This is a genomic window from Sphingomonas sp. R86520 (assembly GCF_042466285.1).
Lineage (GTDB): Bacteria > Pseudomonadota > Alphaproteobacteria > Sphingomonadales > Sphingomonadaceae > Sphingomonas.
Map to the genome: position 1 here is coordinate 3430205 of NZ_JAXHBZ010000001.1, position 109917 is coordinate 3540121.

At 66.1% G+C, this 109917-nt stretch carries 115 protein-coding genes, 2 tRNA genes and 2 pseudogenes (2 of these 119 only partly in view); 65 read left to right on the forward strand and 54 right to left on the reverse strand.

What is annotated here, in order from left to right; all coding sequences use genetic code 11:
- Together SJY41_RS15655 and SJY41_RS15660 are read left to right on the forward strand one after the other, a co-directional pair.
- Positions 1-575: the 3' portion of a histone deacetylase family protein gene (locus tag SJY41_RS15655; protein WP_380783139.1), read on the forward strand. It extends 430 nt beyond the left edge of the window; 575 of the gene's 1005 nt are visible here — the last part of the coding sequence; its start codon lies beyond the left edge, outside the window; it ends in the stop codon at positions 573-575.
- A 1-nt stretch (position 576) separates the two neighbouring features.
- The gene (locus SJY41_RS15660) at positions 577-1812 is read left to right on the forward strand and encodes an MFS transporter (protein WP_380783140.1); all 1236 of its coding nucleotides are present in this window, start codon (positions 577-579) and stop codon (positions 1810-1812) included.
- Between the two features lie 241 nt (positions 1813-2053).
- Here the strand turns inward: SJY41_RS15660 and SJY41_RS15665 are convergent, their stop codons facing one another.
- From SJY41_RS15665 to sucC, 5 genes are all read right to left on the reverse strand, one after another.
- Positions 2054-3289 carry a dipeptidase gene (locus tag SJY41_RS15665; RefSeq protein ID WP_380783141.1) on the reverse strand — a complete coding sequence of 412 codons (1236 nt, stop codon included), beginning with the start codon at positions 3287-3289 and terminating at the stop codon, positions 2054-2056.
- Positions 3290-3461: 172 nt separating this feature from the next.
- Positions 3462-4241 (reverse strand): energy transducer TonB, encoded by a 780-nt coding sequence (locus SJY41_RS15670; RefSeq protein WP_380783142.1) that lies wholly within the window; start codon positions 4239-4241, stop codon positions 3462-3464.
- Positions 4242-4570: 329 nt separating this feature from the next.
- Complete coding sequence (locus tag SJY41_RS15675; RefSeq protein ID WP_380783143.1) at positions 4571-5500, reverse strand: electron transfer flavoprotein subunit alpha/FixB family protein; 930 nt, start codon at positions 5498-5500, stop codon at positions 4571-4573.
- Between the two features lie 114 nt (positions 5501-5614).
- Positions 5615-6361: an electron transfer flavoprotein subunit beta/FixA family protein gene (locus tag SJY41_RS15680; RefSeq protein ID WP_380783144.1), complete on the reverse strand. Its 747-nt coding sequence runs from the start codon at positions 6359-6361 to the stop codon at positions 5615-5617.
- Positions 6362-6595: 234 nt separating this feature from the next.
- Positions 6596-7798, reverse strand: a complete 1203-nt coding sequence (gene sucC / locus SJY41_RS15685) for an ADP-forming succinate--CoA ligase subunit beta (RefSeq protein ID WP_056053980.1) — start codon at positions 7796-7798, stop codon at positions 6596-6598.
- 208 nt (positions 7799-8006) lie between these two features.
- Between sucC and SJY41_RS15690 the strand changes: the two genes are divergently transcribed.
- Together SJY41_RS15690 and SJY41_RS15695 are read left to right on the forward strand one after the other, a co-directional pair.
- Positions 8007-8522 carry a beta-carotene hydroxylase gene (locus SJY41_RS15690; protein WP_380783145.1) on the forward strand — a complete coding sequence of 172 codons (516 nt, stop codon included), beginning with the start codon at positions 8007-8009 and terminating at the stop codon, positions 8520-8522.
- 28 nt (positions 8523-8550) lie between these two features.
- Entirely contained in the window at positions 8551-8880 is a 330-nt protein-coding gene (locus SJY41_RS15695; protein ID WP_380783146.1) for a PilZ domain-containing protein, read from the forward strand.
- Between the two features lie 89 nt (positions 8881-8969).
- On the opposite strand, the gene SJY41_RS15700 is transcribed toward SJY41_RS15695, so the two are convergent.
- Positions 8970-9908, reverse strand: a complete 939-nt coding sequence (locus SJY41_RS15700) for a ribose-phosphate pyrophosphokinase (protein ID WP_380783147.1) — start codon at positions 9906-9908, stop codon at positions 8970-8972.
- Positions 9909-10013: 105 nt separating this feature from the next.
- Between SJY41_RS15700 and gltX the strand changes: the two genes are divergently transcribed.
- The 11 genes and pseudogenes from gltX (at position 10014) to SJY41_RS15755 (ending at position 17942) form a co-directional block, all read left to right on the forward strand.
- Positions 10014-11345 (forward strand): glutamate--tRNA ligase, encoded by a 1332-nt coding sequence (gltX, locus tag SJY41_RS15705; RefSeq protein ID WP_380783148.1) that lies wholly within the window; start codon positions 10014-10016, stop codon positions 11343-11345.
- Between the two features lie 425 nt (positions 11346-11770).
- Positions 11771-12439 (forward strand): TonB family protein, encoded by a 669-nt coding sequence (locus tag SJY41_RS15710; protein ID WP_380783149.1) that lies wholly within the window; start codon positions 11771-11773, stop codon positions 12437-12439.
- 84 nt (positions 12440-12523) lie between these two features.
- Positions 12524-12871 (forward strand): hypothetical protein, encoded by a 348-nt coding sequence (locus tag SJY41_RS15715; protein WP_380783150.1) that lies wholly within the window; start codon positions 12524-12526, stop codon positions 12869-12871.
- 23 nt (positions 12872-12894) lie between these two features.
- Positions 12895-13545 (forward strand): annotated as a pseudogene (gene ribD, locus SJY41_RS15720) (bifunctional diaminohydroxyphosphoribosylaminopyrimidine deaminase/5-amino-6-(5-phosphoribosylamino)uracil reductase RibD); the annotation flags it as partial.
- Between the two features lie 260 nt (positions 13546-13805).
- A pseudogene (locus SJY41_RS15725) lies at positions 13806-14090 on the forward strand (RibD family protein); the annotation flags it as partial.
- Positions 14090-14701: a riboflavin synthase gene (locus tag SJY41_RS15730; RefSeq protein WP_380783151.1), complete on the forward strand. Its 612-nt coding sequence runs from the start codon at positions 14090-14092 to the stop codon at positions 14699-14701. The pseudogene SJY41_RS15725 and the gene SJY41_RS15730, both read left to right, overlap by 1 nt.
- Entirely contained in the window at positions 14685-15866 is a 1182-nt protein-coding gene (gene ribB / locus SJY41_RS15735; protein ID WP_380783152.1) for a 3,4-dihydroxy-2-butanone-4-phosphate synthase, read from the forward strand. The genes SJY41_RS15730 and ribB overlap by 17 nt, the downstream gene beginning before the upstream one ends.
- On the forward strand, positions 15866-16288 hold the full coding sequence (ribH, locus tag SJY41_RS15740) for a 6,7-dimethyl-8-ribityllumazine synthase (RefSeq protein WP_380783153.1): 423 nt from the start codon (positions 15866-15868) through the stop codon (positions 16286-16288). The genes ribB and ribH overlap by 1 nt, the downstream gene beginning before the upstream one ends.
- Positions 16289-16301: 13 nt before the next feature.
- A complete protein-coding gene (locus tag SJY41_RS15745; protein ID WP_380783154.1) occupies positions 16302-16847 on the forward strand; it encodes a GNAT family N-acetyltransferase in 546 nt (181 codons plus the stop codon).
- Positions 16848-16851: 4 nt separating this feature from the next.
- Positions 16852-17040: a DUF4169 family protein gene (locus SJY41_RS15750; RefSeq protein ID WP_380783155.1), complete on the forward strand. Its 189-nt coding sequence runs from the start codon at positions 16852-16854 to the stop codon at positions 17038-17040.
- A gap of 86 nt (positions 17041-17126) precedes the next feature.
- Positions 17127-17942: a DUF1206 domain-containing protein gene (locus SJY41_RS15755; RefSeq protein WP_380783156.1), complete on the forward strand. Its 816-nt coding sequence runs from the start codon at positions 17127-17129 to the stop codon at positions 17940-17942.
- On the opposite strand, the gene SJY41_RS15760 is transcribed toward SJY41_RS15755, so the two are convergent.
- Positions 17939-18460, reverse strand: a complete 522-nt coding sequence (locus SJY41_RS15760) for a hypothetical protein (RefSeq protein ID WP_380783158.1) — start codon at positions 18458-18460, stop codon at positions 17939-17941. The genes SJY41_RS15755 and SJY41_RS15760 overlap by 4 nt on opposite strands.
- A gap of 146 nt (positions 18461-18606) precedes the next feature.
- Positions 18607-19695: an alkene reductase gene (locus SJY41_RS15765; RefSeq protein WP_380783159.1), complete on the reverse strand. Its 1089-nt coding sequence runs from the start codon at positions 19693-19695 to the stop codon at positions 18607-18609.
- Between the two features lie 51 nt (positions 19696-19746).
- Here SJY41_RS15765 and SJY41_RS15770 point away from each other — a divergent pair, with 51 nt between their 5' ends.
- The 6 genes from SJY41_RS15770 to SJY41_RS15795 all read left to right on the forward strand — a co-directional run bounded on the left by SJY41_RS15770 (position 19747) and on the right by SJY41_RS15795 (position 25735).
- Positions 19747-20727, forward strand: coding sequence for a DMT family transporter (locus SJY41_RS15770; RefSeq protein ID WP_380783160.1), 981 nt, complete (start codon positions 19747-19749; stop codon positions 20725-20727).
- Positions 20724-21377: a COQ9 family protein gene (locus tag SJY41_RS15775; protein WP_380783161.1), complete on the forward strand. Its 654-nt coding sequence runs from the start codon at positions 20724-20726 to the stop codon at positions 21375-21377. The genes SJY41_RS15770 and SJY41_RS15775 overlap by 4 nt, the downstream gene beginning before the upstream one ends.
- 54 nt (positions 21378-21431) lie before the next feature.
- The gene (locus tag SJY41_RS15780) at positions 21432-21707 is read left to right on the forward strand and encodes a FeoA family protein (RefSeq protein ID WP_055874807.1); all 276 of its coding nucleotides are present in this window, start codon (positions 21432-21434) and stop codon (positions 21705-21707) included.
- A gap of 13 nt (positions 21708-21720) precedes the next feature.
- Positions 21721-23595: a ferrous iron transporter B gene (locus SJY41_RS15785; RefSeq protein ID WP_380783162.1), complete on the forward strand. Its 1875-nt coding sequence runs from the start codon at positions 21721-21723 to the stop codon at positions 23593-23595.
- An 8-nt stretch (positions 23596-23603) separates the two neighbouring features.
- Positions 23604-24194 carry a single-stranded DNA-binding protein gene (ssb, locus tag SJY41_RS15790; protein ID WP_380783163.1) on the forward strand — a complete coding sequence of 197 codons (591 nt, stop codon included), beginning with the start codon at positions 23604-23606 and terminating at the stop codon, positions 24192-24194.
- An 83-nt stretch (positions 24195-24277) separates the two neighbouring features.
- A complete protein-coding gene (locus SJY41_RS15795; RefSeq protein ID WP_380784163.1) occupies positions 24278-25735 on the forward strand; it encodes a sensor histidine kinase in 1458 nt (485 codons plus the stop codon).
- Here SJY41_RS15795 and SJY41_RS15800 read toward each other — a convergent pair.
- The 4 genes from SJY41_RS15800 to SJY41_RS15815 all read right to left on the reverse strand — a co-directional run bounded on the left by SJY41_RS15800 (position 25722) and on the right by SJY41_RS15815 (position 28366).
- On the reverse strand, positions 25722-26111 hold the full coding sequence (locus SJY41_RS15800) for a response regulator (protein WP_380783164.1): 390 nt from the start codon (positions 26109-26111) through the stop codon (positions 25722-25724). The genes SJY41_RS15795 and SJY41_RS15800 overlap by 14 nt on opposite strands.
- An 88-nt stretch (positions 26112-26199) precedes the next feature.
- Complete coding sequence (gene metW, locus SJY41_RS15805) at positions 26200-26787, reverse strand: methionine biosynthesis protein MetW (RefSeq protein ID WP_380783165.1); 588 nt, start codon at positions 26785-26787, stop codon at positions 26200-26202.
- On the reverse strand, positions 26784-27218 hold the full coding sequence (locus SJY41_RS15810) for a GNAT family N-acetyltransferase (protein WP_380783166.1): 435 nt from the start codon (positions 27216-27218) through the stop codon (positions 26784-26786). The genes metW and SJY41_RS15810 overlap by 4 nt, the downstream gene beginning before the upstream one ends.
- Positions 27215-28366, reverse strand: coding sequence for a homoserine O-acetyltransferase (locus SJY41_RS15815; RefSeq protein WP_380784164.1), 1152 nt, complete (start codon positions 28364-28366; stop codon positions 27215-27217). Before SJY41_RS15815 ends, SJY41_RS15810 begins: the two co-directional genes overlap by 4 nt.
- A 71-nt stretch (positions 28367-28437) precedes the next feature.
- On the opposite strand from SJY41_RS15815, the gene hisC reads away from it, so the two are divergent.
- Both hisC and SJY41_RS15825 read left to right on the forward strand, forming a co-directional pair.
- The gene (hisC, locus tag SJY41_RS15820; protein WP_380784165.1) at positions 28438-29535 is read left to right on the forward strand and encodes a histidinol-phosphate transaminase; all 1098 of its coding nucleotides are present in this window, start codon (positions 28438-28440) and stop codon (positions 29533-29535) included.
- Positions 29535-30443: a prephenate/arogenate dehydrogenase family protein gene (locus SJY41_RS15825; RefSeq protein ID WP_380783167.1), complete on the forward strand. Its 909-nt coding sequence runs from the start codon at positions 29535-29537 to the stop codon at positions 30441-30443. Before hisC ends, SJY41_RS15825 begins: the two co-directional genes overlap by 1 nt.
- A gap of 133 nt (positions 30444-30576) precedes the next feature.
- Here SJY41_RS15825 and SJY41_RS15830 read toward each other — a convergent pair whose 3' ends face one another.
- From SJY41_RS15830 to ftsE, 4 genes are read right to left on the reverse strand one after another with little or no spacing between them, the layout of a single operon-like run.
- Positions 30577-31257 carry a lysophospholipid acyltransferase family protein gene (locus SJY41_RS15830; protein ID WP_380783168.1) on the reverse strand — a complete coding sequence of 227 codons (681 nt, stop codon included), beginning with the start codon at positions 31255-31257 and terminating at the stop codon, positions 30577-30579.
- Positions 31254-31790 carry a YdcF family protein gene (locus SJY41_RS15835; protein WP_380783169.1) on the reverse strand — a complete coding sequence of 179 codons (537 nt, stop codon included), beginning with the start codon at positions 31788-31790 and terminating at the stop codon, positions 31254-31256. Before SJY41_RS15835 ends, SJY41_RS15830 begins: the two co-directional genes overlap by 4 nt.
- On the reverse strand, positions 31787-32680 hold the full coding sequence (locus SJY41_RS15840; protein ID WP_380783170.1) for a cell division protein FtsX: 894 nt from the start codon (positions 32678-32680) through the stop codon (positions 31787-31789). Before SJY41_RS15840 ends, SJY41_RS15835 begins: the two co-directional genes overlap by 4 nt.
- Before the next feature lie 11 nt (positions 32681-32691).
- On the reverse strand, positions 32692-33423 hold the full coding sequence (gene ftsE / locus SJY41_RS15845; protein WP_380783171.1) for a cell division ATP-binding protein FtsE: 732 nt from the start codon (positions 33421-33423) through the stop codon (positions 32692-32694).
- Between the two features lie 153 nt (positions 33424-33576).
- Here ftsE and SJY41_RS15850 point away from each other — a divergent pair, with 153 nt between their 5' ends.
- From SJY41_RS15850 to SJY41_RS15860, 3 genes are all read left to right on the forward strand, one after another.
- A complete protein-coding gene (locus SJY41_RS15850; protein ID WP_380783172.1) occupies positions 33577-34389 on the forward strand; it encodes an MJ0042-type zinc finger domain-containing protein in 813 nt (270 codons plus the stop codon).
- A 129-nt stretch (positions 34390-34518) separates the two neighbouring features.
- Positions 34519-34605: transfer RNA gene (locus tag SJY41_RS15855), tRNA-Leu, on the forward strand.
- 77 nt (positions 34606-34682) lie between these two features.
- Complete coding sequence (locus SJY41_RS15860; RefSeq protein ID WP_380783173.1) at positions 34683-34835, forward strand: hypothetical protein; 153 nt, start codon at positions 34683-34685, stop codon at positions 34833-34835.
- A gap of 63 nt (positions 34836-34898) precedes the next feature.
- Here SJY41_RS15860 and SJY41_RS15865 read toward each other — a convergent pair whose 3' ends face one another.
- Positions 34899-35366, reverse strand: coding sequence for a hypothetical protein (locus SJY41_RS15865; protein WP_380783174.1), 468 nt, complete (start codon positions 35364-35366; stop codon positions 34899-34901).
- Positions 35367-35785: 419 nt separating this feature from the next.
- Positions 35786-36247: a hypothetical protein gene (locus tag SJY41_RS15870; RefSeq protein ID WP_380783175.1), complete on the reverse strand. Its 462-nt coding sequence runs from the start codon at positions 36245-36247 to the stop codon at positions 35786-35788.
- A 459-nt stretch (positions 36248-36706) separates the two neighbouring features.
- Here SJY41_RS15870 and SJY41_RS15875 point away from each other — a divergent pair, with 459 nt between their 5' ends.
- Genes SJY41_RS15875 through SJY41_RS15895 form a run of 5 tightly spaced genes read left to right on the forward strand, consistent with a single transcriptional unit; the run spans position 36707 to position 42182 of the window.
- A complete protein-coding gene (locus SJY41_RS15875) occupies positions 36707-37774 on the forward strand; it encodes a type III polyketide synthase (protein WP_380784166.1) in 1068 nt (355 codons plus the stop codon).
- Positions 37771-38451 carry a methyltransferase domain-containing protein gene (locus SJY41_RS15880; protein ID WP_380783176.1) on the forward strand — a complete coding sequence of 227 codons (681 nt, stop codon included), beginning with the start codon at positions 37771-37773 and terminating at the stop codon, positions 38449-38451. Before SJY41_RS15875 ends, SJY41_RS15880 begins: the two co-directional genes overlap by 4 nt.
- Complete coding sequence (locus SJY41_RS15885) at positions 38430-39518, forward strand: NAD(P)/FAD-dependent oxidoreductase (RefSeq protein ID WP_380783177.1); 1089 nt, start codon at positions 38430-38432, stop codon at positions 39516-39518. The genes SJY41_RS15880 and SJY41_RS15885 overlap by 22 nt, the downstream gene beginning before the upstream one ends.
- 30 nt (positions 39519-39548) lie before the next feature.
- A complete protein-coding gene (gene msrB / locus SJY41_RS15890; protein WP_380783178.1) occupies positions 39549-39959 on the forward strand; it encodes a peptide-methionine (R)-S-oxide reductase MsrB in 411 nt (136 codons plus the stop codon).
- Between the two features lie 45 nt (positions 39960-40004).
- Positions 40005-42182, forward strand: a complete 2178-nt coding sequence (locus SJY41_RS15895) for a PBP1A family penicillin-binding protein (protein WP_380783179.1) — start codon at positions 40005-40007, stop codon at positions 42180-42182.
- Here the strand turns inward: SJY41_RS15895 and SJY41_RS15900 are convergent.
- Genes SJY41_RS15900 through SJY41_RS15910 form a run of 3 tightly spaced genes read right to left on the reverse strand, consistent with a single transcriptional unit; the run spans position 42158 to position 43852 of the window.
- Positions 42158-42832, reverse strand: coding sequence for a M48 family metallopeptidase (locus SJY41_RS15900; RefSeq protein ID WP_380783180.1), 675 nt, complete (start codon positions 42830-42832; stop codon positions 42158-42160). The two genes, SJY41_RS15895 and SJY41_RS15900, sit on opposite strands and share 25 nt — an antisense overlap.
- Before the next feature lie 7 nt (positions 42833-42839).
- The gene (locus SJY41_RS15905) at positions 42840-43274 is read right to left on the reverse strand and encodes a YcgN family cysteine cluster protein (RefSeq protein ID WP_380783181.1); all 435 of its coding nucleotides are present in this window, start codon (positions 43272-43274) and stop codon (positions 42840-42842) included.
- Positions 43271-43852, reverse strand: a complete 582-nt coding sequence (locus SJY41_RS15910; RefSeq protein ID WP_380783183.1) for an SCO family protein — start codon at positions 43850-43852, stop codon at positions 43271-43273. The genes SJY41_RS15905 and SJY41_RS15910 overlap by 4 nt, the downstream gene beginning before the upstream one ends.
- A 78-nt stretch (positions 43853-43930) precedes the next feature.
- On the opposite strand from SJY41_RS15910, the gene SJY41_RS15915 reads away from it, so the two are divergent.
- Positions 43931-44539, forward strand: coding sequence for an ankyrin repeat domain-containing protein (locus SJY41_RS15915; RefSeq protein WP_380783185.1), 609 nt, complete (start codon positions 43931-43933; stop codon positions 44537-44539).
- Positions 44540-44570: 31 nt separating this feature from the next.
- Here the strand turns inward: SJY41_RS15915 and SJY41_RS15920 are convergent, their stop codons facing one another.
- The 3 genes from SJY41_RS15920 to tsaD form a co-directional block, all read right to left on the reverse strand.
- Positions 44571-45080, reverse strand: coding sequence for an MmcB family DNA repair protein (locus tag SJY41_RS15920; RefSeq protein ID WP_380783186.1), 510 nt, complete (start codon positions 45078-45080; stop codon positions 44571-44573).
- A 61-nt stretch (positions 45081-45141) separates the two neighbouring features.
- Entirely contained in the window at positions 45142-46119 is a 978-nt protein-coding gene (locus SJY41_RS15925) for an NAD(P)H-dependent glycerol-3-phosphate dehydrogenase (RefSeq protein ID WP_380783187.1), read from the reverse strand.
- Between the two features lie 11 nt (positions 46120-46130).
- Positions 46131-47156 (reverse strand): tRNA (adenosine(37)-N6)-threonylcarbamoyltransferase complex transferase subunit TsaD, encoded by a 1026-nt coding sequence (gene tsaD / locus SJY41_RS15930; RefSeq protein WP_380783188.1) that lies wholly within the window; start codon positions 47154-47156, stop codon positions 46131-46133.
- A gap of 75 nt (positions 47157-47231) precedes the next feature.
- Between tsaD and hemC the strand changes: the two genes are divergently transcribed.
- The 3 genes from hemC to SJY41_RS15945 all read left to right on the forward strand — a co-directional run bounded on the left by hemC (position 47232) and on the right by SJY41_RS15945 (position 50599).
- The gene (hemC, locus tag SJY41_RS15935) at positions 47232-48140 is read left to right on the forward strand and encodes a hydroxymethylbilane synthase (protein ID WP_380783189.1); all 909 of its coding nucleotides are present in this window, start codon (positions 47232-47234) and stop codon (positions 48138-48140) included.
- Positions 48137-49786: a uroporphyrinogen-III synthase gene (locus SJY41_RS15940; RefSeq protein ID WP_380783190.1), complete on the forward strand. Its 1650-nt coding sequence runs from the start codon at positions 48137-48139 to the stop codon at positions 49784-49786. Before hemC ends, SJY41_RS15940 begins: the two co-directional genes overlap by 4 nt.
- A gap of 120 nt (positions 49787-49906) precedes the next feature.
- On the forward strand, positions 49907-50599 hold the full coding sequence (locus SJY41_RS15945) for a hypothetical protein (RefSeq protein WP_380783191.1): 693 nt from the start codon (positions 49907-49909) through the stop codon (positions 50597-50599).
- 123 nt (positions 50600-50722) lie between these two features.
- On the opposite strand, the gene SJY41_RS15950 is transcribed toward SJY41_RS15945, so the two are convergent.
- From SJY41_RS15950 to SJY41_RS15965, 4 genes are all read right to left on the reverse strand, one after another.
- Positions 50723-50917, reverse strand: a complete 195-nt coding sequence (locus tag SJY41_RS15950) for a hypothetical protein (RefSeq protein ID WP_380783192.1) — start codon at positions 50915-50917, stop codon at positions 50723-50725.
- Between the two features lie 292 nt (positions 50918-51209).
- A complete protein-coding gene (locus tag SJY41_RS15955) occupies positions 51210-51566 on the reverse strand; it encodes a hypothetical protein (RefSeq protein WP_380783194.1) in 357 nt (118 codons plus the stop codon).
- Positions 51567-51638: 72 nt separating this feature from the next.
- The gene (locus tag SJY41_RS15960; RefSeq protein ID WP_380783196.1) at positions 51639-52430 is read right to left on the reverse strand and encodes a DUF72 domain-containing protein; all 792 of its coding nucleotides are present in this window, start codon (positions 52428-52430) and stop codon (positions 51639-51641) included.
- A 41-nt stretch (positions 52431-52471) separates the two neighbouring features.
- The gene (locus SJY41_RS15965; protein ID WP_380783198.1) at positions 52472-53137 is read right to left on the reverse strand and encodes a Crp/Fnr family transcriptional regulator; all 666 of its coding nucleotides are present in this window, start codon (positions 53135-53137) and stop codon (positions 52472-52474) included.
- Between the two features lie 95 nt (positions 53138-53232).
- On the opposite strand from SJY41_RS15965, the gene SJY41_RS15970 reads away from it, so the two are divergent.
- The gene (locus SJY41_RS15970) at positions 53233-54030 is read left to right on the forward strand and encodes a class II aldolase/adducin family protein (protein WP_380783199.1); all 798 of its coding nucleotides are present in this window, start codon (positions 53233-53235) and stop codon (positions 54028-54030) included.
- A 26-nt stretch (positions 54031-54056) separates the two neighbouring features.
- Complete coding sequence (locus SJY41_RS15975; RefSeq protein WP_380783200.1) at positions 54057-55220, forward strand: alpha-hydroxy-acid oxidizing protein; 1164 nt, start codon at positions 54057-54059, stop codon at positions 55218-55220.
- A 20-nt stretch (positions 55221-55240) separates the two neighbouring features.
- On the opposite strand, the gene SJY41_RS15980 is transcribed toward SJY41_RS15975, so the two are convergent.
- From SJY41_RS15980 to SJY41_RS16010, 7 genes are all read right to left on the reverse strand, one after another.
- On the reverse strand, positions 55241-55435 hold the full coding sequence (locus SJY41_RS15980) for a Trm112 family protein (RefSeq protein WP_380783201.1): 195 nt from the start codon (positions 55433-55435) through the stop codon (positions 55241-55243).
- A complete protein-coding gene (locus SJY41_RS15985; RefSeq protein ID WP_380783202.1) occupies positions 55432-55620 on the reverse strand; it encodes a hypothetical protein in 189 nt (62 codons plus the stop codon). Before SJY41_RS15985 ends, SJY41_RS15980 begins: the two co-directional genes overlap by 4 nt.
- Entirely contained in the window at positions 55617-56258 is a 642-nt protein-coding gene (locus SJY41_RS15990; RefSeq protein WP_380783203.1) for an LON peptidase substrate-binding domain-containing protein, read from the reverse strand. The genes SJY41_RS15985 and SJY41_RS15990 overlap by 4 nt, the downstream gene beginning before the upstream one ends.
- On the reverse strand, positions 56255-57151 hold the full coding sequence (locus SJY41_RS15995) for a tetratricopeptide repeat protein (protein ID WP_380784167.1): 897 nt from the start codon (positions 57149-57151) through the stop codon (positions 56255-56257). The genes SJY41_RS15990 and SJY41_RS15995 overlap by 4 nt, the downstream gene beginning before the upstream one ends.
- Positions 57152-57502: 351 nt before the next feature.
- A complete protein-coding gene (locus tag SJY41_RS16000) occupies positions 57503-61012 on the reverse strand; it encodes an error-prone DNA polymerase (RefSeq protein WP_380783204.1) in 3510 nt (1169 codons plus the stop codon).
- A 13-nt stretch (positions 61013-61025) separates the two neighbouring features.
- Entirely contained in the window at positions 61026-62495 is a 1470-nt protein-coding gene (locus SJY41_RS16005) for a Y-family DNA polymerase (protein ID WP_380783205.1), read from the reverse strand.
- Positions 62464-63270: a hypothetical protein gene (locus SJY41_RS16010; protein WP_380783206.1), complete on the reverse strand. Its 807-nt coding sequence runs from the start codon at positions 63268-63270 to the stop codon at positions 62464-62466. The genes SJY41_RS16005 and SJY41_RS16010 overlap by 32 nt, the downstream gene beginning before the upstream one ends.
- Before the next feature lie 197 nt (positions 63271-63467).
- Between SJY41_RS16010 and SJY41_RS16015 the strand changes: the two genes are divergently transcribed.
- The 5 genes from SJY41_RS16015 (at position 63468) to SJY41_RS16035 (ending at position 69051) form a co-directional block, all read left to right on the forward strand.
- Positions 63468-63542, forward strand: a tRNA-Gly gene (locus SJY41_RS16015).
- 200 nt (positions 63543-63742) lie between these two features.
- Positions 63743-64429, forward strand: a complete 687-nt coding sequence (locus SJY41_RS16020) for an ABC transporter ATP-binding protein (RefSeq protein ID WP_380783207.1) — start codon at positions 63743-63745, stop codon at positions 64427-64429.
- Positions 64419-66983 (forward strand): FtsX-like permease family protein, encoded by a 2565-nt coding sequence (locus SJY41_RS16025; protein WP_380783208.1) that lies wholly within the window; start codon positions 64419-64421, stop codon positions 66981-66983. The genes SJY41_RS16020 and SJY41_RS16025 overlap by 11 nt, the downstream gene beginning before the upstream one ends.
- The gene (locus SJY41_RS16030) at positions 66983-68050 is read left to right on the forward strand and encodes a lipocalin-like domain-containing protein (RefSeq protein ID WP_380783209.1); all 1068 of its coding nucleotides are present in this window, start codon (positions 66983-66985) and stop codon (positions 68048-68050) included. Before SJY41_RS16025 ends, SJY41_RS16030 begins: the two co-directional genes overlap by 1 nt.
- Before the next feature lie 110 nt (positions 68051-68160).
- Complete coding sequence (locus SJY41_RS16035; RefSeq protein ID WP_380783210.1) at positions 68161-69051, forward strand: type 1 glutamine amidotransferase; 891 nt, start codon at positions 68161-68163, stop codon at positions 69049-69051.
- A 39-nt stretch (positions 69052-69090) separates the two neighbouring features.
- Here SJY41_RS16035 and SJY41_RS16040 read toward each other — a convergent pair whose 3' ends face one another.
- From SJY41_RS16040 to SJY41_RS16050, 3 genes are all read right to left on the reverse strand, one after another.
- Positions 69091-69432, reverse strand: coding sequence for a hypothetical protein (locus tag SJY41_RS16040; protein ID WP_380783211.1), 342 nt, complete (start codon positions 69430-69432; stop codon positions 69091-69093).
- A 90-nt stretch (positions 69433-69522) separates the two neighbouring features.
- Positions 69523-71949, reverse strand: coding sequence for an EAL domain-containing protein (locus SJY41_RS16045; protein ID WP_380783212.1), 2427 nt, complete (start codon positions 71947-71949; stop codon positions 69523-69525).
- Positions 71950-72236: 287 nt separating this feature from the next.
- Complete coding sequence (locus tag SJY41_RS16050) at positions 72237-73451, reverse strand: UbiH/UbiF/VisC/COQ6 family ubiquinone biosynthesis hydroxylase (RefSeq protein WP_380783213.1); 1215 nt, start codon at positions 73449-73451, stop codon at positions 72237-72239.
- 143 nt (positions 73452-73594) lie between these two features.
- Here SJY41_RS16050 and SJY41_RS16055 point away from each other — a divergent pair, with 143 nt between their 5' ends.
- The 6 genes from SJY41_RS16055 (at position 73595) to SJY41_RS16080 (ending at position 80925) form a co-directional block, all read left to right on the forward strand.
- A complete protein-coding gene (locus SJY41_RS16055) occupies positions 73595-75907 on the forward strand; it encodes a DNA translocase FtsK (RefSeq protein ID WP_380783215.1) in 2313 nt (770 codons plus the stop codon).
- Positions 75908-76131: 224 nt separating this feature from the next.
- Positions 76132-77520: a carbohydrate porin gene (locus SJY41_RS16060; RefSeq protein ID WP_380783216.1), complete on the forward strand. Its 1389-nt coding sequence runs from the start codon at positions 76132-76134 to the stop codon at positions 77518-77520.
- Between the two features lie 88 nt (positions 77521-77608).
- Positions 77609-78238, forward strand: a complete 630-nt coding sequence (locus tag SJY41_RS16065; protein ID WP_380783217.1) for an outer membrane lipoprotein carrier protein LolA — start codon at positions 77609-77611, stop codon at positions 78236-78238.
- A gap of 355 nt (positions 78239-78593) precedes the next feature.
- Positions 78594-79376, forward strand: a complete 783-nt coding sequence (locus SJY41_RS16070; RefSeq protein WP_380783218.1) for an exodeoxyribonuclease III — start codon at positions 78594-78596, stop codon at positions 79374-79376.
- On the forward strand, positions 79373-80416 hold the full coding sequence (ribA, locus tag SJY41_RS16075) for a GTP cyclohydrolase II (protein ID WP_380783219.1): 1044 nt from the start codon (positions 79373-79375) through the stop codon (positions 80414-80416). Before SJY41_RS16070 ends, ribA begins: the two co-directional genes overlap by 4 nt.
- 29 nt (positions 80417-80445) lie before the next feature.
- Complete coding sequence (locus SJY41_RS16080) at positions 80446-80925, forward strand: YdcF family protein (protein WP_380783220.1); 480 nt, start codon at positions 80446-80448, stop codon at positions 80923-80925.
- 204 nt (positions 80926-81129) lie between these two features.
- Here the strand turns inward: SJY41_RS16080 and SJY41_RS16085 are convergent, their stop codons facing one another.
- Together SJY41_RS16085 and SJY41_RS16090 are read right to left on the reverse strand one after the other, a co-directional pair.
- Entirely contained in the window at positions 81130-81810 is a 681-nt protein-coding gene (locus SJY41_RS16085; RefSeq protein WP_380783221.1) for an HAD family hydrolase, read from the reverse strand.
- A complete protein-coding gene (locus tag SJY41_RS16090; RefSeq protein ID WP_380783222.1) occupies positions 81807-82481 on the reverse strand; it encodes a YggS family pyridoxal phosphate-dependent enzyme in 675 nt (224 codons plus the stop codon). Before SJY41_RS16090 ends, SJY41_RS16085 begins: the two co-directional genes overlap by 4 nt.
- Positions 82482-82503: 22 nt before the next feature.
- Between SJY41_RS16090 and SJY41_RS16095 the strand changes: the two genes are divergently transcribed.
- Positions 82504-83022 (forward strand): thiamine phosphate synthase, encoded by a 519-nt coding sequence (locus SJY41_RS16095; protein WP_380783223.1) that lies wholly within the window; start codon positions 82504-82506, stop codon positions 83020-83022.
- Between the two features lie 344 nt (positions 83023-83366).
- Here the strand turns inward: SJY41_RS16095 and SJY41_RS16100 are convergent, their stop codons facing one another.
- A complete protein-coding gene (locus SJY41_RS16100; RefSeq protein ID WP_380783224.1) occupies positions 83367-84074 on the reverse strand; it encodes a hypothetical protein in 708 nt (235 codons plus the stop codon).
- A 281-nt stretch (positions 84075-84355) separates the two neighbouring features.
- On the opposite strand from SJY41_RS16100, the gene SJY41_RS16105 reads away from it, so the two are divergent.
- From SJY41_RS16105 to holA, 4 genes are read left to right on the forward strand one after another with little or no spacing between them, the layout of a single operon-like run.
- Positions 84356-84787, forward strand: a complete 432-nt coding sequence (locus tag SJY41_RS16105; protein ID WP_380783225.1) for a DUF3576 domain-containing protein — start codon at positions 84356-84358, stop codon at positions 84785-84787.
- Between the two features lie 10 nt (positions 84788-84797).
- Complete coding sequence (gene leuS, locus SJY41_RS16110; protein ID WP_380783226.1) at positions 84798-87311, forward strand: leucine--tRNA ligase; 2514 nt, start codon at positions 84798-84800, stop codon at positions 87309-87311.
- Complete coding sequence (lptE, locus tag SJY41_RS16115) at positions 87308-87838, forward strand: LPS assembly lipoprotein LptE (RefSeq protein WP_380783227.1); 531 nt, start codon at positions 87308-87310, stop codon at positions 87836-87838. Before leuS ends, lptE begins: the two co-directional genes overlap by 4 nt.
- Positions 87835-88854: a DNA polymerase III subunit delta gene (gene holA, locus SJY41_RS16120; protein WP_380783228.1), complete on the forward strand. Its 1020-nt coding sequence runs from the start codon at positions 87835-87837 to the stop codon at positions 88852-88854. The genes lptE and holA overlap by 4 nt, the downstream gene beginning before the upstream one ends.
- A gap of 292 nt (positions 88855-89146) precedes the next feature.
- Here holA and SJY41_RS16125 read toward each other — a convergent pair whose 3' ends face one another.
- From SJY41_RS16125 to SJY41_RS16150, 6 genes are read right to left on the reverse strand one after another with little or no spacing between them, the layout of a single operon-like run.
- On the reverse strand, positions 89147-90046 hold the full coding sequence (locus SJY41_RS16125) for a ParB/RepB/Spo0J family partition protein (RefSeq protein WP_380783229.1): 900 nt from the start codon (positions 90044-90046) through the stop codon (positions 89147-89149).
- A complete protein-coding gene (locus tag SJY41_RS16130; protein WP_380783230.1) occupies positions 90043-90825 on the reverse strand; it encodes a ParA family protein in 783 nt (260 codons plus the stop codon). The genes SJY41_RS16125 and SJY41_RS16130 overlap by 4 nt, the downstream gene beginning before the upstream one ends.
- Positions 90822-91442, reverse strand: a complete 621-nt coding sequence (gene rsmG / locus SJY41_RS16135; RefSeq protein ID WP_380783231.1) for a 16S rRNA (guanine(527)-N(7))-methyltransferase RsmG — start codon at positions 91440-91442, stop codon at positions 90822-90824. The genes SJY41_RS16130 and rsmG overlap by 4 nt, the downstream gene beginning before the upstream one ends.
- Positions 91439-93274 (reverse strand): tRNA uridine-5-carboxymethylaminomethyl(34) synthesis enzyme MnmG, encoded by a 1836-nt coding sequence (gene mnmG / locus SJY41_RS16140; RefSeq protein ID WP_380783232.1) that lies wholly within the window; start codon positions 93272-93274, stop codon positions 91439-91441. The genes rsmG and mnmG overlap by 4 nt, the downstream gene beginning before the upstream one ends.
- Before the next feature lie 54 nt (positions 93275-93328).
- On the reverse strand, positions 93329-94606 hold the full coding sequence (gene mnmE, locus SJY41_RS16145) for a tRNA uridine-5-carboxymethylaminomethyl(34) synthesis GTPase MnmE (protein ID WP_380783233.1): 1278 nt from the start codon (positions 94604-94606) through the stop codon (positions 93329-93331).
- Positions 94607-94613: 7 nt separating this feature from the next.
- The gene (locus SJY41_RS16150) at positions 94614-94859 is read right to left on the reverse strand and encodes a DUF6489 family protein (RefSeq protein WP_380783234.1); all 246 of its coding nucleotides are present in this window, start codon (positions 94857-94859) and stop codon (positions 94614-94616) included.
- Between the two features lie 56 nt (positions 94860-94915).
- Between SJY41_RS16150 and SJY41_RS16155 the strand changes: the two genes are divergently transcribed.
- A complete protein-coding gene (locus SJY41_RS16155) occupies positions 94916-95389 on the forward strand; it encodes a methylated-DNA--[protein]-cysteine S-methyltransferase (RefSeq protein ID WP_380783235.1) in 474 nt (157 codons plus the stop codon).
- Positions 95386-96087: a dienelactone hydrolase family protein gene (locus SJY41_RS16160; protein ID WP_380783236.1), complete on the forward strand. Its 702-nt coding sequence runs from the start codon at positions 95386-95388 to the stop codon at positions 96085-96087. The genes SJY41_RS16155 and SJY41_RS16160 overlap by 4 nt, the downstream gene beginning before the upstream one ends.
- A 182-nt stretch (positions 96088-96269) precedes the next feature.
- Here SJY41_RS16160 and SJY41_RS16165 read toward each other — a convergent pair whose 3' ends face one another.
- The 4 genes from SJY41_RS16165 to hemE form a co-directional block, all read right to left on the reverse strand.
- Positions 96270-96989: a TerC family protein gene (locus SJY41_RS16165; RefSeq protein WP_380784168.1), complete on the reverse strand. Its 720-nt coding sequence runs from the start codon at positions 96987-96989 to the stop codon at positions 96270-96272.
- Positions 96990-97198: 209 nt separating this feature from the next.
- Positions 97199-98455 (reverse strand): transcription termination factor Rho, encoded by a 1257-nt coding sequence (rho, locus tag SJY41_RS16170; protein WP_031395107.1) that lies wholly within the window; start codon positions 98453-98455, stop codon positions 97199-97201.
- Between the two features lie 266 nt (positions 98456-98721).
- Positions 98722-99183 carry a CopD family protein gene (locus tag SJY41_RS16175; RefSeq protein ID WP_380783238.1) on the reverse strand — a complete coding sequence of 154 codons (462 nt, stop codon included), beginning with the start codon at positions 99181-99183 and terminating at the stop codon, positions 98722-98724.
- Positions 99180-100214 (reverse strand): uroporphyrinogen decarboxylase, encoded by a 1035-nt coding sequence (gene hemE / locus SJY41_RS16180; RefSeq protein WP_380784169.1) that lies wholly within the window; start codon positions 100212-100214, stop codon positions 99180-99182. The genes SJY41_RS16175 and hemE overlap by 4 nt, the downstream gene beginning before the upstream one ends.
- A 328-nt stretch (positions 100215-100542) precedes the next feature.
- Here hemE and SJY41_RS16185 point away from each other — a divergent pair, with 328 nt between their 5' ends.
- The 10 genes from SJY41_RS16185 (at position 100543) to SJY41_RS16230 (ending at position 107163) form a co-directional block, all read left to right on the forward strand.
- A complete protein-coding gene (locus SJY41_RS16185; RefSeq protein ID WP_380783239.1) occupies positions 100543-101376 on the forward strand; it encodes a pyruvate, water dikinase regulatory protein in 834 nt (277 codons plus the stop codon).
- Positions 101373-101963, forward strand: a complete 591-nt coding sequence (locus SJY41_RS16190; protein WP_380783240.1) for a Maf family protein — start codon at positions 101373-101375, stop codon at positions 101961-101963. The genes SJY41_RS16185 and SJY41_RS16190 overlap by 4 nt, the downstream gene beginning before the upstream one ends.
- A 277-nt stretch (positions 101964-102240) precedes the next feature.
- Positions 102241-103062 carry a shikimate dehydrogenase family protein gene (locus SJY41_RS16195; protein WP_380783241.1) on the forward strand — a complete coding sequence of 274 codons (822 nt, stop codon included), beginning with the start codon at positions 102241-102243 and terminating at the stop codon, positions 103060-103062.
- Positions 103059-103634, forward strand: a complete 576-nt coding sequence (coaE, locus tag SJY41_RS16200; protein WP_380783243.1) for a dephospho-CoA kinase — start codon at positions 103059-103061, stop codon at positions 103632-103634. Before SJY41_RS16195 ends, coaE begins: the two co-directional genes overlap by 4 nt.
- A 15-nt stretch (positions 103635-103649) precedes the next feature.
- Positions 103650-104342, forward strand: a complete 693-nt coding sequence (gene dnaQ / locus SJY41_RS16205; RefSeq protein WP_380783244.1) for a DNA polymerase III subunit epsilon — start codon at positions 103650-103652, stop codon at positions 104340-104342.
- Between the two features lie 48 nt (positions 104343-104390).
- Positions 104391-105002 (forward strand): ribosome hibernation-promoting factor, HPF/YfiA family, encoded by a 612-nt coding sequence (gene hpf / locus SJY41_RS16210; protein ID WP_380783245.1) that lies wholly within the window; start codon positions 104391-104393, stop codon positions 105000-105002.
- 100 nt (positions 105003-105102) lie between these two features.
- Positions 105103-105570 (forward strand): PTS sugar transporter subunit IIA, encoded by a 468-nt coding sequence (locus SJY41_RS16215; RefSeq protein WP_380783246.1) that lies wholly within the window; start codon positions 105103-105105, stop codon positions 105568-105570.
- Entirely contained in the window at positions 105560-106027 is a 468-nt protein-coding gene (locus SJY41_RS16220) for a PaaI family thioesterase (protein ID WP_380783247.1), read from the forward strand. The genes SJY41_RS16215 and SJY41_RS16220 overlap by 11 nt, the downstream gene beginning before the upstream one ends.
- The gene (locus SJY41_RS16225; protein WP_380783248.1) at positions 106024-106350 is read left to right on the forward strand and encodes a DUF1491 family protein; all 327 of its coding nucleotides are present in this window, start codon (positions 106024-106026) and stop codon (positions 106348-106350) included. Before SJY41_RS16220 ends, SJY41_RS16225 begins: the two co-directional genes overlap by 4 nt.
- Positions 106351-106539: 189 nt before the next feature.
- Positions 106540-107163: a cell wall hydrolase gene (locus SJY41_RS16230; protein WP_380783249.1), complete on the forward strand. Its 624-nt coding sequence runs from the start codon at positions 106540-106542 to the stop codon at positions 107161-107163.
- A gap of 99 nt (positions 107164-107262) precedes the next feature.
- On the opposite strand, the gene SJY41_RS16235 is transcribed toward SJY41_RS16230, so the two are convergent.
- The 3 genes from SJY41_RS16235 to SJY41_RS16245 all read right to left on the reverse strand — a co-directional run.
- Positions 107263-109116, reverse strand: a complete 1854-nt coding sequence (locus SJY41_RS16235; RefSeq protein ID WP_380783250.1) for an AsmA family protein — start codon at positions 109114-109116, stop codon at positions 107263-107265.
- A gap of 105 nt (positions 109117-109221) precedes the next feature.
- A complete protein-coding gene (locus SJY41_RS16240) occupies positions 109222-109620 on the reverse strand; it encodes a hypothetical protein (RefSeq protein ID WP_380783251.1) in 399 nt (132 codons plus the stop codon).
- On the reverse strand, positions 109617-109917 hold the 3' portion of the coding sequence (locus SJY41_RS16245) for a TIGR01244 family sulfur transferase (RefSeq protein ID WP_380783252.1). Its footprint extends 128 nt past the window's final position; 301 of the gene's 429 nt are visible here — the last part of the coding sequence; the start codon falls outside the window, past its right edge — the gene reads right to left on this strand; it ends in the stop codon at positions 109617-109619. The genes SJY41_RS16240 and SJY41_RS16245 overlap by 4 nt, the downstream gene beginning before the upstream one ends.

Below are 109917 nucleotides of genomic sequence, written 5' to 3' on the forward strand. Positions count from 1 at the left end.
CGTTCGCGCTGTGTCGCCCGCCCGGCCACCATGCCGGCGCGGATTATTGCGGCGGATACTGCCACCTCAACACCGCCGCGATCGCCGCGCAGGCGGCGCGCGACGCTGGTATCGCCCGCGTCGCGATCCTCGACATCGACTATCACCACGGCAACGGCACGCAGGACATCTTCTACACGCGAGGCGACGTCTTCTACGCGTCGGTCCACGCCGATCCGAAGACCGATTACCCGTTCTACTGGGGCCATGCCGACGAAACCGGCGAAGGCGACGGGGCCGGCACCACGCTCAACCTGCCGTTGCCGCATGGCACCCGGATCGACGCTTTCCGCGCTGCGCAAACGACGGCGCTCGACGCGATCGCGGCGTTCGATCCAGGCCTTCTCGTCGTCAGCTTCGGCGCCGACACGTGGGAGGGCGACCCGATCTCGCACTTCAAGCTGACCACGCCCGACTATGCGGTGCTGGCGCGCGACATCGCCGGGCGGGGTTGGCCGACCGTGATCGTCATGGAAGGCGGATACGCGGTCGACGCGCTCGGCCACAACGTCGCGAGTTTCCTGCGTGGCTTCTGACGTGCCCGCCGTTTCTGCCGAGATCGCGATCGGCACACCCGCCTATCGCCGGCTGACGCTGGCGATGCTGTTCGCAGGCTTTTCGACTTTCTCGCTGCTGTATTCGGTTCAGCCGCTGCTGCCGCTGTTCGCCGCGCAGTTCGGGCTGACCGCGGAAGGGGCGTCGCTGGCCGTGTCGCTGGCGACCGGGCCCTTGGCGATCGGCATCCTGTTCGCCGGGTTCGTCTCTGACCGGGTCGGCCGGCGGCCGCTGATGATCGCGGCGATGTTCGCGGCCGGCGCGCTCACCTTGGCGGCGGCGGTCGTACCGGGCTGGAGCGGGTTGCTCGTGCTGCGATTCCTGACCGGCGTAGCACTCGCCGGCGTGCCGGCAGTGGCGATGGCCTATGTCGCGGAGGAGGTCGATGCCGGCTCAGTCGGCGCGGCGATGGGACTGTATATCGCCGGCAGCGCGATTGGCGGGATGGCCGGACGGCTGGTGGTCAGCGTCGTCGCCGATCTCGAGGGCTGGCGATGGGCGCTCGCCGCGGTCGGCATCGCCGGCCTCGCGATGGCGGAGGCGTTTCGCCGGCTCGCACCGCCCTCACGCAACTTCACGGCCAGCGTCGGCCGCCCGGGCGCGCTGCTGCGCAGTGCCGGCGCGTTGTTCACCGATCGCGCGATGCCGCTGCTGTATCTCGAGGCGTTCCTGCTGATGGGCGTGTTCGTGACGGTCTATAACTATGCCGGCTTCCGCTTGATGAGCCCGCCCTACGGTCTCAGCCAGGCGGCGGTTGGCGCGGTGTTCCTGCTGTACGTGCTGGGATCGGTCAGCTCGGCGAAGTTCGGCACGCTCGCCGGGCGGCGCGGGCGGCGCAAGGTGTTCTGGGTGCCCGTCGTGCTCCTGATCGCCGGCGTTGCGCTGACCGCGATGACGCCGCTGGTGCTGGTGATCGCGGGCATCGCGGTGGTGACGATCGGCTTCTTCGGCGCGCATTCGATCGCCAGCGCCTGGGTTGGACGACGCGCGCAGGGCTCGCGAGGTCAGGCGGCGGCGTTCTACCTGTTCTTCTATTACATGGGATCGAGCGTGCTGGGATCGGCCGGCGGCTTTGCGTGGACGCATGCCGGCTGGCCCGGGATTACGGCGTTCTGCCTGCTGCTGGGCATAGCGGCGTTGGTGATCGGGCTGATCCTGCGCACGGTGCCGTCACTGGTGGTCGAGCCGCCTGCGCCGCAGCGTATGCCGGATCCGTGAGGCACGATTCCGACGCTGACGATGGCACCGATGGTGCCGCACGCGAACCACTGCTGGACCCGTTCCGCCGACCCGCGCGCGATCCGTCATCCCAGCGAAAGCTGGGATATCGTCGTTTGGCACGCGCCATCTGATACGGAAGGATACCCCAGCGTTCGCTGGGGTGACGGAATGGGGCTGTTCGCAGGACCGGGTTTGATTGGCGTGAAAGTTGGAGTGCAACCAAGGGCCAGTCGCCGCTCTACCGCGACGCCACGTCGGTCGCGTCGATCGGCGGCATACCGGCCATCCCCTTCGCGACGGCGTCGACGCGCTCCATGAGGCGCAACACGTTGCCGCCCGACAGTTTTGCCAGATCGCCATCGCTCCACCCCCGCCGCGCGAGTTCCGCGAACAGCAGCGGATAGCCGTCGACGCCCTTCAACCCGAGCGGCCCGGTCCCCTGGATCCCGTCGAAGTCGCCGCCGATGCCGACATGGTCGTGGCCAGCGATCTTCGCGACATGCTCCACATGATCGGCAACCGTGGCGGCGGTAACCGGCGGCTCGGGATGCGCGGCGTCCCAGGCGACCAGCGGCGCGGGCGATTTCGCGCCATAGACGTTCGCAGGCACGCCGACGCTCTTGGCATACGCCGAGCGAGCGACGTCCCAAGCGCGCCATTCGCCCGAGAGGAACGACGGATAGAAGTTCACCATCACCACGCCCCCGTTCGCGCCGATCGCGCGGAGCAGGTCGTCGGGGATGTTGCGCGGCGCATCGGCAAGCGCGCGGGCGCTGGAGTGCGAGGCGATCACCGGTGCCTTGGTCGCAGCCAGCGCGGCGGCCATCGTCGCGTCCGAGACGTGGCTGACGTCGACGATCATGCCGATCCGGTTCATCTCGGCGATCACCTGCCGCCCGAAATCGCTGAGCCCGTTCGCGCGCGGTGCGTCGGTCGAACTGTCCGCCCAGCTCAGGCTCTTGCCGTGCGTCAGCGTCATGTAGGCGACGCCGAGCGCGCGATATTGCCGCAGGACCGATAGCCGCCCGTCGATCTGGTGCCCGCCCTCGACGCCGATCAGCGACGCGATCCGCCCTGCCTTCTCGATCCGCCGGATATCGGCAGCGGTGCTCGCCATTTCGAAGGTCGCGGGGTTCGCTGCAACGACGCGGCGGACGATGTCGATCTCCTCCAGCGTCATCTCGACCGCACGCGGCCCCGTCGCGTCGGCCGGGATCCAGACCGACCAGAACTGCCCGCCGACATGGCCTTTGCGCAGGCGGGGGATGTCCGTCTGCAACGGGTTCGGCAAATGCGCGGTGTCGGCGGACAGATCGACCGCCTCGACCTTGCCCTCGTGCAGGTCGCGCAATTCCCAGGCGAGGTCGTTGTGACCGTCGATCACCGGTGTCGTCGAAAGGACATGATCGACCCGCCGCGCCATCTGCGGATCGACGCCCGCTTGTGCAGCGAGCAACAGGATTGCAGCGATCATCTCAGGCTCCTGGTCATACCCGGATAGTGCGGGAGCGCCGCGCCGCGGACAAGGGCGTTCCGCGATGGGGTTTGGGTCGAAGGCGATCCGCTTGGCAACCCGCACGAGGCAGGTCGACGGAATCGGCCATGATCGTGGTCGTGACGATCGGTGCGTACGCCCGGCCCCGGGTTCACGACCCGTGCGGGGATCGGTTCGAGGCAGGCGGGAGGGGGTCGAGTTCGTTCACCCATTCCTGATTGTGGACGACGGTCGATTGCACCGGGCGCCCGGCCGCATCGAGCCATGGGCGGTAGCGAAAGCGCTTTTCGATCAGGCGGCACGTCGTCGCATCGAGCACCACATTGCCGCTGGACCGCGTCACCGTGCAGTGCGTGACGCTGCCATCGACCTCGACCGTGTAGCGAACGCCGACGATACCCCCTGCCCCGATGACCGCCTCGGCATTGGGGAAGTCCTTGTTCTTGAAACGGCCTTTGAGCAGACGCGGCGGGGTCTCGTCGCCCCCGTCGCCATCGCCGTCGCCGTAGCGGCCGCTGCCCGTGCCGTTGCCCTCGCCTCCTGCCCCGGTACCGGGTCCGGGAACGGGGGCAGCACCGGTGGTGGCCTGGCTACCGGGACCCGGCTTCAGCGCGGCAACCACCGGGGGTGGCGGGACGATCGGTGGCACGATCGGTTTGGGCACGACGACTTCGGTCGCCTTCGACCGAAGGTTGGCAGGCGACGCGGCCCCTTCCGGACGATGGCTTCTCGCCGGGTGGAGAACGATCTTTTCGGGCGGCGGCGGGGGCGGCTTGGGGCCGACGGCAAAGGTCGTGAGCGCGTCGGGAATCGCCGTCGGAAGGCTGACGCCCAGCCCGAGGATGAGGGCGTAGCCGATCACGGCGCACAGGATCGCCGCGCTGGCTGCCGAGAAGAGGCGATCGCGAGGGTTGGTATGGGCGCCGTACATGCTGGATAGTTGGGGAGGCGTGGGTCGGGCGGCAACGGGGCCGCTCGGCACCGCGCGGCCTGAAGGCTGCGACTTCATCCCGCGGTACCTGCTGGTCCGCTCCAGCTGCTCGCAAGGGTTCCGCCTGGTGAGGCGCCAAGGACGGACGCCCGCCTCGCCGATACGAGAGCGGGCGGCGCGACCGAAGTCCCACCGCCCGTCCCTAGCGCGCATCGCGGGGGTTAAATCCCGCATCGTTGGTCGGCGCTATGGCGCCGCCGGCCGGCCTTGCGCGTGCGAACCCGTGCTTGGCCGGTTCGCAGCGGCGTGCTGCTGCGCCTCGCTCGGGCTTACAGCTTTCCCGTCAACTCCGGCACGATCTTGAACAGATCGCCGACCAGGCCGATGTCCGCGACCTGGAAGATCGGCGCATCCTCGTCCTTGTTGATCGCGATGATGACCTTCGAGTCCTTCATCCCGGCGAGATGCTGGATCGCGCCCGAGATGCCGACCGCGACGTACACTTCGGGGGCGACGATCTTGCCGGTCTGGCCGACCTGATAGTCGTTCGGCGCGTACCCGGCGTCGACCGCGGCGCGCGAGGCACCGACGCCCGCGCCGAGCTTGTCCGCCAGCGGATCGATGATCGCGTGGAACTGGTCGCTCGAAGCCAGCGCGCGGCCACCGGAAACGATGATCTTCGCGCTGGTCAGTTCGGGACGCTCGTTCTTGGCGATCTCCGAGCCGGCGAAGGTCGACAGACCCTTGTCGCCGGTCGACGCGACCGCCTCGATCTCGCCCGAGCCACCCTCGGTCGCAGCCTTGGCGAACGCCGTGCCGCGGACCGTGATGACCTTCTTCGCATCCGACGACTGAACCGTAGCGATCGCGTTGCCGGCATAGATCGGCCGCGTGAACGTGTCTTCGCTCTCGACCGACAGGATGTCGCTGATCTGCATGACGTCGAGCAACGCGGCGACGCGCGGCGCGATGTTCTTGCCGTGTGTGGTCGACGGCGCGACGAACGCGTCGTGGGTGGCCATCAGCTCGACGATCAGCGGTGCGACGTTTTCGGCGAGCGCATGCGCAAACGCCGCGTCGTCCGCGACGTGCACCTTGCCGACGCCAGCGATCTTCGCGGCCTCGGCCGCGACGCCGTCGACGCCCTGGCCGACGACCAGCAGATGGACTTCGCCAAGCTGGCTTGCCGCGGTTACGGCAGAGAGCGTGGCATCCTTGACGGCCTGACCGTCATGTTCGACCCAAACCAATGTCTTCATGACAAAACCTTTTCCAAAATTCCGTTCGGGCTGAGCGAAGTCGAAGTCCTTGGGGCATGCCCCCTTCGGCAAAGCTCAGGACAGGCTTCGACTTCGCTCAGGGCGAACGGGAGATTACTTGGTGACGCCCATTTCCTTGAGCTTGCCGACCAGCGCGTCGACATCGGCGACCTTGATCCCGGCCGAGCGCTTGGCGGGCTCGACCACCTTCAGCGTAGTCAGGCGCGGCGTCACGTCGACGCCGAAATCGGCCGGCGTCTTCTGCGCCATCGGCTTAGACTTCGCCTTCATGATGTTCGGCAGCGAGGCGTAGCGCGGCTCGTTGAGACGAAGATCGGTGGTGATGATCGCGGGCAGCTTCAGCGTGTCCGTCTCCGCACCGCCATCGACCTCGCGCGTCACGTTGACCGAGCCGTCGGCAATCTCGACCTTCGAGGCGAACGTGCCCTGGCCCCAGTTCAGGAGGCCGGCGAGCATCTGCCCGGTCTGGTTGTTGTCGTCGTCGATCGCCTGCTTGCCGAGGATCACGAGGTCGGGCTTTTCCTCCTCGACGATCTTGGCGAGGATCTTGGCGACGCCGAGTGGCTCGACCTTGGTCTCGCTGACGACGAGGATCGCACGGTCGGCACCCATTGCGAGTGCGGTACGGAGCGTTTCCTGCGATTTCTGCTCGCCGATCGAGACGACGACGATCTCGGTCACGCCCTTGTCCTTGAGGCGGATCGCTTCTTCGACCGCGATCTCGTCGAACGGGTTCATGCTCATCTTGACGTTCGCCAGATCGACGCCCGTTCCGTCCGCCTTCACGCGAGGCTTCACGTTGTAGTCAAGCACGCGCTTGACCGGCACCAGCACCTTCATCGGGGTTCCTTCCAAGGTCGATATCGTCTTTTCGCCTTACGGCGTTGGCCGGACAGATGGCCGTTTCGAGCCGTTTTCGCAAGTGCGGTACGGAATCATCGCTGTGCCGTAGCGTCACGACGAGATGCCGGCCGGACCACCTGCCGAGTAGCGTGCAAGATCAACGAAAAAGGGCCCGGACGTTTCCGTCCGAGCCCCGTTTTTCGCAGAATCAGTATGCGTAGTCGAAGGCGGTTACGCCGCGACCTTCTGCACCTCTGCGACGATCTTCTTGGCCGCATCGCCAAGGTCGTTCGCCGGAACGATCGCGAGGCCGGAGTTCGCGAGGATCTCCTTGCCCTTTTCGACATTCGTGCCCTCGAGGCGGACGACGAGCGGCACCGAGAGGTTCACTTCCTTCGCCGCGGCAACGATGCCGTCGGCGATGATGTCGCACTTCATGATGCCACCGAAGATGTTGACGAGAATGCCCTTCACGTTCGGATCCGCGAGGATGATCTTGAACGCCGCCGTCACCTTCTCCTTATTGGCGCCGCCGCCGACGTCGAGGAAGTTGGCGGGGAACATGCCGTTGAGCTTGATGATGTCCATCGTCGCCATCGCGAGGCCCGCGCCGTTGACCATGCAGCCGATGTCGCCGTCGAGCTTGATGTAGGCGAGGTCGTACTTCGACGCCTCGAGCTCGGCGGGATCTTCCTCGGTCTCGTCGCGCAGTTCGAGCAGGTCCTTGTGGCGGAACAGCGCGTTGCCGTCGAACGCGACCTTCGCGTCGAGCACCATCAGCTTGCCGTCGTTCGTTACGGCGAGCGGGTTGATCTCGATCTGCTCGGCATCGGTGCCCATGAACGCGTCATACAGCTTCGACGCGGTGTTCGCGGCCTGCTTGGCGAGATCGCCGGTCAGCTTCAGCGCAGCGGCAACGGCGCGGCCGTGATGCGGCATGAAGCCGGTTGCCTGGTCGATGTCGATCGACTGGATCTTCTCGGGCGTGTCGTGCGCGACCGCTTCGATGTCCATGCCGCCTTCGGTCGAAACGACCATCATCACCCGGCCGGTGGTGCGGTTGAGCGTCAGCGCGAGGTAGAATTCCTTGTCGATGTCGACGCCGTCGGTGACGTACAGGCGATTGACCTGCTTGCCCGCGTCACCCGTCTGGATGGTGACGAGCGTGTTGCCGAGCATGTCGGTCGCTGCTGCGCGAACCTCGTCCTCGGTCTTGGCGAGGCGGACGCCGCCCTTGGCATCGGGGCCGAGCTCGACGAACTTGCCCTTGCCGCGGCCGCCCGCGTGGATCTGCGCCTTGACGACATAGAGCGGTCCGGGAAGCTTCTTCGAGGCCTCGACGGCCTCCTCGACGGTCAGTGCCGCGAACCCGGCGGGGACGGGGACGCCGAACTTGGCCAGCAGTTCCTTGGCCTGGTATTCATGGATGTTCATCGGGAAGGCTCCACGCAATTTTTAGGAAACTCGGGAATTGCGTCGGCGTAAAGCACAGGGCGGGGCGCAAATCCACCCTTAAGGCATTTGCAGTTGCGTCTCGTTCGCAATAGAGCATCGAGACTGCTGGTTTCAGGCGTTTTTCGCGGCAACAATGTAGGACAATTCACCTTTTGCCGTGTTGCGCTCGCGACCCTATATGCGGGGCATGGCGATCTGGCACGGCATCCTTCTGTTTCTCGGTACCGTGATCGGTATGGAGGCGTTTGCCTACGCGGCGCATCGCTGGATCATGCACGGCTTCGGCTGGTTCCTGCATGAAAGCCACCACCGGGCGAGGCCTGGCAATTGGGAACTGAACGACCTCTACGCCGCAATCTTCGCGGTGCCGTCGTTCGTTCTGCTGCTGGGCGGCGCGCAACTCGGCTGGTGGCCGGGTTTCGTGTGGATCGGCGCGGGGATCGCCGCGTACGGCGCGATCTATTTCGGGTTCCACGACGTGATCGTGCACCAGCGCATTCCGACTCGGTATCTGCCGAAATCGAAATACATGAAGCGCATCGTGCAGGCGCACCGCTTGCATCACGTGGTCGAGACGAAAGAGGGCAATGTCAGCTTCGGTTTCCTCGTTGCACCGCGGCCAGAGGATTTGAAGGCCGAACTGAAACGCCGGTCGCGAGCGGGTATCCGCGCTCCGGCCAAGAGTCGCGCATTTGGAGAATAGTAACCATTTGGAGGGCAGTGTTCCGGACATGACACAGCCCGTCCTCATTCCTCCTGCCGAACCGACCGGCGAAGAGCTTCGTCAGGCGTTTCGCAAAGCCGTAAAGATGCGCGCGCACCTGCGGGATCGCGGCCAGACGCGATTCGAGATCGAGGTGACCGACCTGTCGCTCTCGGGGTTTCGCGCGGAGACGAGCTTTACCTTGTGGCCGGGGACGGTGGTTTGGCTGACGCTGCCCGGACTGGCGGCGCTAGAGGCTGTCGTCGCCTGGCGCGACAAGTTCAAATACGGGTGCGCGTTTGCCAAGCCCCTGCATCCGGCTGTGTTCGACCACATCGTGGCGTTGTCGCAGCGCTGATCAGGGCGTCGCCCGAACTTCCTTGTTCTCCCGCGAAGGCGGGAGCCCAGTCTGGATCCCCGCCTTCGCGGGGAAACACGCTACCTTGCTCAGTCGAACAGGCTCGACACACTCGTCTCGTCCGCGATGCGCTTGATTGCTTCGCCGAGCAGCGGCGCGATCTGGAGATGGCGAATCTTGCCACCCGCGCCCTTGATGGCGTCGTGATTGCCGATCGAATCGGTGATCACCAGTTCGCGCAGTTCCGATCCTTCGACTCGCGCAACCGCGCCGCCCGACAGCACGCCGTGCGTGACATACGCCACGACGTCCTCGGCGCCTGCCTCCTTCAACGCCGCGGCCGCGTTGCACAGCGTCCCCGCCGAATCGACGATGTCGTCGACCAGGATGCAGAAGCGCCCCTCGACCTCGCCGATGATGTTCATCACTTCCGACTCGCCTGCGCGCTCGCGACGCTTGTCGACGATCGCGAGCGGGGCGTTGTCGAGTCGCTTGGCGAGCACGCGCGCGCGCACCACGCCGCCGACATCCGGCGACACGACCATCAGGTTCTTGCCCTTGAACCGCGCGAGGATATCCGCGGACATCACCGGGGCCGCATAGAGATTGTCGGTCGGGATATCGAAGAAGCCCTGGATCTGGCCGGCATGCAGATCGACCGACAGCACGCGGTTCGCGCCCGCGACCGTGATCAGGTTGGCGACCAGCTTGGCTGAGATCGGCGTGCGCGGGCCCGGCTTCCGGTCCTGCCGCGCGTAGCCCATGTACGGGATCACCGCGGTGATGCGCCGCGCCGACGCACGCTTCAGCGCGTCGATCATGATCAGCAATTCCATGAGGTTGTCGTTGGCCGGGTAGCCGGTCGACTGGATCACGAACACGTCCTCGCCGCGGACGTTCTCGTTGATTTCGACGAAGACCTCCTCGTCGGCGAAGCGGCGCACGCTGACGTCGGTCAACGGAATCTCCATGTACGCGGAGATTTCCTGCGCGAGGGGCAGGTTCGAATTGCCGGTCATCAACTTCATCAAATCGCTCCACCCCGAGTCGCACGCCCCTTAGGCCCGGTGCCGCGATCGGGAAAGGGGCCGAAGGGGTTTGCCCGCGCTGCGGTCGCTTCGTACAGCGGCGGAATGACCGTGATCACCCGTTTCGCCCCTTCGCCCACCGGCCGGCTGCACGTCGGCAACATTCGCACCGCGCTTCACAACTGGATGTTCGCGCGCGCGAACGGCGGCAAGTTCGTGCTGAGGATCGACGATACCGATCCGGAACGCAGCGAGGAGCGGTTCGTCGACGCGATCCGCGCCGATCTCGACTGGCTCGGGATGACCCCGGACTCGGAGGAGCGGCAGTCGGCACGGTTCGCGCTGTACGAGGCACGGTTCGCGGCGCTGGTCGCGAGCGGGCATGTATATCCGGCGTACGAGACGACTCAGGAGCTCGACCTCAAGCGGAAGATCCAGGCCGGACGCGGACTGCCGCCGATCTACGACCGCGCTGCGCTGGCGCTGAGCGATGACGCGCGGGCGAAGCTGGAAGCAGACGGCGTCGCGCCGCATTGGCGGTTCAAGCTCGATCACGACTCGGCGATCGCGTGGGAGGATTTGATCCGCGGCGCGGCGCATTTCGATGCGAAGACGATGAGTGATCCGGTCATCCGCCGCGCGGACGGATCGTGGCTGTACATGCTGCCGTCGGCGATCGACGATGCCGAGATGGGCGTTACCCACGTCGTGCGCGGCGAGGATCACGTGTCGAACACCGCGCTCCAGCTGCAGATGTTCGCCGCGATGGGCGCCATACCGCCGCGGTTCGCGCACGAGGCGTTGCTGACGGGCGCCGAGGGCAAGTTGTCGAAGCGGCTCGGCTCGCTCGGCGTCGATCATTTCCGAGAGGTCGGGATCGAGCCGCAGGCGGTCCGCGCGCTGCTGGCGCGGATCGGGACCAGCGACCCGGTCGAGCCGATCGCCGACGCCGCGCCGTTGATCGCGGGATTCGACTTTGCGCGGTTCGGGCGGGCGCCGGCGCGGTTCGACGAGGCGGAGTTGGCGGCGTTGAACGCGCGGATCCTGCATGCACTGCCGTTCGAGACCATCGCCGACCGCCTCCCCATGGGCATGACCCCGGCGGCATGGGATGCGGTCCGGCCGAACCTGGTGACACTGGCGGATGCGGCCGACTGGTGGTCGGTGATCGAGGGGCCGATCGCTGTCGAAGGGGAGGTCGAGGTCGAGGTCGAGTATCTCGACCAGGCTCTGGCGGCGGCGGGGGACATCGACTGGTCGAGCGATCCCTGGCACGCGCTGACTTCTCGCCTGAAGGCGGAGACGGGGCGCAAAGGGAAGGCGCTGTTCCTGCCGCTGCGTCGCGCGCTGACCGGACGCGATCATGGCCCCGACATGGCGGCGTTGCTGCCGCTGATCGGGCGCGAGCGGGCTTTGGAGCGGTTGGCGGCGCGCTGATCTGGCGGTCCCGAAGGTCGCCCCAAAAAGCATGGGCAGGCGCACGGTTGGACGGGACGAAGCAGCCTATCTTTGCCAGCGGTAGAGAAGAGCACTGCCTCAATCCCAAGCACCTCCCCGGCGAGGGCCGGGGCCCAGCTGGAAAGGTCGCAGTAACAAAGCGCCAGCCTTGGTTAGCAACGTCCCCCAACTGGGCCCCGGCCTCCGCCGGGGAGGTGGAGGTGTGGGGCGCGGAATTGCCCAAACTAGCCGGTCTGGTGCGTCAAACCATTCCACCGTGTCAGTCAAATCGCGAAATTAAGTGGCGCCAATGAAACAGCGCTTTCCCGACCCGAACCCCTTGCCCCTGGAATGTAATGATGTACCATCGCAACCGGCGGTACCTATCTCGCCGCCATCCTCAAGGAGATGCGAAGGAGACGGCAATGTACGCGGATCGACTGAACCGGACGGGCGGATTCAATCCCGGAAGCCTCGGCGTTGCGCTGGCGATCAGTGGCGCGATGATCGGGGGGCTGTTCTTTGCGGCGCCGACGCTGTCGCCGTTCACGCCGCCCGACAAACCGCTCGTCACGTATGTGCCCTACACCCCGCCACCGCCGCCGGAGCCATCGCCGCCCGCCGATCCGCTGATCCGTCAGCAACCGCGCCCTGCCCCGCGTCCCGATGCGCCCGCGCCGCTCGTGCCGACGCCAGCCGACACCGGCTTCACGGTCGCACCCGATCCGCTGCCCTACACGCCACCGATAGGCGTCGACGGCGCCGGGATCGGCACCGTTGCGGTCGATCCACCCAAGCCCGCGCCGGTGTTCGTCCAGCCCGGCATCGACCCGCGCTATGCCGCCGATTTCCAGCCTAGCTACCCTTCCGAGGAACGCCGCGCCGAACGCGAGGGGCGGGTCGCGGTGCGCGTCCTGGTCGGCATCGATGGTCGCGTGAAACAGGTCGAGCGGATCAGCGCGACCACCGACACCTTCTACCGTGCGACGCTCGACCGGGCGCTGGCGAAGTGGCGGTTCAAGCCGGCGACGCGCGACGGCGTGCCGGTCGAGGCGTGGCGGGCAATGTCGCTTACCTTCGTGCTCCAGAACTGAAGCTCCGGAAACTAAGCCTCCAGAAACCAAACCTAAGGCGGGCGGGGCTGGCCTAGCCGGCCCCGCCCCCCTATCTTGCGCGCCATGGGCTTTTTCAGTCGCTTCACGCCGATCGTCGCCTATCGCGACCTGCGGCTCTTCCTCAGCCAGCGCCGGCCGTACGAGCTGATTTTTCTCGTGGCGGCGCTCGGCGTCACCAGCTTCCTGATCTACGCGTTCATGAAGGATTCGTACGTCGAGAGGGAATACCGCCCGAAGATCATCTATGTCGAACAATGGCCCGCGGATCGCACCGATGCGCAGATCGTCGCGCAGCAGAAGATCGACGCCCCGATCAAGGCCAAGGCCGTCGCCGAGCAGAAGGCCCGCGAGGATGCGCAGCGCGCCTCGTTCAAGCGCCTGGACGACAAGCTGAAGGCCATGGGAATCTGACCCAGGCCGCGGACGCACGCTGGATGGGCGCCGCGCTGGCACTGGCCGAGCGGAGCCGCGGACGGACCGCGCCCAACCCCAATGTCGGCTGCGTGATCGTGCGCGACGGCCGCGTGGTCGGGCGCGGCTGGACGCAGCCGGGTGGACGGCCGCATGCCGAGGCGGTGGCGCTGGCCGAGGCTGGTCTCGAAGCACGAGGGGCGACGGCTTACGTCACGCTCGAGCCATGCGCGCATGTTTCTCTCCGAGGGCCTGCCTGTAGCGACCTGCTGATCGAGGCCGGCGTCGCCCGGGTCGTCTGCGCGCTCGAAGACCCGGACACGCGCACCGCAGGCAAAGGGTTCGCTCGCCTCGACGCCGCGGGGATCGCAGTAACGAGCGGCCTTCGCGCGAACGAAGCTCGCCGTTCGATGGCCGGATTTCTCACGCGGCAGGCTCTTGGTCGACCCCACGTTACATTGAAGCTGGCAACCTCGCTCGACGGCTGCATAGCCTTGGCGGACGGATCGAGTCGCTGGATCACCGGTCCGCAGGCACGCGCCCACGCGCATCTCGAGCGGAGTAGACACGAAGCGATCCTGGTTGGTCGTGGGACGTACGAGACCGACGCCCCGCGACTCGATGTGCGGCTGCCGGGATTGGAGGGGCGTGGTCCCAGGCGTGTGCTTTTATCCACGACCCTGGCCCTCATCCTCTGCAGCTCCCCCCTCCCCCCGGCCGTCATTCCAGCGAACGCTGGAATATTCCCGTTGGGGAACGCGACCGAGCCTCACCGGGAGACCCCAGCTTTCGCTGGGGCGACGGAATTGCGGCGGGTGATGGAGCCCCAGCGGGCGGCAGAGTTGCACCGAGTGCCGGAGTCGCAGCGGGCGGCGGAGTTGCACCGAGTGCCGGAGTTACGGCGATCGACAGAGCGGCGCGCGGCCTCGCAGACTGGACGATAATCGGAACCCCGCACGACATCGCCGCCCTCCCCAATGTCGACCACATCCTCGTCGAAGGCGGCGCGGCCGTAGCGTCGGCGTTCCTTGGCGCCGATCTGGTCGACCGCCTCCTCCTCTACCGCGCGCCGATCCTGATCGGCGGCGGCAGGCACGCACTCCGCGACATCGGCCTCACCGACCTGACCGAAGCGCATGGTCGCTGGGCGATCGTCGATGCGCGGCAACTTGGCAGCGACCGGCTCGAGGTCTACGAGCGCGAACGAAACGAGGCATAATGTTCACCGGAATCGTCACCGACATCGGCACCGTCACGACCGTGGAGTCGCCCGGCGACACGCGCGTCGTCGTCAGCACCGCCTATGATACCGCCACCGTCGATCTCGGCGCATCGATCTCGTGCTCGGGCGTCTGCCTGACCGTCGTCGATAAGGGCCCCAATTGGTTCGCGGTCGACGTATCCGGCGAGACGATCAGCCGTACGGCGCGCGACCAGTGGACCCAAGGCCGTAAATTCAACCTCGAACGCGCGATGAAGCTCGGCGACGAGCTCGGCGGACACATCGTCACGGGCCATGTCGACGGGCTCGGCACCGTCGTCGCACTGGCGGAGGAAGGCGGCTCGCACCGCGTCACCATCCGCGCCGGCGCCGACATCGCGCCGTTCATCGCGGCCAAGGGTTCGGTGACAATCGACGGCGTCTCGCTCACCGTCAACGCCATTCGCGATATCGATGGGGAGGTCGAGTTCGGCCTCAACATCATCCCGCATACCTGGGCGGTCACCACGCTCGGGACGATCCAGATGGGTCAGTCGGTCAATATCGAGATCGACGTCCTCGCCCGCTATCTCCAACGCATGGAGCATTACCGTGTCAAAGCCAGCTGAACGTACCGCCGAACTGGGGCGCCTCAAGCACGGCTACCTGTCGTCGCCCGAAGAGATCATCGACGAGGCGCGCAACGGCCGGATGTTCATCCTGGTCGACGACGAGGACCGCGAGAACGAGGGCGACCTGGTCATCCCCGCGCAGATGGCGACGCCCGAGAAGATCAACTTCATGGCGAAGTTCGGTCGCGGGCTGATCTGCCTCGCGCTGACCAGGGAGCGTACCGAGGAACTCGGGCTCGAACTGATGAGCCGCAACAACGGCACCCGGCACGAGACCGCGTTCACCGTCTCGATCGAGGCGCTCGAAGGCGTCACGACGGGCATCTCGGCCGCCGATCGCGCGCGCACTATCGCGGTTGCGGTCGATGCGACCAAGGGCAAGCCGGACATCGTCACCCCCGGCCACGTCTTCCCGCTGGTGGCGCGCGACGGCGGCGTGCTGATCCGCGCCGGCCATACCGAGGCGGCGGTCGACGTCGCACGACTTGCCGGGCTCAATCCGTCGGGCGTGATCTGCGAGATCATGAACGAGGACGGCACGATGGCGCGGATGGACGACCTCGTCACCTTCGCGCAGTTCCACAACGTCAAGATCGGCACGATCCGCGACCTGATCGCGTATCGCCGTCGCCACGATCACCTCGTCGAGAAGCGCGCCGAGGCGAAGTTCACCTCCGAATGGGGCGGCGACTGGACCGCGCTGACCTTCTGGAACAAAGCGACCGGCACCGAGCAGGTCGCTCTGGTCAAGGGCAAGATCGACCCCGCCAAGCCGACGCTGGTCCGCATGCACGCGCTGTCGCCGTTCGCCGACATCTTCGGCGAATCGGGCGATCGTGGTCGCATCCTCGCGCGCTCGATGCAGATGATCGCGGACGAGGGCGCGGGCGTGATCGTCGTGATCAGCCGTCCACGTCACAATACTTTCACCTCGGCGGTGATGAAGAAGGCGGGCGCGGAAATCACCCCGGACATGGAGGAACTGCGCGACTACGGCGTCGGCGCGATGATCCTGACCGAACTCGGCGTGCACGACATGGTGCTGATCACCAACACGCATCACACGCTGGTCGGGCTCGACGGCTATGGCCTGTCGATCGTCGGCGAGCGTCGCATTGCCCAATTTGGGGCATCCTTGAACACCGAAGAAAGCCCGAACTGATGGCCCATCTCCTCATCGTCGAAGCGCGGTTCTACGATCACCTCAACGACCTGCTGGTCGAGGGCGCCAAGGCCGCGATCGAAGCGGCCGGCCATACGCACGAGACGATCACCGTGCCGGGTGCGCTCGAAGTCCCCGGCGCGATCGCGCTGGCGGCCGAGAGCGAGACGTTCGACGCCTATGTCGCGCTCGGCGTCGTGATCCGCGGCGAGACCTATCATTTCGAGATCGTCGCGGGCGAGAGCGCACGCGGTATCATGCAGCTGACGATGGACGGCCTGCCGATCGGCAACGGCATCCTGACGACCGAGAACGAAGCGCAGGCGTTGACCCGCGCGCGTCCGGCCGAGGGCGACAAGGGCGGTGGCGCGGCCAATGCGGCGCTGGCGATGCTGGCGCTGAAGGACCGCTTCATCGCGTGACGAACCTCCTCGCATGACCGCGCCGGTGCTCCTCACGGAGCGCCTGTTGCTCCGGCCGCTCAAGCCGGAGGATGCCGAGGCGTGGTATGCGTTCCATGCCGATCCGGTGACGATGCGCCATCTCGGCGGCGTGCAACCCCGCAGCGTCGCGTGGCGCGGGCTGTGTGCGATGGCCGGCGCGTGGAGCATCCGCGGCTTCTCGATGTTCGCAGTGACGTTGCGCGACACGGGGGAATGGATCGGCCGGGTCGGGCCGTGGCAACCCGAAGGCTGGCCGGGTACCGAGATCGGCTGGGGGTTGGCATCGCAGTTCGCTGGTCATGGATTCGCGCGCGAGGCGGCGGTGGCGACGATCGACTATGCGGTCGAAATGCTCGGCTGGGCCGACATCATCCACACCATCGCGCCCGACAACGCGGAGTCGATTGCGCTCGCCGAGCGTCTTGGCTCGACCAACCGCGGCCCTACCCGCCTGCCCGCGCCGCTCGAAACATTGCCGGTCGACGATTGGGGCCAGAGCGCTGCCGACTGGCGGATCCGCAGAGCGGCCAATGGGTGAGGTCGTGAACCTCCGCCTCGCGCGCAAACAGCGCGCCCGTGCCGCAGCAACCGTCCGCGCGGACGAGAATCGCCGGCTCTTCGGACGTAACGCGGCGCAGAAGGCGAGCGACGCTGCGGAGCGATCCCGGCTCGCCAAGACGCTCGATGGCGCGCGACGCAATGACGCTCCATCGGAACCGACGGTGGAGTGACGATAGCGATGTCGCCTCGGATCCGCGCTCCCTCCCGGAACGTCACGAGCGTCGCGCCGTTAAGCCTCCGTAACAAAGGGGCGATCATGATTTCGGACGCGAATGCGACGTTGCTCGCCAAACTCGGGTTTGCCGCACGCGGCGTGGTGTATATTCTCGTCGGCTGGTTCGCAGTCGACGCGGCGCTGCACGGCGGCGAAGTCACCGACAACCAGGGGGCAATCGGGTCGATGGCCGACGGGCCGATCGGACCGTTGCTGTTGGCGATCATCGCCGCCGGCTTGCTCGGCTATGCGATCTGGCGGCTGACCGAGGCGGCGGCGAACCCCGAGCAGATCGGCCGCGATGCGAAGGGTAGCCTGAAGCGGATCGGCCATGTCGTCAGCGGCATCGCGCACCTGATCCTCGCCTGGACCGCGACCAAGCTCGCCTTCGATCTGGGATCGAACAGGGGTGGCGTGTCGCCCGGAGACGAGAGTGCCCGGGACTGGACGGCGTTGCTCCTGGAGCAGCCGCTCGGGCGGTTCCTGGTCGGCGCGGTGGCGCTCGGCGTGCTGGTCGCGGGTTTCCAACAGGCGCTGAAGGCGTGGCGCGGCGATTTCATCCACGACCTGCGCGGCGACGCCCCTGCCCCCGGCTATGTCTGCACGATGGGTCGGATCGGCTACGGCGCCCGCGCGCTGGTGTTCGTGACCGTCGCAGGGCTGTTCGCGCTGGCGGCGTGGAGCGCGCATGCGAGCGACGCCGGCGGCGTTGCCGACGCGCTGGAGATGCTGCAATCGCAACCCGGCGGGAAGTGGTTGCTCGTACTGACCGGGATCGGTCTGGCGCTGTTCGGTGCATACAGCCTCATCGAGGCGCGCTTTCGGCGCATCCATGTCGACCTGCCCGGTACGCACTAGGTCGTTGCGGACTCGGCAAGCGCGGCTTTGACTTCCTCGACGGTGATGCCGAATGCGGCGGCGAGCCCGGACAGCGACGCGCCACGGTCCGCCAGGGTGCGGATGCGCGCGGGGTCGACGATCGTCTTGTAGCTACGCGTGTCGCGCTCCTTCTTGGTCTCCTCGCCACTACGCGCGAGCGCGCCGGAGCGGCGTCGCTTGGAGATCTTCAGCGCTTCGACATCGTTGGTCGGCGGCGCATTCAACCGCGCCTCATGCCGAGCCGCTTCTTCGATCCGGCGGGCCTCGCGGGCACGCTCGCGTTCTTGAGTGAGCGCGTCACGTTGCGCGATACGTGATTCGGAGCGTTGCTCGGCCGCGGCCAGGCGCTCCTGCGCACGGCGTTCTCGATCTTGGGCGCGATCTTGGGCCCGATCTTGGGCGCGGTCCCCTGCGCGACGCGTGCCGCGATCGGACGTGTCGGACAGCGGCGTTCCTGCCAGCCTGTCGCTTTTCGGCCAGCCCCAGCCGTCGGTCATACGTAATCCTGTTTGTCACCGGTGCGCCGCCTAGGGCGCGGAAGCGCGCTGCTAGGCGATGGCCTCACCGGTGACAATCGCCCCAGCCGTCATCCCAGCGAAAGCTGGGGTGACGGGCCTATTTGGGGGTACTCAAAGGCGGAAGCTTACGCGTTCGCGGTTTCGAGCGCCGGGTAGTCGACATAACCCTCGGGGCCCTGGCTGTACCAGGTCTTCGGGTTGTCCTGCGCAAGCGGCGCACCGGTGCGGAAGCGCTCCGGCAGATCCGGGTTGCCGATGAACGTGCGGCCAAAGCTGATCGCGTCCGCGTTGCCCGAATCGAGCTCCGCCTGTGCGTCGGCGACGGTGGCGTAATCCGAGTTCACGACCAGCACGCCCTTGAAGACCTTGCGGATTGCCGGGCTGAGCTTTGGCACGTCGGTCTTGCCGAACGTACCGTTGGGACCGGGCTCACGCAGTTCGAGGAAGGCAACGCCGAGATCGGACAGAACCTTCGCCGCCGCGGTGAACAGCTCTTCCGGGCTGCTGTCGTCGACCCCCTGGGAATCGCCGTTGGGCGACAGGCGGACGCTGGTGCGGCCGGCACCCGCGACCGAGACGACGCGCTCGGCGACTTCGCGCAGCAGGCGGACGCGGTTCTCGACCGAGCCACCATACTCATCCGTGCGGCTGTTGGCGTTGTCGCGCAGGAACTGGTCGATCAGATAGCCGTTCGCGGCGTGGATCTGGACGCCGTCGAACCCGGCCGCCAGCGCGTTCTTCGTCGCCAGCTCGTAATCGTTCAGCAGGCGGGGAATCTCGTTCAGCTCGAGCGGCCGCGCGACCTCGAAGTCCTGCTTGCCCTCATAGGTGTGCGCCTGGCCTTCGGTCGCGGTCGCCGACGACGAGACCGGCTGCGTGCCGATCACCGACGAATGGACCTGACGCCCCATGTGCCACAGCTGCGCGACGATCCGGCCGCCGGCCGCGTGGACCGAGTCGGTGACGGGCTTCCAGGCAGCGACCTGCGCATCGGTCCACAGACCCGGCGCGAACGGCCAGCCGAGCCCTTCGCGGCTGATGCCGGTGGCTTCCGAGATGATCAGGCCGGCGCTCGCCCGCTGCGTGTAATAGTCGACCATCAGGTCGGACGGCACGGCGTCCTTGTCCGCACGGCCGCGCGTGAGGGGGGCCATGAGGATGCGGTTGGGCGCTTCGATGGCACCGAGCGTGATAGGATCGAAAAGGCTAGGCATGAGGGCTCCTTATTGGCCTGACGGGCGGAAGATAGGGCGCTACACGGCGGCATGCATCGCCCTGACCCGCAAAGATTATCTAGCGCACCCGATACGGTACCCGAGCTAGCGCCTGGCCGCGCGAGCATCGCCGCGCCCGGTATGATCGCGTTCGCTGCGCTGATCGTCGCGAACGTCGCGCTGGCGTTCGGGCCGTGGTTCGTCCGCGCGACCGAAGTCGGGCCGGTCGCGGCGGGGTTCTGGCGGCTGACGCTCGCGGTGCCGTTCCTGATCGCGCTCGCGGTCCAGCAAGGCGCACGGCCGACCCGGTTGAGCGGCGGCGTGTGGATCGGGCTGATCGCCGGCGGCGTGTGTTTCGCCGCGGACCTCGGCGCATGGCATCTCGGGATACACCGAACGACGCTCGCCAACGCGACGCTGTTCGGCAATGTGGCGACGCTGATGTTCCCGATCTACGGCTTCCTGATCGCCAAGACCTGGCCGACGCGGACGCAGGGCTGGGCCCTGGTGCTCGCCGCTGCGGGGGCAGCATTGCTGCTCGGCCGATCGTACCAGCTCGATGCGAAGAACCTGGCGGGCGACCTGCTCTGCATCCTCGCCGGGCTGCTCTACACGGTCTACTTCATCCTGATGGCGCGTGCGCGCGCGACGCTGGCACCGCTCTCGGCGCTGACCTTGTCGACGCTGGCCGGGATCGTCCCCTTGCTCGTGTTCGCGCTGGCGATGGACGAGCGCGTGCTGCCGACGCATTGGGGGCCGCTGATCGGGCTAGCCCTTTGCAGCCAGGTGCTGGGACAGGGCCTGATGATCTACGCGCTCGGGCGCTTCACGCCGCTGGTGATCGGGATCGCGTTGCTGATCCAGCCGGTCGTGGCAGGAATGGTTGGCTGGCTGGTCTACGGCGAGCGGCTCGGCCCGGCGGATCTGGTCGGCGTCGTGATGGTCGCGGTCGCGCTGGTGCTCGTCAGGCAGCAGCCACCCCTTGAAGACCCGCTTGATACGCCTGACTTTGAACGGCAGGAGACGGCATGACCCAGGATCTTACGCTCGACGAAATCCGCGCCCTGCTGGCGCCCGGCATCGCGGCTAACGCGGCGTTCGACGGCTGGAGCGATGCCGCGCGCGACATGGCGGCGAACGCTGCGGGGATCGACACCGACGTCGCCGCGCTCGCCTTCAAGGACGGCCCGGTCGACATGATCGATGCATGGTTCGCGCATATCGATGCCGTCATGCTCGCGGCCGTACCGCCCGAGCGGCTCGCGTTGATGAAGATCCGCGAGAAGATCACGTCGCTGATCGAGGCACGGCTCGATGCGACGTCGGCGGACCGCGAATCGCTGCGCCGGGCGGTGACGATCCTCGCGCTGCCGCAGAATCTGGCGAAGGCGGCGCGGCTCGGATGGCGCACGGTCGACACGATCTGGCACGCGGCGGGCGACGTCGCGACCGACTATAATCACTATACCAAGCGGACGATCCTGCTCGGCGTGTACGCGTCGACGATCACGGTGTTCCTCGACGACGAGAGCGAGGGCCTGGCCGAGACGCGCGCGTTTCTCGGCCGCCGGATCGCGGGGATCATGCAGTTCGAGAAGGCCAAGGCCGGCTTCCTCAAGCGGACCGAGCATCGTTTTAGCCTGTCGCGCTTCGTCGGTCGGCTGCGCTATCCGATTGCCTGAGCAAATGCCTGGGGGGCTTCCCTTGCAGATCGGTTACTGATAATCAGTCGCATCATGGACACTCGCCCCGATCGTTCCGTCAGCCTCGAAACCCTGCCGCGCAAGCAGCACGCTATTGTTGCGGCAATTGAGTGGGCGCGGCTCGCCGGGCCGGAAGCACGCCGGTTGCGCGAACTGGGCTTCGACGAGGGTGTCGATGTCGAGGTTCTGCACCGCGCGACGCTGGGCCAAGGCCCGATCGCCTGCCGGATCGGCCGCATGACCGTCGCGCTGCGCCGCGCGGTCGCCGGTGCGATCCAGGTCTCGCCCATGCCAGCCGCAGCAGAATAACCAGCCCTACATTATGAACGCAGCACCGCTGGTTGCGCTGGTCGGCAATCCCAATGCCGGCAAGAGCGCGCTGTTCAACGCGCTCACCGGTGCGCGCCAGAAGGTCGGCAATTATCCCGGCGTCACGGTCGAGCGCAAAGTAGGGCGGCTGATGCTCGACGACGGGCGGCCGGTCGAACTGGTCGACCTGCCCGGCGCGTACAGCCTCGAGCCCTCCTCCCCCGACGAGCGGGTCACGCGCGATGTCGTCACCGGCACGCAGGACGGCGAACGCCTCCCCGATGCGCTGGTTGTCGTCGTCGATGCTGCCAATCTCGACAACCACCTGCGCTTCACGCTCCAGTTGATCGCGCTCGGGCTGCCGGTGGTCGTGGCGCTCAACATGGTCGATCTCGCCGAGCGCGACGGCTTGAAGCTCGACCCCAAGGTGCTCGAACGCGAACTCGGCGTGCCGGTGATCCCGACCGTCGCGGTGCGCAAGCGTGGCCTCGACGAACTCAAGGCGGCGCTGTCCGGCATCGTCGTCAACGGCCCGATGCGGCTCCGCAAATCCGATGGCAGCGTGCAGGACGACATCGTCACGCTCCAGCGCCGCGCCCGTCAGATCGCAACCTCCGCGACCGTGTCCGAGACGACCGTCCGACGCTGGACGCACTTGCTCGACGCGGTCGCCTTGCATCCGGTCGCCGGACCGATCCTTCTGCTCGCGATCATGTTCCTGATGTTCCAGGCGGTGTTCAGCTGGGCACAGCCGTTCATGGATGCGATCGATGGGGGCTTCACCCTACTCCAGGCGTTCCTGACGTCCGAACTGCCCGATTCGCTGCTCCGCTCACTGCTGGTCGATGGCGTGATCGCGGGCGTCGGCGCGGTGATCGTGTTCCTGCCGCAGATCCTGATCCTGTTCCTCTTCATCCTCGTGCTCGAGGCGAGCGGCTACATGGTCCGCGCGGCGTTCCTGATGGACCGGGTAATGGCGAGCGTCGGGCTCTCCGGCCGCGCGTTCATCCCGCTGCTGTCGAGCTTTGCCTGCGCGATCCCCGGCATCATGGCGACGCGGACGATCGACGACGAGAAGGACCGGCTGACCACGATCCTGATCGCGCCGCTGATGACGTGTTCCGCGCGCCTGCCGGTCTACACGCTGATCATCGGCGCCTTCATTCCCAACACGCAGGTGCTGCCGTTCGTCGGGTTGCAGGGGCTGGTGATGCTCGGGCTGTACGTGATGGGCATCGTCGGCGCGTTCGTGGCGGCACTGGTGCTGCGCCGGACGGTGACCAAGGGCGTGTCGTCGGGCTTCATGATGGAGATGCCGAAATACCAGTGGCCGCAGTGGCGCGACGTCGGCATCGGCCTGTGGAGCCGCGCGCAGATCTTTTTGAAGCGCGCCGGCGGCATCATCCTGACCTCGACGATCATCCTGTGGGTGCTGCTGAGCTTCCCCAAGCCGCCCGAGCAACCCGCCGGCGCGCCGAAGATCTCGGCGGTCGATTATTCGGTCGCGGGCCGGATCGCCAACGGCATCGCGCCGATCTTCGCGCCGATCGGCTTCAACCGCGACATCGTCCTCGCGCTGATCCCGGCGATGGCCGCGCGCGAAGTCGCCGTGGCTGCGATCGGGACGGTCTACGCAATCGACGATCCCGAGAGCAACCAGGGCGGCAAGGCGATGGTCGAGAACCTGCGCGGTCGCTGGAGCCTGCCGACCGCGCTCGCCTTCCTAATGTGGTTCGTGTTCGCGCCGCAGTGCATTTCGACCATCGCCGTCACCCGTCGCGAGACCAATGGGTGGAAATGGCCGGCCTTCATGGTTGGCTATTTGTTCGCCGCCGCCTACATCATGGCTGGCATTACATACTGGCTGGCGATGTTCGCCGGCCTCTGAGGGGCATCATGGCAGGCAGCGTCAACAAGGTCATCATCGTCGGCAATCTGGGTCGCGACCCGGAGAGCAAGGCGTTCCAGAACGGCGGCAAGGTCGTCAATCTGCGCATCGCGACATCCGAGTCCTGGAAGGACAAGATGTCGGGCGAGCGCAAGGAAAAGACCGAATGGCATTCGGTCGCGATCTTCAACGAAGGTCTCGCCAACGTTGCCGAGAAGTTTCTCCGCAAGGGTTCGAAGGTCTATATCGAAGGCGCGCTCCAGACCCGCAAATGGCAGGACGCGCAGGGTCAGGACAAATATTCGACCGAGATCGTGCTGCAGGGCTTCAACAGCGTCCTGACGATGCTCGACGGCCCGAATGGCGGCCAGGGTGGCGGCGCAGGCGGCGGCGGTAGCCGCGGCGGTGGCGACGACTGGGCCGGCGGCGGTGGCGGCAACGACTTCGGTGGTGGCTCGGGCGGCGGCGGCGGCGGTTACGGCGGCGGTCGTGGTGGCAGCGCGCCATCGGGTGGCGGCAATGGCGGCGGCGCGCGCGGCGGCAGCTTCGGCCAGACTGGCGGCTTCTCGGACGATCTCGACGACGACGTACCGTTCTGACCTTCGTGGGTACCGTCATCTCTCTACCGGCGACCACATCGTTCGACGAGGCCGCGCGTGCGCGCGTGATCTCGTCGTACGACATGGCGGGTGCGCGCGCCAAAGGGCAGCTGGACGACCTCGTGTCGTTCGCCGCGGAATTGTGCGGGGCACCGGTCGCGTTGCTGAGCCTGGTCGAGGAAGAGTATCAGCGCTTCCTTGCGCGGGCCGGCACCGACCTGGAGCAGACGCCGCGCAGCATGTCGTTCTGCGCGCACGCGATGCACTATCACGACGTGATGGAAGTACCCGACGCTCGGGAGGATCCACGGTTCGTCGACAATGCTCTGGTGACGGGCGAGCCCTATGTTCGGTTCTATGCCGGCGCGCCGCTCGTCTCGACCGAAGGCGTGCCACTCGGCGCGCTGTGTGTGCTGGCACCGGACCCGCGAGAGGGGCTGACGCGGTTCCAGCGCGACGGCCTGACGATCCTCGCCAAGGCGGCGATGGGGCGACTCGACGATCGCCGCACCGCGCGCGAGCAGGCGTCGGCCGAGGCGGAGGCCCGGCGTACGCTGGAAGCGAGCGACCTCAAGTTCCGCACGCTGGCCGACACCATGCCGCAGATGGTGTGGGCGACGCAGCCCGACGGCTTCCACGATTACTATAACGCCCGCTGGTACGAGTTCACCGGTGCGCCTGCCGGCACGACCGATGGCGAGGGCTGGAACGGCATGTTCCACCCCGAGGACCAGGACCGTGCCTGGACGATCTGGCGCCATTCGCTCGCCACCGGCGAGCCGTACAATATCGAGTACCGCCTCCGGCATTTCGACGGCACGTACCGCTGGGTGCTGGGCCGCGCGCTGCCGGTCCGCGATGAAAGCGGCAGCATCACGCGATGGTTCGGGACGTGCACCGACATCCACGAACAAAAGCTGGCGTATGAAGAACGCGAGGTCATCAGTCAGGAACTGAGCCACCGCATCAAGAACATCTTCGCGGTGATCGCCGGCCTGATCGCGTTCGCGGCGCGCGGGAAACCCGAATTCGCGGGGGTAGCGACCGATCTTCGCCACCGCATCACCGCGCTTGGTCGCGCGCATGACTTCGTCCGTCCGCACAGCGCCAATTCCCGACCGGCAGCGGCGCAGAACAGCCTGCATGGCCTGCTCCACGAACTGTTCGAACCGTATCAGCGCGTCGATGGTCTGCGGCTGATCGTCACCGGTGACGATGTGACGATCGACGATCGCTCGGCCACGCCGCTCGCCTTGCTGTTCCATGAGCTTGCGACCAACGCGACCAAATATGGCGGGCTTTCCACCGAACTGGGCATCGTGCGCGTCGCCATCGCCGTGCAGGACGGTTCAGTGATGCTGCGCTGGAGCGAAGAAAATGGCCCGATCATCACCGAGCCCACGACTATTTCTGGCTTCGGTACGCAGCTGATCGAGATGAGTGCCGTTCGTCAGCTCGGCGGTACGGTGACGCGGGCGTGGAACAGCGACGGGCTGATCGTCGACATGACGATCCCGACAGCCGCGTTCAGCCGAGGATAGGCGCCAGGACGACGTCCGTGTGCGGCGCCGCTTCGCCTTCGGAGGCGAGCGCGGCGGCAGCCAGGATTGCGGAATCACTGAACGGCTTGCGGATATAGCCGACGCAATCGGTATCGCCGATCTGCGCCGGGTTTGCGGTCACGAACACGACCTTCACGCCGTAGTCCGCCGCCATCCGCCGCGCGATCTCGGGGCCGGTCGGTCCATCGCGCAGGTTGATGTCGACAAAGGCGAAGCTGCATCCTGGCGCGGCCGCGATCGCACTCTCGCGATCGGCTGCAATACCCGCGACGCCATAACCCGCATCGGTGAGAATTCTCTCCAGGTCGAGCGCGACGAAAATCTCGTCCTCGACGATCAGTGCGGTCTTGGTCATCGCCGTGTTAACTGGTCGCCGCGCGATCGGTTCCGATAATAGGTTGATCCAGATCGGTTGGATTCGCGCTGTGGTACAATTGCCGCCATTACCGCCGCAGCAGGAACACCGCATGCTCGGCCAGCAGGTTGGCCGCGCCCGCGCCGGTACGCTTGTCACCCGACAGGAACCACGCATCCTCGACGATGACCCCCCGCGCCTTCACGAACGCGCGGAAATCGTCGATCGTGACATGGTGGATGTTGGGCGTATCGTACCAGCTCTCGGGCAATTGCCGCGTCACCGGCATCCGCCCGCCCCACAGCAGCGACAGCCGCACGCGCCAGTGCGCGAAATTGGGGAAGCTGACGAATGCCCGCCGGCCGATCCTGAGCAGGTGGTCGAGCACCAGATCGGGTGCGCGCGCGGTCTGCAACGTCTGGCTCAGGATCGCGTAATCGAAGCTGCCGTCGGGATAGCCGGCAAGATCCACGTCCGCATCGCCCTGGATCACCGAAAGCCCGCGCGCGACCGCGGAGGCGACGTTGCGCGCATCGATCTCCAGCCCGCGCGCATCGACGTCGCGGGCATCGCGCAGCGCCGCCATCAGCGCACCGTCGCCACAACCGATATCGAGCACGCGGCTGCCTTGGGCGACGTTCTCGGCGATGACCGCGAGGTCGGTGCGCAAGGTCATGGCGCGCTCCGCAACTGCTCGGCCAAACCGGGAGCAAGCCGCTCCATGTAGCGATCGGCCCGGACCAGCGGATGAAAGCCGAGATCCGCATACACGCCGTGCGCGTCGGCGGTGACGAGCCCGAACCGTCGCAGCCCTGCGAACGACGGATGATCGAGGAACCAGCGCACCATCCGCCGCCCGAGCCCCTGCCCCCGCGCGGACTCTTCCACCCAGACGTCGGCGAGCCACGCAAACGTCGCATGATCGGTGATCATCCGCGCGAAACCGACCTGCTGCTCGTCCCGATATGCGCCAAGGCAATGCGATCCGGCGATCGCGCGCTCCACCAGGCCACGCTCGATCCCCGGCGACCAATAGCTGCTCGCCAGCCAGCCATGGATGCGATCGACCTGCAGCTTGCTGGCGTCGTCCGATAGAATGATCGTCATCGCCCTGCCCTCAGGAAGCCGTCGACGACCCGGTTCAGGTCCGGCGCCTCCAGCAGGAACGCATCATGGCCGTACGGACTCGACAGTTCGACGAAGCTGACCGGCGCGCCCGCCGCGTTCAGCGCCTGGACGATCGCGCGAGACTCGGCGGTGGGATACAGCCAGTCGGTGTCGAAGCTGACGAGGCAGAACCGCGATTTGGTCGCGCGGAAGGCGTTGGCGAGCAGCCCGCCATGCTCCTCCGCGAGATCGAAATAATCCATCGCCCGCGTGATGTAGAGATACGAGTTCGCGTCGAACCGGTCGGTGAACGCAAGGCCCTGGTGCCGCAGATAGCTCTCGACCTGGAAATCCGCGTCGAATCCGAACGATTTCGCATCGCGCGCCTGCAACCGGCGCCCGAACTTCTCGGTTAGCCCCGCCTCCGACAGATAGGTGATGTGCGCCGCCATCCGCGCGACGGCCAGCCCCGCGGTCGGTGCCGCGTCGTCGTGATAGTCGCCCCCGCGCCAGTTCGGATCGGCCATCACCGCCTGCCGCCCGACTTCGTGGAAGGCGATGTTCTGCGCCGTATGCCGCGCGGTCGAAGCGATCACGACGCAGGCCTTGACGCGATCGGGGAAGGTCGCGGGCCAGCTCAGCGCCTGCATCCCCCCCATCGACCCGCCGACCACCGCTTGCAGCACGTCCACGCCGAGATGATCGAGCAGCATGCCCTGTGCGCGGACCATGTCGCGGATCGTGATGACCGGAAAGCTCATCGCCCAGGGCCGCCCGTTCGCCGGGTTGATCGTCGCCGGCCCCGACGTCCCCATGCAGCTGCCGAGCACGTTCGCGCACACGATGAAGTGCCGCGCAGGGTCGATCGGCCTGCCCTCGCCGACCATCCGCGTCCACCAGCCGGGCTTGCCGGTGCGCGGGTGGTTCGACGCGACATGCTGGTCGCCGGTCAGCGCGTGGCAGATCAGCACCGCGTTCGAGGCGTCGGCGTTGAGATTGCCGTAGGTTTCGTACGCGATATCGACCGGCGACAGCAGCACGCCGCCGTCGAGCCTCAGCGGCCCCGGCAGGGTGACGCGCCGCGCAAGACCGAAGCGCCGGTCGGTCGTGCGGTCCGTCTCGCGGTCGGTGGCAGGCGTGTCGAACATCAGCCCCGCTACCACAACCATTTGCCACCGCGCCACACCGACCGCTATGCCCCGCGGCCATGACACGCATCATGCCCGCACCCGCGCCGAAACCCTGGATCATGGGGATCGCGCCCTACACGCCCGGTCGCTCGACGACCGACGATGGCCGCAAGGTGATCAAGCTCTCGTCGAACGAGAACCCGCTCGGCACCAGCGCCGCCGCCAAGGCCGCGTTCGACGCCGCCGACCGCACGCTGGAACGCTATCCCGATGCGAGCGCCGCCGAGCTGCGCGAGGCACTGGCCGCGCATTACGACCTCGATCCGGCGCGCGTGATCTACGGCACCGGCTCCGACGAGATCCTGCATCTGGTCGCTGGCGCCTATGCTGGCCCTGGCGACGAGATCATCCACGTCCGCTATGGTTTCGCGGTATACGAGATCGCGACGCGCCGCGTCGGTGCCGAGCCCGTCATCGTCGACGACCGCGATTACGCGACCGACGTCGACGCGATCCTCGCCGCCGTCACCGAGCGCACCCGCGTCGTGTTCGTCGCCAATCCGAACAACCCGACCGGCACCTTCACCCCTCGCGCGGAAGTCGCGCGGCTGCATGCGAGCTTGCCGAAGTCCGTGCTGCTCGTGCTCGACCAGGCCTATGCCGAATATCTGTCGCCGGAAGAGGACGATGCCGGCCTCGCGCTGGCGATGACCGAGGCGAACGTGCTCGTCACGCGCACCTTCTCGAAGATCCACGGGCTGGCGGCCGAGCGGATCGGCTGGGGCTATGCCTGCGCGCCGATCATCGACGCGATGCACCGCATCCGCGCACCGTTCAACGTCACCACCGCGGGCCAGGCCGCAGCGGTCGCAGCACTCGCCGACACCGGCTTCGTCGATGCCACGCGCACACACAACGACATCTGGCGCGGCTGGTTCGTCGAGCAGGTCGCGCAGATGGGCAATGCGGGCCTGCGCGCAGTGCCGTCCAAGGCGAACTTCGTGCTGATCCTGTTCGAGGGCAAGCTGACGGCCGACGCCGCGTATCACGGGCTGATGGAGGCGGGCTACATCGTCCGCTGGCTGCCGGGCCAGGGTTTGCCCAACGCGCTGCGCATCACGATCGGCACCGAGGACGAGACGCGCGGCGTCACTGCGGCGCTGCGTGCATTGGTCGAGCGGGCCTGATGCTGCCGTTCGCGCGCGTCACGATCATCGGGCTGGGGCTGATCGGCTCGTCGGTGGCGCGCGCGGTCCAGGAGTCGATGCCGACGGTGCGCGTCACCGGCTATGATGCCGATGCGAGCGTGCGCGAGACTGCGGACCGGCTGAACTTCTGCGACGACGTCGCCGATTCGGCCGGCGCAGCGGTGATCGATGCCGATCTGGTGATCCTGTGCGTGCCGGTCGGCATCATGGGCGACGTCGCCGCCGAGTTCGCGGCCGAACTGCCGGCCGATGCGGTCGTCAGCGACGTCGGCAGCTGCAAGGCCGAGATCGTCCGGGCGCTGACGCAGGCGTTGCCCAACGCGACGGTGATCCCCGCGCATCCGGTTGCCGGCACCGAGCGCTCAGGTCCCGAGGCGGGCTTCGCGACGCTGTTCCGCCACCGCTGGTGCATCGTCACGCCGCCCGAAGGCGCCGACCCGGTCGCGGTCGAGCGCGTCTCGGAATTCTGGCGACGCCTCGGCGCACAGGTCGAGACGATGGCGCCCGAGCATCACGACCGCGTCCTCGCCGTCACCAGCCACCTGCCGCATCTGATCGCCTACACGATCGTCGGCACCGCCGGCGATCTGGAGGAAGTGACCCAGTCCGAAGTCATCAAATACTCGGCCGGCGGTTTCCGCGACTTCACGCGTATCGCCGCGTCCGATCCGACGATGTGGCGCGACATCTTCCTCAACAACCGCGAAGCGGTGCTGGAAATGCTCCAGCGTTTCTCGGAGGATCTGAGCCACCTGCAGCGCGCGATCCGCTGGGGCGATGGCGATGCCCTATTCGACCTGTTCACGCGGACTCGCGCGATTCGTCGGAGCATCGTCGAGCAAGGTCAGGACGACGATGTGCAGGACTTCGGCCGCACGCACGGGTGAGGTGGGTGCCACCATCATCCACCCCGGCGTAGGCCGGGGCCCAATTGGGTAGGCCGGAGTAACGAAGCGCGACGCACGTCAGCGGAGTCCCTCAATTGGGCCCCGGCCTTCGCCGGGGTGGTAGGCTGCTTGGCTAATCCAGCGCGTTCATCGCCGCGTGAACCCGCTGCTCCGCTTCCTCGCGCGGCAGGCCCGGCGGGACCACCTCGCCGAACCGGAAGGTGATCACCCCCGGCAGTTTCGGACCCTTGCGCGGCCAGACCAGCCCGCTGTCGCAGGCAATCGGCACCGTCGGCATCTTCAGCGCACGATAAAGCCCTGCGAACCCGGGCTTCAGCGGCGGATGCTCGCCCGGCGAGACGCGCGTGCCTTCCGGAAAGATCAGGATCGAACGCCCGGTCGCCTTGGCCGCGGTCGCCTCGCGCATCATGCTGCGCATCGCCTTGGCCGACGCCTCGCGGTCGACGACGATCGCCCCGTACCGTCGCGCCGCCCAACCCCAGGCCGGGATATCGGCAAGCTCGCGCTTCAGCACGATCGCCGGGCCGTCGAGCAACGCCTGCAACTCGAGCGTCTCGAACATCGCCTGGTGCTTGCAGGCGTAGAAGGCCGGCTCGGTCGGCCGCGTCCCCTCGATCCGGATATGCACGCCCAGGATCACTCGCGCGCACCAGCGGTGAAAGCGCGTCCAGATCGTCGAATGCACGATCACCGCGCGCGAACCGAACAGCGCCGAGATCGGCACGGTCACCACGATCGGCACCGAGATCGTATAGAAAACGAGCATGAACGCCCAGTTGCGCAGCCAGATCATCCGCCAAATCCAATCCACAGTGCGATCCGGCGAAGGATCAACTTGTTATATTCGTTGACCAGGGTCCCGAGCCGCGGCGTTCCCGGAACACCGTCGCCAAGAATGATCACGTCCTTGCCGAGCGCGGCGGCCAATTCCATCCGGGCACGCGCGAGGTGCCAGTCCGAGGTCACCAGCCGCACCGACCGGTATTGATGGACGCGCACCCACTGCGCCGTCTCCTCGGCGTTCGAGCGCGTATCGACCGCCTCCGCGCCGAGATCGATGCAGCACGCGAACAGCGAAGGCGACGTCCGGTACTCGAGCGCGAGGTCGATCGGCCGCACGCCCGGCGCGACGCCCGTCACCAGCATCCGCTTCGCCTGGTGATCGCGCAGCAACAGGATGCCGCGGTCGATCCGCCCTGCGCCACCGGTCGGCACCACGATCGCGTCCGATGTGAAGCCGTTCAACGGCTTGGGCAGCAGCAGCATGAACACCGCGAACCCGAACGCCCAGGCAAGACCCAGGATGCCGAGGAACCGCACGATCACAGGATATGCCTCAGCGCGCGGACGATCGTCACGCGGGCGGCCAGCGTCGCGAGGACGACGAACCCGACCGGCAACAGCGCGAGCAGCACCCAGTCGACCCCGCCCAGAGTCACGCCACCGAGCAGTTCGGAGCCGAGACCGTGCAACTGGATGCCGACGAATGCGATCACCAGTAGCGCCATCAACCCGCCGCCGATGCCGCCGATCGCCGCATCGAGCGCGATGCGGCGCTGGAACAGCCGCGCGACCTGCAGGTCGGTCGAACCGAGAATGTGCATCACCGCGATCGTCTCGCGGTGCGTTTCGAGCCCGGCGCGCGCGGCGAGCACGACCACGGCCGCAGTCGCACTGGCCATCAGCAGCACCAGCGCAAGCGCCAGCAGCGTCAGCGAGCGCATCACGTCGTTGATCGGCGACATCCAGCTTTCGTGGCGATCGACCCGGACGGCGGGGCTCACCCGGCGGACCACGGCGGAAACGCGTGCGGCGTCGATCTCGTCATGATCGGCAAGGTCGACGTCGATCATCGCCGGCACGGGCAGTTGCGGATCGGCACCGTCCGACCCAAGCCAGGGTTGCAGCAATTTCGTAAGGTCCGCGCGGTCGACCGGCGACGCCTTTGACACCCCCGGCATGCCGCGCAACGCCGCGAGTACGCGCGTTGCAACCGCATCTCTGCGCACCGGGTCGCCATCGACGATCTGCACGGTCAACCGTCCGGCAAGCTGGCGATCGAGCAACCGCGCCGCCCCCGCCGTCGCCAACCCCAGCGCGGCAGCGAGCATCGTCAGGAACAGCATGATCGCCATCACCCACGTCATCGCGCGCACGCCGCCCGCTTCGTCGAGCACGCGACGATCCGCCGAGGACCGGATCCTCAACGTTCGCATCAATCGCGCCGTCATGAATCGGGCCGTGTCGGCGGGTAGCGCAACGAGCCCGTCGGATCGAGCAGCCGACCGCGATCGAGGCGCATCATCTGCGCACCTGGGATACGCCCCAGCAGGTGGAAGTCATGCGTCGCGACCACCACTGTCGTGCCGAGCTTGTTCAGCGATTCGAACAGGTGCAGCAGCCGTTCGGCCATGTCCGGATCGACGTTCCCGGTCGGCTCGTCCGCCACGAGGATCTCCGGCCGCGCGATCACCGCGCGGGCGATCGCGACGCGCTGTTGCTCGCCGCCCGACAGTGTCGCGGGCCGGGCGTCTGCCCGGTCGCTGAGCCCGACCCAGGCGAGCATCTCGCGCACCGGCTGTTCGATCGCCGCCTCGGGCATTCCCGCCACGCGCAACGGCAACGCGATGTTATCCCAGGTCGACAGATGCGGCACGAGCCGGAAGTCCTGGAACACCACGCCGATCCGCCGCCGGAACCCCGGCAACCGGTCACGCGACAAGACTACGGCATCCTCGCCAAACAGCCGGATCACGCCGCGCGTCGGGCGCTGCGCCAGATACAGCAGCCTCAGCAGCGACGTCTTGCCCGCGCCGCTCGCACCGGTGAGGAAATAGAACGCGCCGCTGCGTAGCGTGAAGCTGACGTCCGACAGCGTCTCCGGCCCGGAACCCTCGCCAGACTGGAGGCCGGTGCCGTAGCGAAGCCCGACATTTTCGAATTGGACGATATTCGCCATGACGTGGTTGCGCCCGCTCTCGCCCGCTTGATGCCCTTGCCGTCGCTTTCGCATGAAAGCGCGCGCCGCTTCAAGCTTGCCACATATACGGGCCGCGTGCTTATTCGTCGGCAAGACCGGTCGCGCTCCAGCGATCGCTGGTGAAGCGTATCCATGATCCTCCAATGTCCCGAGTGCAGCACGCGCTATCTGGTTCCCGACAGCGCGATCGGCGCCGAGGGACGCACCGTACGCTGCGCCAACTGCCGACATAGCTGGTTCCAGGCCGCCGCACCGGTGGTCGAGGACGCGTCGGACCTTTTACCATCGACGCCGCTTCCGCCAGCACCGCCACCCCTGACTCCGCTTGCTCGCCCGCCTTTGACAGAGCCGGACACCCGCTTTGCACCATTCGCCGGAGCAGAGGGCGTTGCAGCGCCGGATCTTCCCGCGCCGGCGTTCGACGCCCCGATGTTCGCGGCGCCCGCGTTCGTGGCGCCTGCGTTCGTGGCACCCGTGTCGAAGCCTGTGGTGGACCCGTTGCCGTCTCGCCCGCGGCGAAACATGCCACGCCGCTGGACGATCGTCGCCGTGCTCGCCGGGTTGCTGATGCTGATCGCGGCTGGTGCGATCGTCTATCTCGGCGCCCCCGGCGTGGCGGCGAAACTCGGGCTTGGGCTCGGCACCGACGAAACACCGCTGCGGTTGCGCGACAATCCGATCGAGCGGCGCGAACTGGAAAACGGCTCCGAGCTGTTCGCGGTCAGTGGTCAGGTCACCAACCCCTCCGACCAGCGTCAGCGCGTGCCGGACATTCGTGCCGAGCTGCGCGATGGAAAGGGGCGGCTGGTCTATAGCTGGACGATCACCCCGCAGCAGCGGACGCTGGCACCGGGCGGCGCGATCGACTTCAATTCGGCAACGCTGAACGTTCCGGCGAACTCGAAGCGGCTCGAACTGAGTTTCGCGGGCGAGACGACCCGCTGATCGCCGGCCCTCCGTCTGGTTTGCGGTACCGGAGCGAAACTTTATCGCAAAGGGCGTTGCACGACGCGGAAAGCCTTGCTAGTGGCGCTCGCCTACCAGCTACCGGGTTCGCCCGGGGATGTTTCATGGGCGGCCATGGCGGAACTGGTAGACGCGCAACGTTGAGGTCGTTGTGGGCGAAAGCCCGTGGAAGTTCGAGTCTTCTTGGCCGCACCATTTTCCCGATAGAGTAAATCACCCTTTCGAGGGCCCCCCTTTGCGGGTCGGGCGTTTGGTCGTCAGGAGGAATTTACATGAGTTCGATAGATGAGACGATCATCGAAACCCCCGATGGCCCGATGACGTTCGCGCAGTGGAAGAAAAAGAACCCGGTCCAGCTGCCATCGCGCCGGACCAAGGGGAAGAAGCTCCCGAACAAGGTCAAACTGACGACCGACGAGAAGTAACTGGCGATCGCGTTACGGCAGCGTTCGGCGCGATGTCAGGGACTTACAGACAGCGCGGTGCCTTCAGCGCTTGCCCGCCGACGCAGCTGAACTTGCCTGCGCACGGAACATGCGCGCCTGAAATTTTACGCGTTGCCAGAACGTTGCGTCATCCAGGCGCCATTGGCGGATCGCCTGGGTCGCCAGTTTTTCGATCAACGCCTCGCTCGCCGCCACGTCCTGCTTCGCAAATTCGCGTGCCAGATCCTCGACCGACGGCCCGTGATCGGTAAAATCCCGTGGCAGTATCATGGGTTGTGGCTGGTTCGGCACGGACATTGGTTTTTCCCCCCTGATGTTCATCGTCGTCCCCCACACGCCGGACGCGTCGCGCTGCACGGGGCAAAGCCAACCTGGCTTGATCGAACCGTCATGGGGTCCCCGGCGCGCGCGGTGATTTGGGTTGGGCGCATGGGGCCGACCCACCCGCGCCCGACCAACGACGACGAGCCCGCGCGCATCAGCAATATTGATGACTGGCGTACCCGCCATGGTGCCTGCCGTCCAAGACGTGGCTGGCTTACCCGCAGGGCCGGCTGTGATGCCGATGCGATTACGTAGGGAGGAGACAGACGCAACGCGGCCATGTCGCGCTTGATCAGCACACCTTTAGCCGATGGTCTGATACGCGATAAACCAATGCCGTCCCACTCCGTTGAAGGGGAGCAATGGTCGATCAGCGCTTAATCAAAAGCTACAAAGTCAAATTGGATATGAACGTTGAAGTTCATGGAACCATTGAAACTAAATCCGTTTCGGATACCTCCAGCTTCGACCATTTAACGCGTACACGTCGGCAGAAATTCGATCATACGCCAACGAATACCGCAAAGTTCAACACCATGCGATCACCAGCTCCGAGACAAGCTGTTAACGCAGCCTGCAATTCGTCGCAGCGACCGTTCAGTCAATTACCGGCGAATAAGCGCGCGCAGATAGGCCTTCATTTGCCGATCACCGTCGTGGCTGAGCGAGATTTCGACGCGACGACGATCAGTGGGGTCGATGACACGGTCGATCAGCTTCAGTTTGTAGAGATGCTCGATCCAGCGCTGCGAAGTCGTTACCGGCGCGTCGGACATGCTGACCAGCGCCTTGATGTTCATCGGCATGCGGTCGTCGCGTGATGCGAAGAGAGCAAGAAGCATGTCCCAGGCGGGCTCGTGAAACAGTTCGCCGGGCAGGAACTGACGCCGCATCCGCCGCTCGGCGAGTACGGCGTTGGCATGCTCTACCAATGCCGCGTCGCTTGGCTCGTCGCCAACCGGGGTTTCTTGAGCCGCATGTGCTACCCGACCGTTGAACTCTTCGGCCACCGCCGAAAGTTTTGCGGTCAAGTCTTTGATTAGTTCGACGACGGACTCATTTTTCACCAAAGGCTCCCCATTGCCTTGTTGATACCACGACATCGGACCGGATCTCGTGCCCGCGGCGTCTGCCGCTATCGCACGTCACCGACCGAAGTGAACGTATGCCCGGCCTTGTCAGCCTGACGATCATCATTGTCGACTTCCGTCCCTGAAATTCAACCCATTCCTTCGCAAGGATACAGGTGTGGTGACAATCAATGCATAACGATCGCGATATTTCCGCAATAACATCCAATTTCGCCCGATCAGTTTGTTGCCATTATGGTTTTGATAACTCCGTTTTAGTTCTATTGCCCGATTTGGGTGTTTGGACTGCGGGTATCCGCCGGACGGCCCGAGCGAGCGGACCAGGCGGAGCGAAGCGTCGTCGTGCTGGAACGCAAGCCCGTGACTCAATATCGGTGGCCGCTACAGTCCGTTTGATCGTACCGTGCGTTGGGCGATGATCGCAGGCGAAAGGGTATTGTGTCCGCTTATCTGAATGCCGTTGGATCCGCCGTTCCCGGTCATGACATCCACACGGCTTTTATCGGTTGGGCGCGGACGCGAGTCGATGCGCGCTCCGAGCGCGTGTTCGATCGCATGGCCAGCAGGTCCGGTATCATGCATCGCTGGTCCGTCCTGCCACCGACGGCGAACGGAGGATCTCCCGTCGACGATACAGGGTTCTATGCGGTCGAGCCGCATCCCGGCACGGCTGCGCGGATGACGCTGTATGCCGAGCACGCGCCCGACCTGGCGATCCGCGCGATCGAAGCGTTGCGGACGAAAATAGCGGTCGACGGTATCACGCACCTCGTCGTTGCGAGTTGCACCGGGTTCGTCGCGCCCGGAATCGATCAGATCATCGCCCGGCGGCTCGGCCTGTCCGCCAGCGTCGAACGGCTGCTGATCGGGTTCATGGGATGTTACGCCGCCGTCGTCGCGTTGCGCAGCGCGAGACATATCGTCCGCTCCGACCCCGACGCGCGCGTGCTCGTGGTGACGGTCGAACTGTCCACGCTGCACCTGCAACCGGCGAACGAGATCGAATCGCTGTTGGCGATGCTGCAGTTCGGCGATGGCGCCGCAGCCGCTCTCGTCACGAGCGATACGTCCGGGTTCGCGCTCGACGCGCCGTTCGCCGCATCGTTACCCGAAAGCGAGGCACTGATCCGGTGGGACGTCACCGATGCAGGGTTCGCCATGCACCTGTCGGGCGAGGTGCCGGGGCGCATCGCAACCGCGCTGTCCGATGCAGCGTTTCGCGACGTCGTCAGCGGCGGGCAACCACCCGATACGGTCGATGCGTGGGCAGTCCATGCCGGCGGTCGATCGATCCTGGATGCGGTCGAGCATGCGCTGCGCCTGTCCCCCGATGCCTTGTCGGCGTCGCGACAGGTATTGGCGGAAAACGGCAACATGTCGTCGGCGACACTGATGTTCGTCCTCGAACGACTGCTGTCCGGCCCGCCGGTCGAGCACGGCGTCGCGCTCGCGTTCGGGCCTGGCCTGGCGGCGGAGGGCTTCGGATTCCGGAGCGCGCCATGAGCCTCGCGGCCCGCTCACAAGCCGAAGAGCTGATGGATGCGGACGATCTCGACGCGGCGACTTATGCGGATGTGGTCGGCGACCTTGCCAAGGTGAACACCGTCACGATGGCGCGCCGCCCGACGCTCGATTTCCTCGAACGCGCCACCAAGGGACGAACGAGCTTTCGCCTGCTCGACGTCGGGTTCGGCGACGGCGACATGCTCCGTCGCATCGAACGCTGGGCGAAGGCAAAGGGCATCGCCGCAGATCTGGTCGGCGTCGATCTCAACCCCCGCAGCGAACAGGCGGCGCGAGCGCATGGCGGCGACGTCCGCTACGTCACCGGCGACTATGCCGATCTCGCCGACGAGCCCTGGGACGTGATCGTCAGCAGCCTGGTCGCGCATCACATGAGCCACGAGCAGCTCGTCGCCTTCCTGCGCTTCATGGAGGCACACGCCAGCGCGGGATGGTTCGTCAACGACCTCCACCGCCACGGCTTCGCGCATTGGGGCTTCCCGATTCTCGCCACCGTCGCCCGTTGGCACCGGATCGTGCGGCACGACGGCACGCTGTCAATCGCACGCAGTTACCGCCCCGACGAATGGCCTGCGATCCTTGCCGAGGCCGGTATCACCCAGGCAAAAGTCCGCCGCGTCTTCCCGTTCCGGCTATGCGTCGAACGCCTGCGCTGATCGTCGGCGGCGGGCTTGCCGGCGCCGCGACCGCGATCGGTCTGGCGCGCGCGGGTCTGCCGCATCTGCTCGTCGAACGATCGCGCGAGACCGGCGACGCGATCTGCGGCGGGTTCCTCAGCTGGCGTACCCTGGAAACGCTGGCCGGGCTCGGCATCGATCCCGACACGCTCAACCCCGACCGCGTGACGCGCGCACGTATCTTCGCTGGCAACCGGCGTGCGGATGCAGCTTTGCCTCATCCGGCCGTGTCGGTAACGCGCCACCGTCTCGACACCGTCCTGCTCGACCATGCCGAACGACTCGGCACACCGGTCGAGCGGGGCGTCACCGTCCGCGAGATCGACGGCAGGACGGTTCGCACCGCCGACGGCGCGACGTTCGCGCCCGATGCGCTGTTCCTGGCCAGCGGCAAGCACGACGTTCGAGGCATGGCGCGCCCCGAAGACGCACGCGGGCCTGACCCAACGCTGGGGATACGAGTCCGTATCGCCCCCTCCCCCCCGTTGGCCCGATCTCTCTCGGGCGGCATCGAACTGCACCTGTTCGACCGCGGCTATGCAGGGTTGGCGATGCAGGAAGACGGCACCGCCAACCTGTGCCTCGCGGTCCACCGCTCGCGCCTCCAGGCTGCCGGATCGCCCGCGCAATTACTCGCCCTATTAGGCCGCGAGATGCCCGCGCTCGGCGAATGGATCGCGCTGATCGACGGCAACGCACCGATCGATGCGATCGCCAACGTCCCCTATGGCTGGCGGCAACGCACCGGCGTCGAGGGGGTGTTTAGGCTCGGCGACCAGGCCGGCGTCATTCCCTCGCTTGCCGGCGAAGGCATGGGCATTGCGCTCGCCAGCGGGGTCGCGGCCGCCAACGCCTATGCGCAAGGCGGTCCGGCCGCCGCCTCCGCATGGCAGGAGACCTTCGCCCGCCGCCTCGCCCGCCCGATCGGCATCGCTAGCCTCGTCCGCCGCGCCGCCGAAAGCGAACACGCCGCATGGTTGCTCCCTTTCATGCGCCCCGCCCTGATCCAGATCATCGCCAACACAACCAGAATGAGCCAATCTTGAAATCCGTCCCGTCAGCACGAGATGAAACCCATGGATCAGCTCAATCTTTCCGAAGCCGAATGGCGCAAGCGGCTCACCCCCGAGCAATATCACGTGCTGCGCGAAGCCGGCACCGAACGTGCCTTTGCCGGCGTCCTGAACGACAACAAGGCAAATGGCGTCTACCGGTGCGCGGCCTGCGCCAACGAACTGTTCGACAGCGCCGATAAATATGAGTCCGGCTCGGGCTGGCCGAGCTTCACCCAGCCGATCCGGCCCGACGCCGTGACCGACCATACCGATCGCAGTCACGGCATGACCCGAACGGAAACGCGTTGCGCGCGCTGCGACAGCCACCTTGGCCATGTGTTCCCGGATGGCCCGCCACCGACCCGCCAGCGGTATTGCATGAATTCGCTCTCGCTCGAATTCCGGGCGCGCAAAGCGAACGCCGCGGCTTGATGCCGCTTGTAGCGTAGGGGCATAGCGCGTTATTCCGCGCGTCACATGGCTCGTACGCGTTCTGCTTCACCGTCCCGTCGGCCCCCGCAGCGTCCAGCGTCCCGCTGGCGCCGCCGGGTCGTCATTTTCATTCAGGTCATGGTCGGATTGGGCGTCCTCGCGCTCGGTGCGCTGGCGATCGCGGTCTACATCGCGATGTCGCAGCTTCCCAGTTTCGACAGCCTGAAGTCCTCGCCCAACGGTCAGATGATCCGCGTCCATGCCGCCGATGGCACCGTGATCGTCTCGATGGGCCCGAGCTTCGGCGAATGGCTGCCCTACAGTCAGATCCCGGCAGTAATGCGCGACGCGACCGTCTCGGTCGAGGATCGCCGCTTCCGCTCGCATATCGGCATCGATCCGATCGGCGTCGCGCGCTCGGTGAAGGTGCGCTACGACCGCGGTCACTGGACGCAGGGCGGCTCGACGATCACGCAGCAGCTTGCGCGCACCGTCTTCCTCAACAACCAGAAGAAGTTCGGTCGCAAGTTTCGCGAGGCTATCCTTGCGTTCGCGCTCGAATGGAAATTTTCGAAGGATCAGATCCTCGAACTCTATCTGAACAAGGTTTACTATGGCGGCGGCGCCTATGGCATCGACGCCGCGAGCCGTAAATTCTTCGGCCACGGTGCGGATCATCTGAGCCTCGCCGAAGCCGCGGTCATTGCCGGCCTCGTCAAGGCGCCCTCCAATTACTCGCCGACCGCCGACGCCGAGGCCGCGATGGGCCGCGCCGGCGTGGTGCTGGAAACGATGCAGGAAACCGGCGCGATCACCGCGTCGCAGGCCGCCGACGCCGACGTATCGGGCCTGAAGCTCGCGCCCGAGCCCAGGCAGAACAGCGTCCGCTACTTCACCGACTGGGCGATCCCGCAGCTCGATACGCTGATCGACGAGACCACCGAGCCGCTCGAAGTCTGGACGACGTTGGACCTCAACATGCAGCGCCAGGCAGACGATGCGATCCGCGCCAATGCTCCCCCCGGAGCGCAGGGCGCGTTGGTCGCACTCGATCGCGGCGGCGAAGTGCGCGCGATGGTCGGTGGCAAGGATTACGTCTCGTCGATCTACAACCGCGCGACCCAGGCGGTCCGCCAGCCGGGCTCCTCGTTCAAGCTGTTCGTGTATCTCGCCGCGCTGGAGGCGGGGCACAAGCCGGAGGATTCGATCGTCGACGAACCCGTCACGATCCAGGGTTGGAGCCCGCGCAACGATTCGCGGCATAACTCGGGCGCGGTCTCGTTGCGCACCGCGTTCGCCTATTCGTTGAACACGATCGCCGCGAAGCTTGGCCAGGAGGTCGGCTTCAACACGGTCGCCGACATGGCCCGCCGGTTCGGCATCACGACCACGGTCAACACGCATCCGTCGATGGTGCTCGGCACGTCCGAGGTCCGCGTGATCGATATGACCCGTGCGTTCGCCTCCGTCGCGGCCAAGGGCGTCGCCGTCACGCCGTACGGAATCACGCGGGTCACCGCGAACGGCCAAACGATCTACACGCACGAGGTCGACCGCAGCCACGTGCTCGTCGCCCCTTATGTCGCCGCCGAGATGACCGACCTGTTGCAGACCGCGGTCAACACCGGCACCGGTCGCGCGGCGCAGATCGGTCGCCCGGTCGCCGGCAAGACGGGCACGACCAGCTCGTCGAAGGATGGCTGGTTCCTCGGCTTCTCGAGCGGGATCACGACCGGCGTGTGGATGGGTCGCGACGATGCGAAACCGATCGCCGGCCTCCACGGCGGCACCGCGCCGGCCAAGGCCTGGGCGGCGTTCATGAAGCCCGCGACCGCCAACCGCCCGATCGAGCAGTTCGATACGAAGGTCACGTTGCCCGAATGGCAGCTCGAACCCGACGAGGAGAGCTATTTCGGCCAGCCCGACAATGGCCAGATGGCGGTCGACGCGGACGGCAATCCGATCGAGCAGGGTCAGCCGCCGGTCCCGACCGACGCGCAGACCGGCGACACGATCCCACGGCCCGATGCGGATCAGCCCGAAGCACCTCCTGCGCCGCCGCAACAGCTGAACCAGGACTGGATCGACCGGGTTACCGGCCGCGAGCGGCGCGAGCCGTCACCGGCGGGGCGCCAGCCGATCCAGCGCGACGTGCCGCGCGATCATGTGCAGACTCAACGCTTCCAGAGCGATCGTAGTCAGGAAGATCGCCCGAACCAGTGAAGCCCCGCGCCGTGCGTCCGTAACCATAAGCGGGCCGGCGTCGGATCTTCGCCATAGAGTTGCTCGACCAGCGCATGGAAGACCGGCGCGTGGTTCATGTGGACGCGGTGCGCGACTTCATGCGCGACGGTGGCGCGGCGGACCCAGCTCGGCGCGAGGATCAGTCGCCAGCTGTAGCGGATGACGCCACTCGATGCGCAGCTGCCCCAGCGACCTTTCGCATCGCCGACCGCGACCTGCGCGACGCTGACCTTCGCCTTGGCTGCATACTCGGCGGTCTCGGTCTCCAGAACGGTGAGGGCCGTACGTTTCAACCACGCCTCGACGCGACGGGGAATGGTTTCAATGGGGCCCGATAGCGACAGCACCGACCCCTCTCGGATCACGGTGCGGCGGCTGCCCGGCGCCCACTCGATCGTCAGCGGCTCGTCGGCGACAGTCAGGATCGCGCCCGGCGCGAAGGGCCGCGGCTGGGGCAGCAACGCGCGCTGTTCGGCGATCCAGTCTGCCTTGTCCTCCGCCCAGGCCAGCGCCTGCTTCAGCGCAGCGCGTTTGGGCAGGACGAGGCGCGCCCGGCCACTGGCAGGATCGATCGACAGGCGCGCGCGACGGGCACGGGGATGACGGACGATCTCGAGGCCCTCGATCATCGGCCGATCACAGCTCCCGGTCGATGACGTGATATTCGAGCTCGCCTGCCTCGTCCTCGCTGATCGTCCAGCCGCGCACCGACTGCTTGGCCAGATGCACCGCTTCGCGGTCGCCACAGACGAGGTAGTGCCATTCGGGCAATTGCTCGCCCGCCGCGCGCAGGCGGTACGCGCAGGTCGAGGGCAGCCAGTCGATCCCGTGGACATTGCCGGTCGTCAGCCGCACGCATTCCGGCACGTACGCGTGGCGGTGGCGGTAGTCGGAGCATTGCCCGCTGCGCCGGTCGAGAAGGCGGCACGATACATTGGTCGCGACGAGCTCGCCGGTTTCCTCGTCCTCGAGCTTGTGGATGCAGCATTTGCCGCAGCCGTCGCACAAGGCTTCCCATTGACCGCGATCGAGTTGCTCGATCGGCGTATCTTCCCAGAAGCGCGCGCTCATCGGACCCAGCGCTTGATCTCTGTCGCCACCGCGTCGGGCCCTTGTTCCTGCGGCAGCAAAGCGATTGGCTTGCCGTCCGGGCTCATCAAATAGGTTTGGCGAGAATGGTTTACGAGGTAGCCGCCACCGGGCGAGGCATCGCCCTTGCTGGAATAAACCGCATATTCGGTCTTGATCCGCTCGATCGCCTCGACGCTGCCGGTCAGCCCGACCATGCGCGGGTGAAAGGCGGAGACGAACTGCTTGAGCACCGCCGGCGTATCGCGCACCGGATCCACCGTCACGAATATGGGGACGATCTTCGCGGCGATCGCAGGGTCGCTCGCCTCGAGCTTTTTTACCGCGGCACCGATCGTCTGGACATCCGTCGGACACACATCGGGACAGAAGGTGTACCCGAAATACATGATCCGGTATTTGCCGGCAAAATTGCGGTCCGTAGTTGCATGTCCGTTCTGGTCAGTCAGCGCGAACGGACCGCCGATCCGGGCGCCGTCGAGCGGCGGCTTGGCGGGGGGTGCCGACGGGCTGCACGCTGACAAGGCAAGCGCGCCGAATAGGATGAAACGCATGGTCATGATGCCGCCAGCCTTGATCTGTTAGCTACTGCGGCGCAAGCGTCGCCCGATACCCAGGACGAACCAAGGATGTCTTCGATGCGTATTCGCCTGTTGCTCGCCACTGCCCTCCTGACGCCCGCGCTCGCCAATGTCGCCACGCCGGCCTTCGCGCAGGGCCAGTCGGAAGGGTACAAGTTCCTGACCGCGGTCCGCGATGCCAAGAACAACGACGTGCTGGAGATGCTCGGCAAGCCGGGCAGCAACATCATCAACACGCGCGACGTGACGAGCGGCGAGGGCGCGCTCCACATCGTGATCAAGCGTGGCGACGAGGTGTATCTGCGCTTCCTGCTGCAAAAGGGCGCCGACGCGAACCTGCGCGACGGCAAGGGCAACACGCCGCTGCTGCTCGCCGTGACGCTGGGGCAGACCGGGATGATCCCGATCCTCACGGCAGCCAAGGGCAATCCGAACCTTGCGAACTCCGCGGGCGAAACCCCGCTGATCCGCGCGGTACAGCGCCGCGACGTGGCGATGATCCGCGTGCTGCTGAACGAGAATGCGGATCCCGACCAGGCCGATATCATTGCCGGTATGTCGGCGCGCGACTACGCCAAGCAGGACGCCCGCAATCCGATCGTGACGAAGCTGCTGGCCGACGCGCCGAAGAAGGTGCGCAAGGCCGTCTCCGGTCCGAAGTTCTGAGCTAATCCTCCCCTGTCAGGGGAGGATTAGCTCAGAACGCCAACCCGTCCGCATCCGGGTCCATCTGCGCAATCAACCGTCGCGCCGCCCGTCGTGCGAACGCCAGCGTACACCGCTTGCGAACGTGCGCGGGCAAAGGCGTGGTATGCGCTTCCCGCACGATCGCCGCGTCATAGCGGTCGGCGATGATGATCCCGGTACGCTCGGGCAGGAAAGCCGGGCCGTCGAGTGGCCCGATGTCGAACCCCGCCGGTACAGCCCAGAAATACCGGTCGCAGTGCGCCAGATAGTCCGGCCACTTCCCGTCGCCGAGCAGGTCGGCGCGTGACACCTTGATCTCGACGATAACGATCTGCCCGCGCGCATCGACCGCCATCAGGTCGGCGCGACGGCCTCCGTCGAGCGGCACTTCGGTCATCGCGGTGAGGTCGTGTCGCAGCAACATCCGGATCACCCCGCGCGCCACGTCGGCGGCGCACATGACCGAATCGGGGGGGGATCCAGGTTTGTCGATGCAGGAGTCCGGCGGCATATCGAGCATGGGCCGGAAATAGAACAATCCGCGAACGAGGCAAGCCCATTCGCGGATCGCCCGACCGCAATCAGCCCGCCTCGCCCTTCAGCGGCCGGGCCAGCAGGTCGCCGATGACGTCGCTCACCGGCGCGCCCTCCAACAAGCGGCAGACCGCCTCGGTGATCGGCATGTCGACGCCGACGTCGCGCGCGGCCTCGCGCAGGACCGGCGCAGTGAAGGCGCCCTCCGCGACGGTCCGGCGATCGGCCAGCAGCATCGCCGCCGAGTCGCCGCGCCCCAGCCCGACACCCAGCGAGAAGTTGCGCGAACTGGTCGACGAACAGGTGAGCACGAGATCGCCCAGTCCCGACAGCCCCGCCAGCGTCTCCGCCCGCGCGCCACGTGCCAGCCCGAAACGCGTCATCTCGGCGAACCCCCGCGCGATCAGGGCGGCACGCGCGTTCTGGCCGAGCCCTGCCCCCTCGACCACGCCGCAACCGATCGCGAGGACGTTCTTCACCGCGCCACCGATCTCCGCGCCAGCGACGTCGGTCGAGGCGTAGGTGCGAAAATGGCGGGCCGCGAGGCGCGTCGCGAGCCGTTCGCCAAGCTCCGCATCCTCGCAGGCGAGCGTCACCGCGGTCGGCAATCCGGCGGCGACTTCGTGCGCGAAGGTCGGCCCGGAGAGAACGGCGATCGGCGCCCCCGGATGCACCGCGCGCGCGACCTCACCGACAAGCCGTTTGCTGCCGGCCTCGATACCCTTGGCACAGAGTACGTGCGGTATGCGACCGATCGGGGCGGCGGCCAGGACGCTGCCGACATGCTGAGCGGGCGCAACCACGAGGATCGCATCCATATCGGCCAGCGCGGCGAGGTCTTCGGTGGCGCGGATCGTCGGGGACAACGCAACGCCGGCGAGGAAGAGCGTGTTCTCATGCCGCGCATTGATCGCCCCAACGACGGCGGTTTCGCGCGCCCACAAGATGACGTCGCGACCGCCATACGCCGCAACCTGAGCCAGTGCGGTGCCCCACGCTCCCCCGCCGATAACGCCAATCTTCATATCAGGGGCCTTCATGCCTTCACTCCCGCGCCACGCACCGCTTCAGCGTTCGGATCGAGCGGCCAGCGCGGACGCGCGGCGACATCGAGCGGGTCGGTGAGGCCAGCGGCAAAACGCTCGGCCCCTGCCCAGCCGATCATCGCGGCGTTGTCGGTGCAAAGCCACAAAGGCGGCGCGACGAAGCGGAGACCGTGTGCGCTCGCCAGGCCCTGCAACGCGGTGCGGACCGCGGTATTGGCCGCGACTCCGCCAGCGACGACAAGCGCGGTGGCGCCGTGCGAGGTCCGTAACGCCTTGGTCGTGCGGTCGATCAGGCAATCCACCACGGCCGCCTGGAACGACGCTGCGAGGTCCTCAGGCGAATATTGACCGACGACGCGCGCGACGGCGCTTTTCAGGCCGGCGAAGGAAAAATGCGGTTCGGCCGAGCCCTTGAGCGGGCGCGGCAGGGGGACGGCTTTGGGGTTGCCGAGCGCTGCGGCGCGCTCGACCGCAGGACCACCGGGGAAGCCCAGTCCGAGGAGCTTGGCGGTCTTGTCGAACGCCTCGCCCGCGGCGTCGTCGATCGTCGTGGCAAGGCGACGATATGCGCCGACACCCTCGACCAGCAGCAACTGGCAATGCCCGCCCGACACGAGCAGCAGCAGGTACGGAAATTCCAGATCGGGATCCGACAGCCGCGGCGAAAGCGCGTGGCCTTCGAGGTGATTCACCGCGATCAACGGTTTTCCCGCGGCATGCGCGAGTGCCTTCCCGGTGACGAGCCCCACCATGACTCCACCGATCAGCCCCGGCCCCGCGGTCGCGGCGATCGCGTCGACGTCCGCCAGCGTCAGCTTCGCGTCCGCCAGGGCCGCGACGATCAGCGGTTCCAGCGCCTCGACATGCGCGCGCGCGGCAATTTCGGGCACCACGCCGCCGAACGGCGCGTGCGCCGCCTCCTGCCCGAGCAGCCGGTGCGCAAGGACCTGCCGGTCGCCGGTGACGAGCGCGGCCGCGGTTTCGTCGCAGGAAGATTCGATGCCGAGGATGATCATCGCGCGTCTGTATATGTCTGTACCAAGCTTGTCCCCACGCTTGTCGAATGCCCGACGTTTCTGCATGGCGCACGGATGACTCGTTTTCGGCTCGGTACGCGGGGGTCTCCGCTCGCCCTCACCCAGGCAGGCCTGGTCCGCGATGCATTGTGTGCGGCGCATGGCTGGTCGCCCGATCAGGTCGAAACGGTCGTGATCCGCACCACCGGCGACCGTGTCCAGGATCGCGCGCTCGCCGAGATCGGCGGCAAGGCGCTGTGGACCAGGGAACTCGACCGCGCGCTGCACGACGGCGACATCGATTGCGCGGTGCACTCGATGAAGGACGTCGAGACGATCCGGCCCGACACGCTGAAGATCGCCGCGATGCTGCCCCGTGCCGACGTGCGCGACCGGCTGATCGGCGCGGAGACGTTCGCCGATCTCAGGCCAAATGCGGTCGTCGGCACGAGTTCGCCCCGACGCCGTGCCCAGATGTTGAGGCTGCGGCCCGATCTGGAGATCGTGCTGATCCGCGGCAACGTCGATACGCGGCTCGGCCGGGTCGCGAGCGGGGAGATGGATGCGACATTGCTGGCCGCCGCCGGACTCGACCGCCTGGGTCGCGATGATTGCGGCCAAGCTATCCCGACCGACGTGATGTTGCCCGCGCCGGCACAGGGTGCGGTCGGGGTCGAGATCCTCGCCGGCAGTGCGGCGCACGCGATCATCGCGGCGATCGATCATGCCGACACCAGCCTGTGCGTGCTGACCGAGCGCGCGCTGCTCGCCCGACTCGGGGCGGATTGTCACTCGCCGGTCGCGGCGCTGGCCTCGCTGGCGGGCGAGACGCTGACCCTGCGCGCCGAACTGATCGCCGAAGACGGGACGTGCGACGTTGCCGGATCGATCGAGGGTGGCGCGGACGAGGATCTGGGCACGCGGCTGGCCATCGACCTGCTCACGCGCGCGCCAGCGAGCGTCCGCCGGTTGTTCGCGGCATGACGTCTGCCCACGCCGTCGTCGTCGTGCGGCCAGAACCCGGCAACGCACGCAGCGCTGCGGCACTCCGCGCGCTGGGGCTCGACGTACGTCAGGTTCCGCTGTTCGCCGTGACCTCGGTCGACTGGAGCACACCCGATCCGACGGGGTTCGACGGGCTGTTGCTGACCAGCGCAAACGCGGTACGACACGGCGGCGCGGGACTGGACGCACTCAAGCGCCTGCCGGTGATAGCGGTCGGCGCAGCGACCGCCGCTGCGGCGACCGAAGCGGGCTTCGCGGTCGCGGTAACGGGGTCGAGCAATGCCCGCGATGCCGTTTCCGAAGCGCGCGATCGCGGCTTCGCACGGCTGCTCCACCTCGCCGGACGCGACCGTAACCCGACCGGCGACGGGGTCGAACCGATCATCGTCTACGCGAGCGATGATCTGCCGATCGACGCGGCCCTGGCGCGGTCGTTTGCCGGTACCGTCGTGCTGCTGCATTCCGAACGCGCGGCGGCTCGCTTGAAAGACGTGCTCGATACAGCGGGCGTGGACCGATCCGGAATCGAGATCGCCGCGATCAGCGCCGCGGTCGCTGACGCCGCCGGATCCAGCTGGGCAGCCGTTTCGATCGCGCCGCAACCGACCGATCCGGCGCTCGTCGCGCTTGCTGCTGCACGTGCGAACATACGCGCGATTGACCATCCGGTGCGCGGCGGGGATAAGCACGCCATGAGCGACTACGTGCCGACCGATCGCCCACGGGCACGCGGACCCAGAATGGGCGTCATAATCGCCTTGACCGTCCTTGCGTTCATCGCCGGGATCGCGCTGATGGCGTATGCGACGAAGACGCTGCCGTGGACGGGCGCGACACGTCCGACTGCTGCCGGTGCGGCGGTTGCAGGTCAGAAGCAGGCCGTGGGCAATTCGGGGTACATCCCGTCGCAACCACTCGGTCCGGACGGCGAGCCCCAGGCGAATGCGCCAGTCGATACCACTGTATTGGCAACCCGCGAGGCGACGTTGGCGGGCCAGTTGACGGCACTCGAGGCGCGGACCGCCGTTATCACGAGCGATGCCGCCGCCGCCGGTGGCCAGGCGACGCGTGCGGAAGGGCTGCTGGTCGCGTTTGCCGCGCGGCGTGCGCTCGATCGAGGGGTAGGCCTCGGATATCTCGAAGAACAACTGCGCTTGCGGTTCGGCCAGGCGCAACCGCGCGCGACGACCTTGCTGATCCAGGCTGCACGCCAGCCGGTCACGCTCGAGGATCTTCGCCAGGGCCTCGACGCGATCGCGCCCGACATCACCAGTTCAACCGGGGAAAATTGGCTCGACACGATCCAGCACCAGATCGACACGCTGGTGGTGCTGCGCAAGGCGGGCACCCCCTCGCCGATGCCCGCCGACCGCCTTGCGCGCGCACGACGCCTGCTCGCCGCTGGTCAGGTCGAGGCGGCACGCGCGGAAGTGGCACGGCTACCGGGCGCGGGTCAGGCCGGCAACTGGATGGACGCCGCCCGACGCTACGTCACCGCACGCCAAGCGCTCGATGTCGTCGAGAACACCGCGCTGATTGGTCAGGCAGGGCAGCCGCAGCCGGCGCCGGTAGTAATCCCGGCCCCTGCGGTTGAGACGACCGCACCGGATTCCGACGGAATTTAATCCCCCATCCCGTCGCTGCCCTCTCCGCCTACCTCGCACTAATCTTACACTCGGGCGATCGCGTATTAAGCGACCCCCTCATGTGTTTTGATTTGGCCAGCTATCTATCTCGTTGAATAGATGGACAGAATAGCTGCCTGTCCGCTTTCGGGGCTGCACTCCGAGACCTGCCATCGAATGCGCCCGCCAGATGCATCAGATTTTTGCATCGGCGAATACCGAGCTTTCCAGCCGTTCTCTGGCCAATGCGAAATCCGTGAGTTTTGCATCAATATGGCGAGGCGCTGGAAACCGGCCATTGACCGGAACTCGGATTATGCTGACAAATCGATCATGACCATGCGCATCTCGGCCGCCTTCATCACACTTTTTATCTCTGTATCGGCACCGGTGACGGCACAGCAGACTCCATCAACGGCCGAGATGGAGCGAATGGTGGCCGAGTTACAGGCGAGCCATATCTCAGCAAATGCGCCACCTGACGCAAGTTTCAGCAAAATTCTCGATCGCGATGTTCGAGCCTATCTCGCAGCGCACCGGTTGCCTTCCGGGAAGGTGATGATCGAACCGCTTCGGAAAGGTGCGACACAGAGTGGAGTGTCGTATCCAAAGTACTATATTTGGATTCGTGCCACGGATGCGGCAAAACACCATGTTGAAGGTGCAATGCGTGTCATGGCTATCGACCGGGTTAGGTTCGAAGTTACCGACTTCACGCTTACTAACACGATCCGAACCGATCCGGCGTCACTCGCCGCCATTTATCCATCGTCCATCATACCTGCCATCCGGCAGCACGCTGCAATTCAGTAGCCCCATCCGCTTGTAGGTGATTATCGGCCAGACCTTTACGTCTCGGTGATGCGAAACTTTTGATTTTTGCATCAGGAATGTCCGGGATGGGAAGGGAAGCGGACATTGGCGTAACGGTTCAGGTCAGGCGTCCCGTAAAGCCTCAATCTCACGAGCGGTGCGCTCAGCGGGGTCGGTCGCGATTGTTTCGAGCGAGCGGATCCGGCCCTCCTGGCTCTCCACAAGGGCACGCAATTTCGCATTTTCGGCTTTCATCGGCTCCAGCAAGCTGCCGGAGGTGCTTTGGCTTCCCGGCGCCGCTTTGCTGATTTGGCGCATGGTCCAGTACCTCGTAATATACCAGACCACTAAGCCCGTAAGGCCTATGACCAACAGAAGTTCGCCGTCGCTAAAAACGTTTACGTGTTGCATCTCAAATCGCCCCTGTGATCCGACGAAGTTCGGCGGCGGGCGTTCGGATGTACGCTCGCCCCGCTACCGTGTTACTTCCCTAATACAGACCCACTGCGGTGCTGCAAGAGGTCAACGACCGCTTATGGGCGGAAGCGGAATGGCCGGGATTGGAGGAAAGCGGACATTGGCGTTCCGCAGCGGCTCAAGCCTCGGTCCGCTAAAACAGTTCGTGCAACGATGGTGCCGGCTCAGATAGGTCGCTGGAAGATAACAGGGTGTCCGAGCCATCCTTCTGGTAGTGAAGCTCAAGATGCCCTCGGGGCCCGTCCTCTATTACCCGCGCGCCATCGAGCACGCAGAGCAGCCCAAAGACCGCCGCATTGGCCGCCTCTCGCACAGCATATTCGACGTGAGCGCGATCTTCCGACGACAATGCAGCGAGCCACGCTGCTCGCTCCTTTCGATCAGCAGCGACGTTGCGGCCCGAGGGGCGCTCGATCTGCGTCAGAGTTCCGTCGGCAGCAGGAGCTGCAACAAGATCACGAAGCGATGCTACGAACTTTTCCGCGTCCATAAGACCGCAATAATGCATCGCCTCAATGTCCGCTACTGGGGCGGAAGCAGCCAAACCGTCATCTGACGGCGCTTATCCGGGCAAGCGCTCGATCAACGCCATCGCAGCGTGGGGCGCGCGCACTTTCGCGCCGTTGATAAAGAACACGAACGTTTCGCGCGATTTCTTCGGCGGGGCATGATCCTCGACATACGGCAAGCCTTCGGGCCGGCCGCCCGCCCTCCAGATCTTTGCCTTCTCGGCCCAGTCGTCCAACGCTTCAGGCGCGTAGCCTGCGACGAAGCGCTCCTCCGCGTCTTCCAGCCGCGCATAGACGAAATCGCCGGTCACGTCGGCGATCGCCGGGTATTCGGTCGATTGCGCGAACGCGATGGCCACGCCGGCGTCGCGGCACATTGCGATGAATTCGGGTACTGCAAAGCTCTCGTGCCGGACATGGATCGCGTGCCGCAGCGCGAGGCCGTCCTGTTCGGCTGGCAACAGCTTCAGGAACGCGCCGAAATCTTCGGGCTCGAACTTCTTGGTCGCCATGAACTGCCACAGGATCGGTCCGAGCCGGTCACCCAACTCGACGATCCCCTGCCCGGTAAATTTGGCGATCGACTCTCCAGCATCGGCGAGCACCTTGCGGTTGGTGCAGTAGCGCGAAGCCTTCAGCGAGAAGACGAACCCGTCCGGTACCGCCTTCGCCCAGGACGCGAACGTGGCGGGTTTCTGGCTGCCATAATAGGTGCCGTTGATCTCGATCGCAGTGACCTGCTCGGCCGCATAATCGAGCTCACGCTTCTGCGGCCATTTCTCGGGGTAGAAGGTCCCGCGCCACGGCTCGTAGGTCCAGCCGCCAATACCGATTCTGATCGTCATGGACGTGGGTGTAGCGGCCGACGGACATGCTTGGCGATAACCTATTCGACGATCACGGCGCGCAACCCCGGCAGGTCGAGAATACGGACCTGCGCATAGGCGACCGCGACCAGGCCATCGCGCTCGAACCGCTTCAAATGTCTGTTGAGTGTCTGCCGCGCGATGCCGACCACGCCGGCGAGTTCCTCCTGCCGTATCATGATCTGGCCATCCGCTGCCTGCGACGCCCGCATCAGCGCCTGCGCCAGCCGTACCCGAATCGACTGCCCCACACTCTGGGCGATGAACCGCAACGCGGTACGTTGATGCGCGCACACGAGAAGGCCGAGATCCCGGTAAAGCTCCGGATACGCAGCCGCCGCACGCGCGAACGCCGCCACCGGCACGTGCAGCAGTCGCGCCGCGCCGAACGCCGTCGCGTCATGCGGTCTTGGATGACCATCCAGCGTCGACAATTCGCCGAACCACGTCCCCGGCCGTACGATCAGCGCGAGCAGTTCCGCACCATTGGCGGATAGCCCCTTCAGGCGGACCTGTCCGTCGAGAACCGCCCACAGTCCGTTCGGTGGATCGCCCGAACCGTAGATCCGCGCGCCATTCTCCAGTGCCTCGACGCGCGCCTCCTGCAACAGGCGTTCGCGACGGCCGAGCGGTATCGCGCCGAACCACATGTCGGTCGCCAGTATCGCGTGATCTTGGTCGTGCATCCCTGGAGGGTATGCGAATTTTCGAGATTGTCACCATCGAGACACTCTTCTCGGCAGCGTGCCCGTACAAGGCGGCAACGATGAGGAGCAGGATAATGGCGACGGCACTGAAGGCAATGGAACCGACTGCGGCAACGACCACGATCAAGGACCAGGTATCGGCCGAGGAATGGGCGCTGCGCGTCGATCTCGCCGCCGCGTACCGGCTGGTCGCGCTGTACGGCTGGGACGATTTGATCTTCACGCATCTCTCGGCGCGGGTACCCGGTCCCGAGCATCATTTCCTGATCAACCCCTACACGCACATGTTCGAGGAGATCACCGCGTCGTCGCTGGTCAAGATCGACGTCGATGGCAACAAGGTCATGGACACCCCTGCCCCGGTCAATCGCGCGGGCTTCGTGATCCACTCGGCGGTCCATGCCGCGCGCCACGACGCAGTGGCGGTGCTGCATCTCCACACCCCGCATGGCCAGGCCGTCTCGGCAATGTCCGAAGGGTTGTTGCCGCATACGCAGACCGCGATGATCGCGGGGCATGACGTGGCTTATCACGACTTCGAGGGCATCGCGACGGAGTTGGAGGAGCGCGAGCGGCTTGTCGCAGATCTCGGCACGAAGAATTCGATGATCCTGCGCAATCACGGCACGCTGACGGTCGGCGAATCGGTGCCCCAGGCGTTCCTGCGGATGTATTTCCTCGAACGAGCCTGCGAAGCGCAAGTGTTGATGCTCAGCGCCGGTCGCGAGAATCTGAACAACCCGAACCAGGGTGTCGCCGAGAAGGTCGAGGGTCAATCGAGCGGCACGGGGATGCGCATGCTCGCCGATGGGCTTGCCTGGCCGGCGCTGTTGCGGAAACTCGACCGCGTCAATCCGGGCTATCGAGACTGACCGCAACGACGTTCGGAGGGCGATGCATGCCGCATTACGGCGACTATCAGAACGAGATCTATTTTGCCGGGCTTGCCGGGGTCGTCCCGAAGGTCCCGGTCGACTTCGCATCGCTGGAGGCACGCGCGGCGGCGGCGTTGCCGCCCGCGGTGCTGGGCTATCTCCAGGGCGGGTGCGGCGACGAGTTCACGCAGCGCCAGAATGCCGACGCGTTCCGACATTGGGGCATGACGCCGCGGATGATGGTGGATGCTACCCGCCGCGACCTGTCCATCGACCTGTTCGGCATGACGCTGCCCAGCCCGATCTTCATGAGCCCGGTCGGTATCAACGGGCTTTGCACGCAGGATGGGCACGGCGACCTTGCCGCCGCGCGGGCCGCAGCGATCACCGGCGTACCCCTGATCCAGTCGACCTTGTCGAACGATCCGCTGGAGGCTGTAGCCGACGCACTCGACGATACGCCCGGGTTCTTCCAGCTCTATACGCCCAAGGACAAGTCGCTCACCGAGAGTCTCGTCCACCGTGCCGAAGCGGCGGGGTACAAGGCGATCGTCGTCACGCTGGACACCTGGGTCACCGGCTGGCGACCGCGCGACCTGAACGCCGGCAACTTCCCGCAACTACGCGGTCATGTGCTGGAGAATTACTTCAGCGACCCGGTTTTCCGCGCGATGCTCGCCAAGCCGCCACGCGAGGATCTGCCCGCGGCGGTGCGGCAATGGGCCGGCACGTTCGGCAAGGTCCTGACCTGGGACGACATGCCGTGGCTGCGGTCGATGACGTCGCTACCGATCGTCCTGAAGGGGATCTGCCACCCTGACGACGCCCGGCGCGCGATCGACCTGGGCGCGGACGCGATCTACTGCTCGAACCATGGCGGCCGCCAGGCGAATGGCGGGATTGCCGCGATCGACATGCTGCCCGCGGTCGTCGCTGCGAGTGGGACCGTGCCGGTGCTGTTCGATTCAGGGATCCGGTCGGGCAGCGACGTGGTCAAGGCACTCGCGCTCGGCGCCGCCGCGGTCGGGATCGGCCGGCCCTATACCTATGGACTGGCGCTCGATGGCGCGACCGGCGCTGCGCACGTGCTGAAATGCATCCTCGCCGAAGCCGACCTGCTGATGGCGGTCAATGGTTACCCGACGATCGCGGCCGTTCGCGCCGCGGGTGCCATTCGACAAGGGTAACACCCGCCAGCGCCGCCCAATCAGGTGGAAGCGGCTCCGTCCAGTTGCCGGGCTTCCTCGACCAGCATGACGGGGACTCCGGCGCGGATCGGATAGGCGAGTCCGGCAGCATCGGAGACCAGTTCCTGCGCCGCTTCGTCATACCGCAATGGCGTACGCGTCACCGGGCAAACGAGACGTTCGAGCAGCCACGGATCGAGAGGTTTGGTAGTCATGGCCTTGTACCGCGCGACGGGGGCGCGGCCGCAGCCTGCGCGAATCGGTTTGCCTCGCTGCCGATCCGGCGCTGCGTGGCGATCTGTTCGGTGGCGACGCCTTTCTTGGGATCGAAGAGGTTGGCGAAGAACATGCCGATCATCATCACCGCACCGTGACGGCGGCCTTTGCTCTGGCTCTTCACTGCAGCGTCACCGATTCGTCGCCGTCGTGGCGGCCGAAGAACTGCATCAGCTGGATGATCAATTCCGCACGCTGCTCGACGTCCGGCGCCTCCAGCAACGCCTGTTTCGCGGCGGAGTCGAAGGGGGCGATCTGCGCGATGCCGTTGACCAGGCTCTCGTCGTCGAGCCGGGCGACCGCGTCCCAATCGACCGCATAGCCCTGCAAATCGGCGAACCGCCGCGATTCCAACTCCAGCGACGATCGCCGCCCGAGCGACAACGCATCGTCCTCGATCAATGGCAGCAACTCCGCCTCGACCTGGCGAAATGCGGTCGTCACGTCCAGTTCGCGGACGATCCGGAACAGCGCGATGCCTTCCAGCACGACGTTGTACCGCCCGTCGTCGAGCGCCTCGACCTCGGCGATCTTGCCGACGCAACCGATGTCGTACAGCGCGTCCTCATCGTCGTTTGGTCCGCCTCGCGGCTGGATCATCCCGATCCGCCGATCCCGCGCCATCGCATCGCTGATCATCGCCCGGTAGCGCGGCTCGAACATGTGCAGCGGCAGGTGCATGCCGGGGAACAGCAACGCCCCCGGCAGCGGGAAGATCGACAGCCGCGTAGTAGCGCGCGGGGGGGCGGACTCGGTGGTCATCCGAACAGGATCGCAGACAGGCGGCGTCGCTGTCCAGACACCCACGGGTCTTCGAGACCGACCACCTCGAACAGTTTCAGCAACTGCGTCCGCGCCGCGCCCTCGTTCCAGTCGCGCTCGGTGGCGATGATGCCGAGGAACGTGTCGGCCGCCGCATCGCGGTCGTTCGCCGCCATCTGGCCATTGGCAAGCGCGAACCGGGCCTGCAGGTCGTCGGGGTTCGCCGCGACTGCAGCGAGTAGCGGCGACAGATCCTCGACCGGAGGCGCCGACTGCGCGAGCGCGAGCGCCGCCTGCGCACGGGTGATCGCAGGATCCTTGGCGATTGTCGGATCGAGGTTCGTCAGCCAGTCCGCCGCATCGTCGAGCTGTCCGGTCGCGACCAGCGCACGGACGAAGCCGGCATGGACCTGCGGATGATCGGGGGCGATCTCGGCGATCTCGCGGAAGATGCCGAGCGCCCGCTCACCGTCACCTTCAGCCAGCGCCTCTTCGCCGATCGCGATCAGCGGCTCGATCTCGGCGACCGTCTCGGTCGCTGCAGACTCAATCGGCAGCTGCTTCAGCAACTGGTCGAGGATTACGCGCAACTGCGACTCGGTGCGCGCGCTGGTCATGTCGGCGACCAGTTGGCCCTGGTACATCGCATAGACGGTCGGGATCGACTTGATCTGGAATTGGCTGGCGATGAACTGGTTCTTGTCGGTGTCGACCTTCGCCAGCACGACGCCCTTGTCGGCATAATCGGCGGCGACCTTCTCCAGCGTCGGCGTCAGCGCCTTGCACGGCCCGCACCATTCCGCCCAGAAATCGATGATCACGAGGCTAGTCATCGAGGGTTCGACGACGTCGCGACGGAACGCCTCGACGGCGTCCTTCTCAGCGGGGGACATTCCTAGCGTGGCCAACTTCAACTCCCGTGTGATCCTGACGCGCTATCTGGGGCGCGCCCGGCGCGAATGCCACCTCTAGAGCATCGCATTTGAAATGCCACGCGGGCGGCAAGTCCGTTGAAGCCGCCTGTCGATCCTTGGTCCGTCACCGTCGGTACAGTCCGGCAGCCCGTCCCCGTCAGCCCGTCCTCAAGATCGTCACCTCAAACTCGTCCCCCCACCCCTCACTCCGTCACCCCCCACCCCGTCACCCCAGCGAAAGCTGGGGTATCTCACGTGGCACGCGACGGGCGCCACACGGTGAGACCCCAGCTTTCGCTGGGGTGACGAGATTGTGAGTATCGATCGACCTTAATGAAAGTCGCGCGACTTGGGCAGGACACGCACGTCGCGCGGATGCATCGCCCGCGGGTCCGGGCTGCGCGTCAGGACCGGGCGGATCACCCCCTTGGTATCTGGGTCGACCCGCGCGAGCGGCGGCTGCAGCGCATGATCCTCCGACAACAGCCGCAGCATGTCGCTCCGATCCTGCACCCGCGACGTCATCAGATGCGTGACGCCCTCCTCGCTGCGCTGGATCACGCCCTCCAGCACCATCAGCCGCGACGCCATCACCGCGCGGCGGTTCGCCTCGAAATCGCGTGCCCACATCAGCCCGTTGGTGACCCCGGTCTCGTCCTCGATCGTCACGAAGATCGCATTGCCCTTGCCCGGCCGCTGGCGGACCAGCACCACACCCGCCACCTTCGCCCGCCGCCCGTCCCTGGTGGCATTGGCCTGCGCGCTCGACAGGATGCCCTCGGCGGCGAAGTGCGGGCGCAGGAACGCCATCGGATGCCCCTTCAACGACAGCCGCGTGGTCTGGTAATCGGCGGCAACCTGCTCGGACAGCGGCATCGCCGGCAGATGCGCATCGGGCTCGACGCCAAGCTCGGGCACGTCGGCCGCCGCGAACAGCGCGAGTTGCTTGGGCGGCGTCCGGCGCACGTCCCACAAAGCCTCGCGCCGATCCTTCGCCACCGACCGGAACGCATCCGCATCGGCCAGCAGGTTCATCGCCCGCTGCGGCAGGTTCGCCCGCCGCGCGAGATCCTCGATGCTCGCAAATGGCGTGATGGCGCGAGCCTTGACGATCTCGTCGGCCCAATCCTTCCGAAACCCATCCACTTGTCGAAACCCCAGACGCAAATCCTCCCCGGCACGGGGAGCGGAACCATCGGCAGGATGGTGGAGGGCGCGCGCCGCAAACGTCCCGCTCGGAAGGGTGGCGACCGCAAACGCTTCATCGGGCAAAGGCCCAGCCGCAACCGCTCCGTTTGCGGAAGCCCCCCTCCACCCCGCTTCGCGCGGCCCCCGTGCCGGGGAGGACTCAAGCGAGCTATCCCACCCACTCGCATTCACATCGACCGGGAGCACGACCACCCCGTGCTCCACCGCATCGCGCACCAGCTGCGCGGGCGCATAAAACCCCATCGGCTGCGAATTGAGCAACGCGCAGCAGAACACCGCCGGATGGAAGCATTTGATCCACGACGACACATAGACGAGCCGCGCGAACGACAACGCATGGCTCTCCGGGAAACCGTAAGACCCAAAGCCCTCGATCTGCTTGAAACAGCGCTCGGCGAACTCCGCCTGATACCCACGCGCAACCATTCCGCCGACCAGCTTGGCCTGGAAATTGTTCATCCCCCCGACCTTGCGGAACGTCGCCATCGACTTGCGCAACTGGTTCGCTTCGTTCGGCGTGAACCCTGCGGCGACGATCGCGAGCTTCATCGCCTGCTCCTGAAACAACGGCACGCCATAGGTGAAGCGCAGCAATTGCTGGAGTTCGTCGGGCGGCCCGAACTTGGGATCGGGCGATGGAAACTCGGTCTTTTCCTTGCCGCTGCGTCGCCGCAGATATGGGTGCACCATGTCGCCCTCGATCGGACCCGGCCGGACGATCGCGACCTGTACGACCAGATCGTACAACTCGCGCGGTTTGAGCCTTGGCAGCATGTTGATCTGCGCGCGGCTTTCCACCTGGAACACGCCGATGCTGTCGCCCTTGCACAGCATGTCATACACCCGGTCGTCCTCGGCGACCGCGATCGTATCGAGCAGGTGGTCGCCGTGCCCGTGCATCCGCATCAGGTCGAACGCCTTCCGGATACACGTCAGCATGCCCAGCGCGAGGATATCGACCTTCATCAGCCCGAGCGCGTCGATATCGTCCTTGTCCCATTCGATGAAGGTGCGGTCCTCCATCGCGCCGTTATGGATCGGCACCATCTCGTCGAGCCGCCCCTGGGTGAGCACGAACCCACCGACATGCTGCGACAAGTGCCGCGGGAATTCGAGCAGCCGGTCGACCATCTCGCGCAGCCGCGCGATCTCCGGATTGTCGACGTCGAAGCCGGTCTCGGCAAAGCGCTGTTCCTGGAACCGGCTCGAGAAACTGCCCCACACCGTACTCGTCAGCCGCTGCGTCACGTCCTCTGTCAGCCCGAGCGCCTTGCCGACCTCGCGCACCGTGCTCTTTGGGCGATAATGGATGACGGTCGCGGCGATCGCGGCACGCTCGCGACCATAACGACGATAGATATACTGCATCACCTCCTCGCGCCGCTCATGCTCGAAATCGACGTCGATATCCGGCGGTTCGTCGCGCTCGCTCGACACGAACCGCGAGAAGAGCAGGTCGTATTTCATCGGATCGACCGAGGTGACGCCGAGAAGATAGCAGACGACGGAGTTGGCCGCGGACCCACGTCCCTGACACAGGATCGGCGGATCACAGGCGCGCGCAAAGCGGACAATGTCGTGCACCGTCAGAAAGTAATAGGCGTAATTCCGCTCGCGGATCAGCGGGAACTCCTCGTCGAGCAGCGTGTGCATTTTTGCAGGGACGCCGTCCGGGTATTTCGCCCGCGCCGCCTCAAGGACAAGGTGTTCGAGCCAGTCCTGCGCCTCCCAACCGTCCGGTACTGGCTCATGCGGATATTCGTATTTTAGATCGTCGAGCGTGAAGGCAATCCGCGACAGCAGCCGTGCGCTCTGCGCCACCGCATCGGGACGATCACGGAACAGCCGGGCAATCTCGACCTCGGGCTTGAGATGCCGCTCGCCGTTCGCAGCAAGCAGCCGCCCTGCCTTGTGGATCGTCGTGCGCTCGCGGATGCAGGTAACCACGTCGTGCAGGTCCCGGTCGTCGGGATAGGCATAGAGCGCGTCGGTCGTGGCCAGCACGGGCACGCCCGCCGCATCGGCGATCCGGCCAAGTCGCGCCAGTCGCCGCCGATCACGACCACCACGCGGCATCGTCACGCCGAGCCAGACCGCATCCACGCCCAGCCGCTTCACCGCCTGGAGAATCGTCGGCAGGTCGCGCTCGCGTCTTTGCGGGAGTGCATCCCCCTCCGGCAGCGGCGATACCGGCGTCGCGCCCCGCGCGCTGCTTTCGGGCATCACCACCAGCATCATGTCGGCATGATGCGCGATCAGGTCGCCCAGCCCGAGGATGCACCCACCTTTTTCCGCACGGCGGTTGCCGACCGTCAGCAACCGCGTCAGCCGCCCCCAGCCGCGCCGCGTCGCGGGATAGGCGACGATGTCGGGCGTACCATCTTCGAACACGAGACGCGCGCCGACCACCAGGCGAAAATCGACCGGCGGCATCGTCATCCCGAGCAGCGCGTCGTTCGCCTTCTTCAGCGCCTGGTGCGCGCGGACCACGCCCGCGACCGTGTTCCGATCCGCAATCCCGATCCCGCCAAGCTCCAGCTCCACGGCGCGCGCGACCATCGCACCCGCATCGCTCGCTCCGTCGAGGAACGAGAAATTGGTCGCGGCGACCAGTTCGGCAAACCCCGTCATGGCGCTGTCGCAGTCACGCGAAGACCCCGTGGAGGTACCAGCGCGGCGCCTCCATCTCGGAATACAGGCCGTGGCGGAAGATCCAGAAGCGGCGGCCGCGGCGGTCTTCGATGCGGTAGTAATCGCGCGTCGGAATGTCCTGGCGCCGCCACCATTCGCCGGCAATCCGCTCCGGTCCCTCGCTGTGCGCCACGTCATGCACGGTGCGGCGCCAGCGGAAGCGGTGCGGCGGGCCGTCGGGCACCTCGGCCATCATCGATTCGATCGGCTGGGGCGGGTCGAACAGGTAGATGGGCCGCAGCGGTGGTTCGCCCGTCTCCGGCGCGGTCCACGGGGTCGGGGCAGGGGCCTCGGCGGCAGGCAACATCAGCTCGGCCTGTTCGGGAATATGACTGTCGCGCGCCGAAAACCGGCGCACGCGGGCCCGACCCAGTCGCGTGCCGAGCTGGTCGACGAGTTGCGCGACCTCACCCTTCTGCGCCTCGCCGCCCTCCAGCTTGAGTTGCGACGCATCGAGCTTCTCGGCGAGCGCGACGTCGAGCCGGACCAGGTCATAGCCGAACCCCGGATCGAGCGGATCGGCGAGGCTGTCGATCCGCTCGCGGAACAGCCGCATCAACAGCGCCACGTCGCGCGTCGGCTGGCCGGTCTCGATTCTCAGCCGCTGGACGAGCCCGTCCGCGCGGAACAGCCTCGCCTCCCACCGCCGCCCGCCTTCATGTCGTTCGCTCAGCTGTCCCGCAGCCTCGGTGGCGAGCTCCGCCAGCACCTCCAGCGCATATTCGGTGCGCGCGATCGGTTCGGCAAAGCGGCGCTCGACGCCGATCTTCGCGACGCTGCGCCGCGCGACGATCGGTCCCTTCACCGAACCGTCGAGCCGGCGGATCATCATCGCCGCCTCCTCGCCGAACCGCGCCGCAATCGTCGCGAGCGGCCGCGCCATCACGTCGCCGACCGTCTTCAACCCGGCGCGCGACAGCGCCGTCGTCGCATCCTCGTCGAGCCCCAATGCGGCCACCGGCAACCGCTTCACCGCACGTTTCTCATCGGGCGCAGGCGCACCCGCATACCGCGCGAGCGCGCGCGCCGTATCGGGCGTGTCGCCGAACGCATGCCGCACCAGCACGCCCCGCCGCGCGAGCCGCTCCTCCAGATCGGCGGCAAGACGGCGCTCGCCCTCGAACTCGTGCACGCAACCCGCGATGTCGAGGATCAGGCCATCGGGCTCGTCGAGCGCGACCGACGGCGTATAGCGCTGGCACCCGTCCGCCAGCCGCTCGAGCCATTCGTGATCGGCATGCGCGTCATGCTCGTACACTTCGAGTTCCGGCACCCGCGCCCGCGCATCGGCCAGCGTCAGTCCCGGTTGAAGACCGGCTCGCACCGCCTCGCGGTCGAGCGCCTTCAGCCGGATCCCGCCCGACACCGTCTCGACGAACGCGACCGGCGTTTCAGCCCGTCCGACGAACAAATGCGGCCGCATCGTCCGCAACCGTTCGATCGGCAGCCACGGAAACACCAACGCCAGGTAGCGCCGCGGAATCACCGCCTGTTTCAGTATCGAAGACGGCGGCCTCGAAGGCGGTTTGGTCGAAGATATACGCGTCACGGTCCCACTCCACACGCCAGCGAAGCCCGGCCTGGCCTCCACGTCGACGCAGCAATTCGATGTCGAAGGCAGGTTTGCCCGGCGCGTCGGCCTCCAGAGGCCGGGAACGGCACGCTGCCACCTGCCAGCGCGACGCGGCCGCACTCGGCACCGGCTCGGCGCCGATACGAAGACTGAGGATCGTCACGCCCGAGGCTTCGGCGGCCAGCATCAGTCGCCGCGTCGCGGTCAGGTCGATCCCCGGCGCCCGTCCCCAGGATTCGATCAGCAACGTGCCGAGGCCGTGGCAGCGCGCGGCATCGGCGGCGGCACGCAGCAGGCTCGCCTCGTCCTCGACCAAACCCAGCACCAGCGACGACACGTCCAGCCCCATCTCGACCAGCCCGGTTGCATGCAGCCGCCCACCCTGGCGCTCGCTCGCCTCGGTCCGCAGCCACATCATCGGTGCCGCCCGCGCCGCCAACACCGACGCGACGGCAAACCCCGCGCCACTCGCCGAATCGTCGACGGTGGCGAAAATCTCATGCATCTGTGACGCCGCCATGCCTTGCGTAAGCCAGGCGTCTACCGGGCGGACGTCGCCCTGAGTCGGCATTCCCGTGGTGGCGATCCGCTTCAGGCGGGCAATCAGGGCGGACGACTCGTTCACAACTGTTCTTGTAATGTTCTACAGGTGAAGACGCCAAGCAGAATCTCGCTTCGGCTCGGCGCTTTGTGCATCGCACAACAAACTTCGCAAATTTCATGCGAAAATTGAAAAGGTGCTTGCCGTCTCGGAAACACCGGGCTAACAGCGCGCCTCACCCAGTCACCGTGTCGCTTCAGACCGGAGACATAGGCGCCAGAGCGGGCGTAGCTCAGGGGTAGAGCACAACCTTGCCAAGGTTGGGGTCGAGGGTTCGAATCCCTTCGCCCGCTCCAGTTTCTTTCGGGAAACAGCGGTTTAGCCTGAGGCAACTCGGCGCCGTTTTCAAAAATCTCTTCACCGATACTTTCGCGTTTGATGCTCGAACAGCGTCTTGCATCGCAAGACGACGGGGTCCCTGGTTTCAAGAGAACCTGGATCATCCGCGCACCCGAAGGACATTGCAGAGCGACGCCAGCTACTGCACGTCCTGGCAATGCCTGAAGCCCCTTCCCTCCTTACGGTTCGTGCGCTCGGCAAGTCGGTTCCGGGACCACGACGGTTGTTTCGCCACCTCGATCTGGATGTGCGCGCCGGCGAGCTGGTCGCGATCATCGGCGAATCGGGGGTCGGCAAATCGACGTTGCTGAACATCCTTGCCGGGTTGGACGATGCGGACGAAGGCAGCGTCGCGATCGACGGTATCGATCTCGGTACGCTCGACGAGACCGCGCGGACCAGACTGCGGCGCGAGCGGATCGGCTTCGTCTTCCAGGCCTTCCACATTCTTCCCTATCTGACGCTGCGCCAGAACGTCGCGCTGCCGCTGGCGCTCGTCTCGCCGGATAATGCCGCGGCAACGGTACGCGCCGAAGAGATGCTCGATGCCGTCGGTTTGAACGGCCGCGGTGACGGCTATGCGCGTGACCTGTCGGGGGGCGAGTTGCAGCGCGTCGCGATCGCTCGCGCGCTCGTCCACCGCCCCGCGCTGATCCTGGCAGACGAACCGACCGGCAATCTCGATCCCGAAACCGCAGGGCGTGTGCTGTCGTTGTTCGCCGATGCGGTGCGCGGCAATGGCGCGGCGGGCGTGATGGTAACGCATTCGGACGCAAGCGCAGCGATCGCCGACCGGGTGCTGACGCTGGGCGCCGAAGGACTGGTGGAGCGACGTGGCGCCTGAGCTTGGCCACCGGCGGGCGTTCGGGGCGAATTCAAGCCTTGGCCTGTGGTCGGGACGTCTCGGGCTCGGCTGGTTGATCGTTGGCGAGTGGCGCTTCCATCCTGCCCGCTTCCTCCTGACGGCGGTGGCGATTGCGGTCGGGGTCGCGCTCGGCTTTGCGGTGCATCTGGTCAACGGATCGGCGTTGGCGTCGTTCGATGGTGCGATGCGCGGCGTCAGCGGCGCGGCCGAACTGTCGGTACGCGCAACCAGCCCGCTCGGCTTCGACGAACGGCTCTACCCGCGTGTATCCCGTGCGGGAGGTGTCGGCGACGCGAGCCCTGTCGTCCGCCTCGATGCGCGAATCGGTGCGGTCAAACTGACTCTGCTCGGCGTGGACGTCATCCGTGCGGCCGCAATTACGCCATCGCTGATCGGCATCCGCCCGAATGGTCCCGATAGCGGCAACGATGCAGCGTTCGACGAGGCCACCTTGTTCCTGTCGCACGCCGCTTTGACGCAGGTCGGCGCGAAGATCGGGGCACAAGTGACCGTCGTCGCCAATGGCCGGTCCGTGCCGCTTCGGGTGGCGGGCACGCTGCCCGCGTCGGACGAATCGGTTGCCGTCGGCGTCATGGATATCGCTGCGGCACAGTGGCGGTTCGGACGCCTCGGGCGGCTCGACCGGCTCGATCTTTCGCTGTCGGATCGGACGAAGGCGGAGCCGGCTTTGCGCGCGATCCTGCCTGCGGACGCGATCCTGTCGACCGCCGAGACGCAGAACGCGCAAGGCGATGCACTGTCACGGGCCTACCGCGTCAATCTCGACATGCTGGCCCTCGTCGCACTGCTGACCGGCGGTTTCCTCGTCTACTCGGCCCAGTCGCTGTCGGTGGTGCGACGGCAACGCGCATTCGCTTTGCTGAGGACGCTTGGCATGCCCCGCGCCGGGATCATCGCCGCGGTCGTGATCGAGGGGCTCGCGATCGGGCTGGTCGGCGCAGCGGCGGGTCTTGCGGCAGGGTACGGCCTGGCATGGGCAGCCCTCCACTGGTTCGGTGGCGACTTGGGTGCGGGCTATTTCGGCGGAGGCACCACGCACGTCGTCATCCAGCCCGGTGCCGCGATCGGGTTCTTCGCGCTCGGCCTGCTCGCTGCGATCCTCGGCAGTGCGTTGCCGGCCCGCATCGCCGCCCGCGCCGCGCCGGCCGCGGCACTGAAGAACGCAGGCGACGTGATCGATCCGCGGCAGCCGGTCGCGTGGTGGCCCGCCGCCGCGTTGCTGGTTGCCGGGGGCGTCGCGTCACTGTTGCCGGCGATTGCCGGGTTGCCCGTGTTCGGCTTCCTGGGAATGGCGCTGATGCTCGCAGGTGGCGTCGCAGGGGTCCCGTGGTTCGCCCGCGCCCTGCTGACGCCGTTGGCGACGCGGACACGGGGCAGCGTCCCCGGGCTGCTCGCGGTCCGCCACCTCCACGGCGCACCCGGCGAAGCGGCGACGGCGCTGTGCGGAATCGTAGCATCGACCGCGCTGATGATCGCGATGGCGACGATGGTGACGAGTTTCCGCGGCGCGGTCGACGAGTGGCTCAACCAGGTGCTCGGCGCGGACCTGTATCTGCGTACCACTGCCGGCGCGACGTTCGATCCGGCGACCCGCACCCGTATCGCGGGGACACCCGGCCTCGACCGCCTTGCCTTCAGTCGCCAGATCCCGCTGACCATCGCCGCCGATCGGCCACCGGTCAGCTTGATCGCGCGGCCCGAACGTAGCGGCCGCGATCCGTTGCTGGTGTTGATCGATCGCGGGCCGCCGGTGCCCGCGACCGCCTTGCCGATCTGGGTCTCGGAGCCGGCGCATCGCATTTATGGTTGGGATTCCGGCGAGCGCATCACGCTACCGATCGCCGGCCGTACGCAGTTCGTGGTCGCCGGCATCTGGCGCGATTACGGACGCCAGGCAGGCGCGGTGCTGATCGACGAGGGCGATTACCAGCGTCTCACCGGCGACGATCGCCGCGACGAGATCTCCGCGACGATCGTGCCCGGTGCAGATCCGGCAAAGGTCGCGCAAGCGATGACGGATCGCCTGCCTGCCGACCTGCGTCCCCAGGTCGAGGTCGGCCAACCGGCGACGCTGCGGAAACTTGCGCTGATGCTGTTCGATCGGAGTTTCGCGGTCACCTATCTGCTGGAGGCGGTGGCGATCCTGGTCGGGCTGGCGGGCGTGGCGGCGACGATGTCGGCGCAGACGATCGCACGCGAACGCGAATTCGGGATGCTCAGGCATCTCGGCCTCACGCGCGGCCAGCTGACCAGAATGCTCGCCACCGAAGGCGCGATCGTCGGTCTCACCGGTGCGCTTGCGGGGATCGGGCTCGGCCTGGTCCTGTCACAGGTGCTGATCCACGTCATCAACCCGCAGTCGTTCAACTGGACGATGACTACCCGCATCCCGTTCGGCACGCTGTTCGGCGTCGCGACGGCGTTGACGGGGGCTGCGGCGGCGACGGCAATGCTGGCGGGGCGTCGCGCGACGGCGAAGAGCGCGGTGCAGTCGGTACGGGAGGATTGGTGATGCGGCGACCCTGGAGCCTGCTCGGCTGGATCGCCGCGATCGGTGCTGCCGCACCTGCCGCCACGCCGTATCCGGTCGTGCGACCGGGGATCACGCTGCACTTCCCCGACGATCACGGCGCACACCCGACGTTCCGCACCGAATGGTGGTACGTCACCGGCTGGCTACGCACGGAGGACGGAAAAGACCTGGGCTTCCAGGTCACCTTCTTCCGCACCCGCCCGCCGGTCGACCCGCGCAACCCGAGCCGCTTTGCCGCGCGGCAAGTGCTGTTCGCGCACGCCGCCTTGTCCGATCCGGAAACGGGTACGCTGCTGCACGGCGAACAGGCTGCTCGGGAAGGATTCGGCCTCGCTCAGGCGCGTATCGGCGATGCCGACGTCGCGATCCGCGATTGGCGACTGCGTCGTGCGGGGGATGGCCGCTGGACGACCGGCATCGATACCGCCGGCTTCGGCCTCGCGCTGGACTTTCAATCGACCCAGCCGCCTCTGCCGCAGGGGGTCGGGGGATATAGCCGTAAGGGCCCACGCCCCGAGGAGGCGAGCTATTATTACTCGATCCCGCATCTCCGTGTGACCGGCCGGGTCCGCCGCGGGAGCAAGACGGTCGCGGTCACGGGCGAGGCATGGCTCGACCGCGAATGGTCGTCCAATTATCTCGCCCCCGCCGCGCAAGGGTGGGACTGGACCGGGCTCAACTTCGACGATGGCTCCGCGCTGATGGCGTTCCGCATCCGGCGCAAGGGCGGCGGCACGGTCTGGGCGGGCGGTTCGCTTCGCCGCCGCGACGGCAGCATGACGGTGTTCGGTCCCAACGACGTCGCCTTTCGTCCGCTCGCGACATGGCGGAGCAAGGCGACCGGCGCACTATATCCGGTATCGCAGGAACTGAGCGTACGCGCTGGCGGTCGCATCGAACGCTGGCGCCTCGTGCCGATGTTCGCCGCGCAGGAACTCGACGCCCGCCGCAGTGGACTACCGGTCTATTGGGAGGGCGCCGTTCGTACCAGGGGTGGTCGCGGGTATCTCGAACTGACCGGTTACGATCGCGCGCTGGAGATGTGATGCTTGCGTTCCGGTCGGCTGGGCAACGTGCCGATATTTCTCGAAAGCGACCGGGCGAAACTTTCTGCAGCGCGTTCAGATGCCTCGACCGATGAGGTAAAGGACGAGGTTTGCTACATTTTCTGGTTGCCGAAAGTGAGACCGCCGACGAGCGCGAGGCGCGTCGCCGGGACGTCGGCAAAAGCTCGGGCGAGACCTATGCAGCGACGCTACGCCAGCTTCGGCCCGACGCAAAGATCACGATCGTCGCCCCCGCCGATGACGACGCACAGATATTCGAACCGGCCGCCCTGCGTGCATTCGACGCGGTGTTCGTCACCGGCTCCCCGCTTCACGTCTATGACGACACCCCGGAGGTCCGCCGCCAGCTCGCTTTCATGCGCAACGTCTTCGCCTCGACTGTCCCGTCGTTCGGATCATGCGCGGGATTGCAGCTCGCGGTGGCCGCTGCCGGTGGCAAGGTCCGCAAGATGCCGGCCCGGATGGAGGCTGGCATAGCGCGACGGATCACGCGGACCGAAGCCGGACGCGGCCACCCGCTACTCGTCGGACGCGCGGCAAGCTGGGACGCGCCGGCGATACACGGCGATGAAGTGGAGGCGCTACCTGCCGACGCCATTTTGCTGGCGAGCAATGCCGTGACGGCTATCCAGGCGGCCGAGATCCGGCACGACGGCGGGACGTTCTGGGGCGTACAATATCATCCCGAACTCGCGCTCGGCGAGATCGCGGCGGCGCTGCGCCGGCAGGCTGCGGATATCGTCGACGCTGGTCTCGCGGACACGATCGAGGACGTAGAAACGCGCGCCACGCAGCTCGACGCCTTGCACGACGCGCCCGATCGCCGGTCGATGCTATGGGCGCTGGGCGTCGACAGCGAATTCGCCGATGAAGCGAAGCGACGGATCGAACTGACCAACTTTCTGGGTTTCCTCACCCAGCCAGGCAACGATGGTCGCCGTCTGCGCAACGACGCACCGGCTGAATCCAACTTTGCCTGACCAGCCGGCATCACGAGGCGTTGCGTGTCTCCGGCGAGGCTACGCAGCCTCCCCCGCGGGGTTTATTGTCGCAAACCAATCGGCATAGACCGTCGTCCTGGCCATGTGGCGGTTCAGGTCGGGCGCGCCATCCGTCCACCATACCGGTCCTCGTTCGCCCAACCCGTGCTTCGCGGCGTCGACCGCGGCACGAGCGGTTTTCTCCGCGATGCTATCGTTCGCGCGCTTCGCCGTGGCGACGCCCCGCCTGCCGTCCATCAACGCCGCGACGAGGTGCGTCCGCTCGTCGTCGGGCAATCCCGGATTCGCCGTTCGCCAAAGTCTCCCGCGTACGACGATGTAACGGCCATCCGGCGTCGTCAGTGGAGAAGGCTTGGCCATGAAACCCAAGAGTTAGAGTGGTGCGTCGATTGTGAAGACGACGCCCTTACCCGGATACTCGATCCTTGCCGAAACGAACATCGGTCGCCGTCACGCGGCGATCCGACCAATACCTCCGGCCATGTCGCTCGGCATGTCGGCAAGTACGCCGGGCGGCGCCAGATTGAGCGGCGCGAAGGTATCGGTGAACGGCACGACGGGTTTCCCGACCAGATATCCCTGCACGGCATCGCAGCCGATTGAACGCAGCAACGCGAGTTGCTCCTTCGTTTCGACGCCTTCCGCGTGGGTGATCACGCCCAGTTCCTGACCAATGCCGACGGTCGCCCGCAGTACCGCCATGCATCGCGGGTCCGAAGCGGCGCGGATCACGAAGCTGCGATCGATCTTGATGCGGTCGAACTGGAAATCGCGGAGATGCGCCAGCGACGATTGCCCGGTGCCGAAATCATCCAGTGCGACCTTGATCCCCATCCTGCGGATTCTCTCCAGCATCACCGCGGTTCGCGCCGCATCGTCGATCAGCGCGGTTTCGGTGATCTCCACCTCGACGCGCTCGGCGGCTACGCCGTGGACGAGAATGGCCTGGGTCAGATGATGCAGCAGCGCGTCGGATTTCAACTGGCCCGCCGAGACGTTGATCGCGACATGCAGATGTGGCGACCAACCGGACAATTGACGGCACGCGTCCATGATGACCCACCGTCCGATTTCCTCGATCAGCCCGCATTCTTCGGCGATCGGAATGAATAACTCGGGCGATATCCAGCCCCGAACCGGGTGGTTCCAGCGGATGAGTGCCTCATACCCCGTGGTCATGCCCGACGACAGTTCAACGACCGGCTGGAACGCTAGTGCGAAACCGCCGCTCTGGACGACTTCGTAAAGATCGTCGGTGATCTGCTGCCGGTCCGCCAATCGTTCGGCGAGCCCCGGGACATAGGCATGCGCACGTCGACGCCCCAGCCGCTTTGCCTCGTACAGCGCCATGTCGGCGCGCTTCATCAAATCGTCGGCGGTCTGGTCGTTGGCGAACCCGGCGATGCCGATGCTGCAACTGGGAAGCAGCCGACGCTCGTCGATGATCACTGGCGCGCTCAACCGGACGACGATCTCCTCGGCCAATGCGGTCGCTGCCTCATCGGTCTGCGTCGCGAGTATCGCAATCTCGTCCCCGCCCATCCGCGCGACGAAGCTGTCCGCCGGCAGCAGATCCTGGAGTTCCGCCGCTACATGCACCAGCAACGTATCGCCCACCGCATGCCCGAAGGCATCGTTGATCCGCTTGAAATCGTCCAGGTCGATCAGCAGCAGCGAGAACGGCCTCCCGAGCGCAATCCGCGCCTCCTTCTCCTCGCGTAGCGAGCGACGGTTGCCCAGTCCGGTCAAGGGGTCGTGATAGGCGAGATGCTTGAGCGTATCGAGTGCGCGGCGTTCGGCACTCACGTCGTCGAACGTCAGCACGATACCCTGCCTCGGTATCGACCGACATTGCATCTGGAAGATGCGGCCGTCCTCCAGTTCGCATTCGCGATCGAAGTCGCTGTCCATCTGCACCCACTGCTTCATGCCGCCACCGACCAGGATACGTTTCTCGGACGTCCAACCGCGATACTGCGCGATGACATCCAAGAACTGGTCGATCGTCCAGCCGATGGCGATCGCATCGACCGGCGTGTTGAACAGGTCGAGAAAACGACGGTTGAAATGCCGCAGGCGTCCGTCACGGTCGATGAATACCAGCCCATCCGACATGCTTTCCATGACGGATTTCAGCGTCTGTGCTTCTTCCTCTCGCGTCGTCTTGAATCGTGCGAAGGTCAGCAGGCTGCCGAGGCACGTGACGGAGACGGCAAATGTCATGCACGCGGCGACGAGCCCCGGCGACAGGACGCCGCCTTCGACATCGTTGACGCTCGCGACGACGATGTCGCCCGACAGCGAAACGAAGTGCGTCACGCATATCGCCAGCGCGAACATCAGGCATCCGATGGGATGCGAACCGGACCAGGCCGGGTTGCATTGCCACGACGACAGAAGAATCGTCCCGAGCAGGATACCGGCGATGTTCGTCGGCCAGGAAAAGAAATGCGCGCAGTCCAGCATGCCGGTGATACCGACGGCATGCATGCACCAGATACCTGCACCGGCGGCGGTTGCCGCAACGATCCGCCCGCCATCCCGCCGCAGTCGGGTGATCGCGACCATCGGCATACCGACGGTCATGATGCCGACACAGGCCGACAACGCGGTCACGACGGGATCGTACCGAAGCAGAAGATCGGGACGATAGGCGAGTATGGCGATGAAGTGCGTGGCCCAGACGCCGAGACCCGCCGCCAGCGCGAGCGTCGCATGACGCCAGCCGAATGGTTCGAGCGTGGTCGCATCGGCGCTCGCATTGGCCAAATCGGTGGTCAGCAAGGCAACGGCCCAACTCGCGGTCAGGCATATCCCGATCGCGACCGCGACCAGGGAACCGGAATGCTGAAAATGAAGATTGAAGAGAAAGGGCAAGGTAGTCGCTCGACGGTTTTTTTGAGCCTGTCGCAGGGAGGCGTTAAAAACTCGTGCCGTTTCAATACACTGCTGTAGCCACCGATCGCTTGCGACCCGATTGGGATGGTTGGCGAGCGTGAAGCCGCGACGTCGCCGCGACGGCTAGAGCGAATGTCGTTGGCCGCAGGGATCGAGGTGTCACGTTTCCACTTGCCGCGGTCCTGCAGCCGTCTCCTGCCTGCGAAGCCTCTCGGCGCCTTCACGGCTGCTGCTGTCACGCGTTCACGACAAGCAGATCGAACCCCTCAGATCGTAAGACCCTGCAACAGCTTCGGCAGGTCGCCGCTTTCGCCCCGTGCTTCCGCCATGAAGCGGTCCTTGAGCGGCGGGATCGCGTTGACGGCGCTGATGCCGAACCGACGCACGGCGCTCGCGGTCTTGCCGGGCAGGCCGAACAGGCGGGTGAGCGTGTCGGTGGCGGCGGCGGTCATGAACGTGTCGAGCCCGCGCCAGCGCTGGTAGCGCGCGAGCAGCGCTGCGTCGCCGAGGTCGAGGCCGAGCCGCTTGCCCTCGACCAGCACTTCGGCAAGCGTCGCGACGTCGCGGAAGCCGAGGTTGAGCCCTTGTCCGGCGATCGGGTGGATGCCGTGGCCCGCGTCGCCGACCAATGCGAGCCGCTGGTCGGTAATCCGTGCGGCATGGTGGAAGCCGAGCGGGTAGCTCGACCGCGGTGTGGCCATCGACAGCTTGCCGAGAAAGCCGCCCATGCTCTTTTCCGCTTCGGCCAGGAACGCGCGGTCGCCGAGCTTGAGCATGCCGGGGGCGTTCTTCGCGTCGACCGTCCAGACGATCGCGGAGCGGTGGCCATCGGCATCATCCGGCAGCGGAAGCAGCGCGAACGGGCCGCTCGCATAGAAGATCTCGTACGCGACGTCCTCGTGCGAGCGTTCGTGGTGGAACGCGGCGATGATCGCGGTGTGCTCGTACGACCAGCGCGCGATCGTGATCCCGGCGGCCTCGCGCGTCGGCGAGTTGCGGCCCTCCGCGGCGATGAGCAAGGGTGCCCGGACGACGTCGCCCGTATCCAGCGTGACGGTGACGCCCGATTCGGCGCGATCGACCGAGATCGCGCGCGTCATCATCCGCAGGTCGACCTGCGCCGCGGCGGTCGCGGCGTCGAACAGCGTGCGACGGAGCAGCTTGTTCTCGTACATCGTGCCCAGTGCACCATCGTCGGCATCGGGGACGAAATCGAGCGCACCGGGTTCGAGCCCGTCGCTGACACGGATCTGTCGGATCGCACAGCCCTGCCCCGCCAGCGTCGCGCCGATGCCGATCGCATCGAGCATGCGGTGGCTCGCGCTCGCGACCGCCGACGCACGGCCGTCGAAGCCGGGGGCCAGCGTTACCGCGGGGTCGGCGGGGTCGATCACGATCGTCGAGATTCCGTGCACGTCGAGCGCCACGGCGAGCGTCGCGCCGACCAGCCCGCCACCGAGGATGATTACATCTGTGTCCATGAGCCCGCTTTATCCCGCCCGCCGGTCGCTGCCAACGACGATCCGGGCGCAGCTTAACGCGTGTTGTCGCGTGGTTACCTTGACGTTCAGCCCGCCTAGCGCGATGCATTTCCGCATTATACTGCAACTGGAGAATACGGGTCATGGCCAGCCGCGCGCAGCCAGCCTTGTGGCGTGAGACGGTGAAGGCGGGTGCCGTCCGCAGCGGCGCGCTGATCGCGGCGATCGCGTTGTTCGTCGGCACGCTGCTGATGGCGCTGGCGCTGGCGAGCTATCACCCGAGCGACCCCGCGCTGAACACCGCGTCGGGCGGCGACCCCGCCAATCTGGTCGGGCCGCCGGGTGCGTGGTTCGCCGATATCGCGCTCACGCTGTTCGGACCGGCGGTCGCGTTGCTGCTGCCGATCGGACCGATTCTGGGGATGCGATTGTGGCGTGACGCGCCGCTCGGGCATTGGGTGCGGATGGTGCGCGGCGCGGCGATCGGCGTCGCGCTGATGGCGAGCGCGCTGGCGTTCGTGTCCGGCACGTCGGTGCTGGCGCTACCCGCCGGCTGGGGCGGCGTGATCGGCCTGTCGGTCTCCAGCGCGGTACACTGGGCGTTGAGCTTCATCGGCCAACCGGTCGCCGAACTCTGGTCCGCGCGCGCGATCGGGCTGGTCGCAGCGATCGCGGGTGCGATCGTCTGGGGCAAGAGCATCGAGATCGATCTCGGCGAGCGCAAATGGCGCCTGCCCCGCCGCAATCGGACGGAGGCGCTCGGCTATGACGGCTTTGCGGAGATCGACGAGGACGACGACGAACCGCTGACGTTGACGCGGAAACCGGTCGAGCCGCGTGCTCTGGCAGAGCCGGACCCCCGCCCTGCCCCGGTAATCGCGGATCGCCAGAACGCGCCGTCGCAGGCCAAGCCCAAGGAGCGCCAGTCGTCGCTCGACCTGCGCGACAATTTCACGCTGCCGAGCCTCGACCTGCTGACGCCGTCGCCGCCGAGCCAGGGCAACGTGATCGACAAGGCGGGGCTCGAGCGCAACGCGCGGCTGCTGGAGAACGTGCTCGACGATTTCCACGTGAAGGGATCGATCATCGAAGTGCGGCCGGGCCCGGTCGTGACGATGTACGAACTGGAGCCCGCGCCGGGCATCAAGGCGAGCCGCGTGATCGCGCTGGCCGACGATATCGCGCGCAACATGTCCGCGATCTCGGCGCGCGTCGCTGTGATCCCGGGGCGCAACGTGATCGGGATCGAGTTGCCGAATGCGCGGCGCGAGGCGGTGTCGTTGCACGAACTCGTCGGCAGCCAGACGTTCGAGGACCAGTCGGCGCAGTTGCCGATCATCCTCGGCAAGAACATCGCGGGCGATTCGGTGATCGCCGATCTCGCACCGATGCCGCATCTGCTGGTCGCGGGCACGACCGGTTCGGGCAAGTCGGTCGGCCTCAACAGCATGATCCTGTCGCTGCTGTACAAGCTGACGCCGAACCAGTGCCGGATGATCATGATCGATCCGAAGATGCTCGAACTGAGCATGTACGACGACATTCCGCACCTGCTGTCGCCGGTCGTGACCGATCCCGCCAAGGCGGTGCGCGCGCTCAAATGGGCGGTCGAGACGATGGAGGATCGCTATCGCCAGATGTCCTCCGTCGGCGTGCGCAGCCTCGCCGGCTTCAACGACAAGGTGCGCGGCGCGAAGGCGAAGGGACAGCCGCTCGGACGGAAGGTGCAGACGGGGTACCACCCGGACACCGGCGCGCCGATGTACGAGGAGGAAAAGCTCGAATACGACGTGCTGCCGCAGATCGTCGTGATCGTCGACGAGCTCGCCGATCTGATGATGACCGCGGGCAAGGAGGTCGAATTCCTGATCCAGCGGCTTGCGCAGAAGGCGCGCGCGGCGGGCATCCACCTGATCATGGCGACGCAGCGGCCGTCGGTCGACGTCATCACCGGCGTCATCAAGGCCAATCTGCCGACCCGGATCAGCTTCCACGTCACCTCGAAGATCGATTCGCGCACCATTCTCGGCGAGCAGGGCGCGGAGCAGCTGCTCGGCAAGGGCGACATGCTCTACATGCCCGGCGGCAAGGGCATCGTCCGCGTCCACGGACCGTTCGTGACCGATGACGAAGTGCGGCTGGTGGCGGATCACTGGCGCTCGCAGGGGCTGCCCGATTACATCTCCTCCGTCACTGAGGAGCCCGAGGAGAGCTTCGCGCTGGAGGGCTCACCGACCGGTGAAGACTCCGCGGAGGACCAGCAATATCGCCAGGCGATCCAGCTGGTGTGCGAGTCGCAGAAGGCATCGACGTCGTGGCTCCAGCGGCAGTTGCGGATCGGCTACAACTCGGCCGCGCGGTTGATCGAGCGGATGGAGAAGGACGGCATCGTCGGCCGCCCGGATCATGTCGGCCGCCGCGAAGTGCTGCGCGACACCGAGGGGCATGCGATCTAACGTCGCAACCTCCCGGGCCGTTGTTTGAGAAACCTTCCCTGTTCCCTCGCGAACGCGGGGGTCCAGGAGCCACTAGCGATGTCGCTTGGAACCCTGGGCTCCCGCCTTCGCGGGAGAACTGGAAGGGGGTGCGCTTTACCAAGGCATAGCTTTGGACAAGGCTTTCGAACAACCGACGTCCGGTCTACGGGGTTGATACAAGTTACGAAGAACAGGTGGGCGTAATGCAGTATCGGCGGTTCTGTGCGGCAGCGGCGGTGGCACTCGCCATACCCGGGCAGGTCTCCGCACAGGATACCGTCAAGCAAACCCCCGGCAGCAGCACGACCGACACCCAGCACCGCCCCCGCTCCGGCGTTCGCCGCGACAGCGATATTTCCCCGTCGGCCCTCACCGCCGATACGCAACGCACCCCGCCGCCTGGCCTGTTCGCGGACTGGTTCGATATCCGCAAACGCCTTGCGGATCGCGGCATCGGCCTCAGCGCGCGCTACGCGTCGGAAAGCGCCTATAATTTCTCGGGCGGCGACCGGAAGCTGGTCCGCGAGACCGGCCAGTTCGACGTCGGCGTGCTGCTCGATCTCGACAAGGTCGTCGGGCTTCAGGGCGGCGCGTTCCAGGCGACCGTCACCTATCGCCGCGGGCGCGATCTGGGTGCCGACGCTAATCTCGGCGTGCTGCAACAGGTGCAGGAAGTCTATGGCCGCGGCCAGACGGTGCGATTGACGCAGCTGTGGTACGAACAAAAGCTCGGCGAAAAGCTCGAACTGAAGGTCGGCCGGACCAATCCCGGCGAGGATTTCGCGGTCTTCTCCTGTTATTTCCAGAATCTGAGCTTCTGCGGTGCGCAACCGGGCAATCTGGCCGGCGATTACTGGCAGAACTGGCCGGTCAGCCAGTGGGGCGCCCGGCTGCGCTACGATCCGAGCGACCAGTTGACGTTCAAGGCCGCCGTGTACGAAGTGAACCCGCGCAATCTCGACAAGGATTTTGTGATCGGCCATTTCCACGGCGCGACCGGGGTGCTGATCCCGGTCGAGGCGGGCTGGGTTCGCGGCGGCGATGACGGCCATGTCGGCGCGTACAAGGTTGGCGGCTGGGTCAGCACCGCGAACGGTGACGACGTGTTCTACGACGTCAATCGCCAGCCGATCGCCATCACGGGCCTCGATCCACTCCGTCGCAGCGCACGCTACGGCGTGTATTTCAACATGCAGCAGCAGATCTCCGGCACGTCGAAGGATGGCAAGTCGGTGACCGGGCTCAGCGTGTTCCTGAACGTGACGCAGGCCGACCGTGCGACTTCGGTGACCGACAACCAGATTGCCGCCGGGCTGTTCTACAAGGGGCTGGTGCCGTGGCGGCCGGGCGACATCCTGGGGTTCGCGGTGGCGCGGACCAACGTCAACGGGCGGCTCGCCAAGGGTGAGACGCTCGATCCTGCCCTTCCCGAGGTGCAGGATGCGGAATATGCGTCGGAAATCTATTACAGCGTGCACCCGACCAACTGGCTGGAATTGCGGCCGAACGTGCAGTTCATCCACAATCCGGGCGGCGTGCACGATGCCAACGACGTCGGCGTGCTCGGCATGAAGGCCGCGATCACGCTATAGGGGTTCACGCCTGACGAGTTCATGCCTGACGAGTTCACGGGCGGTTCAAGCCCGTCGCGGCACTGATGGCGCGCTCAAGGAGATTTCGATGTTCAATACCCGCCCCGCGGTGATCGCGACGATCGCCGCTATGTCCGTCGCTGCCGTCCCCACGCCGATCGCCGCGCAGGCGACCGGCGATCTCGCGGCGGTGCAGAAGCATCTGCAATCGCTCGAGACGATGACCGCGAACTTCTCGCAGGCGGATCGCAACGGCAAGGTGCTGACCGGCGTGCTGTCGCTGAAGAAGCCCGGCAAGCTGCGGTTCCAGTACGAGAAAGGCGTGCCGATCCTGATCGTCGCGGAAGGCGGCGCGCTGACCTTCATCGATTATTCGGTAAACCAGGTGCAGCGCTGGCCGATCAAGAATTCCCCGCTCAGCATCCTGCTCGACCCGGCGCGCGACATCACGCGCTATGCCAAGCTCGTCCCCGGCTATGATCCGCGAATCGTGTCGGTCGAGGCAAACGATCCCAAGCATCCGGAATATGGCCGCATCACTTTGGTGTTCGTGCGCAGCGCCGGCGCGCCGGGCGGGATGATGCTGCAGGGCTGGGTGATGCTCGACAGTCAGAACAACCGGACCACGGTCCGCCTGACAAACCAGAAATTCGGCGCCCCCGTCAGCGACAACACCTTCCGCTGGAACGACCCGCGTCAAAAAGGTGGAAGAAAGTAACATAACTTTCGCGTCATTCATGCAAGCGACAGGTTCAGACCCCTAGAGCGTGGCTTGCGGATGTGGGGCATTCGGGATTTTTCCCCCTGTTGCCCGGATGGTTTCCCCACCTCTCGCCTGCGTGACGAACGCTGAGTTGGCCCTCGCTCCATGCCCCCGGAGCGAGGGTCTTTCGCGTAGAGCGGCAGGAAAATGAATTTTCCTACCTCGCTCAAGCGCGGCCGACGGGCCCCTGTTCTCCCAGGGCCCGGTCGACGACAACGGCTTTGCCGATGGCGCCTCCTGACTTCTCCCTTCTTCCGCACCCCCGGCGGCGTTCCTTGTCCCCACCCCCCCGCAACGCTACATCGCGCTCGTGAAGATCGTCTCCTGGAACATCAACTCGGTCCGTTTCCGGATCGCCATCGTCGAACAGTTTCTGCGCGACGAGCAGCCCGACATCCTGTGCCTGCAGGAGACCAAGGTCATCGACGGGAACTTCCCGTTGGAGGCATTCCGCGCGCTTGGCTACGAGCACATCGTCCTGCACGGCCAGCGCATGCACCACGGCGTCGCGATCATCAGCCGCGTCCCGATCGTCGAGGACGACCGGTTCGACTGGCAGGCGAACAGCGAGGCACGCCACATCGGCGTCCGGCTGGAGAACGGGGTCAGGCTGGAGAACGTCTACGTCCCCGCCGGCGGCGACGTGCCCGACCGCGAGGTTAACCCCAAGTTCGGCCAGAAGCTCGACTTTATCGAGCGCATGACGACCTGGTCGGAAACGCTCCCCGGCCCCACCATCCTGGTCGGCGACTTCAACATAGCCCCGCTCGAATCGGACGTCTGGAGCCACAAGCAGTTGCTCGACGTCGTCAGCCACACGCCCGTGGAAGTCGAGGCGCTCGGCAAGTTGCAGGCGGCAGGTGACTGGGTCGATCTCGGCCGCCGCTTCCACCCTGCCCCCGCCCGCCTGTTCACCTGGTGGAGTTACCGCGCGAAGGATTGGGAAGCGTCCGATCGCGGCCGCCGGCTCGATCACATGTGGGCAACCGGTGCGGCCGCCGAGGCGGCGGTATCGCACCATGTGTATGAACGCTGCCGGAGCTGGCTGAAGCCGTCGGACCACGTGCCGATCATGACCGAGTTCGCGTTTTGAACCCGCGCGCGGCGGCGCGCGCGGTCGATGCGTTGCGGCGCGGCTGGCCGATCGCGATCGACGGGCTGGTGTTGCTGGCGGTCGAGACGGCGGATGCGGAGCGGTTGGCCGCGTTCGATCCGGCGGCGAATGGTGGCGTGCTGATCTCGTCGGGACGTGCGGCGACGCTGAAGCTTGCGAACCAGCTGGCGGCGGCGGACCCGACCGAGCCGGTACTGGTCGACCGCGCGCCCTGGATCGATTTTGCCGCGGCGACGGCGCTGGCCGATCCGCAGTTCGACCTGGCGACTCCGATGAAGGGGCCGTTTCGCACGATCCCGGTGACCGATCCTGCGGCGGCGGCGGCGGCGTTACGGCTCGCGCGGATCGCAGGGCTGTTGCCGGCGTTCTTCCTCGGCACTAGCGAACCCGAAGTGTCGATCACGCATGCCGACATCGACGCGCATGAGGATGCGACCCGCCTGACGCTCGCGACACGCGCGCGGCTGCCGGTCGAGGGCGCTGAAGACGCCGAGATCGTCGCGTTTCGTTCGCCGGAGAGCGCGGACGAGCATATCGCGTTGCTGATCGGCCAGCCCAATGGCCAGCCGCCGCTGGTACGGCTGCATAGCGAGTGCCTGACGGGCGACGTACTCGGCAGCCTCAAATGCGATTGCGGGCCTCAATTGCACGCGGCGATCCACGCGATCCGGGATAGTGGCTGGGGGATCCTGCTCTATCTGCGGCAGGAAGGGCGCGGGATCGGGCTGGTCAACAAGCTGCGCGCGTACGCGCTGCAGGACCAGGGGTTCGATACCGTCGACGCGAACACGCGGCTGGGGTTCGCGGTCGATGCGCGCGACTTCGGGGTAGCGGCGCGGATGCTGACGTTGCTTGGGCAGCGTGAGGTACGGTTGCTGACCAACAACCCGGCCAAGGTGGCGGGGCTCGAGGCGGCGGGTGTGACGGTGATCGAGCGCGTGCCGCATTTCCTGCCGTCCAATCCGCACAACGCGCAATATCTCGCCACCAAGCGCGACCGCACGGGGCATCAGTTCTGACCGAGATCCCTCCTTCACGGCGCCTGATCGTGGTGTTCGGCGCGGCGGTTCGTCCCGATGGCAGCCCGAGTCCGACCTTGGCGCGGCGCATCGCGTTCGCGGCGGCGGCGGCAGCGCGGTATGTCGATGCGGACCTGTTCTGCTCGGGCGCGAAGGGCGCGCATGGACCGTCCGAGGCGTCGGTAATGGCGGATGTGCTCGCCGAGACGGTCGACCGGTCGCGCATCCATCTCGACGAGGCGAGCGTGGATACGTTGCAGAGCGTGGTCGCGGCGACCGCGTTCGCGCGCGCGGGCCAGTATGCGCAGTGCATGATCTGCACCGACGGCTATCACCAGCCACGCATTCGCATGCTGTTCGCGATGCTCGGCATGCCTGCGAGTGCCATCCATGTGCCGCATGGTGGCAGCCGGCGGTATCAGCTCAAGATGCGAACGCGGGAGGCGGCGGCGATCCCGTATGATCTGGTCGCGGGGGTCGGGGCGATCTGGCGGCGGAAGCGGGGTTAGCCGCCGTTCCCTGGCCCGTTAGGTACGCGTGGTCTTGAAGCAAGCACCTCACCGGCGAAGGCCGGGGTCCAGTTGGGAAGGTCGATGTAACGAAGGTACGTCCGCTGTTACTCCCCTTCCCCAACTGGACCCCGGCCTTCGCCGGGGAGTTGAATTTATCAAAACGGTATACCGGTCTACTTATCCGCGGATCCAAGAACCGGGTCAGGCGCTTCCTACCAACCGCGCCACGTCTTCGAAGTTCTCCGCCAGCGCGTCGACACCGATCGCCTTCAGCCGCGCGCCGTGCTCGGCGTTGCAGTGCGAGCCCGCGGACAAACCGATGACGTAGCCGCCTGACGCCACCGCGCCAGTCGCGCCGACGGGCGAGTCTTCGAGGATCGCGGTCCGCGCAATATCCACGCCGAGCTGGCGGGCGCCGAACAGATATAAATCGGGCGCGGGCTTGCCGTGCGTCACATGCTCGCGACCACTGTAGAGGTGGTCGCCGAACGAGTCGCGCAGGCCGATATGCTCGAGGTGGCGGGAAATCCACGCAGTCGAGCTCGACGAGACGATCGCCTTGGGCAGGTCGGCGGGGAGCGAGCGGACGAACGCGACGGCGCCTTCGATCGCATCGATTCCCGCCGCCATGACGCGCTCGTCTTCGGCTTTGCGGGCCGCGTAGAATTCCTCGGGTAGCGGTCGATCGATCCAGCGTTCGATCGCATCGATGAACTGCGGACCGGCGAGCCCCATGAAGTTCGCCATCGAATCCTCGGCCGTCGTCGGATGACCGGCGGCGGTGAGCCATTTGGCGATGTGGCGGTTGCCGATCGACTCGCTGTCGATCAGCACGCCGTCGAAGTCGAACAGGAGCGCGTCGAATCTGACGGGGAACGTCATGCCGGGATGCCCCGTGCGCCAAACAACGCGCTGCCGATACGGACGTGAGTCGCGCCGATCGTCACGGCGGTTTCGAAATCGTCCGACATGCCCATGCTCAGACCGGTCAGCCCATGATCGCGGGCGAGCTTGGCCAGCAGCGCGAAATACGGCGCCGGTTCGATGTCGGCGGGCGGCAGGCACATGAGCCCGGCGAGCGGCAGGCCGGCGGCACGCGCCGACTCGATCAACGCTGGCAGGTCCGCGATCGCGCAGCCGCCCTTTTGCGGTTCGTCGCCGATGTTCACCTGGATGAAGCAGTCCGGTCGGCGATCCGACGCGGTCATCGCCTTTGCCAGCGCCTCGACCAGCGAGGGCCGATCGACGGCGTGGATGCAGTCGAACAGCGCGACGGCTTCCGCCGCCTTGTTCGACTGGAGCTGGCCGATCAGGTGAAGTTCGACGTCGGGATACGCCTCACGCAACGCCGGCCACTTCTCCGCCGCTTCCTGGACGCGGTTCTCGCCGAATACGCGTTGCCCTTCGGCCAGCAACGGTAGGATCGCCTCGGCGGGGTGCGTCTTGGAGACGGCGATCAGCGTCACGTCGGAGGGCCGGCGATCGGCGATCTCGGCGGCCTTGGTGATCCGGGTGCGGATGGACTCGAGCGGCGTGGTGTCGTCAGATATCATGCCGCGCGCTATAGGCAGCGACGTGGCGCGTCGTAACCCTATTCCCGTCCGCTGGCTGATGACGGACGAGCGGATGGGCGACGCCTTGTGGCCCGCGTTGCGGCGACTGCCGCCGGGATCGGGGGTGATATTCCGGCATTATGCGACGCCTGCGGGCGAGCGGCGGGCGGTGGTGCGGCGGGTTCTGCGACTGGCGCGGGCGCGTGGACTGGTCGTGGTGGTGGCTGGCGGGTCTTCGATTCCGGCCGATGGAATTCACGGTCGAGCGGGTACGCGTGGGATCAGGACCTGGCCCGCGCATTCGCGTGTGGAGGCGCTGGCTGGGGTGCGCGCGGGGGCGGATGCCCTGTTCGTGTCGCCGGTTTATGCCACGCGGTCGCATGACGGCGCGGTTGGGTTAGGTGCGGCGCGCGCTATGCGGATCGGGCGCGGGCTCGGGATGCCGGTGATCGCGCTTGGGGGGATGGACGAATCGCGGTGGCAGAGGATGCGGCGGTTCGGGTTTTACGGCTGGGCCGCGATCGACGCCTGGCTTCGGTAGTTCCAAGAGCCTGTTTCGGATGAGATGCCGCCCGCCCCCCGTCATCCCAGCGAAAGCTGGGATCTCATCATGAGGCTATCGTCGCCCGTATCGCGGGAGACCCTAGCTTTCGCTAGGGTGACGGATGGGGCGATGGGTCACGGGTCTAGGGTTTAGGGTTTAGGGTGATCGACACATAGGGCGGCCATCATCCTTCCCACGACCAAGCCGCCGCGGGCCCTTTCCCTCCCTCCATTGGGAGAGGAGACGCCAAAGGCGGCGATGGATGAGGACGAGATATAAGATCGCCTGCTTCCGCGGCGATCAGGTCAGGAATTCCTGCAAAGTACGACTTTGCAGGACGCCTAGAAGCGGAAGGCGGTGCCCAGATAGACGGCTTGGCTGTCGCGGCGGTCGTCGTCGACCTTCACGAAGCGCTCGCGGTCCGAACGATAGCGCACGCCGGCGGTCACCGCGAGGCTGCGCGTCAGGGCGTAGGAGCCGCCCAGATCGACCGAATAGCTCGGCGCGTCCTCGACCAGGCGCGGTGCGTTGGCCAGCGGACGATCCGCCGCAGCCTTCACCGTGCCGCTGAACCGCTTGGCGCTGTAGCTGACGGCCAGGTCGGCGGCTTCGCGGCCGCCCGGCATGACGCCGAGATCGAGCTTGTTGACGTCGCCAGAGATCGCAAAGCGCTTCCAGCCGACCGACATGCCGAGGTTGTAGGCGATCGGTGCGATACCGACGGCTGGCGTCGTCGATGCGAGGCTGGCTGCGTTGGCAACGCCGCGGTTGGTCTGCGCGCGAACCGCGACGGTCACCGCGCGGTTGTCCTGCCGGGTTTCGGCGGGCGTGAAGCGGAAGCTGCCGGCGTCGAAGCCGCCACGCGCGAACATCGCGGCAAGGCGGGGATCCGCGGCTGCGGGGGTGAACGATCCGATACCGCGGACGGCGGCGACGTTGTGCTTGGCGATCCGGGCAGGCTGCTCGCTGGCGCCGAATGCGGGCGCGACGATTGCGGCGGTAGCGACAAGCGCCCCGGCAACCACCCCGAAAATTCCCCCACGCGTCATCACAACGAATCTATTCCTCGAATCCCGTAATCGGATCCCTCGTGAAACATCGCCTATCATGAATTGATCCACTGCAAACACCGAAGAGCGGCATTCTCCACCGATTATGAGACAGTGTTGCAATCAGCACACAGATTCGGGGCCGGAGCGGTGTTGATCGGTGGCATTCCCGCGGTTCCCATGCAGTCTCGCCCGCCCCGCTTTGGCATGCCGGCGTCAGCTTGCGGGCACGCAGGCTCGCCTGTAGAGCAAGGACTGATTTTCTTGCCAGGATGATGCCCATGTTCCGCCGCTCGCGTATCGCAGTCGTGCTGTTTGCCCTGCCTCTCGTCGCATGCGGCGGCGGTTCCGCTCGTCCCAAGGCGGATCTCGCCGCGTCGAAGATCACCACCATCGGCGTGAACAGCTATCTGTGGCGCGCGAGCCTCGACACGCTTAGCTTCATGCCGCTGCTCCAGACCGATTCCAATGGCGGCGTGATCGTCACCGACTGGTATGTGAACCCGCAGACGCCGACCGAGCGCATGAAGGTGACTGTCTCGATCCTCGACCAGGATCTGCGCGCCGATGCGCTGCGCGTCGCCGCGCTGCGCGAAGTGAACCAGAATGGCCAGTGGGTCTCGTCGCCGGTCCAGGCCGCGACCACGCAGAAGCTGGAAGACATCATCCTGACCAAGGCCCGCGACCTGCGCCGCGCCTCGATCGCCGGCTGAGGATCGTAGAATGGCGTCGCGTTTCAATGCGTTGAAGGCGGACGCGGCGTGGCAGAAAATCTGGGACGAGCGCAAGACGTTCGCCGCGGACGACCTGTCGACCAAGCCGCGCTCGTACGTGCTCGAGATGTTCCCCTATCCGTCGGGGCGCATCCATATGGGGCACGTCCGGAACTACACGATGGGCGACGTGCTCGCGCGGTTCCGTCGGATGAAGGGCATGGAAGTGCTCCATCCGATGGGCTGGGACGCGTTCGGCATGCCCGCGGAGAACGCGGCGATGGAAAAGGGCGTGCACCCGGGCAACTGGACGCGCGCCAACATCGCGACGATGAAGGCGCAGCTGAAACGTCTCGGTTTCGCGCTCGACTGGACGCGCGAACTGGCGACCTGCGAGCCTGAGTATTACGGGCATGAGCAGGCGCTGTTCCTCGACCTGTTCGCGGCTGGGCTCGTGTACCGCAAGGAATCGGCGGTGAACTGGGACCCGGTCGACATGACCGTGCTCGCCAACGAGCAGGTGATCGACGGTCGCGGCTGGCGCTCCGGCGCGCTGGTCGAGCGTCGGAAACTGTCGCAGTGGTTCCTGAAGATCACCGATTTTGCCGATGAACTCGTCGACGGCCTCGGCGCGCTCGAACATTGGCCCGACAAGGTCAAGCTGATGCAGGAAAACTGGATCGGCCGCAGCCAGGGCCTGCAGTTCAAGTTTGCGCTGTTGGGCAATGCGACCGGCATCGGCTCGGTCGAGGTCTTTACGACCCGCCCGGACACGATGTTCGGTTCCAGCTTCGTCGCCGTCGCCGCGGATCATCCGATCGCGCGCGCCATCGCCGAGACAAACCCCGACGCTGCGGCCTTCATAGAACTGTGCAAGCGTGGCGGCACCACCGCAGCGGAACTCGACACGCAGGAGAAGCTGGGCTTCGACACCGGCATCCGCGCGACGCATCCGCTTGATAAGACGTGGGAACTCCCGGTCTACATCGCGAACTTCGTGCTGATGGAATACGGCACCGGCGCGGTGTTCGGTGTCCCCGCGCACGACCAGCGCGATCTGGATTTCGCGCGCAAATACGACCTGCCCGTCAAACGCGTCGTCAGCGAAGGCGATGATGAGGCCCCCGTGTTCATCGGCGACACCGCCTGGACCGGCGCCGGCACCATCGTGAACTCGCACTTCCTCGACGGCATGGATATCGAGGACGCCAAGCGCGTCGTGATCGAGCGCGCCGAGGGCGAAGGCTGGGGCAAGGGCACCACCGTGTTCCGCCTTCGCGACTGGGGCGTCAGCCGCCAGCGCTATTGGGGCACGCCGATCCCGATCATCCACTGCGACGCGTGCGGCGCGGTGCCGGTGCCCAAGGACCAGCTGCCGATCATTCTGCCCGAGGACGTCTCGTTCGCGGTCCCCGGCAATCCGCTCGACCGTCACCCGACTTGGAAGAACGTCCCCTGCCCGTCCTGCGGTGCGGATGCGCGGCGTGAGACCGATACGCTCGACACGTTCGTCGATTCGTCGTGGTATTTCATCCGCTTCGCCAGCCAGCCGGACGCGAAGCCGTTCGACCGGACGGGCGCGGAGAAGTGGCTGCCGGTCAACCAGTATATCGGCGGCGTCGAGCACGCGATCCTCCATCTGCTCTACGCACGGTTCTGGACGCGCGCGCTGAAGCATATCGGCATGCTCGACATCGCCGAGCCGTTTGCCGGGCTGTTCACGCAGGGCATGGTCACGCATGAGACGTATAAGTCCTCCGACGGTCGCTGGCTGTCACCCGACGATGTCCGTGGCGGGATCGAAGTCGCGACCGGCGAGGCCGTCAACGTCGGTCGCGTCGAGAAGATGTCGAAGTCGAAGAAGAACACGGTCGATCCCGAGCCGATCGTCGACCAGTATGGCGCCGACGCGGTGCGCTGGTTCGTGCTCTCCGACTCGCCACCCGAGCGCGACCTCCCCTGGAGCGAATCCGGTATCGAAGGCGCTTGGCGGTTCGTCCAGCGTCTTTGGCGCCTGATCGAGTCCGACGATGCGGCAAAGGCTGAGGGCGAAGACATCGGCTTACGCAAACTCTGCCACCGCACGACCGTCGGTATTGAGAGCGATATCAACGCCTTGCAGTTCAACAAGGCGGTCGCGCGACTCTACTCGCTGTGCAGCGCGATCGAGAAGGCAGCGCCGTCCGCCGACCGCGAACAGGCGGTCCGTACGCTGCTGCTGCTCGTCAGCCCGATGGTCCCGCACGTCGCCGAGGAAGCCTGGGCGACCGCGGGCAATGACGGCCTGATCGCCGACGCCGCCTGGCCGATCGTCGATCCGGCGATGCTGGTCGACGACGAGGTCACGATCGCGGTGCAGGTTAACGGCAAGCTACGCGACACCCTCGTCTTCCCGAAAGGAGCACCGAAGGACGAGGTCGAAGCCGCCGCGCTCGCCTCCGAAAAGATCGTCCGCCTGCTTGAGGGCAAGCCGCCCCGGAAAGTGATCGTCGTGCCGGACCGTCTCGTGAACATCGTCGCATGAAGCACCTCGCGATCCTCGGTGCGCTCGCGCTGGCTCCCGCACTGTCGGGCTGTGGCCTGCACCCGCTCTATGCGGGCGGTAGCAGTGGTCCGGTCGCGGGTGCGCTCGGCCAGGTCGAAGTGGCACCGATCGCGGGCAAGAACGGCTGGTTGATGGCCACCGCGCTGCGCGATCGCCTGCCGTCGAACGGTGCGCCCGCGGTGTACCGGATCGACATCCGCCTGGACGACGCAATCAGTGGCCTCGGCGTCCGCACCGACGACAGCGTCTCGCGCGAACGCCGGACTCTGCGCGCACGCTATCAGCTCGTGCGGATCGGCGACAATTCGGTGCTGCTCGACGCGACCGCGGGTTCCGATGCCGGGATCGACGTCGTTCGTTCCGAATATGCGACGATCGCCGCCGAGAACACCGCGCTCGAACGCCTGTCTGGCATCGTTGCCGACCAGATCGTCGCTCGCATTGCACTATACGCGCGCAATACGCCTGCGGTCGCAGCGCCGCAGGCCCCCACGCCCGCCAAATGAAGGCCAGTGCCGGCCAGATCCGCGGTGCGCTGGCCAAGCCGGGCGGCGACATCCGCCTGTACCTGCTCCATGGCCCCGACGAGGCCGGCGCAAGCGACCTTGCCCGCGTGCTCGCGAAGGCGATGGGTGCGGACGCCGAACGCGTCGACCTCGACGGCTCGGCGCTCAAGGGCGACCCCGGCCGGCTAACCGATGAGGCCGCGTCGTTGTCGCTATTCGCCGGTGCACGGTTCGTCCGCGTTGCCTCGGCGGGCGAGGAAAGCCTTGAGGCGTTCACCAACCTGTTGGCGGCAGAGCGCGTCGGCAACCCGGTCGTCGCGATCGCCCCGACCGTCAAATCGACCGCCAAGATCGTCAAGCTCGCAATCGACTCCCCCCGCGCGATGGCGTTCGCCTGCTACGCCCCGACCGCGCAGGACGCCGAACGCCTCGCCACGACGATCGCGGGGGAGAACGGCCTCCGCCCCGCCCCGGGCGTCGCGCGACGCCTCGTCGATACGACCGGCGGCGACCGCGCCGTCATTTCACGCGAAATCGAGAAGCTCGCGCTGTACCTGGACGCCGCGCCCGATCGCCCTGCAGACCTCGATCACCATGCGCTCGATGCGGTCGGCGCAGACCTCGGTGATGCGGAAATGGGCCGCGCGATCGACGCCGTCATTGAAGGCAGGGTCGACGATCTCGGGGCCGAACTCGCCGTGCTCGAAGAGGCGGGGACGTCGCCGATCCCGTGGCTCCGCCAACTCGTCCGCCGCCTGATAGCGCTGGCCGACATGCGCGGCGAGATCGACCGGGGCGATTCGGTCGATGCCGTCATGAAACGCCACCGAGTCTTCTTCAAGGAAGAGGCTAGCACGGCCAGATCGCTACGCCGCTGGACCCCGACGATGCTCGCCACCGCGATCCAGCGTGTACGGACGGCAGAGCGAGCGATCATGGCATCGGGGAATGCCGGCGGGGTAGTCGCGGAGGCGGCCGTAGTCGCGCTTTCCCAGGCGATCGCCCGGCGAAACTAGCGCGCATCCGCAACCGCCTTAGCGTCTGCCTCTGCTTCCTGCCTCTCAACACCCCCCTTCCGTTATCCCGGCGCACGCCGGGACCCATGGATAGGGTGCGATCACTAACGAAGCGGACCGCAACCGTGGGTCCCGGCTTCCGCCGGGATGACGGAGAGTATTGGTCCTCCCTCTCCTTCTACCCTCACCTATTACCCGTTCGTCCTGAGCGAAGTCGAAGGATGGTCCAGCACACAGATGCTTCGACTTCGCTCAGCACGAACGGGAGGGGTTGTGCAGGCGAACTCCCGACCTAGATCGCCCCACCCGTCAATCGCTGGCAAACCATATCGAGTTGGTCGAGTGTCGAGTAATTCAACGTCAACGTCCCCCCGGTCTCGGTATGCGCAACCCGCACCTGCAACCCCAACAAGTCCGCCAACTGCCGCTCCAACGCCGCGATATCCGCATCCGGCACGCGAGGCTCTGACGACCCGCCGCCGCCACGGCTCCGCCCAGGCTTTGCATCTCGCGCCAGCTTCTCGGTTTCGCGCACCGACAGCCCCCTCGACACGACCTGGTCCGCCAGCGACTCCACATCGGGCGACCCCAGCAGCGCCCGCGCATGCCCCATCGACAGCGATCCATCGACCACCTGGGACTGCACCTGCGCCGGCAGCTCCAGCAACCGCAGCAAGTTCGCGACGTGACTGCGTGACTTGTGGACGATCTTGGCGAGCACTTCCTGTGTGTGGCCGTACTCGCCCGCCAGCCGCTGATAGGCCTGCGCTTCTTCGATCGCGTTCAGATCCTCGCGCTGAATGTTTTCGATCAGCGCGATCTCGAGCGTCTCGGCGTCGTCGAAGTCGCGAACGACGACCGGCACCTCGTGCAGCCGCGCACGCTGCGCTGCCCGCCAGCGCCGCTCGCCCGCGACGATCTGATAATCATGCCCATGCGGCCGCACGACGATCGGCTGGATCAATCCGCGCGAGGCGATCGACGCAGCCAGCTCGTCGAGCATCGCCTCGTCGAAATGCCGACGCGGCTGATCGGGATGCGGCGACAGAGAACTGACCGGTAGCATCCGTACGCCAGACGATTGCTGCGCTGCACCATCGGCCGACACCGGCGTCTCGCGTGCCATCTCGCCCAGCAGCGCGTTGAGCCCCCTGCCCAACCCGGGCCGACCACGTTTATTGCCGTCGCTCATGCCGCAGCCTGCGCAGACGCGGGAAGCCGCCCGATCAACTCACGGGCCAGCGCGATATACGCCTGCGACCCCGAGCACCGATAATCGTAGATCAGCGCCGGGAGCCCGTGACTTGGCGCCTCCGACAAGCGCACGTTGCGCGGGATCACCGTTTCGAACACTACTTTTCCCAACACTGCACGGACATCGGCCGAGACCTGGTCGGTGAGCCGGTTACGCCGATCGAACATCGTCAGCGCAACACCAAGGATCGACAAGCCAGGATTGAACCGTTGGCGGATCCGCTCGACCGTACTCAGCAACTGCGACAACCCCTCCAGCGCGAAGAACTCGCACTGCAACGGGACGAGTAACGAATCCGCCGCGACCATCGCGTTGATCGTCAGCAGGCCGAGCGACGGCGGGCAATCGATCAGCGCGATATCCCAGGGGCCCTGTGCGACCTTCATCGCGCGATCGAGCCGGTGCGTGCGCGCATCGAAGTCGACCAGCTCGATCTCCGCGCCCGACAGGTCGACCGTTGCCGGTACGATATCCAATCGCGGCACGCGCGTATGCACGACCGCATCGGCGATCGACGTGTCGCCGACCAGCACGTCATAGCTGGACCGCTCGCGCTGCGAATGACCGATCCCGAGCCCGGTCGATGCGTTGCCCTGCGGATCGAGATCGACCAGCAGGACATGCATTCCCGTCGCCGCGAGCGCGGTCGCGAGGTTGATGGCGCTGGTGGTCTTGCCCACCCCACCCTTCTGATTGGCGACCGCGATGGTGATCATCGCGCGCTTACCCGATCCAGAACCACGATCGACGACTCCGGGTTCGTGACGCTTTGTTCCACGTGGAACATAAACCGCCAATGCTGCTTGAGCGCGGCCAGCTCTTCTTCGTCGAAACGCCCCCGAGGAAGTAACCACCGCGTCTCCGTTGTGGCGCAGTGTGCCGCGCCACGCAAAAGGTTTTGCAAAGATGCGACCGCGCGGGCGGAAATGATCGATGCATCCGCGGCCGCATTTTCCACCTTGGAGGCGTGGACGCGAACTTGGTCGCCAAGACCAAGGCGCGCGACACAGAGCTGGAGAAAGTCGGCACGACGACGACGTGGCTCGACCAGATCCACCGGACCCTCACGGACGAGCGCGACGACCATCCCGGGGAAGCCGCCGCCGGTGCCGATATCGAGCCAGCGTTTCGCCGAGGTGTCCGCGCCTGCGAGCGCCACCAACTGGAGCGAGTCCACAACGTGCCGGTCCCAAATCGTCGGGATCGTCGACGGCGCGATCAAGTTCTGATGTGGCGCTTCCTCGACGACCATCGCCACGAATGCCGCCAACCGCTCGGTAGCCTCCACGCCGAACCTTTCGGTCGTCCAACCCTGGGCGTCGTCTTCCGTCATGCTGGCACTCGTTTCGTATGCAATAATACCGCCGACAATGCGGCCGGCGTGATCCCGCGCACCCGCGCTGCGGCCGCCAAAGAGGTCGGGCGAGCCGCACTAAGGCGGTCGATCATCTCGTTCGACAGCCCGGGCACGCGATCATAGGCAAGGTCCTCCGGCAACCGGATCGCCTCGTCGGCCCGCAGGCGCGCGACCTCCTGCGCCTGTCGTTCGATATACGGGGCGTAGCGCGCGTCCTCCAGAACTTCGTCTACGACGACCGACGGAACGCCTGACGCCGCATCCGGCGCGACGTGGCCGAGTGTTACCCCTTCGAACCGCAGCCAGTCGAAGGCCGTCCGGCGTGCGCCGTCGCGCCCAATCGCGACGCCCTGATCGGCGACTTCGGTCGCGGTCCGTTCGCAGTCAAGAGCAGTCCGAAAGCGGGCACGGTCTTCGGCCAGCGCATGCTGATGCGCCAGCCGTTGCGCCCCCAGGCACCCAGCGGCTTCAGCGATCGCGCCAAGCCTCGTCTCGGCATTGTCCGCACGGAGGGACAGCCGGAATTCCGCGCGTGCCGTCAACATCCGGTAAGGCTCGGTCACGCCCTGCAAGGTAAGATCGTCGATCATCACCCCGAGATAGCTCGACGCGCGATCCAGGATGACGGGCGCGAGATCGCACGCATGCGCCGCGGCATTGAGTCCGGCTACCAGCCCCTGCCCTGCCGCCTCTTCATACCCGGTCGTGCCATTGATCTGCCCCGCGCAGAACACCCCGTCGATCGCGCCGAGTGCCAGTCGCGTATCGAGCGCCCGCGGATCGATATAGTCGTATTCGACCGCATAGCCGGGCATCGTCATCGTCACGCGCTCGAGCCCAGGAATGCTGGCAAGCAGCTCGGCCTGGACCTCGACCGGCAGCGAGGTCGACAGGCCGTTCGGATAGACGGTCGTATCGTCGAGCCCTTCGGGTTCGAGGAAGACCTGATGGCCATCGCGGTCTCCGAACCGATGGACCTTGTCCTCGATCGACGGACAATAGCGCGGGCCTGCCGCCTCAATCGCGCCGGTGAACAGCGGCGATCGGTGGAATGCCTCGCGGATGATGGCGTGCGTGCGGTCGGTCGTCCGTGTGATGGCGCAGGCGATCTGCGGCAATGGACGACCCTGAGTCATCGGCGACATCGTCCAGGGATCGAGGTCAGAAGGTTGCTCGGCAAGCGCCCCCCAGTCGATCGTCCGGCCATCAAGGCGAGGCGGTGTTCCTGTCTTCAAGCGCGCCATGGGGAGGTCGCGAGCACGAAGTTGATCGGCCAATGGCTTGGCCGCGCGCTCGCCGATCCGGCCTCCTTCTTCCCGGTCATCGCCGCGGAAGATACGCCCGCCGAGGAACGTGCCCGTTGCCAGCACGACCGCACGCGCTGCGACGATCGAGCCATCCGCGAGTAGGACACCGGCCATGCGACCGCCGTCGAAATGAAGCGCGGTCGCCTCGCCTTCCACGATCGAGAGCTTCGCGGTGCCGCGGAGCATCGCTTGGATCGCACCCGAATAGAGCTTGCGGTCCGCCTGGATGCGAGGTCCCTGGACGGCCGATCCCTTGCTGCGATTGAGCATGCGGTAATGGATTGCAGCGGCATCGGCCGCGCGTCCGATCAGGCCGTCGAAGGCGTCGACCTCGCGCACCATGTGCCCTTTGCCGAGCCCGCCGATCGCAGGATTGCACGACATCGCGCCAATGTGCCGCGCGTCGAACGACACGAGTGCAGTACGCGCGCCCCTGCGCGCCGCCGCGGCTGCGGCTTCGGTTCCGGCATGGCCACCGCCAACCACCACTACATCGAACATGACATTGCCCTAGAGCGACGTGGTGTGCGCGTCAAAGATGTTCCACGTGGAACATCATTTCCCGATGCAGAACCGCCCGAATAGCGCATCGAGCATCTCCCCGGTCGCGTCGAGGCCGAGAACTCCCGCCAGCGTTGCGCGCGCTTGGCGAAGATGCTCGGCGATGATGAGAGCGTCGGTGCTTCGATGGCGCAGCGCTTCGACCGCTTGAGCACATTGCCGACGCTGATGCTGTTTAAGGGCGATCCCGTCGGTACGCGGAAGCATCGCGGCCGCGCGGACGTGCAGTTCGGACCAGAGCCGGTCGAGCGAACCGCGATCGTCTTGCGCGACTGCCAACGTCCGGCCTGCCGGTAGATCCTCCCTCCCCGGCAGGTCGGCCCGAGCATGAATCCAGATCGCGTCGGCGCGTGGCGGGGTGGTATCGGCGAGCCACAGGACGATGTCGGCTGCGGCCAAGGCCCCTTCGGCGCGAGTTACCCCGATCGCCTCGATCGGATCGAGCGTATCGATCAGGCCTGCGGTGTCGGTCAGTACATAGGCAACGCCGTCGCGCATCACCGGCACATCGATCCGGTCGCGCGTGGTGCCCGAGATTGGCGAGACGATCGCCGCGTCGCGCTCACCGAGCAGGTTCAAAAGGGTCGACTTGCCGCTGTTCGGCGGTCCGCCGATGACCACACGCAGGCCGTCCTTGAGCCGCTCGACCGGTGGTGCATCGACCACGGCTGCAATTTCCTGGGCGAGCGTGTCGATCGCCGCGACGATCGCATCGAACGCTGCGGCGTCGCTCGCGACGTCGTCCTCGTCGGCGAAGTCGAGCATCGCCTCGATCCGCGCCGACAGCATCGCGACCGCGTCCATCCAGCCGCGGACCGCCTGGCTTACGCGACCCTCGGCCGCGGTCATCGCCGCGACCCGCTGGCCCTCGGTCTCCGCTTCGAGCAGATCGGCAAGTCCCTCAGCCTCGGTCAGGTCGATGCGGCCGTTGGTCAGGGCGCGACGCGTGAACTCGCCTGGTGCGGCCGGACGTAGCCCGGGGACCACCGACAGCGCGCGCTCGACAGCGGCGATAACGGCGCGACCGCCATGGCAATGAAACTCGACGAGGTCCTCACCGGTTGCGGTCGTCGGTCCCGGGAAGACGATCACCAGGGCGCGATCCAACAGCGCACCATCGGCAGCGCGCAGACCGCGCAGACTGGCATGACGAGGAACGGGCAACGGGCCCGCCAGTGCTTCGGCTGCGGCGAACGCCCGCGGTCCACTCACCCGGACGACGGCAATCGCCGCGGGTGGCCGCCCACTCGAAACCGCAAAGATCGTGTTCACGTGAAACTCAGCCGCTTTTGGTCGCACCGTCGAACAGACGCTTCCACATCGCCATCCCCGCCTCGCCCATCGGCTGCCAGCCGCGCATCATCGTCTCGAGCATTTCGGGCTTCATCTGGCCGTCGGGGCCAAGCCCGGTCATGGTGTCCATCATCATCGCAATGTAGCGATCGTGGATCGGCGTCAGGTCCGGCAGACCGACCGCACGACGCGCCTCTTCCGGGGTGCATTCGATCTCGATATTCATCTTCATACGCCGCATCCCAGATCAGGCTTGAGCCGCCCATCGGGGCGCTGCATAGCGCGTCGATGTATGCGCGCGATGCAGCCTCGATCGCAACGCCAATCGGGCTGGTCTGCGTGACCGGCACCGCGGACCGGATCGACGCGATCGAGATCCTCGCGGCGGGTGACGTGGTACCGAGCGACGCTGCGGCGGTGCGGGAGGCGCTTCGGCAACTCGAGGCGTATTTCGCCGGGCGACTCACCGCGTTCGACCTGCCCCTGGCCCCCTCGCCTACCGAACGTGGCGCCATCCTCCGTCAGGGCATCATCGACGTCGCCTACGGTGCGACCGCGAGCTACGGCGCGCTGGCCAGGGCGATCCGGTCGAGCCCGCGCGCGATCGGCCAGGCGTGTGCGCGCAACCCGTTTCCGATCGTTGTCCCCTGTCACCGAATTCTTGGCGCTGGCGGGGCGCTTGGCGCGTATTCTGCAGGCAACGGCCCGATCACCAAATCCAGGCTGCTCGACCATGAGCGGCCGCAAGGAGGATTGTTATGACGAATACGACGACCATCTCGACGCTTGCTGGCGATAGCGATTTCCATGCCTATCGCGCCTTGCCGGCGGGCACGCCGAAAGCCGCAATCGTCGTTATCCAGGAAATCTTCGGGGTGAACGCCGGCATCCGTCGCAAGTGCGATACGCTCGCCGAGGCTGGCTATCTGGCGATTGCACCCGACCTGTTCTGGCGGCTGGAGCGCGGCATCGAGCTCGATCCGGATATCGAGCCGCAGCTCCAGCAGGCGTTCGGGTACATGAACGCGTTCGATCAAGATAAGGGCATCGCCGATATCGAGGCGACGATCCGCGCGGCGCGGGCGGAACTTGGCGAAGGCGGCAAGGTCGGCGTGGTCGGCTACTGCCTTGGTGGACGGCTCGCGTTCATGACCGCCGCACGCACCGACGTCGACGCGAGCGTCGGCTATTACGGCGTCGGGATCGACGGATTGCTCGGCGAGAAGCATGCGATCGCGCACCCGGTACTGCTGCATGTGCCGGTCGAGGACCACTTCGTCGACAAGGCGGCACAGGCGGCGATGCATGCCGGGCTGGACGATCATCCCAAGGTGACGATCTACGACTACGCAGGCGAGGACCACGGGTTCGCGACCGAGTTCGGCGAGCGGCGTTCGGATGCTTCGGCCAAGCTGGCGGACGAGCGGACGGCGAAGTTCTTCATTCAGAATCTGGGCTGACCAATCTTCCGTCACCCCGAACTTGTTCCGGCGGCCACGGTTCCGCGTAGTCCCGACTAGCGAGCGTGCGGGACGGTGGTTGCCGGAACAGGCCCGGCATCGCGGGGGCATGGACGAAGACATGAAAAAGGCCTCGCCGGACGATCCCGGCGAGGCCTTTCGTTTATCCAACCAGACCGCGATCAACGCAGCAGCGTGATGATCCCCAGCGTGTCGCCGGTGCCGACCCAGCCCTCGTAGATCATCTTCACCGCGACCACGAGGATCACCGCGAGGCCAATATAGGCGATCCAGCGATAGCGGTTGATGACGCGCGCGATGTAGTTCGCGGCAAGGCCCATCATCGCGACCGACAGCAGCAGCCCGATAACAAGGATCCCGGGATGCTCACGCGCGGCACCGGCGACCGCCAGGACGTTGTCGAGGCTCATCGACACGTCGGCGACAGCGACGGCCCACGCAGCGCTCGCAAAGCCCTTGGACGACTTGATGCCCGAGCGTTCGTCGCCGTGGATTTCCTCCGAGCCGGCGTTCTCCGCGCCCTCGCGGATTTCGCGGTAGAACTTCCAGCTTACCCAGAGCAGCAACAGGCCGCCCGCGAAAATCAGGCCGACAATGCCCATCAGCCACGTCACGATCAGCGCGAAGAAGATGCGCAGGACGAGCGCCGCGCCGATGCCTATCAGGATGACCTTCTTGCGCTGGTCGGCGGGCAACCCCGCGGCGAGTGCACCGACGACGATCGCGTTGTCGCCGGCAAGGACGAGGTCGATCATCAGGACCGATCCGAACGCGGCGAGTGCCTTGGGGTCGCCGAGATTGGAGAAGTCGGCGACGATATGCTGCCAGATCTCGAGCGGCGAGCCGGGGCCCGCGGTGCTCGATGCGGCGGCGGCCAGCATGGCGATGATAGTCAAGATGTCAGCTCCCGGTGACGGATTTGAGGGTGATTAATAGCGAAGCGGCACGCGAAAGCCATTGCTCTCGCGTGCCGCCTTTTGCGTCGGTGCTCTGGGCGGACATGGGCGAAGCCCATGTCGTCGGTCGAGGCTTTGCCCCGCCGGCCGAACCGGTGCGAGTCCTGCTGCAGCTTGCAGCAGGCCGCACTCGGTTATTGATTCATACTATCGAAGAAATTCTCGTTGGTCTTCGAATCCTTCATCTTGTCGAGCAGGAACTCCATCGCGTCGATCGTGCCCATCTGCATCAGGATGCGACGCAGGACCCACATCTTGCTGAGCTTGGCCTTGTCGACCAGCAGCTCTTCCTTGCGGGTACCCGACTTGCCGACGTCGAGCGCCGGGAAGATGCGCTTGTCCGCGACCTTGCGGTCGAGCACGATTTCCGAGTTGCCGGTGCCCTTGAACTCCTCGAAGATCACCTCATCCATGCGGCTGCCCGTATCGATCAGCGCGGTCGCGATGATCGAAAGCGAACCGCCCTCCTCGATGTTGCGTGCAGCACCGAAGAAGCGCTTCGGACGCTGCAGCGCGTTCGCGTCGACACCGCCGGTCAGGACCTTGCCCGACGACGGCACGACGGTGTTGTAGGCACGCCCCAGACGCGTGATCGAGTCGAGCAGGATTACGACATCCTTCTTGTGCTCGACCAGGCGCTTAGCCTTTTCGATCACCATCTCGGCGACTTGCACGTGGCGCTGCGCGGGTTCGTCGAAGGTCGAGCTGACCACCTCGCCCTTCACGCTACGCTGCATGTCGGTGACTTCTTCGGGGCGCTCGTCGATCAGCAGGACGATCAGGAACACCTCGGGGTGGTTGTCGGTGATCGCCTTGGCCATGTTCTGCAACATCACCGTCTTGCCGACGCGCGGCGGTGCGACGATCAGCGTGCGCTGGCCCTTGCCCTGCGGCGAGACGATGTCGATCACCCGCGCCGACTTGTCCTTGACGGTCGGGTCGGCGGGATCGAGCGTCAGCTTGCTCTCGGGATAGAGCGGCGTGAGATTGTCGAAGTTGACGCGGTGACGGACGACGTCCGGGTCATCGAAATTGACGGCCGTGAGCTTCACCAGCGAGAAATAGCGCTCGCCATCCTTCGGCCCGCGGATCTCGCCCTCGACCGTATCACCGGTACGCAGGCCGAACTTCCGCACCTGGTTAGGCGAGATGTAGATGTCATCCGGGCCGGCGAGGTAGTTCGATTCTGGCGAGCGCAGGAAACCGAAGCCGTCGGGTAGCACTTCGATCGTGCCAAGGCCCATGATCTGGTCGCCATTGTCGGCCTGAACCTTCAGGATCGCGAACAGCAGGTCCTGCTTGCGCAGCGTCGAGGCGCTCTCGACCCCCAGTTCCTCGGCCAGCTGGACCAGCTCGGCGGGTTTCTTCTTCTTCAGGTCTTTGAGATGCATGGGGATTTCCGGATAGCAATCAACGGGAGAACGCTCGGTCGGCGGTGCGCTTGGGAAGCGGAACTGGGCGAGACGAGTCTGGCAGGGCACGACCGGGCAGGACGCCAGGAGGCCGTGTTGGGAGAAGGAGTTAGAATTGGGGGGCGGGTTAGTCAAGCGGGGACGGGTGCCCCGCTCTTACCGTTCTTCTGCGAACGCAGGAGCCCAGGGTTACAAGCGGTGGCATTCGTGATCCTGGGCTCCTGCGTACGCAGGAGAACACGCGTTCAGAACGGCTTAACGATCACCAGCACGACGATCAGCGTCACCGCGAGCGCCGGCACCTCGTTCAGCATCCGCAACTGCTTCCCCGTCAGCGTCGGCTTCCCCGCCGCAAGCTTCTTCGCATAGCCGACCGCCCAGCCGTGATACCCCGACAACAGCAGCACCAGCAGCAGCTTCAGGTGCAGCCACCCGAGCCCCGGCGCGCCGTCCGCCAGACCCAGGTTCAGCGCCAGCGCGATCCCCAGCACCCAGACGACGATCATCGCCGGCGTCAGGATGATGTGGCGAATCTTGCTCTCGCGCTCGACCCAGTTCGCCGCCTCGCCCGTGTTGCCGGCCGCCAGCGCCTCCTGATGATAGACGAGGTAGCGCGGGAGCATGAACAGCCCCGCCATCCAGAAGATCACGAAGATCAGATGCGCCGCCTTTACCCAGTCGTACGCAGCGCCCAGAAAACCGCTCATGTCGTGCTCCTTACGCGGGCGATCAGCTGCTCGACATGCGCGATCGGCGTGTCGGGGAGGATGCCGTGGCCGAGGTTGAAGACGTGCGGGCGCTCGACGAACGCCGCGAGGATCCGGTCGATTGCCGCATCGAGATCCGCCCCGCCTGCGATCAACGCCAGTGGGTCGAGATTGCCCTGCACCGGCATGTCCGCGGGCAACGACGCATGCGCCCAGACCGGATCGACCGTCTCGTCCAGCCCGATCGCATCGACGCCGGTCTCACGCGCGTAAGCCGGAAGCTTACCCCCGGCGCCCTTCGGAAAGCCGATGATCGGCACACCGGGGCAACGCGCGCGCAGGCGCTCGACGATCGACGCGGTCGGCGCGATCACCCAGCGCTCGAACTGCGCGGGCGAGAGCGAGCCCGACCAGCTGTCGAACAGCTGCACCACGTCGACGCCCGCCTCGACCTGTCGCGCGAGATACTCGACGGTATTGTCCGCGATCGCATCGATGATCGCACTGAATGCCGCCGGGTCGGAATAGGCGAAGCGCCGCGTCTCGGACTGATCCTTACTCCCCTTCCCCGCCACCATATAGGTCGCAACCGTCCAGGGAGACCCTGCAAAGCCCAGGAACGTCGTCTCGGGTGGCAATGCCGCAGCAACCTTCGCAACGGTGCCGTAGACCGGCTCCAGGCGATCCGGAACCGCCTGCAACCGATCGAGCGCGTAATCGACCAGCGCTGGCTCGAGCCGAGGCCCCTCGCCGACGCCAAAGCTCAGGTCCTGCCCGAGCGCCCACGGGATCATCAGGATGTCGGAGAACAGGATCGAACCATCGAACCCGAACCGGCGGATCGGCTGTAGCGTCACTTCGGCAGCGGCTTCCGGATCGGTGGCGAGCGCGAGGAACCCACCCTTCTCGGCCCGCAATGCACGATACTCGGGGAGATACCGCCCGGCCTGCCGCATGAGCCATAGCGGCGGCACGGCCTGACGTTCGCCACGGAGCGTAGCGAGGAGCTTCTTGGAGGTCGGATCGGTCAGCGGAGCACCCTTCTTCTACTATAAGAAGATTCTAGAAATAGGTTGTTGCAGTGGTTGGGCGGTTGAACCCGGGGCTTATGCGGTGATCCCCGAAATGCCAACAGCTTGACCCTCGCGCACCGGCACAAACGCGCTGATTCAATTCAACGCTCCCCGTTACGCACAGCCTGTGGATAAATACCGTCCCTGTGTGCGGGGATGTGGATAGAATGGGCGTTATCCACGGCGTACCCGTCGCTTGGCGGAGGGGGCGAGTTACGCTAGCCCTTCTCCCCATGTTATCCACAGATCCACACTCACAGGGCCTCGCGATGGGGATAAACCAGCGATGATGCGGCTGCACCTTCACCTGCTGTCGGACTCGACCGGCGAGACGCTGGAGAACATCGCAAAGGCGGCGCTGGCGCAATATGACGACGTCGAGACGGTCCGCCATTTCTGGCCGATGGTGCGGACCGAGGCGCATCTCGAACGCATCCTGCAGGAGATCGCGCAGAACCCCGGGCTGGTCGTGTTTACGCTGGTGAACCCGGCGACGCGGCGCATTCTGGAGCAAAGATGCCTCGCGCTCGGCCTACCCGCAGTCGCGCCGCTGGACCCTGTGAACGACGCGCTTTCAGGCTTGCTCGGGCAGCAGGCCAAGGCGCGACCGGGCCGCCAGCACGTTCTCGACGCTGCGTATTTTGCGCGCGTCGATGCGATCCAGTGGACGATCGCGCATGACGACGGGATTGCGTGGGAGGAATGGGAGGAGGCCGATATCGTCCTGGCGGGCGTGTCGCGGTCGTCGAAGACGCCGACCTCGATCTATCTCGCCAACCGTGGCTATAAGGCCGCGAACATCCCGATCGTGGTCGAAAGCCCGCCGCCGAAGATCCTGTACGGCCTCAAGAACCCGCTGATCGTCGGGCTGACGACGAGTGCCGACCGGCTGATCCAGGTGCGGCGTAATCGGCTGCTGTCGCTGAACCAGCAGCCCGACACTTCCTATGTCGAGGAGGAAGCGGTGATGCGCGAGTTGGCGTTTGCGCGCCGGATGTTCGCGGATAATGGCTGGCCGGTGATCGACGTCACGCGCCGCTCGATCGAGGAAACCGCGGCGGCGATCATCGCTCTGTGCAATCAGCGTCGGGCAGACGCCTCCCCGAAGGTCGAGGGATGAGCCTCATCCTCGCCTCGCAAAGTGCCTCGCGTCGGGCGATGCTGACGGCCGCCGGCGTACCGTTCGAAGCGACCTTTGCCGGCGTCGACGAGGACGCGGCGAAGGCGGCTTTGCGTGACCTGTCGCCGCGCGACCTTGCCGATGCGCTGGCGGAACTGAAGGCGCGGAAGGTGTCGGCGCGGATGCCGGGGTATCTCGTTCTGGGCAGCGACTCGCTGGTTGCGCTGGAGGATGGCGCCATCCTCGACAAGCCGATCGACCGTGCCGACGCAGCAGCGCATCTGCGGCTGATGTCGGGCAAACGCCACGACTTGTGGAGTGCTGCGGTCATCGCCGAAAATGGCCAGGCGATCTGGCGCCACGTCGAGCGCGCGAAGATGCATGTCCGCCCGCTGTCCGACGCGTTCATCGAGACCTACCTCGATGCGGAGTGGCGCGCGATCTCGGGCTGCGTCGGCTGTTACCGCATCGAGGGACCTGGGGCTCAGTTGTTCGCCAAGATCGAGGGGAGCCAGTTCACCGTGCTGGGCATGCCGTTGTTGAACGTGCTCGACTTCCTGCGCGTGCGGGGCGAATTGCCGGCTTAGACGTTGCCGCCCTTCCGCCGCCCGCCCCACCCGACCCGTCACCCCATCCCCGCAACCGTTACCCATTCCCGCAACCGTCACCCCAGCGAAAGCTGAGGTCTCCAGCGAGGCATATGACGTTCGCCAAACCGGGAGATCCCAGCTTTCGCTGGGATGACGGAATGAGAGGCGGCGGCCGTGCATAGCAATCCACGTGCAGTCGACTAAATCATGTTCACCCGCGAAGGCGGGTGCCCAGACTGGATCCCCGCCTTCGCAGGGACACACGGAGCTTCGAATGACCCTTGCTACCCGACCCTATGCAGAAGTGATCGGCGATCCGATCGCGCAGTCGAAGTCCCCGCTGATCCACGGCTTTTGGCTCGACGCGCTCGGCATCGACGCGAAATACCGTCACAAGCTCGTGACCGCGGACGAACTCCCCGCCTATTTCGCCGAGCGCAAGGCCGACCCATCCTGGCGCGGGTGCAACATTACGATGCCGCACAAGCTTGCAGCACTCGACCACGTCTCCGATCCCGGCAACGTCCGCGGGACGATCGGCGCGATCAACACTGTGTTCCGCAATCAGGCGGGCGACTGCATCGGCACCAACACCGACGCCGCGGGTTTCTGGGCGCCGATCGACGACCTCGACATCGCCGGCCAGCCCGTCACGGTGATCGGCGCCGGCGGGGCCGCCCGCGCGATCCTGTTCGCACTGTCCCGAATGGGTGTCGGCCCGATCACCATTCTAAACCGCAATCCGTTGAAGGGCGCGGCGCTGCTGTCGACGTTCGGCCTGAAGGGCCAGGCGCTTCCGGTCGGTCCCGCCGCGCCGCCCTCGCGACTGCTCGTCAACGCGAGCCTTCTCGGCATGGCTGGCCAGCCACCCCTCGACATCGATCTCGGCGCGCTCGATCCGGACTCGCTGGTTTACGACATCGTCTACTCCCCGCTCGAAACCGGTTTGCTCAAGGCCGCGCGCGCGCGGGACCTCGAAACCGTCGACGGCTTGGAGATGCTGATCGGCCAGGCCGCCGTCGCGTTCGAGATATTGTTCCACGTGGAACCACCGCGCGATCGGGATGAGGAGCTTCGCGCGCTGCTCGCGCAATGATTATCGGCCTCACCGGATCGATCGGCATGGGTAAATCCGCCGTCGCTGCAATGTTCGCCGACGAAGCGGTACCGGTATTCGATGCCGATGCGACCGTGCACCAATTGCAAGGCGTCAGCGGCCGGCTGGTCCCTGACATCGAAGCCGCCTTCCCTGGCACGACGATCAATGGCGCAGTCGACCGTGCCAAACTTGGGGCGGCGGTGTTCGGCAACGACGGTGCGATCAAACGACTCGAGGCGATCGTTCATCCCGCGGTTGGCGCAGAACGTGCCATCTTTCTCGCGAAGCACGCTGGCAAGCGAGTCGTGTTCGACGTCCCCCTGCTGTTCGAGACCGGCGGCGATCGCAACGTCGACGTGATCGTCGTCGTCTCCGCTGCTGCCGACATCCAGCGCGCCCGCGTCCTTGCCCGCCCCGGCATGACCGCGGACAAGTTCGCCGCGATCCTTGCCCGCCAGATTCCGGACGCCGAAAAGCGCGCGCGCGCGGATCATGTCATCCGCACCGATACGAGCTTCGAGGAAACCCGCGCGCAGGTCCGCGAGGTGCTTGCGTCATCGGGAATGTGAGCCGATACCATCGTGATGCGTGAGATCGTCTTCGATACCGAAACCACCGGCCTCAGTTTTTCCGGTGGCGACCGCATGGTCGAGATCGGCTGCGTCGAGATGCTCAACAGGGTCGAGACGGGGCGCACCTTCCACGCCTATTACCATCCCGAGCGAGACATGCCGGTCGAGGCGTTCAACGTCCACGGGCTGAGCCAGGCATTCCTGGCTGACAAGCCCAGGTTTGCCGACGCGGTAGAGGATCTGCTCGAATTCGTCGGCGATGCGCCAATGATTGCGCACAATGCCGGCTTCGACTTCTCGTTCCTCAACGGCGAGCTGACCAAGTGCGGCCGCCAGATCGTCCACATGAAACGGATGGTCGACACGCTGCAAATCGCACGCAGCCGGCACCCCGGCGCCAAGCATTCACTCGATGCACTGTGTTCGCGGTTCGGGATCGATCGCAGCCACCGCGTCCTGCACGGCGCGCTGCTCGATGCGCAGTTGCTCGCGCAGGTCTATGTCGAGTTGATGGGCGGTCGCCAGATCGGTCTTGGCCTGCTGAGCGATACCGCAACCAGTGCCTCGACTCCGATCGTCGCACAGGCGCCTCGGGTCGTTCGCCCGCCGCGTGTTTTCGCGGTGAGCGAGGGAGACCTTGCGGCCCATGCTGCGTTTATGAAGGGGATCAAGGATCCGATTTGGGGGGCCGTGGCGTCCGGATGACGCTGGCGGGCGGAGCCAACAGGACCGTTCGAACCTAAGGAGACGAATATGGATATCCGGATTTCTGGTCATCAGGTTGACACGGGCGAAGCGCTGAACAGCCACGTGGAAGACCGACTCCAGGGTATCGCCGATAAGTATTTCTCGCGCGCGATTTCAGCGGAGGTCACGTTCGGTACGGGGCCACACGACGCCGGATTCAAATGCGATATCGTCGCGCATGTCATGAAGGGCCTCGTGCTCAAGGGGCATTCGGACGCTTATGACGCCCGCGCCGCCTTCGATGGCGCCGCCGCCAAGATCGAGACCCAGCTGCGCCGCTACATGCGTCGCCTCAAGGATCGCCATGCCGGCGAAGCCGTCGCGATCGCCGAGAGCACCGGTTACGACAGCCTCGGGACAAATGCCGGCTACACGCTGTTCCAGGAAAGCATCGAGGAGGACGATGTTGCCGACGCACCGCTGATCATCGCCGAAACGCGCGTCGACATTCCCGAGGCCAGCGTATCCGATGCGGTGATGATGCTCGATCTGCGCAACACCGCCGCGCTGCTGTTCATGAATGCGGGCACCGGCGCGCACAACATGGTCTATCGCCGCGGTGACGGCACGATCGGCTGGGTCGAGCCACAACGCGCAGCGAGCGCCTCACCGCAATAAGGCGCCTGAATAAGGCCGATCGCCCGAAGGCGCGGCTTTACGCCCCCGTGCAACTCGCTAAGGCGGACGTGCGCGGGGGCGTCTCGAGACAATGAACAGCATGACCGATTTCAGCGATATGCTGCGTCCCGACGCAGTCCTAACCGGCGTGGTCGTCGCCAACAAGAAAGCCGTCTTTCAGCATCTCGCCGCGGTCGCGGCAGAGATCGTCGGTGCCGATCCGAAGATCATCGCCGACCGCCTGGGCGCCCGCGAGAAACTTGGCTCGACGGGCTTTGGCGGCGGCGTCGCGATCCCGCATGCCAAGCTCGATGGGCTGGCCCAGGTCACCGGCATTTTCGCGCGGCTGGCGCACCCGGTCGATTTCCAGGCGGTCGACGATCTTCCCGTCGATCTTGTCTTCATGCTGCTTTCCCCCACCGATGCCGGCGCGGTTCACCTCAAGGCGCTCGCCCGCGTCTCACGGCGACTGCGCGACAAGGCGTTTCTCGCGAAACTGCGCGGCGGCGGCTCACCCGACGCGCTCTACGCGCTGTTCACCGCCGACGAGATCCGCGATGCAGCCTGAGCCTGCATCCGCCGGTGCGGAGGCCCATTATCGCGCGCTGGAATCGCTTTACGCACAGGCACCGATCAACCGCTTCTTCGAATCCTCGCTGGAGATCCCCGAAGCGGGCATCGCGCGGATCCACTTCACGATCGACGAGCGCTACTATCACGCCGGCGGCGCGGCGCACGGCACGAGCTATTTCAAGATGCTCGACGATGCCGCCTTCTATGCCGCCAACAGCCTCGTCACCGATCGCTTCCTGCTCACGACGGCGTTCAACCTGCTGCTTACCCGACCACTGAAAGTCGGCCCGGTGATCGCCGAAGGGCGGTGGATCAGTGGCAAGCGGCGTGTGTTCGTAGCCGATGCCCGCCTGATCGACGCGGACGGCGAAGAGGCGGCACGCGGCACCGGCACGTTCATGCGCTCGCGGATCGCGCTTGCCGGCCTGCCCGGCTACCGCATTCCCGCATGAGCGGTCGCCTCCCCAGCGGTATACTCGTCAGTGCGCTTCTCCGCCGCGTCAACGATGCCGGTGGCTTCGGTGCAGTAATGGCAAAAGGTGATGCGCAAGGTGGCGCAATCCTCGTCATCGCGGTCGACAAAGGCGCCCTGCCCCGCCTGCTCGAACGGGGAATCGGACCCGACGGAAAGACTGCGTTGATCGACTCGACCCCCGCCGAAGACCTTGACAGCTATTGGCGCCGACGTTGCGCGCGCGACCCGGATCTTTGGGTGATTGAGGTGGACATCGCAGCGGCGGAACGCTTCGCCGCTGAAACGATCCTCGACGATTGACTCCAATGCCCCCCCAATAGAGGGGAATTGCAACATTTATTGGCGTTGTGCTGGGACGGGTGCGATCCGGATCAGTTACGCAGTCGGGGGGATGCCTGGACGATCGGCTCGTACGATCGCCTCCACGGTCCAACCGCATCTGAATAAGTTTGAATGACGATTCTTCAGCGGGCTGCAACGATCGCAGTCATGACGTTTTCTCTTGCTGGCCTGCTCGGCAACAGCGCACCCGGTCAGGCGACCGGTATCGATCGTTCCACGGTCAGCCTCACTGCTCTCGCCAATCTAAACGCCCTTCCCTCGCAAAATGTTCCGCTGGTCGCTCCTGCCGTGACTCCCGTCGCCGCTGTTGAGCCCGCCGTAGAGCCCATCGCCGAGAACGCCGCCACTGTCGAAGCGGAAGAATTCGATACGCTCGCCCAGGCCGTTGCCGCGCAGGATAGCGCCGCCGCCGACGAAGCGCTCCAGTGCCTTGCCGGCGCGATCTATTTCGAATCCAAGGGTGAGCCGCTGACCGGCCAACTCGCAGTTGCCGAAGTCATCATCAATCGCGCCAAGTCGGGTCGCTTCCCCGCCGACGTCTGCGCCGTCGTCAAGCAGCGCGGCCAGTTCAGCTTCGTCCGCGGTGGCCAGATCCCCAACATCAACGCCGGCACCGCCTACCGTACTGCGATCGCAGTCGCCAAGGTTGCGCTCGCCGACGCCTGGAACAGCCCTGCCGACAAGGCGCTGTACTTCAACACCGCCGATCGCCGCCCTGCAGGCCGCGTGATCAAGGTCGCTTCGATCGGCAACCACGTCTTCTACCGCTGATACGGCCAGATCAGCGCTGACATCGGCCCCGTCCCGCATTTAGCGGGGCGGGGTTTTGTGTATCGGGTCGGGGCCTCGCCCTGCCCCACTGGTCGCAAGCTATCGCAGCACTCGCGCTGCCAGCCCGGCGCAGTCTGCATCGCGCGCCGTCGGCCCCTGCCTGCCGGTGATCGCCTGCCCGATCGCCTTGAAGATGTTCCCCACCGACTTCACTTGCGGAGGGATCGTCACGTGGGGCTGCTGGATCGTCCCGGTCATGGAGGCCGACCCCGGCAGTTGCAGCAGGGCATGCTGTTTCGGCGCGCCCTTGAGCGTAATGGCGAGGGTCTCGCCCGGAAACACGACGCTCCCCTGCCCGCGCAACTGGCTGGCGGTGGTATCGACGATCATCGGATCGACGCGCCCCCGTCCCCGCGTCACGTCCAGATTCAGCACCACGCAGCGCAAGCCCGCGCGTTCGCCATCCTTCGCCAGCAACGCACGCGCCGCGTCGAACCCCAGCGCGGCAGCGATCCCCTGCGGCAACTGCCCGTCGCGCGCCACGAACCCGATGGTCCCGTTGGCATTGCCGACGGCGGCACGGATCGTCTCGCCCGACCCCGTCAGTCTGACTCGGGCGCTCACATTGCCGCTGAAGTCCCCGCGACCGCCTGCCAGCGCCTGAACGCTGCTGCCGCTGAGCCTCAGGTCGATCGTCACGGTCGGAGTCTTGCGACCGGCGCGCTGGTTAACGTTGACCTTCCCGGTGACGATCCCCTGCGGCAACCGTGCGACCAGCCGGTCGAGCGTGAGCAGTTGATGATCGATCGCGATCATCCCCTTGGCGGCCGCGATCGGCGATTTGCCCTTCGCGCTGACGATATGCCGGATATTGAACCCGAACTGCGCGTCGGTCGTGTCGATCTTGCCGATATCGATCCGCGTGTTCGGTACCAGCCGCGGTCCGATCGTCCGTTCCAGCGCCGCCCCCTTGGCTTGCGCCTCGTCCGACGACAGGTCCGCAAAATCGAACTGCCGCGACACGATGTCGCCGTTTACTTTGCTGCGGCCGTCCTGCTTGTCGACCGTCACATGACCAGCGAAGTCCGATCGTCCGACCACGCCCTTCAGCTGGGTGATCGCCCATTTCGGCAGATCGTGGCGAACATGCGCGCTGAACGATACCGGTTGCGTACGGAACAGCCCCGCCTCGATCACCGCGTCGATCAGCTTGAGGTCGGTGGCGCGCGCCGTCACGTCGAGGCTCATCGCATCGGTATCGAGCGGCCGGTCCATCACTCCCTTCGCAGCGATCGACAATGCGGCGCCGTCGATCGACGCGGTGAACGGCCAGGGCTTGCCCTGCGATCGCTCGACCGACGGGCCCGCCACCGCGATCGTGACTGCGGCACCGCGGATCGTTCCGGTCCCGTTCGCCCGGATGCCCGTGATTGGATCGGACGAGAAGCGCGCCGTGATCTGCCGGCCCTGCTTGGCATCGCGGTAGGAGATCACGCTGTCCCGGATGACCAGCCCTTGCAGGTCGTTCGAACTGCCGCCGCCCTCGGCCTTGCCCGGACGATCCCAGTTGGTCCGTCCACTCTTGTCGCGGACCAGCGCCAGGTACAGCCCCGACGCCTTCACGTCGCGCGGTCCGAATCCGCCTTTGAGAAGTGCGAGCCCGGAAAAGGTTGCCTCCGCCTCACGCAATCGCACGAAGTCGCCACTGCCGGCCCAGTCGGGCTGGGGGATACGGACCTGCGTGATCCGGATCGTCGGAGAAAAGCCGAAATGATCGACCCGCTCGATCCCACCGATCGTCACCGGCCGACCGAACCGTGCGGTCAATTGCCGTTCGATGACGCCCTTCAGCGACCCCCATGGAAAGGCGGCAAGGCCGATCAGCCCCAGCGCGACCACGGCCAGGACGACGATGCCGGTGACCCGCACCCAGCGTTTTGCGAACCATCTCATCTGCTGCGGGGACGCGCCGCCGCGACAATCGTTCCGCAAGCGTCAGGACCGCTGTCGCAATAATCGCGCGTTATGCCGTCCGCTCGCCCAAGCGCCCGAGGGTCGCTAGACCCGAACGCCCTTCGGCGCCAACCGCCGGATATCCAGCACATCGACCTGCGAAAGCATGACCGCGCCCAGCGCGCGATCCCCCGTTTCCACCAGGATACCCTTATGCGTAGCGCGGACCCGCTGCCACGAGACTTCGTACACGGCGAGACGCTTGCCGACCCGTTTCACGGCCGCCACGCGACCATTGCTGGCAATGGCCAGCGCACCCTGGCCATCCGCGCCGACCACCGCACCGGCCGCTGTAAATCCGGCTAGTTGCGTCTGCGCCGCGTCCGCTGCCTCCTCCGGCGTCTCGATCTTCACGACGCGGCGCATCCGAACGATCGCCCAGCCGGCTCCCGCGACGATCACCACAACGACGGCTACGATGCCGCCGACGATAGCAGGTGTCATCGCGGCCCTGCGAGCGCGTCCAGCATCGGTCGGATTCCGCGCAGGTCGTACCCGGCATCCTCGGCCTGCGCGAGGAGCAGGTTCGGGTTGCGCCCAGCCTTGGCGGCCGCCAGCGCCCACAGATTGCAACTCCGCGTCCCCGACCGGCAATAGGCGAGCACAGGCCCGTCCGCATCGGTCAGCGCCTGGGTCATCGCGTCGATTTGCGGATGCGAGAACCCCGAATGTGTCACCGGGATCGCAAAATACTTGAGCCCGGCCGCTTCAGCCGCCGCACGGATCGCGTCGCCCGAAGGC

Excerpts from the sequence above, each read along its gene's own strand:
- SJY41_RS15665 (WP_380783141.1), bottom strand. The coding sequence starts at position 3,289 with ATGATCGCTGCAATCCTGTTGCTCGCTGCACAAGCGGGCGTCGATCCG.
- SJY41_RS15670 (WP_380783142.1), bottom strand. The coding sequence starts at position 4,241 with ATGTACGGCGCCCATACCAACCCTCGCGATCGCCTCTTCTCGGCAGCC.
- SJY41_RS15675 (WP_380783143.1), bottom strand. The coding sequence starts at position 5,500 with ATGAAGACATTGGTTTGGGTCGAACATGACGGTCAGGCCGTCAAGGAT.
- SJY41_RS15680 (WP_380783144.1), bottom strand. The coding sequence starts at position 6,361 with ATGAAGGTGCTGGTGCCGGTCAAGCGCGTGCTTGACTACAACGTGAAG.
- sucC (WP_056053980.1), bottom strand. The coding sequence starts at position 7,798 with ATGAACATCCATGAATACCAGGCCAAGGAACTGCTGGCCAAGTTCGGC.
- SJY41_RS15690 (WP_380783145.1), top strand. The coding sequence starts at position 8,007 with ATGGCGATCTGGCACGGCATCCTTCTGTTTCTCGGTACCGTGATCGGT.
- SJY41_RS15695 (WP_380783146.1), top strand. The coding sequence starts at position 8,551 with ATGACACAGCCCGTCCTCATTCCTCCTGCCGAACCGACCGGCGAAGAG.
- SJY41_RS15700 (WP_380783147.1), bottom strand. The coding sequence starts at position 9,908 with ATGAAGTTGATGACCGGCAATTCGAACCTGCCCCTCGCGCAGGAAATC.
- gltX (WP_380783148.1), top strand. The coding sequence starts at position 10,014 with ATGACCGTGATCACCCGTTTCGCCCCTTCGCCCACCGGCCGGCTGCAC.
- SJY41_RS15710 (WP_380783149.1), top strand. The coding sequence starts at position 11,771 with ATGTACGCGGATCGACTGAACCGGACGGGCGGATTCAATCCCGGAAGC.
- SJY41_RS15715 (WP_380783150.1), top strand. The coding sequence starts at position 12,524 with ATGGGCTTTTTCAGTCGCTTCACGCCGATCGTCGCCTATCGCGACCTG.
- SJY41_RS15730 (WP_380783151.1), top strand. The coding sequence starts at position 14,090 with ATGTTCACCGGAATCGTCACCGACATCGGCACCGTCACGACCGTGGAG.
- ribH (WP_380783153.1), top strand. The coding sequence starts at position 15,866 with ATGGCCCATCTCCTCATCGTCGAAGCGCGGTTCTACGATCACCTCAAC.
- SJY41_RS15745 (WP_380783154.1), top strand. The coding sequence starts at position 16,302 with ATGACCGCGCCGGTGCTCCTCACGGAGCGCCTGTTGCTCCGGCCGCTC.
- SJY41_RS15755 (WP_380783156.1), top strand. The coding sequence starts at position 17,127 with ATGATTTCGGACGCGAATGCGACGTTGCTCGCCAAACTCGGGTTTGCC.
- SJY41_RS15760 (WP_380783158.1), bottom strand. The coding sequence starts at position 18,460 with ATGACCGACGGCTGGGGCTGGCCGAAAAGCGACAGGCTGGCAGGAACG.
- SJY41_RS15765 (WP_380783159.1), bottom strand. The coding sequence starts at position 19,695 with ATGCCTAGCCTTTTCGATCCTATCACGCTCGGTGCCATCGAAGCGCCC.
- SJY41_RS15770 (WP_380783160.1), top strand. The coding sequence starts at position 19,747 with ATGCATCGCCCTGACCCGCAAAGATTATCTAGCGCACCCGATACGGTA.
- SJY41_RS15775 (WP_380783161.1), top strand. The coding sequence starts at position 20,724 with ATGACCCAGGATCTTACGCTCGACGAAATCCGCGCCCTGCTGGCGCCC.
- SJY41_RS15780 (WP_055874807.1), top strand. The coding sequence starts at position 21,432 with ATGGACACTCGCCCCGATCGTTCCGTCAGCCTCGAAACCCTGCCGCGC.
- SJY41_RS15785 (WP_380783162.1), top strand. The coding sequence starts at position 21,721 with ATGAACGCAGCACCGCTGGTTGCGCTGGTCGGCAATCCCAATGCCGGC.
- ssb (WP_380783163.1), top strand. The coding sequence starts at position 23,604 with ATGGCAGGCAGCGTCAACAAGGTCATCATCGTCGGCAATCTGGGTCGC.
- SJY41_RS15795 (WP_380784163.1), top strand. The coding sequence starts at position 24,278 with ATGGCGGGTGCGCGCGCCAAAGGGCAGCTGGACGACCTCGTGTCGTTC.
- SJY41_RS15800 (WP_380783164.1), bottom strand. The coding sequence starts at position 26,111 with ATGACCAAGACCGCACTGATCGTCGAGGACGAGATTTTCGTCGCGCTC.
- metW (WP_380783165.1), bottom strand. The coding sequence starts at position 26,787 with ATGACCTTGCGCACCGACCTCGCGGTCATCGCCGAGAACGTCGCCCAA.
- SJY41_RS15810 (WP_380783166.1), bottom strand. The coding sequence starts at position 27,218 with ATGACGATCATTCTATCGGACGACGCCAGCAAGCTGCAGGTCGATCGC.
- SJY41_RS15815 (WP_380784164.1), bottom strand. The coding sequence starts at position 28,366 with ATGTTCGACACGCCTGCCACCGACCGCGAGACGGACCGCACGACCGAC.
- hisC (WP_380784165.1), top strand. The coding sequence starts at position 28,438 with ATGCCCGCACCCGCGCCGAAACCCTGGATCATGGGGATCGCGCCCTAC.
- SJY41_RS15825 (WP_380783167.1), top strand. The coding sequence starts at position 29,535 with ATGCTGCCGTTCGCGCGCGTCACGATCATCGGGCTGGGGCTGATCGGC.
- SJY41_RS15830 (WP_380783168.1), bottom strand. The coding sequence starts at position 31,257 with ATGATCTGGCTGCGCAACTGGGCGTTCATGCTCGTTTTCTATACGATC.
- SJY41_RS15840 (WP_380783170.1), bottom strand. The coding sequence starts at position 32,680 with ATGCGAACGTTGAGGATCCGGTCCTCGGCGGATCGTCGCGTGCTCGAC.
- ftsE (WP_380783171.1), bottom strand. The coding sequence starts at position 33,423 with ATGGCGAATATCGTCCAATTCGAAAATGTCGGGCTTCGCTACGGCACC.
- SJY41_RS15850 (WP_380783172.1), top strand. The coding sequence starts at position 33,577 with ATGATCCTCCAATGTCCCGAGTGCAGCACGCGCTATCTGGTTCCCGAC.
- SJY41_RS15860 (WP_380783173.1), top strand. The coding sequence starts at position 34,683 with ATGAGTTCGATAGATGAGACGATCATCGAAACCCCCGATGGCCCGATG.
- SJY41_RS15865 (WP_380783174.1), bottom strand. The coding sequence starts at position 35,366 with ATGGCGGGTACGCCAGTCATCAATATTGCTGATGCGCGCGGGCTCGTC.
- SJY41_RS15880 (WP_380783176.1), top strand. The coding sequence starts at position 37,771 with ATGAGCCTCGCGGCCCGCTCACAAGCCGAAGAGCTGATGGATGCGGAC.
- SJY41_RS15885 (WP_380783177.1), top strand. The coding sequence starts at position 38,430 with ATGCGTCGAACGCCTGCGCTGATCGTCGGCGGCGGGCTTGCCGGCGCC.
- msrB (WP_380783178.1), top strand. The coding sequence starts at position 39,549 with ATGGATCAGCTCAATCTTTCCGAAGCCGAATGGCGCAAGCGGCTCACC.
- SJY41_RS15895 (WP_380783179.1), top strand. The coding sequence starts at position 40,005 with ATGGCTCGTACGCGTTCTGCTTCACCGTCCCGTCGGCCCCCGCAGCGT.
- SJY41_RS15900 (WP_380783180.1), bottom strand. The coding sequence starts at position 42,832 with ATGATCGAGGGCCTCGAGATCGTCCGTCATCCCCGTGCCCGTCGCGCG.
- SJY41_RS15905 (WP_380783181.1), bottom strand. The coding sequence starts at position 43,274 with ATGAGCGCGCGCTTCTGGGAAGATACGCCGATCGAGCAACTCGATCGC.
- SJY41_RS15910 (WP_380783183.1), bottom strand. The coding sequence starts at position 43,852 with ATGACCATGCGTTTCATCCTATTCGGCGCGCTTGCCTTGTCAGCGTGC.
- SJY41_RS15915 (WP_380783185.1), top strand. The coding sequence starts at position 43,931 with ATGCGTATTCGCCTGTTGCTCGCCACTGCCCTCCTGACGCCCGCGCTC.
- SJY41_RS15920 (WP_380783186.1), bottom strand. The coding sequence starts at position 45,080 with ATGCTCGATATGCCGCCGGACTCCTGCATCGACAAACCTGGATCCCCC.
- SJY41_RS15925 (WP_380783187.1), bottom strand. The coding sequence starts at position 46,119 with ATGAAGATTGGCGTTATCGGCGGGGGAGCGTGGGGCACCGCACTGGCT.
- tsaD (WP_380783188.1), bottom strand. The coding sequence starts at position 47,156 with ATGATCATCCTCGGCATCGAATCTTCCTGCGACGAAACCGCGGCCGCG.
- hemC (WP_380783189.1), top strand. The coding sequence starts at position 47,232 with ATGACTCGTTTTCGGCTCGGTACGCGGGGGTCTCCGCTCGCCCTCACC.
- SJY41_RS15940 (WP_380783190.1), top strand. The coding sequence starts at position 48,137 with ATGACGTCTGCCCACGCCGTCGTCGTCGTGCGGCCAGAACCCGGCAAC.
- SJY41_RS15945 (WP_380783191.1), top strand. The coding sequence starts at position 49,907 with ATGGACAGAATAGCTGCCTGTCCGCTTTCGGGGCTGCACTCCGAGACC.
- SJY41_RS15950 (WP_380783192.1), bottom strand. The coding sequence starts at position 50,917 with ATGCGCCAAATCAGCAAAGCGGCGCCGGGAAGCCAAAGCACCTCCGGC.
- SJY41_RS15955 (WP_380783194.1), bottom strand. The coding sequence starts at position 51,566 with ATGGACGCGGAAAAGTTCGTAGCATCGCTTCGTGATCTTGTTGCAGCT.
- SJY41_RS15960 (WP_380783196.1), bottom strand. The coding sequence starts at position 52,430 with ATGACGATCAGAATCGGTATTGGCGGCTGGACCTACGAGCCGTGGCGC.
- SJY41_RS15965 (WP_380783198.1), bottom strand. The coding sequence starts at position 53,137 with ATGCACGACCAAGATCACGCGATACTGGCGACCGACATGTGGTTCGGC.
- SJY41_RS15970 (WP_380783199.1), top strand. The coding sequence starts at position 53,233 with ATGGCGACGGCACTGAAGGCAATGGAACCGACTGCGGCAACGACCACG.
- SJY41_RS15975 (WP_380783200.1), top strand. The coding sequence starts at position 54,057 with ATGCCGCATTACGGCGACTATCAGAACGAGATCTATTTTGCCGGGCTT.
- SJY41_RS15980 (WP_380783201.1), bottom strand. The coding sequence starts at position 55,435 with ATGACTACCAAACCTCTCGATCCGTGGCTGCTCGAACGTCTCGTTTGC.
- SJY41_RS15990 (WP_380783203.1), bottom strand. The coding sequence starts at position 56,258 with ATGACCACCGAGTCCGCCCCCCCGCGCGCTACTACGCGGCTGTCGATC.
- SJY41_RS15995 (WP_380784167.1), bottom strand. The coding sequence starts at position 57,151 with ATGTCCCCCGCTGAGAAGGACGCCGTCGAGGCGTTCCGTCGCGACGTC.
- SJY41_RS16000 (WP_380783204.1), bottom strand. The coding sequence starts at position 61,012 with ATGACGGGGTTTGCCGAACTGGTCGCCGCGACCAATTTCTCGTTCCTC.
- SJY41_RS16005 (WP_380783205.1), bottom strand. The coding sequence starts at position 62,495 with ATGCGGCCGCATTTGTTCGTCGGACGGGCTGAAACGCCGGTCGCGTTC.
- SJY41_RS16020 (WP_380783207.1), top strand. The coding sequence starts at position 63,743 with ATGCCTGAAGCCCCTTCCCTCCTTACGGTTCGTGCGCTCGGCAAGTCG.
- SJY41_RS16030 (WP_380783209.1), top strand. The coding sequence starts at position 66,983 with ATGCGGCGACCCTGGAGCCTGCTCGGCTGGATCGCCGCGATCGGTGCT.
- SJY41_RS16040 (WP_380783211.1), bottom strand. The coding sequence starts at position 69,432 with ATGGCCAAGCCTTCTCCACTGACGACGCCGGATGGCCGTTACATCGTC.
- SJY41_RS16050 (WP_380783213.1), bottom strand. The coding sequence starts at position 73,451 with ATGGACACAGATGTAATCATCCTCGGTGGCGGGCTGGTCGGCGCGACG.
- SJY41_RS16055 (WP_380783215.1), top strand. The coding sequence starts at position 73,595 with ATGGCCAGCCGCGCGCAGCCAGCCTTGTGGCGTGAGACGGTGAAGGCG.
- SJY41_RS16060 (WP_380783216.1), top strand. The coding sequence starts at position 76,132 with ATGCAGTATCGGCGGTTCTGTGCGGCAGCGGCGGTGGCACTCGCCATA.
- SJY41_RS16065 (WP_380783217.1), top strand. The coding sequence starts at position 77,609 with ATGTTCAATACCCGCCCCGCGGTGATCGCGACGATCGCCGCTATGTCC.
- SJY41_RS16085 (WP_380783221.1), bottom strand. The coding sequence starts at position 81,810 with ATGACGTTCCCCGTCAGATTCGACGCGCTCCTGTTCGACTTCGACGGC.
- SJY41_RS16090 (WP_380783222.1), bottom strand. The coding sequence starts at position 82,481 with ATGATATCTGACGACACCACGCCGCTCGAGTCCATCCGCACCCGGATC.
- SJY41_RS16100 (WP_380783224.1), bottom strand. The coding sequence starts at position 84,074 with ATGACGCGTGGGGGAATTTTCGGGGTGGTTGCCGGGGCGCTTGTCGCT.
- SJY41_RS16105 (WP_380783225.1), top strand. The coding sequence starts at position 84,356 with ATGTTCCGCCGCTCGCGTATCGCAGTCGTGCTGTTTGCCCTGCCTCTC.
- leuS (WP_380783226.1), top strand. The coding sequence starts at position 84,798 with ATGGCGTCGCGTTTCAATGCGTTGAAGGCGGACGCGGCGTGGCAGAAA.
- lptE (WP_380783227.1), top strand. The coding sequence starts at position 87,308 with ATGAAGCACCTCGCGATCCTCGGTGCGCTCGCGCTGGCTCCCGCACTG.
- holA (WP_380783228.1), top strand. The coding sequence starts at position 87,835 with ATGAAGGCCAGTGCCGGCCAGATCCGCGGTGCGCTGGCCAAGCCGGGC.
- SJY41_RS16125 (WP_380783229.1), bottom strand. The coding sequence starts at position 90,046 with ATGAGCGACGGCAATAAACGTGGTCGGCCCGGGTTGGGCAGGGGGCTC.
- SJY41_RS16130 (WP_380783230.1), bottom strand. The coding sequence starts at position 90,825 with ATGATCACCATCGCGGTCGCCAATCAGAAGGGTGGGGTGGGCAAGACC.
- rsmG (WP_380783231.1), bottom strand. The coding sequence starts at position 91,442 with ATGACGGAAGACGACGCCCAGGGTTGGACGACCGAAAGGTTCGGCGTG.
- mnmG (WP_380783232.1), bottom strand. The coding sequence starts at position 93,274 with ATGTTCGATGTAGTGGTGGTTGGCGGTGGCCATGCCGGAACCGAAGCC.
- SJY41_RS16150 (WP_380783234.1), bottom strand. The coding sequence starts at position 94,859 with ATGAAGATGAATATCGAGATCGAATGCACCCCGGAAGAGGCGCGTCGT.
- SJY41_RS16155 (WP_380783235.1), top strand. The coding sequence starts at position 94,916 with ATGTATGCGCGCGATGCAGCCTCGATCGCAACGCCAATCGGGCTGGTC.
- SJY41_RS16160 (WP_380783236.1), top strand. The coding sequence starts at position 95,386 with ATGACGAATACGACGACCATCTCGACGCTTGCTGGCGATAGCGATTTC.
- SJY41_RS16165 (WP_380784168.1), bottom strand. The coding sequence starts at position 96,989 with ATGCTGGCCGCCGCCGCATCGAGCACCGCGGGCCCCGGCTCGCCGCTC.
- rho (WP_031395107.1), bottom strand. The coding sequence starts at position 98,455 with ATGCATCTCAAAGACCTGAAGAAGAAGAAACCCGCCGAGCTGGTCCAG.
- SJY41_RS16175 (WP_380783238.1), bottom strand. The coding sequence starts at position 99,183 with ATGAGCGGTTTTCTGGGCGCTGCGTACGACTGGGTAAAGGCGGCGCAT.
- SJY41_RS16185 (WP_380783239.1), top strand. The coding sequence starts at position 100,543 with ATGATGCGGCTGCACCTTCACCTGCTGTCGGACTCGACCGGCGAGACG.
- SJY41_RS16190 (WP_380783240.1), top strand. The coding sequence starts at position 101,373 with ATGAGCCTCATCCTCGCCTCGCAAAGTGCCTCGCGTCGGGCGATGCTG.
- SJY41_RS16195 (WP_380783241.1), top strand. The coding sequence starts at position 102,241 with ATGACCCTTGCTACCCGACCCTATGCAGAAGTGATCGGCGATCCGATC.
- coaE (WP_380783243.1), top strand. The coding sequence starts at position 103,059 with ATGATTATCGGCCTCACCGGATCGATCGGCATGGGTAAATCCGCCGTC.
- dnaQ (WP_380783244.1), top strand. The coding sequence starts at position 103,650 with ATGCGTGAGATCGTCTTCGATACCGAAACCACCGGCCTCAGTTTTTCC.
- hpf (WP_380783245.1), top strand. The coding sequence starts at position 104,391 with ATGGATATCCGGATTTCTGGTCATCAGGTTGACACGGGCGAAGCGCTG.
- SJY41_RS16215 (WP_380783246.1), top strand. The coding sequence starts at position 105,103 with ATGACCGATTTCAGCGATATGCTGCGTCCCGACGCAGTCCTAACCGGC.
- SJY41_RS16220 (WP_380783247.1), top strand. The coding sequence starts at position 105,560 with ATGCAGCCTGAGCCTGCATCCGCCGGTGCGGAGGCCCATTATCGCGCG.
- SJY41_RS16225 (WP_380783248.1), top strand. The coding sequence starts at position 106,024 with ATGAGCGGTCGCCTCCCCAGCGGTATACTCGTCAGTGCGCTTCTCCGC.
- SJY41_RS16230 (WP_380783249.1), top strand. The coding sequence starts at position 106,540 with ATGACGTTTTCTCTTGCTGGCCTGCTCGGCAACAGCGCACCCGGTCAG.
- SJY41_RS16235 (WP_380783250.1), bottom strand. The coding sequence starts at position 109,116 with ATGAGATGGTTCGCAAAACGCTGGGTGCGGGTCACCGGCATCGTCGTC.
- SJY41_RS16240 (WP_380783251.1), bottom strand. The coding sequence starts at position 109,620 with ATGACACCTGCTATCGTCGGCGGCATCGTAGCCGTCGTTGTGGTGATC.